Annotated in this window: 101 protein-coding genes (2 of these 101 running past the window's edge); 58 read left to right on the top strand and 43 right to left on the bottom strand. The window is 45.3% G+C overall.

Annotated elements, in window-relative coordinates:
* From DXX93_RS06400 to DXX93_RS06375, 6 genes are all read left to right on the top strand, one after another.
* Positions 1 to 234, top strand: partial view of a glutathione S-transferase family protein gene (locus DXX93_RS06400; protein WP_116007371.1) — the final stretch only. The gene continues 732 nt to the left of window position 1, outside the view; only the last 234 of its 966 coding nucleotides appear in the window; its start codon lies beyond the left edge, outside the window; the stop codon is at positions 232 to 234.
* Between the two features lie 48 nt (positions 235 to 282).
* Positions 283 to 990: a pirin family protein gene (locus DXX93_RS06395; RefSeq protein ID WP_116007370.1), complete on the top strand. Its 708-nt coding sequence runs from the start codon at positions 283 to 285 to the stop codon at positions 988 to 990.
* Positions 991 to 1463: 473 nt separating this feature from the next.
* Positions 1464 to 2141 carry a response regulator transcription factor gene (locus tag DXX93_RS06390; protein ID WP_116007369.1) on the top strand — a complete coding sequence of 226 codons (678 nt, stop codon included), beginning with the start codon at positions 1464 to 1466 and terminating at the stop codon, positions 2139 to 2141.
* A gap of 110 nt (positions 2142 to 2251) precedes the next feature.
* Complete coding sequence (locus tag DXX93_RS06385; protein WP_116007368.1) at positions 2252 to 3673, top strand: sensor histidine kinase; 1422 nt, start codon at positions 2252 to 2254, stop codon at positions 3671 to 3673.
* Positions 3674 to 3868: 195 nt separating this feature from the next.
* Entirely contained in the window at positions 3869 to 5743 is a 1875-nt protein-coding gene (locus DXX93_RS06380; protein WP_116007367.1) for a DUF1800 domain-containing protein, read from the top strand.
* A gap of 24 nt (positions 5744 to 5767) precedes the next feature.
* The gene (locus DXX93_RS06375) at positions 5768 to 7150 is read left to right on the top strand and encodes a DUF1501 domain-containing protein (RefSeq protein WP_116007366.1); all 1383 of its coding nucleotides are present in this window, start codon (positions 5768 to 5770) and stop codon (positions 7148 to 7150) included.
* An 88-nt stretch (positions 7151 to 7238) separates the two neighbouring features.
* On the opposite strand, the gene DXX93_RS06370 is transcribed toward DXX93_RS06375, so the two are convergent.
* Positions 7239 to 8126: an alpha/beta fold hydrolase gene (locus DXX93_RS06370; protein WP_116007365.1), complete on the bottom strand. Its 888-nt coding sequence runs from the start codon at positions 8124 to 8126 to the stop codon at positions 7239 to 7241.
* A gap of 367 nt (positions 8127 to 8493) precedes the next feature.
* Between DXX93_RS06370 and DXX93_RS06365 the strand changes: the two genes are divergently transcribed.
* On the top strand, positions 8494 to 9471 hold the full coding sequence (locus DXX93_RS06365; RefSeq protein WP_116007364.1) for an alpha/beta fold hydrolase: 978 nt from the start codon (positions 8494 to 8496) through the stop codon (positions 9469 to 9471).
* A 53-nt stretch (positions 9472 to 9524) separates the two neighbouring features.
* Here DXX93_RS06365 and DXX93_RS06360 read toward each other — a convergent pair whose 3' ends face one another.
* Positions 9525 to 10271 (bottom strand): hypothetical protein, encoded by a 747-nt coding sequence (locus DXX93_RS06360; protein ID WP_116007363.1) that lies wholly within the window; start codon positions 10269 to 10271, stop codon positions 9525 to 9527.
* A gap of 161 nt (positions 10272 to 10432) precedes the next feature.
* Between DXX93_RS06360 and DXX93_RS06355 the strand changes: the two genes are divergently transcribed.
* Positions 10433 to 11209 (top strand): hypothetical protein, encoded by a 777-nt coding sequence (locus tag DXX93_RS06355; RefSeq protein ID WP_116007362.1) that lies wholly within the window; start codon positions 10433 to 10435, stop codon positions 11207 to 11209.
* Between the two features lie 159 nt (positions 11210 to 11368).
* Here the strand turns inward: DXX93_RS06355 and DXX93_RS06350 are convergent, their stop codons facing one another.
* The 4 genes from DXX93_RS06350 to DXX93_RS06335 form a co-directional block, all read right to left on the bottom strand.
* Complete coding sequence (locus tag DXX93_RS06350) at positions 11369 to 12523, bottom strand: helix-turn-helix domain-containing protein (RefSeq protein WP_116007361.1); 1155 nt, start codon at positions 12521 to 12523, stop codon at positions 11369 to 11371.
* A 268-nt stretch (positions 12524 to 12791) separates the two neighbouring features.
* The gene (locus tag DXX93_RS06345; protein WP_116009851.1) at positions 12792 to 13451 is read right to left on the bottom strand and encodes a nitroreductase family protein; all 660 of its coding nucleotides are present in this window, start codon (positions 13449 to 13451) and stop codon (positions 12792 to 12794) included.
* A 348-nt stretch (positions 13452 to 13799) separates the two neighbouring features.
* Positions 13800 to 16958, bottom strand: coding sequence for an efflux RND transporter permease subunit (locus DXX93_RS06340; RefSeq protein WP_116007360.1), 3159 nt, complete (start codon positions 16956 to 16958; stop codon positions 13800 to 13802).
* Positions 16955 to 18139, bottom strand: coding sequence for an efflux RND transporter periplasmic adaptor subunit (locus DXX93_RS06335; protein WP_181902161.1), 1185 nt, complete (start codon positions 18137 to 18139; stop codon positions 16955 to 16957). The genes DXX93_RS06340 and DXX93_RS06335 overlap by 4 nt, the downstream gene beginning before the upstream one ends.
* Positions 18140 to 18355: 216 nt before the next feature.
* Between DXX93_RS06335 and DXX93_RS06330 the strand changes: the two genes are divergently transcribed.
* Together DXX93_RS06330 and DXX93_RS06325 are read left to right on the top strand one after the other, a co-directional pair.
* The gene (locus DXX93_RS06330) at positions 18356 to 19480 is read left to right on the top strand and encodes a hypothetical protein (protein WP_116007358.1); all 1125 of its coding nucleotides are present in this window, start codon (positions 18356 to 18358) and stop codon (positions 19478 to 19480) included.
* 158 nt (positions 19481 to 19638) lie between these two features.
* Positions 19639 to 21597 (top strand): methyl-accepting chemotaxis protein, encoded by a 1959-nt coding sequence (locus DXX93_RS06325; RefSeq protein WP_116007357.1) that lies wholly within the window; start codon positions 19639 to 19641, stop codon positions 21595 to 21597.
* A 143-nt stretch (positions 21598 to 21740) separates the two neighbouring features.
* Here DXX93_RS06325 and DXX93_RS06320 read toward each other — a convergent pair whose 3' ends face one another.
* The 5 genes from DXX93_RS06320 to DXX93_RS06300 form a co-directional block, all read right to left on the bottom strand.
* Positions 21741 to 23087, bottom strand: a complete 1347-nt coding sequence (locus DXX93_RS06320) for a sensor histidine kinase (protein ID WP_181902160.1) — start codon at positions 23085 to 23087, stop codon at positions 21741 to 21743.
* Positions 23088 to 23209: 122 nt separating this feature from the next.
* Positions 23210 to 23911 (bottom strand): response regulator transcription factor, encoded by a 702-nt coding sequence (locus DXX93_RS06315; RefSeq protein WP_441351374.1) that lies wholly within the window; start codon positions 23909 to 23911, stop codon positions 23210 to 23212.
* Positions 23912 to 24817, bottom strand: coding sequence for an alpha/beta hydrolase family protein (locus tag DXX93_RS06310; RefSeq protein WP_258872599.1), 906 nt, complete (start codon positions 24815 to 24817; stop codon positions 23912 to 23914). It abuts the gene before it with no gap.
* A gap of 84 nt (positions 24818 to 24901) precedes the next feature.
* Complete coding sequence (locus DXX93_RS06305; RefSeq protein WP_258872598.1) at positions 24902 to 25999, bottom strand: type 1 glutamine amidotransferase domain-containing protein; 1098 nt, start codon at positions 25997 to 25999, stop codon at positions 24902 to 24904.
* Positions 26000 to 26257: 258 nt separating this feature from the next.
* A complete protein-coding gene (locus DXX93_RS06300; RefSeq protein WP_116007353.1) occupies positions 26258 to 27037 on the bottom strand; it encodes a PEP-CTERM sorting domain-containing protein in 780 nt (259 codons plus the stop codon).
* Positions 27038 to 27491: 454 nt separating this feature from the next.
* Between DXX93_RS06300 and DXX93_RS06295 the strand changes: the two genes are divergently transcribed.
* From DXX93_RS06295 to DXX93_RS20770, 4 genes are all read left to right on the top strand, one after another.
* Positions 27492 to 29027: an AbgT family transporter gene (locus tag DXX93_RS06295; RefSeq protein ID WP_116007352.1), complete on the top strand. Its 1536-nt coding sequence runs from the start codon at positions 27492 to 27494 to the stop codon at positions 29025 to 29027.
* A gap of 780 nt (positions 29028 to 29807) precedes the next feature.
* Positions 29808 to 31499 (top strand): hypothetical protein, encoded by a 1692-nt coding sequence (locus DXX93_RS20870; protein ID WP_220347555.1) that lies wholly within the window; start codon positions 29808 to 29810, stop codon positions 31497 to 31499.
* A gap of 9 nt (positions 31500 to 31508) precedes the next feature.
* A complete protein-coding gene (locus DXX93_RS06280; protein ID WP_116007351.1) occupies positions 31509 to 31823 on the top strand; it encodes a hypothetical protein in 315 nt (104 codons plus the stop codon).
* A gap of 54 nt (positions 31824 to 31877) precedes the next feature.
* The gene (locus tag DXX93_RS20770) at positions 31878 to 32069 is read left to right on the top strand and encodes a hypothetical protein (RefSeq protein ID WP_116007350.1); all 192 of its coding nucleotides are present in this window, start codon (positions 31878 to 31880) and stop codon (positions 32067 to 32069) included.
* Positions 32070 to 32071: 2 nt separating this feature from the next.
* Here the strand turns inward: DXX93_RS20770 and DXX93_RS06270 are convergent, their stop codons facing one another.
* Positions 32072 to 32359 carry a transposase gene (locus DXX93_RS06270; RefSeq protein ID WP_258872597.1) on the bottom strand — a complete coding sequence of 96 codons (288 nt, stop codon included), beginning with the start codon at positions 32357 to 32359 and terminating at the stop codon, positions 32072 to 32074.
* On the opposite strand from DXX93_RS06270, the gene DXX93_RS06265 reads away from it, so the two are divergent.
* A protein-coding gene (locus DXX93_RS06265; RefSeq protein ID WP_116007349.1) for an IS3 family transposase occupies positions 32353 to 33509 on the top strand; the annotation gives its coding sequence in 2 pieces (ribosomal slippage) (positions 32353 to 32596 and positions 32596 to 33509; 1158 coding nt in all). The two genes, DXX93_RS06270 and DXX93_RS06265, sit on opposite strands and share 7 nt — an antisense overlap.
* A gap of 40 nt (positions 33510 to 33549) precedes the next feature.
* Here DXX93_RS06265 and DXX93_RS06260 read toward each other — a convergent pair.
* Together DXX93_RS06260 and DXX93_RS06255 are read right to left on the bottom strand one after the other, a co-directional pair.
* On the bottom strand, positions 33550 to 34758 hold the full coding sequence (locus DXX93_RS06260) for an IS256 family transposase (protein WP_116007348.1): 1209 nt from the start codon (positions 34756 to 34758) through the stop codon (positions 33550 to 33552).
* 201 nt (positions 34759 to 34959) lie between these two features.
* Positions 34960 to 35502 (bottom strand): TetR/AcrR family transcriptional regulator, encoded by a 543-nt coding sequence (locus DXX93_RS06255; protein WP_181902159.1) that lies wholly within the window; start codon positions 35500 to 35502, stop codon positions 34960 to 34962.
* 198 nt (positions 35503 to 35700) lie between these two features.
* On the opposite strand from DXX93_RS06255, the gene DXX93_RS06250 reads away from it, so the two are divergent.
* Genes DXX93_RS06250 through DXX93_RS06240 form a run of 3 tightly spaced genes read left to right on the top strand, consistent with a single transcriptional unit; the run spans position 35701 to position 40959 of the window.
* On the top strand, positions 35701 to 36924 hold the full coding sequence (locus tag DXX93_RS06250) for an efflux RND transporter periplasmic adaptor subunit (protein ID WP_116007346.1): 1224 nt from the start codon (positions 35701 to 35703) through the stop codon (positions 36922 to 36924).
* Positions 36924 to 40082: an efflux RND transporter permease subunit gene (locus tag DXX93_RS06245; protein ID WP_116007345.1), complete on the top strand. Its 3159-nt coding sequence runs from the start codon at positions 36924 to 36926 to the stop codon at positions 40080 to 40082. The genes DXX93_RS06250 and DXX93_RS06245 overlap by 1 nt, the downstream gene beginning before the upstream one ends.
* Positions 40083 to 40089: 7 nt before the next feature.
* Entirely contained in the window at positions 40090 to 40959 is an 870-nt protein-coding gene (locus DXX93_RS06240; RefSeq protein ID WP_116007344.1) for an ABC transporter six-transmembrane domain-containing protein, read from the top strand.
* 246 nt (positions 40960 to 41205) lie between these two features.
* Here DXX93_RS06240 and DXX93_RS06235 read toward each other — a convergent pair whose 3' ends face one another.
* A complete protein-coding gene (locus DXX93_RS06235; RefSeq protein WP_116007343.1) occupies positions 41206 to 41805 on the bottom strand; it encodes a glutathione S-transferase family protein in 600 nt (199 codons plus the stop codon).
* 135 nt (positions 41806 to 41940) lie between these two features.
* Complete coding sequence (locus DXX93_RS06230; protein WP_116007342.1) at positions 41941 to 42288, bottom strand: RidA family protein; 348 nt, start codon at positions 42286 to 42288, stop codon at positions 41941 to 41943.
* Positions 42289 to 42790: 502 nt separating this feature from the next.
* Between DXX93_RS06230 and acuR the strand changes: the two genes are divergently transcribed.
* On the top strand, positions 42791 to 43429 hold the full coding sequence (gene acuR, locus DXX93_RS06225; protein WP_116007341.1) for an acrylate utilization transcriptional regulator AcuR: 639 nt from the start codon (positions 42791 to 42793) through the stop codon (positions 43427 to 43429).
* 106 nt (positions 43430 to 43535) lie between these two features.
* A complete protein-coding gene (acuI, locus tag DXX93_RS06220; RefSeq protein ID WP_116007340.1) occupies positions 43536 to 44513 on the top strand; it encodes an acrylyl-CoA reductase (NADPH) in 978 nt (325 codons plus the stop codon).
* Between the two features lie 70 nt (positions 44514 to 44583).
* Here the strand turns inward: acuI and DXX93_RS06215 are convergent, their stop codons facing one another.
* The gene (locus DXX93_RS06215) at positions 44584 to 45090 is read right to left on the bottom strand and encodes a gamma-glutamylcyclotransferase family protein (protein ID WP_116007339.1); all 507 of its coding nucleotides are present in this window, start codon (positions 45088 to 45090) and stop codon (positions 44584 to 44586) included.
* Positions 45091 to 45278: 188 nt separating this feature from the next.
* Here DXX93_RS06215 and DXX93_RS06210 point away from each other — a divergent pair, with 188 nt between their 5' ends.
* Positions 45279 to 46829 (top strand): leucyl aminopeptidase, encoded by a 1551-nt coding sequence (locus DXX93_RS06210; protein ID WP_116007338.1) that lies wholly within the window; start codon positions 45279 to 45281, stop codon positions 46827 to 46829.
* A 162-nt stretch (positions 46830 to 46991) separates the two neighbouring features.
* Here the strand turns inward: DXX93_RS06210 and DXX93_RS06205 are convergent, their stop codons facing one another.
* Both DXX93_RS06205 and DXX93_RS06200 read right to left on the bottom strand, forming a co-directional pair.
* Positions 46992 to 47558 carry a redoxin domain-containing protein gene (locus DXX93_RS06205; protein WP_116007337.1) on the bottom strand — a complete coding sequence of 189 codons (567 nt, stop codon included), beginning with the start codon at positions 47556 to 47558 and terminating at the stop codon, positions 46992 to 46994.
* A gap of 12 nt (positions 47559 to 47570) precedes the next feature.
* Positions 47571 to 48152 (bottom strand): NAD(P)H-dependent oxidoreductase, encoded by a 582-nt coding sequence (locus DXX93_RS06200; protein ID WP_116007336.1) that lies wholly within the window; start codon positions 48150 to 48152, stop codon positions 47571 to 47573.
* A 183-nt stretch (positions 48153 to 48335) separates the two neighbouring features.
* Between DXX93_RS06200 and DXX93_RS06195 the strand changes: the two genes are divergently transcribed.
* A complete protein-coding gene (locus DXX93_RS06195) occupies positions 48336 to 48692 on the top strand; it encodes a winged helix-turn-helix transcriptional regulator (protein ID WP_116007335.1) in 357 nt (118 codons plus the stop codon).
* A gap of 158 nt (positions 48693 to 48850) precedes the next feature.
* A complete protein-coding gene (locus tag DXX93_RS06190) occupies positions 48851 to 49057 on the top strand; it encodes a dodecin (protein WP_116007334.1) in 207 nt (68 codons plus the stop codon).
* 71 nt (positions 49058 to 49128) lie between these two features.
* On the opposite strand, the gene DXX93_RS06185 is transcribed toward DXX93_RS06190, so the two are convergent.
* The 6 genes from DXX93_RS06185 to DXX93_RS06160 form a co-directional block, all read right to left on the bottom strand.
* Entirely contained in the window at positions 49129 to 50016 is an 888-nt protein-coding gene (locus DXX93_RS06185) for a LysR family transcriptional regulator (RefSeq protein WP_116007333.1), read from the bottom strand.
* 90 nt (positions 50017 to 50106) lie between these two features.
* Positions 50107 to 50361, bottom strand: a complete 255-nt coding sequence (locus DXX93_RS06180) for a Txe/YoeB family addiction module toxin (protein WP_116007332.1) — start codon at positions 50359 to 50361, stop codon at positions 50107 to 50109.
* Complete coding sequence (locus DXX93_RS06175) at positions 50358 to 50609, bottom strand: type II toxin-antitoxin system Phd/YefM family antitoxin (protein WP_116007331.1); 252 nt, start codon at positions 50607 to 50609, stop codon at positions 50358 to 50360. Before DXX93_RS06175 ends, DXX93_RS06180 begins: the two co-directional genes overlap by 4 nt.
* Before the next feature lie 119 nt (positions 50610 to 50728).
* A complete protein-coding gene (locus DXX93_RS06170; RefSeq protein ID WP_309545394.1) occupies positions 50729 to 51742 on the bottom strand; it encodes a zinc-binding dehydrogenase in 1014 nt (337 codons plus the stop codon).
* An 84-nt stretch (positions 51743 to 51826) separates the two neighbouring features.
* Positions 51827 to 54991 carry an efflux RND transporter permease subunit gene (locus tag DXX93_RS06165; RefSeq protein WP_116007330.1) on the bottom strand — a complete coding sequence of 1055 codons (3165 nt, stop codon included), beginning with the start codon at positions 54989 to 54991 and terminating at the stop codon, positions 51827 to 51829.
* Positions 54992 to 55003: 12 nt separating this feature from the next.
* A complete protein-coding gene (locus DXX93_RS06160) occupies positions 55004 to 56185 on the bottom strand; it encodes an efflux RND transporter periplasmic adaptor subunit (protein ID WP_116007329.1) in 1182 nt (393 codons plus the stop codon).
* Between the two features lie 213 nt (positions 56186 to 56398).
* On the opposite strand from DXX93_RS06160, the gene DXX93_RS06155 reads away from it, so the two are divergent.
* Entirely contained in the window at positions 56399 to 57373 is a 975-nt protein-coding gene (locus DXX93_RS06155) for a LysR family transcriptional regulator (RefSeq protein WP_116007328.1), read from the top strand.
* Between the two features lie 127 nt (positions 57374 to 57500).
* Here the strand turns inward: DXX93_RS06155 and DXX93_RS06150 are convergent, their stop codons facing one another.
* Positions 57501 to 58781, bottom strand: a complete 1281-nt coding sequence (locus DXX93_RS06150) for an NAD(P)/FAD-dependent oxidoreductase (RefSeq protein ID WP_116007327.1) — start codon at positions 58779 to 58781, stop codon at positions 57501 to 57503.
* Between the two features lie 437 nt (positions 58782 to 59218).
* Between DXX93_RS06150 and DXX93_RS06145 the strand changes: the two genes are divergently transcribed.
* A complete protein-coding gene (locus tag DXX93_RS06145) occupies positions 59219 to 59878 on the top strand; it encodes a fibrobacter succinogenes major paralogous domain-containing protein (protein ID WP_374188940.1) in 660 nt (219 codons plus the stop codon).
* A 139-nt stretch (positions 59879 to 60017) separates the two neighbouring features.
* Here DXX93_RS06145 and DXX93_RS06140 read toward each other — a convergent pair whose 3' ends face one another.
* Entirely contained in the window at positions 60018 to 60356 is a 339-nt protein-coding gene (locus DXX93_RS06140; RefSeq protein WP_116007325.1) for a hypothetical protein, read from the bottom strand.
* Positions 60357 to 60431: 75 nt separating this feature from the next.
* On the opposite strand from DXX93_RS06140, the gene DXX93_RS06135 reads away from it, so the two are divergent.
* Together DXX93_RS06135 and DXX93_RS20930 are read left to right on the top strand one after the other, a co-directional pair.
* Positions 60432 to 60635: a hypothetical protein gene (locus DXX93_RS06135; RefSeq protein WP_116007324.1), complete on the top strand. Its 204-nt coding sequence runs from the start codon at positions 60432 to 60434 to the stop codon at positions 60633 to 60635.
* Between the two features lie 8 nt (positions 60636 to 60643).
* Positions 60644 to 60778, top strand: coding sequence for a hypothetical protein (locus tag DXX93_RS20930; RefSeq protein WP_258872596.1), 135 nt, complete (start codon positions 60644 to 60646; stop codon positions 60776 to 60778).
* A 27-nt stretch (positions 60779 to 60805) separates the two neighbouring features.
* Here the strand turns inward: DXX93_RS20930 and DXX93_RS06130 are convergent, their stop codons facing one another.
* Positions 60806 to 61198 carry a hypothetical protein gene (locus DXX93_RS06130; RefSeq protein WP_116007323.1) on the bottom strand — a complete coding sequence of 131 codons (393 nt, stop codon included), beginning with the start codon at positions 61196 to 61198 and terminating at the stop codon, positions 60806 to 60808.
* Between the two features lie 245 nt (positions 61199 to 61443).
* Positions 61444 to 62322: an AraC family transcriptional regulator gene (locus DXX93_RS06125; protein WP_116009847.1), complete on the bottom strand. Its 879-nt coding sequence runs from the start codon at positions 62320 to 62322 to the stop codon at positions 61444 to 61446.
* A 344-nt stretch (positions 62323 to 62666) separates the two neighbouring features.
* Between DXX93_RS06125 and DXX93_RS06120 the strand changes: the two genes are divergently transcribed.
* On the top strand, positions 62667 to 63659 hold the full coding sequence (locus DXX93_RS06120) for an SDR family oxidoreductase (RefSeq protein WP_116007322.1): 993 nt from the start codon (positions 62667 to 62669) through the stop codon (positions 63657 to 63659).
* 79 nt (positions 63660 to 63738) lie between these two features.
* Here the strand turns inward: DXX93_RS06120 and DXX93_RS06115 are convergent, their stop codons facing one another.
* The 4 genes from DXX93_RS06115 to DXX93_RS06100 all read right to left on the bottom strand — a co-directional run bounded on the left by DXX93_RS06115 (position 63739) and on the right by DXX93_RS06100 (position 66140).
* Positions 63739 to 64302 carry a hypothetical protein gene (locus tag DXX93_RS06115; protein ID WP_147302647.1) on the bottom strand — a complete coding sequence of 188 codons (564 nt, stop codon included), beginning with the start codon at positions 64300 to 64302 and terminating at the stop codon, positions 63739 to 63741.
* Between the two features lie 107 nt (positions 64303 to 64409).
* Positions 64410 to 64838 (bottom strand): LysR substrate-binding domain-containing protein, encoded by a 429-nt coding sequence (locus DXX93_RS06110; RefSeq protein WP_258872595.1) that lies wholly within the window; start codon positions 64836 to 64838, stop codon positions 64410 to 64412.
* 350 nt (positions 64839 to 65188) lie between these two features.
* Positions 65189 to 65644, bottom strand: a complete 456-nt coding sequence (locus DXX93_RS06105) for a hypothetical protein (protein WP_116007319.1) — start codon at positions 65642 to 65644, stop codon at positions 65189 to 65191.
* 40 nt (positions 65645 to 65684) lie between these two features.
* On the bottom strand, positions 65685 to 66140 hold the full coding sequence (locus DXX93_RS06100) for a hypothetical protein (RefSeq protein WP_116007318.1): 456 nt from the start codon (positions 66138 to 66140) through the stop codon (positions 65685 to 65687).
* 460 nt (positions 66141 to 66600) lie between these two features.
* Between DXX93_RS06100 and DXX93_RS06095 the strand changes: the two genes are divergently transcribed.
* The 5 genes from DXX93_RS06095 (at position 66601) to DXX93_RS06075 (ending at position 72883) form a co-directional block, all read left to right on the top strand.
* Positions 66601 to 67314: an autoinducer binding domain-containing protein gene (locus DXX93_RS06095; RefSeq protein WP_116007317.1), complete on the top strand. Its 714-nt coding sequence runs from the start codon at positions 66601 to 66603 to the stop codon at positions 67312 to 67314.
* Positions 67315 to 67553: 239 nt separating this feature from the next.
* Positions 67554 to 68666 carry an alkene reductase gene (locus tag DXX93_RS06090; RefSeq protein ID WP_116007316.1) on the top strand — a complete coding sequence of 371 codons (1113 nt, stop codon included), beginning with the start codon at positions 67554 to 67556 and terminating at the stop codon, positions 68664 to 68666.
* Between the two features lie 5 nt (positions 68667 to 68671).
* On the top strand, positions 68672 to 69775 hold the full coding sequence (locus DXX93_RS06085) for an alkene reductase (protein ID WP_220347554.1): 1104 nt from the start codon (positions 68672 to 68674) through the stop codon (positions 69773 to 69775).
* A 547-nt stretch (positions 69776 to 70322) separates the two neighbouring features.
* Positions 70323 to 72326, top strand: a complete 2004-nt coding sequence (locus DXX93_RS06080; protein ID WP_116007315.1) for a methyl-accepting chemotaxis protein — start codon at positions 70323 to 70325, stop codon at positions 72324 to 72326.
* Positions 72327 to 72613: 287 nt separating this feature from the next.
* Positions 72614 to 72883, top strand: coding sequence for a DUF2897 family protein (locus DXX93_RS06075; protein WP_181902158.1), 270 nt, complete (start codon positions 72614 to 72616; stop codon positions 72881 to 72883).
* Positions 72884 to 72987: 104 nt separating this feature from the next.
* Here DXX93_RS06075 and ppiC read toward each other — a convergent pair whose 3' ends face one another.
* The gene (gene ppiC / locus DXX93_RS06070) at positions 72988 to 73266 is read right to left on the bottom strand and encodes a peptidylprolyl isomerase PpiC (protein WP_116007313.1); all 279 of its coding nucleotides are present in this window, start codon (positions 73264 to 73266) and stop codon (positions 72988 to 72990) included.
* A gap of 138 nt (positions 73267 to 73404) precedes the next feature.
* On the opposite strand from ppiC, the gene can reads away from it, so the two are divergent.
* Positions 73405 to 74004 (top strand): carbonate dehydratase, encoded by a 600-nt coding sequence (gene can, locus DXX93_RS06065; protein WP_116007312.1) that lies wholly within the window; start codon positions 73405 to 73407, stop codon positions 74002 to 74004.
* Between the two features lie 108 nt (positions 74005 to 74112).
* On the opposite strand, the gene DXX93_RS06060 is transcribed toward can, so the two are convergent.
* Together DXX93_RS06060 and DXX93_RS06055 are read right to left on the bottom strand one after the other, a co-directional pair.
* Positions 74113 to 76500: an ATP-binding protein gene (locus DXX93_RS06060; RefSeq protein ID WP_116007311.1), complete on the bottom strand. Its 2388-nt coding sequence runs from the start codon at positions 76498 to 76500 to the stop codon at positions 74113 to 74115.
* Between the two features lie 207 nt (positions 76501 to 76707).
* A complete protein-coding gene (locus tag DXX93_RS06055; protein WP_116007310.1) occupies positions 76708 to 77190 on the bottom strand; it encodes a zinc ribbon-containing protein in 483 nt (160 codons plus the stop codon).
* A 323-nt stretch (positions 77191 to 77513) separates the two neighbouring features.
* Here DXX93_RS06055 and leuS point away from each other — a divergent pair, with 323 nt between their 5' ends.
* From leuS to DXX93_RS05980, 15 genes are all read left to right on the top strand, one after another.
* On the top strand, positions 77514 to 80114 hold the full coding sequence (gene leuS, locus DXX93_RS06050; RefSeq protein ID WP_116007309.1) for a leucine--tRNA ligase: 2601 nt from the start codon (positions 77514 to 77516) through the stop codon (positions 80112 to 80114).
* A gap of 118 nt (positions 80115 to 80232) precedes the next feature.
* On the top strand, positions 80233 to 80733 hold the full coding sequence (locus tag DXX93_RS06045; protein ID WP_116007308.1) for an LPS-assembly lipoprotein LptE: 501 nt from the start codon (positions 80233 to 80235) through the stop codon (positions 80731 to 80733).
* A 32-nt stretch (positions 80734 to 80765) separates the two neighbouring features.
* Positions 80766 to 81806: a DNA polymerase III subunit delta gene (holA, locus tag DXX93_RS06040; RefSeq protein WP_116007307.1), complete on the top strand. Its 1041-nt coding sequence runs from the start codon at positions 80766 to 80768 to the stop codon at positions 81804 to 81806.
* Positions 81799 to 82503, top strand: coding sequence for a nicotinate-nucleotide adenylyltransferase (gene nadD / locus DXX93_RS06035; protein ID WP_116007306.1), 705 nt, complete (start codon positions 81799 to 81801; stop codon positions 82501 to 82503). Before holA ends, nadD begins: the two co-directional genes overlap by 8 nt.
* 184 nt (positions 82504 to 82687) lie before the next feature.
* Complete coding sequence (gene rsfS, locus DXX93_RS06030; protein ID WP_116007305.1) at positions 82688 to 83008, top strand: ribosome silencing factor; 321 nt, start codon at positions 82688 to 82690, stop codon at positions 83006 to 83008.
* Positions 83009 to 83031: 23 nt separating this feature from the next.
* The gene (rlmH, locus tag DXX93_RS06025) at positions 83032 to 83502 is read left to right on the top strand and encodes a 23S rRNA (pseudouridine(1915)-N(3))-methyltransferase RlmH (RefSeq protein ID WP_116007304.1); all 471 of its coding nucleotides are present in this window, start codon (positions 83032 to 83034) and stop codon (positions 83500 to 83502) included.
* A gap of 84 nt (positions 83503 to 83586) precedes the next feature.
* On the top strand, positions 83587 to 85560 hold the full coding sequence (gene mrdA / locus DXX93_RS06020; RefSeq protein WP_116007303.1) for a penicillin-binding protein 2: 1974 nt from the start codon (positions 83587 to 83589) through the stop codon (positions 85558 to 85560).
* A complete protein-coding gene (gene rodA, locus DXX93_RS06015) occupies positions 85560 to 86678 on the top strand; it encodes a rod shape-determining protein RodA (protein WP_116007302.1) in 1119 nt (372 codons plus the stop codon). The genes mrdA and rodA overlap by 1 nt, the downstream gene beginning before the upstream one ends.
* 79 nt (positions 86679 to 86757) lie before the next feature.
* Positions 86758 to 87687, top strand: a complete 930-nt coding sequence (locus DXX93_RS06010; protein WP_116007301.1) for a septal ring lytic transglycosylase RlpA family protein — start codon at positions 86758 to 86760, stop codon at positions 87685 to 87687.
* A gap of 218 nt (positions 87688 to 87905) precedes the next feature.
* Positions 87906 to 89102 (top strand): serine hydrolase, encoded by a 1197-nt coding sequence (locus tag DXX93_RS06005; protein WP_116007300.1) that lies wholly within the window; start codon positions 87906 to 87908, stop codon positions 89100 to 89102.
* A 654-nt stretch (positions 89103 to 89756) separates the two neighbouring features.
* The gene (gene ybeD / locus DXX93_RS06000) at positions 89757 to 90020 is read left to right on the top strand and encodes a DUF493 family protein YbeD (RefSeq protein ID WP_116007299.1); all 264 of its coding nucleotides are present in this window, start codon (positions 89757 to 89759) and stop codon (positions 90018 to 90020) included.
* A 64-nt stretch (positions 90021 to 90084) separates the two neighbouring features.
* Positions 90085 to 90744: a lipoyl(octanoyl) transferase LipB gene (gene lipB / locus DXX93_RS05995; RefSeq protein ID WP_116007298.1), complete on the top strand. Its 660-nt coding sequence runs from the start codon at positions 90085 to 90087 to the stop codon at positions 90742 to 90744.
* Positions 90734 to 91702 carry a lipoyl synthase gene (gene lipA, locus DXX93_RS05990; protein ID WP_116007297.1) on the top strand — a complete coding sequence of 323 codons (969 nt, stop codon included), beginning with the start codon at positions 90734 to 90736 and terminating at the stop codon, positions 91700 to 91702. Before lipB ends, lipA begins: the two co-directional genes overlap by 11 nt.
* A gap of 332 nt (positions 91703 to 92034) precedes the next feature.
* The gene (locus DXX93_RS05985; protein ID WP_116007296.1) at positions 92035 to 92598 is read left to right on the top strand and encodes a hypothetical protein; all 564 of its coding nucleotides are present in this window, start codon (positions 92035 to 92037) and stop codon (positions 92596 to 92598) included.
* Positions 92599 to 92609: 11 nt separating this feature from the next.
* On the top strand, positions 92610 to 92846 hold the full coding sequence (locus tag DXX93_RS05980) for a hypothetical protein (protein WP_220347553.1): 237 nt from the start codon (positions 92610 to 92612) through the stop codon (positions 92844 to 92846).
* Positions 92847 to 93062: 216 nt separating this feature from the next.
* Here the strand turns inward: DXX93_RS05980 and DXX93_RS05975 are convergent, their stop codons facing one another.
* The 3 genes from DXX93_RS05975 to prmB all read right to left on the bottom strand — a co-directional run bounded on the left by DXX93_RS05975 (position 93063) and on the right by prmB (position 96448).
* Positions 93063 to 94214 (bottom strand): MFS transporter, encoded by a 1152-nt coding sequence (locus DXX93_RS05975; RefSeq protein WP_116007294.1) that lies wholly within the window; start codon positions 94212 to 94214, stop codon positions 93063 to 93065.
* 201 nt (positions 94215 to 94415) lie between these two features.
* The gene (gene aroC / locus DXX93_RS05970) at positions 94416 to 95504 is read right to left on the bottom strand and encodes a chorismate synthase (RefSeq protein WP_116007293.1); all 1089 of its coding nucleotides are present in this window, start codon (positions 95502 to 95504) and stop codon (positions 94416 to 94418) included.
* Positions 95504 to 96448 (bottom strand): 50S ribosomal protein L3 N(5)-glutamine methyltransferase, encoded by a 945-nt coding sequence (gene prmB, locus DXX93_RS05965; RefSeq protein WP_116007292.1) that lies wholly within the window; start codon positions 96446 to 96448, stop codon positions 95504 to 95506. The genes aroC and prmB overlap by 1 nt, the downstream gene beginning before the upstream one ends.
* Before the next feature lie 89 nt (positions 96449 to 96537).
* Here prmB and smrB point away from each other — a divergent pair, with 89 nt between their 5' ends.
* Positions 96538 to 97071, top strand: a complete 534-nt coding sequence (gene smrB / locus DXX93_RS05960; protein ID WP_116009845.1) for an endonuclease SmrB — start codon at positions 96538 to 96540, stop codon at positions 97069 to 97071.
* Between the two features lie 98 nt (positions 97072 to 97169).
* On the opposite strand, the gene sixA is transcribed toward smrB, so the two are convergent.
* Positions 97170 to 97679, bottom strand: coding sequence for a phosphohistidine phosphatase SixA (gene sixA / locus DXX93_RS05955; RefSeq protein WP_116007291.1), 510 nt, complete (start codon positions 97677 to 97679; stop codon positions 97170 to 97172).
* A gap of 211 nt (positions 97680 to 97890) precedes the next feature.
* On the opposite strand from sixA, the gene DXX93_RS05950 reads away from it, so the two are divergent.
* The 3 genes from DXX93_RS05950 to DXX93_RS05940 all read left to right on the top strand — a co-directional run bounded on the left by DXX93_RS05950 (position 97891) and on the right by DXX93_RS05940 (position 105960).
* A complete protein-coding gene (locus DXX93_RS05950) occupies positions 97891 to 100689 on the top strand; it encodes an insulinase family protein (protein ID WP_116007290.1) in 2799 nt (932 codons plus the stop codon).
* 178 nt (positions 100690 to 100867) lie between these two features.
* Entirely contained in the window at positions 100868 to 105421 is a 4554-nt protein-coding gene (locus tag DXX93_RS05945; RefSeq protein ID WP_181902156.1) for an EAL domain-containing protein, read from the top strand.
* 218 nt (positions 105422 to 105639) lie between these two features.
* Positions 105640 to 105960, top strand: coding sequence for a hypothetical protein (locus DXX93_RS05940; RefSeq protein WP_116007288.1), 321 nt, complete (start codon positions 105640 to 105642; stop codon positions 105958 to 105960).
* Between the two features lie 390 nt (positions 105961 to 106350).
* On the opposite strand, the gene DXX93_RS20705 is transcribed toward DXX93_RS05940, so the two are convergent.
* The 3 genes from DXX93_RS20705 to fadI form a co-directional block, all read right to left on the bottom strand.
* Positions 106351 to 106551, bottom strand: coding sequence for a hypothetical protein (locus DXX93_RS20705; protein WP_147302646.1), 201 nt, complete (start codon positions 106549 to 106551; stop codon positions 106351 to 106353).
* 333 nt (positions 106552 to 106884) lie between these two features.
* Complete coding sequence (gene fadJ, locus DXX93_RS05935; protein ID WP_116007287.1) at positions 106885 to 109077, bottom strand: fatty acid oxidation complex subunit alpha FadJ; 2193 nt, start codon at positions 109075 to 109077, stop codon at positions 106885 to 106887.
* Positions 109077 to 110396 carry an acetyl-CoA C-acyltransferase FadI gene (fadI, locus tag DXX93_RS05930; protein ID WP_116007286.1) on the bottom strand — a complete coding sequence of 440 codons (1320 nt, stop codon included), beginning with the start codon at positions 110394 to 110396 and terminating at the stop codon, positions 109077 to 109079. Before fadI ends, fadJ begins: the two co-directional genes overlap by 1 nt.
* A gap of 264 nt (positions 110397 to 110660) precedes the next feature.
* Between fadI and DXX93_RS05925 the strand changes: the two genes are divergently transcribed.
* The 5 genes in view from DXX93_RS05925 to DXX93_RS05905 are tightly spaced (at most 10 nt apart) and all read left to right on the top strand, a layout consistent with a single transcriptional unit that may run on beyond the window.
* The gene (locus DXX93_RS05925; RefSeq protein WP_116007285.1) at positions 110661 to 111617 is read left to right on the top strand and encodes an AAA family ATPase; all 957 of its coding nucleotides are present in this window, start codon (positions 110661 to 110663) and stop codon (positions 111615 to 111617) included.
* Positions 111618 to 111627: 10 nt separating this feature from the next.
* On the top strand, positions 111628 to 112635 hold the full coding sequence (locus DXX93_RS05920) for a DUF58 domain-containing protein (RefSeq protein WP_116007284.1): 1008 nt from the start codon (positions 111628 to 111630) through the stop codon (positions 112633 to 112635).
* Complete coding sequence (locus DXX93_RS05915; protein WP_116007283.1) at positions 112623 to 113132, top strand: DUF4381 domain-containing protein; 510 nt, start codon at positions 112623 to 112625, stop codon at positions 113130 to 113132. The genes DXX93_RS05920 and DXX93_RS05915 overlap by 13 nt, the downstream gene beginning before the upstream one ends.
* Positions 113125 to 114141, top strand: a complete 1017-nt coding sequence (locus DXX93_RS05910; RefSeq protein WP_116007282.1) for a vWA domain-containing protein — start codon at positions 113125 to 113127, stop codon at positions 114139 to 114141. Before DXX93_RS05915 ends, DXX93_RS05910 begins: the two co-directional genes overlap by 8 nt.
* Positions 114142 to 114143: 2 nt before the next feature.
* Positions 114144 to 115343, top strand: the 5' portion of a protein-coding gene (locus DXX93_RS05905) for a vWA domain-containing protein (protein WP_116007281.1). The gene runs 735 nt beyond the window's last position; the window shows 1200 of its 1935 coding nt (coding positions 1-1200); the start codon lies at positions 114144 to 114146; the stop codon falls past the right edge of the window.

The raw sequence follows: 115343 nt of genomic DNA, 5'->3' as shown, positions 1-115343 counted from the left end.
GTTTACCATGGTCACTTTAAATGCAATCGCAATAAACTGAGTGAGTTCCATCATATCAGCAATTACGTGCGCGAGCTTTACCAAATAACGAACGTTGCTGGCACCGTCAACTTTGATCATATAAAAGTGCACTACTACGCAAGCCATCGCACCATTAATCCAACCTTAGTCGTGCCAGTTGGGCCGGTATTAGATTTTGATGCGCCGCACGATCGCGAAGCGCTGGGCAACTAGCTCAGCGCTGCGCAGCTATTAGTGCTTAACGACTTATTAGGAATCATCATGATCAAACACTTTCCATTTCAACAATTAGGTAAAGCCAAACATGGCTGGTTAACGTCCAGCCATCATTTTAGTTTTGCTCATTATTACAATCCCAAACGCATGGGCTTTGGCACCTTGCGGGTAGTTAACGACGATTGGGTGGCCGCAGGCACTGGCTTTGCGCCACACCCGCATAAAAATATGGAAATTATTAGCTTTATTCGCTCAGGGGCTATCACCCATCAAGATAGCGCAGGCAATAAAGGCGTGACACCTGCTGGCGAAGTTCAGGTAATGAGCGCTGGCACAGGGATAGTGCACTCGGAATATAACCTGAGTAAAACGCCACTCACCTTCTATCAAATTTGGATTGAGCCAAACCAACACAATGTTAAACCACGTTGGGATAGCAAACGCTTCCCTGCACAAGCGGCACATGGCCGTTTGCCGATACTGGTGTCAGGTTATGAGGAAGATAAAGGCAAGGCGCTCTTTATCCACCAAGAAGCAAGAATATTTGGCGGAAAGTTAGCAAGAGGCACAGAGCTTGAGCACGAAATCACGCACCAAGCGTATATTCTGGCATCAACAGGCAGTGTCGATATCATTGATGGCAGCAACCGAATTCGCATGGAAAAAGGCGATGGTGCCGAAGTCACTCGCCAGCAACATATTACCATTAGTGCACATTCAGATGCCGAGCTAATTATTATTGATGCGCCCTAAAGTGCAATAGCGCCACTGTACTAATACTTTTCCATCGGCACAAAAAACAAGCATAAAAAAGGCGAACCCAAGTGGATTCGCCTAAGTACTAGAATCAAAAAAATGAAAAAAGCACTGCATCTTCAAACTAGCTGTTTTAACAAAACAGCAAAAACTTCAAACATAACACCCCTTTACAAGTGTTATAATGTAACAACAATTTAAATATTGTCGAAATACAAGCTATTTATTATAAAACAGCTAATGATTAACATAAAATTGGTAACCACCACACTATCCCACCTACAAACCTCAACACACAACATTGAGATACAATCACAAGCCAAGCATTTTTTGCTATCTCGATACATAAATAGCCATGTTTAAACCTAGCCATTGTTAGTCACGCATTTTATCCATACAAAAATGTATTAATGCCAACGAGGCAATTACGATAGTATGGAAGTTAGTATAAACAGCAAAATGCGTGATTAATGAAAGTATTACTGGTTGAAGATGACAAAGATACCGCTGGTTTTATCTTGCGTGGACTTCGCCAAGCAGGTGAATCTGCGCATCATGAAACCACAGGGAAGGCTGGGATTATATCGGCTACCACATCTCAAGTTGATGTCATTATTTTTGATCGCTTACTGCCAGACATGGACGGTATTGATGCCATTCGCGTGCTGCGCCAAGCTAAAATATTAGCTCCGATAATTGTACTCACAGCGTTAGCTGAGACCGCAGAGCGCGTCGCAGGTTTAGACGCAGGCGCTGACGATTACTTAGTAAAACCGTTCGCATTTAGTGAGCTTTACGCACGATTAAAAGCACTGTCGCGGCGCCAACCATTGCAGCCTGTTAACCATCAACTCACACTTGGCGATTTAACCCTTGATCGCACCAGCCGTAAAGTCAGTCGAAATGGACAATTGATTACGTTACTGCCACGCGAATATCAAATATTGGAATACTTGTTACTGTACCCCAATCAGTTGATCACCAAAACCATGTTGTTAGAAAAAGTCTGGGGGTTCAGCTTTGACCCAAAAACCAGCTTAGTGCAAACCCATGTTAGCCGTTTACGCGGTAAGTTAGACAAACCTTTTGCATACGATTTGATCAAAACCGTGCGCGGTAGTGGCTATATAATCAATGACGATCGCTAAACAGCAGAAGTTGGTAGTTTCTAGTAACAAAAAGCCTAATAACAACATGTCCCAAAGTAAGGCTTTTACAAATAAAGTGTTTAACAATAAAAAGCTTGGATAAAACAGCAATGACAATACCCTCTAGACCCGATCGTTTATGGCGCAATAAAAGCTTTACCACTGCACTGTTATTTGGTTTAGCCGCTACTGTTTTCTTGTCAGCGTTACTCGTCGTTCGCGCTTGGTGGTTTATCATTCACGAGCATGAAATGCTCAAAATAGAAATACAGGATTTCAAACAAGAAATTCTGGCTATTTTTCACGAAGATGGTGCCATGGGGGTGCGTGAAGAGTTTGGTTTAGAGCGCCTTCACCCGTGGACAGCAGAAGAAATTGAGCATCACGTTGCCGAAAATGAGTTAGTATTCACCGTGCTCAACCAACATGAGCGCCTTGTCGCAGGCGCAAGGCTTGAAAGTGATTTTAACTTAGCTTGGCAACAACATGCATTTGAGCTCGATGATGAAACTATTACCCTGCTCACTCACCACTTTGCTGTCGGTGAACAATTTCAAGTTGCCCTAACGCGTGTCACTTCCTGGATAGACGAAGAAGCGTGGCACGAAGCCACCAAGCTAATATTATGGGTTTGGCTCGCTATGCCTGCGCTATTTATGGCTTTGGGTGTGGTTATTGCGAAACAACAAGTCCGCAGTGTGAAGCAATTGCAAGGCGAACTTTCCGCATTGGCGGCAGCAGCAAAGTTAAGCCCTATCCCAGTTCACACAACCCCCAACGCGAATACACTACAGCCACTCGATAGCATTCGCCTGAGTATAAATCAGCTCATCGCAAAAATGTCATCAATACACCAAGATATTGAAACCATGTCGGTGGGCATTGCTCATGATTTAAAAACGCCGCTATCACGTGTTGCTAATAGGTTGCAGTTAATGCAACAGGATATCGACGACCCCAGTATGACGGCTGCTCACCTTGAGCAATGTATTGAGCAGGTCAACCTTGTTATTGCCACTTTTACGAGTATTGTGCGCTTGAGTGAGATCGAATCGGGTCAGCGAAAAGCATCGTTTACCCGCTTAAATTTATCAGAAATTATTCGCGAAATGGCAGAAAACTATGAGCCGCTATTTACTGATGCTGGCCGTACATTAACGATTTCCGTTGTCGACAATGTGTATTGCTCTGGCGATAGAGATCTGCTGAACCAAATGCTCAACAATCTGCTGGAAAATGCGTTGGAATACAGTGAAGAAAGCGCCAAAGTTTGGGTACGATTGCAAAATCACACCTCTGGCGTGTTACTGCAAGTAGGAGATTCTGGCCCTGGTATTGACGACGATGACCAAAAACGCGTATTCACCCGTTTTTATCGCGGCGACATTAGTCGCAATAAGCCGGGCAATGGTTTGGGACTCAGCATAGTCAAAGCCATCGTTAATTTACACGATGCGCCCATTACCATTTTACCCCAAAAGGACGGTGTTACAGGCGCTGTCTTTAACATTGTTATTCCAACCTCACATTAACCGCACTGCGCATATACATTTAAGCATTAAGCGCCATATTTGCTTGATGCAGTAGTTACTAGGCGCAGGTAAAGGCAATTCAAACCATACATATTTGTATGGTTTGGCGGCGGTCTTTGTATAACAACTTTCCATCAAAAACTTCTACACTGATTGAGAGACATCAAGTAACCCGAGAACAAACGGAGTAGTAAGATGGGAAAGGCAGTATCCACGACAACACAACGCTGCATATCAGTATTCACAATAGTTTTAACTCTGACGCTATTTGGCTGTGGCGGCTCAGCTGGCGGCGAGAGTGAAAACACGGTAATGCCTGTTGAACCCTCACCCGCAGAGCCTGATAGCAATGCTGAAACCGATTCAGGGAGTGACTCAGGTGTTATACTCCCTCCCCAAGGGGGTAGCGCTAGTTTTACCGCAGCAGATAATGCGTTTGCCAACATCAATAGCACTACGCGCTTTCTTGGACAAGCAACTTTTGGTGGAAAACCCAGTGAAATCAACGAGCTTGTAAACACTAGCGCTTCCACATGGTTTATCGAGCAAATCGCCTTACCGCCTTCACTCTTGCTACCCGTTGTCGACCGCTATCGACCAGATGAGGAAGAAGACGGTTTTAACTTATTTTATATTGAAGCGACCAGTTTTGGTTTTTGGCGCCATAGCATCACCGCAGCTGATCAACTGCGCCAACGCATGGCCTTTGCGCTGTCAGAAATTCTCGTGGTTTCTAATGGCGGCGGAGAAGTGCTTACCGATGTGCCAGAAGCCGTTGCGAGTTATCAGGACATTCTTATTCAACATGCTTTCGGTAACTATCGCGAGTTGCTCGAAGCGGTTACCTACTCCCCCGCCATGGGATATTACTTAACCTATTTAGGTAGTGAAAAGGGAGATGAGGCGACAGGCCGCATGCCTGACGAGAACTATGCGCGCGAGCTTATTCAACTCTTCACCCTTGGCGTTGTCGAGCTCGCACCAGACGGCACGGTTAAACTAGACGACAACGGGCAATCCATTGAAACCTATAACAATCAAGACATTACTGGCTTAGCCAGAGTGTTTACCGGTTTAAACCTCAACAGTGAACTGGTTGAAGAATCACTAGGTCAAGCGTTTAGTGTCCCGATGCAGGGCTATGCCGACAGTCACTCAACTAAAGAGAAGTCTTTCTTAGGTTATACTATTGCGGCCAACACCGACTTAACCACTTCAATTGATCTCGCACTCGATCATATTTTTGCGCACCCCAACCTTCCGCCCTTTGTCAGCAAACAATTAATTCAACGCTTGGTTAGCTCAAACCCATCGGCTACTTACGTGCAATATGTTGCTGATGCCTTCAAAACTGGTCGCTATCTGCTACCAGATGGCACGAACATCGGCACTGGCGAGCGTGGTGACTTACAAGCGACATTAGCAGCTATATTATTTAGCCCTGAGGCACGCTCGATAGAAACTATGACTGGCGGTAAAGTAAGAGAGCCTATTGTACGCTTCACCCATTGGGCAAGGGCGTTTGAAGTGACCAACATTACCCCTCAGTTTCAATCATTGTTGTGGGATACCAGCGCTGCCAATGCACTTGCACAGCATCCTTACCGCTCGCCTTCAGTATTTAATTTTTTTAGACCAGGATATAAGGCACCAGGCAGTGAATCAGCAGGCCAAGGGTTAGTTGCTCCTGAACTGCAAATTACCAATGCCAGCTCTATTCCCGGTTACATCAACTTTATGACTTATTTTATCACGGGCCAGCAGCAAGAGGCTGATATGGATGAGCTTAGAGAAGAAATAGCAGAGCTAGGTATTACCGTTAGTGAAGACGAAGTGCGCAACAGTTTCCAAGTGAGTTATCGCAATGAATTGGCACTCGTGGATGATCCAGCCGCGTTGCTAACTCACCTCAATAATTTACTCACCGCTGGCAGCTTGTCGCCGCTCACCCAAGAACGTATTTTAACCACAATGCAAACCATGGCCAACAGCGATTACGAGGCCATTGATATAGTCCACATTGCCATTTTAATGGTGATGACCTCTACCGACTACTTATATCAACAGTAAAGTGATGCCATAAGGATTTAAATAATGAATAGACGTAATTTTTTAAAAGCTAGCTCACTTTCCGCGACAGCCGCTATGACGGGCTCAATGGCAAGCTTAGCTGCGCTGTTACATAGCCAAGAGGTAAATGCGAACACCAATGAAGATTACAAAGCCTTGGTATGTGTGTTCCTCTATGGTGGAATGGATAATCACGACACTATTATTCCATACGACAACGACAGCTATCGCCAATGGGCACAAATTCGCTCGTCCTTGCTTAGTAGCTACCAAACGCCGCGAACGCGAGAAAATTTGCTTCCTCTAGTGAGCTCGGCGAGTCGCTTTGGTGAGCGCCGTTTTGCCCTACCACCTGAGATGAAAGGCCTGCAGCAACTCTATCAACAAGGCAGTATGGCAGTGATGGGCAACGTCGGCCCTTTGTTAGAAACGACATCAGCCGACAGTATCAATAATGAGACGGCGAAATTGCCAGCGCGTTTGTTTTCACATAATGACCAGCAATCAACTTGGATGTCTGGCACTACCGAAGGTGCACAACTCGGCTGGGCTGGTCAGTTGAACGATACGCTGATTCAATCAGGGCAACAATCGGTCAGTACTTTTTCAGCTATCACAACTTCCGAAGCAGAATTATTACTGACAGGTGCTCAAACCACCCCGTTTCACGTGCAAGGTGGTAGTGCAGTCAGCCTAGATATACTCGACGAAAGTGATGGTGCCTTACAAGCTCAACTACTCTCGCACTTTAGTGCGCAAGACAGCAATAAAGGCGCACTCATTAAGCGCGACCTAGCGACTAAAAATAATCAGGCTTATGCCGCCAATGCGCTTTATAACCAAGCATTAAGTGCCAATAGTGGCGGGAATATTCAAATGCCCCGTTCACGCTTGGGCAACCAACTTGGCGCAGTCGCCAAAACTATTAATGCGCGGAGCCAATTACAAAGTAAGCGCCAAATTTTTATGGTCGCTTTAGGTGGTTTTGATACCCATTCAGAGCAAGCGCAAAGTTTACCAGGGCTCCAAAAAATGCTCGATGAGGCAATTGTTGGTTTCTATCAAAACATGGTGGCGATGGATTTAGCAGACAAAGTAACCTTATTCACAGCCTCCGATTTTGGTCGCACCCTAGCCGTTAATGGCGATGGCACAGATCATGGCTGGGGAGCGCATCATTTTGTTGTTGGTGGCGCAGTAAATGGCGGTCATATTTATGGCGATATTCCACCAGCAACATTTAACCACGCGTTAGATGCTGGCAGTGGTCGACTAATTCCCACAACTTCAGTCGAGCAATACGCGGCAAACTTTGGCGCTTGGCTCGGCTTAGGTGAAGCAGAATTAGCTTCAGTATTTCCCAATTTGGCAAACTTTAATGAAAGACCGACTCTATTTCAGACGTAGGCATAGAAACTAAACACAGAAACCAAGGCACCAACAAAAGATGCTGACCTAAAACCGCCAAGCTATGCTGATTGTTCGGTTTGTGCTTTTAATTGATGTTTGCTTGATGTTCTATTTGATGAAAGTCCAAGAAGGCATCAACTACGCTGCTTGGTGCTTCCAGTTGTGGGTAGTGACCAATATTGTCTAACGCCGTAACATCGGCGTTAGCGATTAGCTCCTCAAATCGAGCGAGCATATGAGCGCCAGAAATAGGATCTACCATGCCGCAAATCAGCTTAACGGGAATTTTTGCCTCAACGAGCGCCCCCACCCAACGCTCTCTGTTTTGTTTGCGTTGTACAATATAGTGAATGAGTTTGGGCATGATTCTCAGGCCATTATTGTGTGTCAACAGCTCCCAGAGGCCGTCAATGACTTCCTTTGAGGGTGGTGTGTCTTTACCAAAAATTTTATTAAAATTGCGCTGTAACGCTGATTTAGTGGTGAGCAAGGTGATCAAGTTACCAAGCGGTGACAATAAGAGCTTTTGCAGAAGGACAGGACGATGTGTCTCAGGAAATAAGCCACCGTTTAACAAACAGCAACTGAGAATGTTAGGGTCGGCAATCGGCTCCGCCTGCCTAGCCAACAGCTCTTGCGCCACAGTATCACCGTAATCGTGTGCCAAAATATGGTATTGTTCAACAGCAAGTTGATTTAATAAGGTGGTGAATAGGCTCGCTTGTTCGCGAATTAAATAATCGATGCCAACGGGTTTATCTGAAAAGCCAAAGCCTAACATATCCAAAGTGATAAGCTTAAAATGCTGCGCAAGTGATTCCCACATTGGCTGCCAGTCCCAGCTGGCACTGGGGTAGCCGTGTATAAGCACGAGCGCTGGCCCACTTGCCAATCCCCCCTGACGAACAAATATTTGATGGCCGTTTAACTTAACCAATTCACCTGACGCTTGCCAAGCCGATAATAGTTCCATGTCGCTTCCCTTCGCAGTGTTACTCTATCTCAGTTTTACTCAATTTTGCACTGAACAAGTGAGTGCATCTTTCTTGTCGCACGAATCTTACTTCCGCCATATAGCGGTAATTCGATATAAGTAGCGTCAATTTGCTCTAGCTAATGACCGCAAATCCGCGTTCAGTATTTCATCACAAAACAGTGTACCTAATTGTCATCGCAATTTCACAATAAAGATGCACAATGATGAGCAAATAGGAAAACTAGCTGTTGAGCCGCGCTAGTTAGTATCAATTAAATGAACTATTTCAAGTGTTATCAGGCCATTAACTTTCAAATTATGGCTTACAGAGCAGATTTATTTATCGATTGGCAATATTTCAGTAATGCAGTCAGTTAACGTTCGCAACGGCATTAAACTCAGTTACCAAGACCGCGGTCACAAATCAGCACCGACGATCATTTTGATCATGGGCTTGGGTGCTCAACTGACCGTATGGCCCGATGAACTCTACTTTGGCTTAGTCGAAGAAGGTTTCAGAGTGATTCGCTTTGATAATCGCGATGTCGGCCAATCCAGCCAACTCGATGAATTTGGCAATCCCAGCCTAGTAAAAAGCTGGCTTAGTACGCGTTTTCCTCGGCGAATTAAAGTTCCTTACCTGCTAGAAGATATGGCTGATGACGTGTTGGCCTTAATGGCTGCGCTAAAAATCAAAAAAGCGCATTTAGTGGGTGCATCGATGGGCGGTATGATAGGCCAGATATTGGCAGCACAGCACAAAAAACGTGTGCTGAGCTTGACCTCTATTATGTCTTCAAGCTCTAGCCCGAAAATTTCGGGCAGCAATATCACGGTAATGTTAAAGCTCGCTAAGCGCCCTAAATCCAATGCTAAAGAGGCTGCTATTCAATATCATATGAAAATGAGTCGATTAATTGGCAGCCCTCAATACCCTGTCGCCGAGCAAGAATTACACAAGCTTGCCACAAGAAATATCGAACGAGGCTATAATCCCTCAGGTTTTAAGCGTCAATTAGCGGCGATCACGGCAAGTGGTGATCGCCGTAAACTCGCGCAAAAGATTAACGTCCCAACTTTGGTTATTCACGGCAGTGCAGATCCTGTCATCCCACTTCACGCTGGCATAGACACTGCCAAGCGCATTCGCAAAGCCAAACTAAAAGTCGTTTACGGTATGGGCCACGACTTTCCTGTGCCTTTAATGCCTAAACTGACGAAATGGATCAGTAAACACGTCAACAAATCCCACGAAAAAGCGCAAATAAAAGCACAAGCAAAAGCCGACCAACGCCGTGAGAAACAGCAAAATAAAGCAGCAAATTTGTCGTTGATAAAATAGCCTCACTGCCAACACAAATTATCAACGCCTTCCATAAACATTAGCCATTAATATTAACTATCAACATTTGACAGGTTGACACTACCCGAACCATCACTGATCAAGTTGAAACGGCGAGCATTGTTTACATTGATGCTCCCAGAGCCATCTCTCACCGTCACCTCGCCCTGTGCATTGGTGACATGAATACTGCCCGAGCCATCGTCAATCTCAATATCGCCAGCGACTTGTGTGATATCAATCGGACCTGAGCCATCCTCAATTTTCAGCCCCGTATGATTATTGTTAATCTCAATACGACCTGAGCCGTCGGCTATTGAGATAACGCTCGTGTTGTTAGTATTTATACTACCCGACGTATCTTGAATCATGGTTGCCAAGTTGGCGGGCAAAGTCACCGTAACGTCGATGCGCGTATCGCTGTTACAGTTGTTCGCAGCCAGCAGTGCTTGCGCTTCACCTTTGGTGTAATCGAGCGACAAGCAATAATCATTCTTCGCAGTGCGCTGATATACTTGAGCGGTTACTGATATTTCATCCCCCTGCTCGCCAACTAGCACTAAACTGCCAGCCCCCGCATCAATTTTAAATTGTTCAAGGTTGGCGGCATCAAGCGTCAGGTTTTTGGTTTCAACAAGTTCGTAATCGTTAAACCAACCAGCCAATGCACTGGTGCTCGTCATAGTGACAAGTAAAGTTGCAACGACAGTGTTTAGGCGGCGAGTGCTAATTCGACCAGTACCATTGCGACTAGATACGTAATTGACTGAGTTATGTCGTGAATAAGTGGATGATGTCATGTGTATTTCCTTTATTTTTAACGCAATTCAACTGAAAGCACAGATAAATATTGATGGCTTGAACACTTTGACGCAACTCTTATCACAAAGGTTTAAACGGCTAGTAAATTTTCCAAAGAAAAAAATTAACCATTTTTTAACAAATTGGACAGTTTAGCCATATGACCACCATTGGTGAAAATTTATACTGGCAAAAAACGGATGTTTATGAGGTAGGAAAAATGGTTACTTTATTTAAACGTATTTCATTGTTCTCAATATTGTTGGCGGCAAGTCATACCGCCAGCGCTAGCTTAATTGTCAATGGCAGCTTTGAGCAGCTGAGTTTTACTGATAACTCAAACGAGCAGGGTCAAGTTTTTAACACTAACCTCGCAGATTTTGCTGATAAAAATGGCGCTTGGGACGTGTTTTACAATTTACCCGGTTGGCAAACCAGTTATGGTAACGGCATTGAATTGCAGAAAAATGTCGTCACTAGCTCACAAGATGGTGACTATCACGTTGAGTTAGACTCGCATATTAGCGGCAGCTCCAACTCAATGATGACACAGATTATCGACTCGTTAGTGATTGGCCAAAACTACTTGCTGGAGTTCTACTACATGCCAAGAACTCATAGCAATGATGACAACGGCATTAATGTTTACTGGCATGATGCTAACGTCAGTTTTGACCATAGTATGCAAGCGCAACACGTTGCTAATGGCAACCGCAGTAGCATTCCTAATTGGCAGCTTGAGTCGGTAAGTTTCACGGCAAGCGCCACTGAAATGGCGTTGAGTTTTGCCTCTGTTGGCAGACAAAACACCTTGGGTGGATTGGTCGACAACGTATCACTGATTGCCGTAAGTGAACCGCCAGCTATTGCCCTAGCGCTTAGCGCGGCAGCAATCTTTGGTTTTAGACGCCGTCAAAAGTCAAAGATAAAAGAGTAACCTAGCAACGCGCTTTAAAAGAACCGAACTTTCTCTGTCATACGCCAGCCCCGACATTTGGCAGATAGAGAAAGTTCACCCTCAGTTATTTACGTTATTACCACTCAAGCGTAAACGACTTATCTTGCATAACTTTTCATTTTTCGCCTGAACCTTTGTTTAGGTGGGCTGTTCAGTAACCTCACTGTAGATATCCGCGAAGTTTTCAACGCCCAACAGTTCAGCGCTTTCAATAAGGTCATCAATACTTTGGTGCCCCACTGCGATGCGATATAAACAATTTAGTAACAGCAGTAGCAACTTACTTTCAAAATCAGCAAGTCCTTTACCTAAGTAGATTTTATCCAACTGATTGAGTTTTTTGATGATGCCAGCATCCAAATGCCAAATAGACAATAATAAGGATGAGGCACCAAATAAACTTAACGGCAAACTTTGTGCAAAGTGATGATTCAAGGTGCAAAGTTCATTAATGCCTGACATAGCATGAATAATGAGCGCTTGGTTACCTGTGCTCTTATGTGCTAGTAAAAAGATACCCAGCACGCTAAAGACCAGCACTTGTTCAGCCAACACAGCATCTTTAAACCAAGCCGAGCCAGATTGTTTTTTGGTAAGCTGCAGTAGTTTGGGCGCTAAGGCGAAGACCTGACAATAACGCTCAATAATCACAGGTTTAACCTGCATATTTAAGGCGTCTTTTAAGGCAAATAACACCGCCAAATTAACGACGGTGTTAATCCCTAAATTACGCGCTATCGCTTCTCGTAAATCACAGGGGGTTTTTCCGTATATCGCCATGCTTGCCAAGCCAATAATACGACCAGAAAAGACAGGGTCTTTTTCAACAATGGTAACGGTATTGTTGAGATCTAAAATGCCTCGGTCTCGCTCTGCGAGCAGCTTTGCACAACTATCAGGCATTGGTGGCAATTCATTGGCAATAGCTATCAAACATTGGTCTTGTCGACCTTTGGGGTTTAGTGATAACTTTCGAAACCTCGATGGCGTAATACCAAATTTTTGCCTAAATGCACGCTCAAACGTTGCTCGCTCAGAATAGCCCAAGGACGTTGCAAGCTCTTCTATTGTCGGCTGCTTATTCAGCAAGGCTTGGACACACAGCTCATTGAGGAACTTTTGCTGAATGAGTTTGTAGCTAGTTTCTTCTTGGGCCAGTTTGCGACGAAATGACGTCATACTCATAGACAATGTCTTGGCGCAATGCTCAATGGTCAATGCCGCAGGTACAGAGCTTTGCGCTAATAATTTGTTGACGGTTTCGGTTAATGCCAGGTTAGTTTGCGACTCCACTTGATAGCTCTAACTCGCTGTAAAATGATAACTATTATGGTGGCTTTATTCAGCACCAACAAGCAGTTAATTGTATTTGTTGACAATAAATTGTTGCTCAGCAGGCACCTGCACTGCCCAACAAATCGAAAATCGAGTGGTAATTCAAGTTTACTGCTAATCTGGGCTTACCACCTTGAGTCGCATTGACATTAGCCTCACGACTAAAAAAGCCTATTAGTACTTTCGCACTAATAGGCTTTTGATTATTCGATAATGAGGTAAAAACTTATAAAACAGCGATTGTCGCTTCTTGTGGTAAGCGAGCCTTTGGTAAACCAAAGTTATAATCTTCACCGTCTTTGTGATACCCCATAGCTAGTGCAACCTCACAAACATGGCCGTCTAGCTCTTCGGCAAATAGCTCGCTAATCATTGCCGGGTCAACACCTTCCATCGGTGTTGAGCCAATACCTAAGCGCGCTAGTACGTGTAATGTGTTACCCAGTGCTAGGTAAGTTTGCGCCTTAGTCCATTCGCGGTTGTTACCCGTCTCGTCAGTGTTCGCCTCAGCAAAGCCAAATGCGCCATCTAACATGTCGTTGTAACGCTCTTGTGGTAAATGACCTGAAGATACTTCAACATCAACCACTTTACGGTAATCGTCTTTAGTGTAACTTGGGTTGTAAGCAAACAAAATCACGTGTGATGCTTCCGTGGCATGCGGCTGGTTGAACTGGTGCATGTTGGCAAACGTGTCGTGAAAACGCTTTTTCGCTTCATCCGTTTCTAGAATGATAAACTTCCACGGTTGAGAGTTAATTGAAGAAGCTGACAAGCGAAGCGACTCTTTGATCACCGCCATGTCTTGTACTGAAATTTTCTTGCTCGCATCGTATTTTTTAACGGTATAGCGATCGCTTAAATCTTTGATAATTTGATGAGTCATGTCTTTCTCTACTGCTTGTGGGTTACTGCTAAATTGACATTTACCAGCAGCAACACCACTAGAATGTGTCAATGGCGCGCAGCATACCTGAATCGCATTCGGTGAAAAATACAGATTTTGGAAAAACATTATCAAGGAATAATTAATAATATCCTAACGCTTTGTTTTCGTTTAAAAATATAAAAAACCACTCAATTTACCGTTACAAAAGCGAACAAATCACCTTAGCTTAATAACAAAAAGCGCCAGACAATGCTGGCGCGTTTTCAGTGTGATTTCAGGTATTGTCTCGGCAATAGCTCACGAATGCCACGACATTTGTTGTTACAGGCTAAGCCATTCTGCCACTCAGCTACTGGTTGCTAATTCAGGCTTAGCCACTGGTGTGGTTTTTTCCTTGATCACGGCAACAAGTAACGCAGGTAAAAACGTTAGGCTCAAGAAGGTTGAAACAACAATACCACTGAGCACAATTATTCCCACGCCACGGTATAGCTCGGTTCCCTCTCCCGGCAACAATACGAGCGGTGCTAAACCAAAAATCGTGGTTGCAGTTGACATCAAAATTGGTTTCAAACGCTTATTCACTGCCGCCAGCACAGCTTCTTTAACCGCCATACCTTGCTCAAGTACAAAGCGCCGTGTTTGATCAACAATTAAGATCGGGTTGTTAACCACAGTGCCGAGCAAAATTAAAAAGCCGAGCATGGTGATCATATCAAACGGTTGGTGACTTGCCGTGAAACCAATACTCGCCAGTAGTGCGTTCACACCATTGACCGTCACTAACCCAAGTAGCCCTCCCGCCATGCCTAGCGGCACTGTTGCCAAGATAAACAGAGGATAGCGCCAGTGTGTGAAAATGGCGACCAAGAGCAAATAGCTCAACACTAACGCAATTAAGAAATTTCCTGATAATGAATTTCGTGTCGCTTCCAGCTGATCAGCGGCACCACTGATACTCACATTAATGCCCTGTGCTATTTTGCCCTCTCTCCATAAGGTGGGCAGCAGCTGCTCACGGACGGTTTGCTCGGCCGTTTCTAAGGCGACAGTACGCGGAGGAATAATATAAACCGTTACTGTACGATTGCCATCAACACGGCGTACAGAGTTACTGTTTTTACTTTCTTTTAAATCGGCCAATGCATGTAATGGCAGTACTTGCCCAGACGAAGTCACAATCGGCGTGACCGCTAACTCTTCCAAGTTTTGCTGATTGCCGGCACCGCTAAACATAAAAATATCGATTTTATCGTCGTTGAGGATCAGCTCATCGACATAAGCACCGTCACTCATCGCCGCTACAGAATAGCCAAAATCGTTATTATTGATATTTAGCTCTGCGAGACGATGCCAACGCGGCTTTATTTCAATCAGTGGCTGATCTAAGGTCAGCGATCTTGGCTCCGAATTAATTTGCGGGTTGTCGAAGTAGACATTGGCTTGCTCGTAAACCGCTTCTGCCGCGCGATACAGCTCGATAATATCACTCCCCGAGATATCAACCGCAACGGCGCGTGTCCCGCCGTCATTACTGGAGATAATCGAGCCACGAGCGGAGAACGCACGCATGTTGTCGTAACTGCGGAATTTGTCGGTAATGGCCGACATCATGGCATTGATATGCTGCGCATCAACCGGCGCGCTCAACAGCCAAATACGACCGACGGATACTGACATAGAGTAATAAGCTAGCGGCGGCATATTGGTATTGCCCGCGTTAAATTCGCTGTCGTCTGCTTGAATAAACTCATCAAAGTAAACTCTAAGCTCAGCGCCTATTTTCTCCATTTCGGACAAGTTGTAATTCGGTGGTGCAATCATCATCGAGAAGGCTTTGGGCTCTTCGCCTTCTGGCAAGTACTCAGCAGCGGGCATTAATAAATAGCCTGCGCCTAATGTCACGACAACAAACGCCAAAGCCGCCGCTCTGGCTCGTGCGCGCGTTTGGGTAAACCAAGTCGCAACAGCCAGCCACTTTTTCGATAACGTAAATTGCTGCCCTTGTTTGATATCGCCTTTCTTACTGATGTTCGCTAACGCCGCTGGCACGATGAATATTGCCACGAGCATGGAGGCGATAATGGCACCAGAAATGGCAATCGCAATATCTGAATACAGCTGCCCTGCTTCTTGCTCAACAAACAAAATCGGCGCGAACACTAACACTGTGGTTGAGGTTGACGCTAACACCGCAGGCCAAACCTCACTTACGCCAGCAATCGCCGCTTTGGCTTTGCTCACACCCTGGCGCTTGGCTTGAATAATCGACTCAAGTACAACGATGGTGTTATCAACGGTCATACCGATAGCAAACGCCACCCCTGCCAACGAAATAACATTGATGGTTCGCCCGAACATCATCAACGCAAAAAATGCCGCAATGGTACAAATTGGGATCCCCATCACGCCAACCAAAGTTGCTTTGCCTGAGCGCAAAAAGAAGTACATCACCAAAGTTGCCAACAAGGCACCGAGTATCAAATTCACCCACACATTACCCAGCGAGCTTTGCACGTATTGCACGTCATCGCTGGTCAGCTTGAGCTCTAAGCCATTTTGGGCGAGGAGTTGACGATTGATATCTTCAACCACAGGCAACATGGCTTCTTTGATCGCCAATACATTGGAGCCGCTTTCACGCCTGACAGACAAGCTCAGTGTGCGCTCGCCATCGTTAAACGAAAGCCTTCTCGTTTCAAAGTGATCGAGCGTAACTGTCGCAACATCTTTAAGCAGAATATTGGCGTTGTCGCGACGAGCAATCACCAAGTTTTCCAGTTGACTCAGCTCTTCAAAACGGCCGATAACCCGCAATAGGTAGCGGCTTGCGCCGCTTTCAATATCACCCGCAGAACTGTCTTTGTTGCGATTGCGGATTGCTGTGCGCAGCTGCGGTAAACTAATGCCGCGCTGTGCTAGCCGTGCTGCGTCGACTTTTATTTGGATTTGCCGCTGCGCACCACCACGAACACCGACTTCTGAAACACCGGATACGCTCTCCATACGCGGTCGAATATAGTCTTCAGCAAAATCGCGCAATAAATCAACGTCTAAATTGAGTGGGTTACCTTTCACTGGCTTTAGTACAAAGTACATAAAGGCATTGCCAGAAAACGAGCTGGAAAACAGCCGGGGCTGATCAACGTTTTCAGGGTATGCCGGCACTTGACTAAGGGCGTTATTCACCCGAATCAAGGCATCATTGGCGTCGACACCAAACGGGAATTCGAGCTCAATTCGCGCTTGCCCCATTTCCGCATACGACACCATGCGTTTTAAGTTCGACAAGCTGCGTAAATAGCGCTCTTGCTCGATGAGTATTTCTTTCTCAACATCTTGCGGCGTCGCCCCCGGCCAACCAGTTTGCACGGTAATCGTACGTACTTCCAAGTCAGGGATCATTTGTACCGGAATATTCAGCGCTGCCGCCAACCCTAAAATGGTGGTGATCAACGCAATAACGGCAACGAGTGTGCCGCGGTGCACAGCAGAAGCGATCATGGGGTAGCTCCAATAACGCGATTAATGGCCAACAAAGCGCCGTCTTTTAGCAAGGCGACCCCAGTAACAACGAAATCGCGGTTCGCAGGTGCGCCAGCAACAGCAACCCGCTCCCCTTGTTGATCAACCACTTGCACTAAATAGCGTTTTGCGCGGTTTTGCTCGACCACAAACACGCTTCTGCCACCATCAGGGTGCTGTTTGAGGGCTGTTTTGGGCAACCAAACTAAGTTTTCAGCGGTGTTTGATGCATCAGGTAACAAGATATCCGCCCGTGCTGACATCCCAGCCACTAGGTCGTCAGTGGCAGGCAAATCAACATAGCCGGTAATAGTTCGACTGGTATTACTCGCATCGCCCACCAAACGGCTCAAGGTTGCAATAATTGGCTTATTTTGCAAAACGCTTGGCAAGGCGTCTGGGGTGATTTCCACTTGAACAGCATTACTGCCAAGCGTTGCTTGCCCTTCACTTTCAGTAAAAGCACCTTGATTATTAGCGCTTTGAATAAACGCAAGCTGTGTGAAATATTCTTGTGGAATGGCCAGTTTTAACCTGAGTTTTGCTTGCTCTACCAGCGTAAATGCGGGTGTTTGCTGGGTTATCCACTCACCGAGGTCAACATGGCGCTCACTAATCACCCCAGCAAACGGTGCGCGTAAGCGATGACGATTAACCACTTCTTGTTGCTCGGCAACTTGCGCCTGCACGCGCTTGAGTTCAGCATTGGCAATGGCAACACCTGATTCTCGCTCGGCCATTAAGGTTTCTGCTACCAATTGTTTTTTCGATAGTGTCACCACTTCTTGATATAGTCGCTCAGCTTCTGTTAGCGCCGCTTGTGTCGCAGCCAGTGAGGCCTCGCGCTGAGCGAGCGTCAGCACGGCTAACTTATCATCAAGTAGCAGCAATGGCTCACCTTTGGCCACGTGGTCACCCGCTTCAACTAACATATTGGCAACCACACCCACCTCGAGTGTCGCTAATTGCGCATGTTGACGCGCTTCTATTGTTCCTGTGAGCGACAAGGTTTGGCGAAATGCTTGAACCTGCGCTTTGAATACATCCACAGTCGTTGGCTTGGCACTACTGGCTTGCTGTTCAGCGTGTGTCATGGCGGTGGCGAGTATGCCAATGGTAAATAACAACCATTTGGCAGCAGTCTTGTTGTTTGTCTTCAAGGTCATCATTTCCTTAAATGATAATTATTCTTAATATTGTGAAATAGTAGAGTATTTAAGCGGCGCTTGTAACGTACCTGCGACAATATTTACGTTTCCTTTACAATATGTGTTTACCAATTGTAATTAATTGTGCACAAATGTGACTTTTTGAGTATGCACTCCCCTATAGCTTAGTTAGAATACGAGCTACCAAGTCTAAAAAAAGTCACTCACATGCTGTACAAAGCAAAACGTTCACTACTTATCTCAACAATCTCTGTTTTAACCTCAACAACAGGCGCTCTTTATTCAACAAATCTGCACGCACAAAATGCTGAGCCACAAGTTAACATTGGTGGCGGTGCTCGCTTTAACTATAGCTGGCGCGACTACGACAATGATTCGAACGGCAAGTTTGAATTTGAATTGTTCCGCATCGATGCCGATGTTACCCAAGGTAAGTGGTTTTTAGATGCTCAGTACCGCTGGTATCAAGATTTTGATACCGTGCATCACGCCGAAATCGGCTACAAGCTCGATGAGCAAAACACCATTGTTGGCGGTGTGACACAAGTGCCTTTTGGCATGGAACCATACGGTTCTGATAGCTTCTGGTTTACGGGCGCCTATTACCTTGGCCTGGAAGACGACTACGATTTTGGTGTCAAGTGGCGTCATGAGGGTGGCAACTGGAACGCCGATGTGGCGTATTTCTTTAATGGGGAATATGACGATGGCGCGCGCTATGGCCGCTATTCATTTGATATTGCCAATACCCCAGATCAAGCTAACCGTGAAGATGGTCAAGTTAACGGCCGTATTCAGTACACGATTGATAACCACAGTTTTGGTGCATCACTGCAAGCGGGCAAGTTTATCAACAGCGACAGCTTAGACAAGGGTGATCACTGGGCGGCTGGTGCCCATTACAAAGGCATTTATGGTAGTTGGACAGTACGCGCACAGCTTATGCAATACGATTATGAAACTAAAGCTAGCCTTGGCACCGACGATCATCGCATCGCTCTTTCAGCATTTGAATTTCCGTTTGATATCGCTACCAAAGCGACACTAAGCAACCTAAATATTGCCAAAACCTTCACTTTCAACAACGATTTTGTTGATACGGTTACTTGTTACAACGAGGCCACCGTGATTAACCCTACTGACGAAGCAGGTTTAACCGAATCCATTCAAAACGTGACTGGGTGTAACCTCGCCAAAGGTGGTTTGTATACCTACATTGACTGGATTGCCGGTAAGAACATGTGGTTTGTTGGTGGCCCTGGCGTGGGAATTGAACAAGGCCCTAACCGCTGGCGTTCACGCTTAAACATTAATATTGGCTATTATTTTTAACCCTGTTGTAAAAGCTTATTTCAGGCCTTTTACAACCCCTTGCTAAGCCAGTTTAAAGCGCGCGTTTTACTTTTTCATCAAAATTTAAAGCGCTGCGTTTGACTAATTGTCAAAGCTCACTAGATTTAGTGTTAAAGACAATAAGAAGAGGCGAATAGATGACAATATCACAAAAACTAATCTCCGCATTTATTGCAACCATCACCTTACCTTTGCTGATCATTTCAGCACTTATCATCAACAGAATTATTGACCAAGCGTATCTCGACTTTACCAACAATAATGTGCGAGAGGTAAAACAAATAGACTATTCCGTTGACTTGTTTTTCAAAGAAATCGCCAAGAACGTTGTTTACCTGACGGAAAAAGCAGCATTGATAAATGCTTCTCAAGATGTCGCTATCTACCGAGAAAACCCGAGCAGCACGAACATGACACCGCTTGAAAACGGCGAGCAGGAACGGGAAATATTCACGTTTTTTGAGCAGTTTGCCACGAGCCACCCCGGCATTTCATACATTTACTTTGGCAATAGTGAAGGTGGTTACGTACAGTGGCCGCAAGGCAGTATTGGGGCCAACTACGACCCGCGCCAACGCCCTTGGTATCAAGCCGGGATTCAAGGGAGTGGCGATGCAATTACCACTGACGCCTACTACTGGGAGCCAGACGATGCGGTCATAGTTTCAACCGTAAAAACGGTCACCAACAACGGAGAAACCGTCGGCGTCACGGGCATGGATGTATCGCTCACTGAACTCACTCAAATGGCAAAGAAAATTCAATTTGGCCGCAGTGGCTATTTAATGATCATTGAGGATACTGGCAATGTGCTCGTCGATGCCAAATACCCTGAGCACAATTTCAATAAAATAAACGAGATTGCCGGTGGCACATACCAAGCCTTGAGCCAGCAGAGCGAAGGGCAAGTTGAACTGATCATTGATGGCCAAACTCACCTCGCCAATATCTATGTGTCGCCGACTATGGGCTGGAAATACGTGAGTATTATGGAAAAATCAGAAGTACTCGAATCCGCCTATGATCTCGCCTTACTTATCGCAATAATCAGCCTAGTGTTGCTCGTCGTATTTGCCTTACTGGCGGTCTATCTCGCTCGTTTAATTGCCAAGCCAATAAGCCGTGTCACAGATGGCCTAGAAGAAATTGCCCAAGGGGGCGGCGACCTGACTAGACGCTTGGACGTTTCAACCTCTGATGAAACTGGCCAACTTTCCAATAGTTTTAACGGCTTTCTTGGCTCGATTGCCCAGCTGGTGCAAGAAATTAAACAAAGTGCTCAAAATGTTAACGAGTCTGCCGAGCAAACGTCCGCGTTATCGTTAAACCTCGATACTTCAATCAAGCAACAATTACACGCGCTAGATCAGTCAGCCACCGCAATTAACGAAATGGCGGCGACGGCTAACGAAGTCGCCAGCAGTTGTGCCAGCGCCGCTGACTCTGCCAGTAGTACCAAAACGGCTGCCGAATCAGGTCAACATTTAATAGAGCAAGCAGTAAATAGCGTTCATGATCTTGGTGAACTCACGCAAAAATCTGCTGACAGTATCCAACACTTAGATCGTGAAAGTGAAAACATTACCTCGATTTTAGAAGTTATTCGCGGCATTGCTGAGCAAACCAACCTATTAGCACTTAACGCGGCAATTGAAGCTGCCCGCGCGGGCGAGCAAGGCAGAGGCTTCGCGGTTGTTGCTGACGAAGTGCGCGCACTATCTCAGCGCACTCATGAATCCACCGAAGAAATTACTCTGCAACTGGATAAACTCAGGGCGATGACGCAAAAAGTATCTGCTGACATGGACATTAGTGTTGGTAAATCACAACAAACGATTGCCTTTACGCAAGAGGCCAAAACCTCATTTGATAGCATTACGAGCTCTGTCGATGCCATTAGCGACATGAATACACAGATAGCGGCGGCGGCGGAAGAGCAACAAGTGGTGGCAGAAGATATCAGTCGCAATGTGGTAGAAATAAAAATGGCCGCAGACGATGTTGCTGTTATTTCATCACAAGCGGGTGATAACTCACAAAACCTCAATAGGCTGTCTGCCGATTTAAATGGCCTTGTACAAAAGTTTAAGGCCTAGCCATTGAGCTTAATGTACAGATTTTAAAACGGGCATTTTACTCTAGAATAGTGCTTTGGCGTTGTGCTCTAGCCTTTTGTACTAATCATGCGCACTGACCTTGCACACTAACCAAGCCATTAGCCTTGCTTAAAGCCAAGCCATTAGCCTTGCTTAAAGCCAAGGCTAATGGCTGTACCTAGTGCGCTCGATTCAATATGAATGTTTATCCCAAGGTGGTCACACAGTCTTTTAACCAGTGACAAACCAATGCCAAAGCCTTGGCTTTGCTCGCCTTTGGTGCCCGTCTCAAACACCTTGGGCAACAAAGCTTCATTGATACCTTCGCCGCCATCGCTAATGCGTAACTTAAAGTCATGCCAATCGATAGTAATTTCACCTTGTTGTGTGTGTTGAAAGGCGTTACTGATCAAATTGCTAAGAACAATACGAAATGCTTGTGGATGGGTTTGAATGGTGGCGTCGCTAGGTATGTTGATCATTAATTCAATTGGCTTATTGTCAATCAGCTGGTGATGCTCAACCACGGTAGACTCCACCAAAGGCAAGACGCGCGATGCTTCATGTGCTAACTCCCCTTCTCTGGCCAACATCAGCAAGCTTTCAATACACAGTTGCATTTGTTGTTGTGCCTTGGCAATTCGTTCAATAATCGCCGTTTGCTCGTCACTAAGCGGGGTGTCTTTGAGCACGGTCACTGCCCCTTGGCTAATCGCAATTGGCGTGCGAAGCTCGTGTGAGACATCGCGGGTAAAGTGCTGTTCACGCGCGATAAAACTGCGCACGCGCGCGATTGCTAGCTCTAACTGCTGAGCAAACAAGCCTATTTCATCTTGTTTGAACTGTTTGGCAAAGCCGGTTGGCAGTTCATCCCCTTTAACTTGAACGAGCACTTGGTTCAATTGCTCAATCGGCCGAATAATACGCTTTGCCAACGACCAGGCAAGCCATAGGGTAAAGGCGATGACAATAGCGATAAATACGCCCTGAGTTTTTGCAATTCCGCCTTTGATATTGCGCACAATTAGTAGTTCGCTGACCTCAGCGACCAAAAAGCCCTTGGCTTGGACCCTATTTGCTTGTGTACCATTTGCTTGTGTACCATTTGCTTGTGTACCATTTGCTTGTGTACCATTTGCTTGTGTACCATTTGCTTGTGTACCATTTGCCAAGGTCACTAAGTGATAATGCTGCTGGTTTCGGCCCGTAAATTCAATGCGCTCTGGCTCTACTTTCAATACCTCACTAATCGCTGATGGCAGCTGTTCGATTGAGGGGTAATAGCGCACGAAGTTTAGCTGAGGGTTAACTGCCTCTCCGCTGTCTATTTGCTGCGCAACGAGCAATTTTTCTTGCTCGAGTAAACGGGAAAATAAGCTGTCCTCCACGTAATACGTAAACAGAAAACTGAGCGCCCCAAATAACAGACTAATAAAGAGGACTAAACCAATGCAATACGCCATTATTTGGCTGCGAATTTGGGTAAACATTACGGCTTCCTTTCGGCCAGTGGAGTGATTTTTGGCATACGCGTGTGAACCACGTGAACGTGCCATTAACAGCGCTAAATTCAAAGCGCTAAATTCAAAGCGCTAAGCTCATACCGCAAAACTTATACCACTAAAGTAAACCCAACACCGTGAATGGTTTTCACAACAGGTTCGTTAAACGGCTTGTCTATGGCTTTTCTCAGTTGGTAAAAATGAGAGCGCAGCGCATCTGACGATGTCGGCATATCTCCCCATAGCTTGTCACATAATTCACTGCGGGTTAATGCCCTTGGGTGTGCATCCATTAACAGCTGTAAAATCTTAAAAGGGATCGGCTGTAAATGAATTTCTTGACCGTTGCGCGTGACTTGCTTGCTGGTTAAATCCAGTGACAGCCTTCGATTACCTTCGCCAAGTTGCAACAGCTTTGGCTGCTGCAACTGATTGCGGGCGGCAAGTACTTGGCAACGAGCAAATAGCTCTTCAAGCGCAAATGGTTTGGTTAAGTAATCATCGGCGCCTTGCGCAAAGCCTGTTAGTTTGTCATCTAAAGTATCGCGCGCCGTCAGCATAATAATTGGGATATGGCGCTCTGCCTGAGCGCGAATCACCTGACACACGGCCAAACCATCCAACTTAGGCAGGGCAATGTCGAGCACAATACAGTCGAAATATTCACTAAGTGCCAGCGCACAGCCTTGCTCACCGTCATAAGCAAAATCCATTGTCACTGACCGTTGCTCGAAAAAGTCGGCTATATTGGCACTGATCGCCATATTGTCTTCAACCAATAACACTTTTAACGGCATGCTTTGCATCGACATTTACTGATACCAGTCGCTCAGTTGCTGATAGTAACCCGTTGGCAACACATGGCCTCCCTCAAAGCGTAGGTGCTTTTTATTTTTGGTCCCGATAAGCGCATATAATTCTGCGTTTTCTGATTCACTGGCGTGTTCGTCATCATTAGCAGAAACTAGCCATAATTTATCAAGATGCGCTAAATTGCCAAGTATATTTTTAGGGGCAACAATGGCAACCTTATCATCTAAATAAGGCGGCACAATAGAGAGTACCCGCTCAATGCGTTCATCGACTCCCGCCAGTAACAATGACACTTGCCCCCCCATGCTATAACCGGCAACACTGGTTTTGGTCGCATCAAACTGTGGTTGTTGTTCCAGCCAATCAAGTAACACGCGATAATCTTTTACGGTATCAATCACCATTTGCTCATAGGGTTCACGCTTGCCCCACCAATGCAAATCATTCATGACCTTGATAATGTTGTGATCTAAGTTTTTGCGTTTGCCATGGTTACGGCTATCAATGGCGATAACCGCATAGCCATTTGCCAGTGCTTGTTGAGTGAGTTTATCCGTTTGCTCTAGTGTTGGCCGATCTTTGAAGCTATCCATCCACCACCGATTTTCACTGCGCCCCATGGCATGCACTCCAAGCATCACAGGTAGTGCTTGTCCCGGCTCCGTATGCTCAGGGTAAACCATGCGACCATTGACAATCGCACCATCAAAGCTGGTATACGTAAACGCAAATTGATTCTTTGCCTCCTGCTCAACGTTCATCGTAACGGCGACGCTATCGCCAGCCGACTGTTGATGAGCGTAAGCCACCGCGATTTGTTGCTGATCAACTTGATACGGGTGCAATCCCCAAATGGCATACCAAAGTCCACCGAGCAGAGCAACAACACCGAGAGTACTGATCATTAGCCTTCTCCAATTAACGTCTCTTAGCCTGTTTAGCTTGCTTAGTTTATTTCGTAGGGCAATTTTGCTCATTGGACTACTCCTTTACTGGCTTAACTCAAGCAACAAGTTGGCGATTTGCGCATTGTCTGGAAACTTGTTTTTTGATGTTTGTAAACGTTTCATTGCGGTATGGGTGTCACTTTTATCGAGGTAAGCTTGAGCAATTGCCGTCTCTAACATCGGATGATTGACTTTAGCTTGCGTTAATTCCATCAATGCTAGCCCGACATCCAATTCAATTTGGCGAGTGGCGTGCTTGGCTTGGTATAACCCGATCATAGCGAGTAACATAGTGTCGTATTGCTCTGTATTGTTTTTATAGGCCAGCGCCGCTGATGCTCGGTCGGCGAAAAACGCTTCCGCCAGTTTAATGGTGCGATCGTCTTTAAAGTCGATATGCGCTGGCACAGGTAAGCCAAGTTCCGCAACTAATGCCTTGGCAGCGTCAGCGGTAGAAAATGGGTTTTGACCTGTCACTAAGCGCTTATCAACGCTGACTTGATTGAGCATTAAGCCGTCTTGCTGGTAACTTGCCCCTTGCGCGGTCAATTTATCTGCCAGCATAAAAGGCAATTGCCATTTCTTGGTGAAAGCTTTTTCTTCTTGGTTAGTAAACGCAGAAATGCGCTTATCTGCGATTAAGTAGTTACCGTTACTCAACTTAACATCTAACAGTGCCGCTGGGCCGTGGCAAACGGCACCAACAACGCCTTTGTTTTCATATACCTGCTTAATAATGGTTTTGACGTCTTTATTTGTGGCTAAATCAAACATTGGGCCTTTACCGCCAACGACATAAACGGCGTCAAATGCTTGCGAGTTAATATCTGAGAGTTTAACGCTGGCCGAAAGCAGCTTCACTGCTGTGGTGTCTTCAAGAAACTTTTGATTATATGGTTTGTTCTTATCAAATTTATCGGCGATTGGTTTACCGCCTTTGGGTGAGGCGAAAGTCACCTCAGCGCCCGCAGCATCAAAAACAAGATAAGACTTACTCATTTCATCAAATTCGTAACCAGGTTTGATCAGCTTGCCATCGGCACCTTTTTCACCATAACTGCTTAGTACCATCAGTATCTGTTGCGGCTCTTGCACAGGTTTCGCTGCTAAGGCGCTGGTTGCAGAAAAAGACAAAGTCATAGGCATCACCAGTGTTAATATCGAATGTTTCATCTCGGTAGCTCCGTTTTAGCTTGTTATCAACAGTAGCTAAGCTAGCAATATGGCCGTGAAGAAAATGTGAAGAAAAAAGCGCTCGGCTATGCAAACGAGGAAAAAACTAGAGGAAAAATTAGAAAAGGAAGTATTGGAGTAGCAAAGGCAGCTAGCTTATCAGCTCAGCTAGCTGCGCAGTGTTAGTATGACAAAGTAAGTTACGCTTAAATCGACAAAAACTGTTTAGCCACGCTGACGATTGCGCTGGCGATATTTCACACCTAACAGTAATAATGCCAATAAAAATAGTGGCGTTATGGCAGGAGCAGGGATTGCAGTCTGCTCAACAACTACATCAATTGAAGTCGAGGCCAATAAGGTGCCGTTTAGCAGCACGGATAATTGATAGGTAAAAATACCACTGGCTGCTGGGTCGATCATGCCAGAGAAGCCAAAACCCCGATTTTGTGAATTCTGTGCAACGTTAGTGCTACTAATAAGCGTTGCATATTCAACGGGATCTGCTGCCACTGTACCGCCGCCGTTACCTGTTGCATTGGTGCCCATGGCATTGTCGGTAAAAACTTGGTTGACGATATCACCACCTAAAAATGACGTGGCAACCGTGGGGTCAGTGTCAAATTCAAACAAGTAAGTAAAATCACTAAGTACTGCGCCGCTTGTCCCCGTGCTGTCGACGTTAACCGCGTATTCAAAGTTGAACACCGAACGCCCTGCGGGTATCGAGCTAAAGACGGGATCAAACGTGTATGTGCGGTCGCCATCATAATTGAAAATATTTTGTGGGTTACCAAATTCGTCGTATCGCAGTTTACCGCGCAGCGCGACCTCTACCCCGTTAACATTTACCCCAGTCCATGAGCCGTTGGCATTGCCAGAGCCAAAAATGACGTCAGGAGTGATCAGGCCAGTACCGTTGATGGGGGTAGCGTATACGGTATTGGAAAATAACAAAACAACAAGGCTTACTGCTTTAACTAGATTATTCAAGTTGGCAGACATTTATCTCGTCCTCGTAAAGTGTGCTACTCATTTTTGTGATTGATCAAACTAGCTTAAAAAGCCACGCTAGCTACTGTGTCAATAGCCCTTAACCGCAAGAGCGTTTCCTCATGCAAAACTAGCAATAACGATACCAGTGACATTATCAACAGCGTATTCATTGTGTTAGCGAATGAAGGCTCACGCCCCCCAATGAAAAGTGTAAATTATGGTGACAACCAGACCACTTTATGACGACTGCAATTAACAACTTTGTAACCCCCTCTTTCTATTTTCAGGGCAATTTCCTAAGATGGGTTTAATGCGTACAAATATCACGCAACGCACTGCGCACTGCGCACTAAGTTTGCACAGAACACAGCAAAAGAATTGCGCAAAACTGAATGACAACAAGCAATACCAAACGCAAAAATCAACACAATAAAATCACGAGAAAAATAATAAAGGTGAATTTATGACGGAACAGTCAGCTCCACTTATCCAACGTTTGCTCAACAAAGTCGAAATTTGGGGTAACAAACTGCCCGACCCAGCGGCGCTATTTATTGCCTTAATGGTCTTTGTATGGCTACTTTCTTGGGCGCTTTCAGGTGTCGACTTTAATGCTATTGACCCTCGCACAGGTCAAGCGCTAGTGATCAACAACCAGCTGAGCGGTGACGCAATGACCACCTTCTTCTCGAAAATGGTCACTAACTTTTCCCACTTTCACCCTGTGGGTGTGGTCTTGGTGGCTATTTTAGGTATTGGAGTCGCCGAATTCTCTGGTTTTATCAATGCCGGCTTGCGCGCACTGATGGCGGTAACGGGAAAATGGCTGTTAACGCCTATGGTGATTGCGGTTGGTATTGTCAGCCATACCGCCGTTGATGCTGGCTACGTGCTCGTTATCCCACTCGGTGGCGTCATTTTTTATGCGGCGGGCAGGCATCCGCTCGCGGGTATCGCTGCCGCCTTTGCGGGCGTTTCAGGCGGTTTTTCCGCAAACTTTGTACCGTCTTCTATTGATCCTATGCTCCAAGGCATTACGCAAGCGGGAGCACAAATCTTAAATTCTGAGATGGTGCTCAACCCACTCAACAACTACTACTTTACCGCGGCCTCTTCGATTTTAATAATTACCTTAGGCTGGTTTATCACCGACAAAATTGTCGAGCCGAAACTCAAAGGCAATGAACTCGATGGCGATTTATCTGACTTGCCGACCATGGAGCCATTACAAGACAATGAACGCAAGGCGCTGCGTTGGTCGTTGTTGGCAACGGTTATCGGTATTGTTTTACTGATAATTTCAACCTCTCTTGAAAACTCCGCATGGCGCGCCGCAGATGGCTCATTAACCTCGTTTTCAGCACCTTTGATGCAGTCTATCGTACCGCTAATTTTCTTGCTCTTTTTAATTCCTGGGCTGGTTTACGGCATCTTGATTGGCAAGATCAAAACCACCAAAGACTTTATTCAAGGGATGAGTAAAGCCATGAGTGATATGGGCTATTACCTTGTGATTATGTTTTTTATCGCCCAGTTTATTTATGCTTTTGGCCAGTCTAACCTAGGTATCTTACTGGCGGTGAAAGGCGCAGAAGCATTAAAAGCGTTGGCATTGCCCGGCGGCGTGACCATCACAGGGATTATTATTCTCACTGGTTTTATCAATTTATTTGTTGGCTCAGCGTCGGCGAAATGGGCGCTGCTTGCCCCCATCTTTGTGCCAATGTTAATGCAGCTCGGCATCTCACCTGATTTGGCACAAGCCGCCTATCGCATTGGTGATTCCAGTACCAATATCATTACCCCATTAATGCCTTATTTCCCGCTAGTCGTTGTATTTTGTCAGCGCTATGTAACCTCGGCAGGCATTGGTACGTTAGCCGCTATGATGCTACCGTTTTCCGTGATATTTATCGTCGCTTGGACGATTTTCCTAATGGTGTTTTGGAGCTTAGGATTGCCACTCGGGCTGCAAGCCACCTATGAATACCTGCCTTAGGTTTAAGACGAGGGCTTAGCTTGTTTGTGGATATCAAGAAAGGTCCCAAAAAAGAAAAGATCAACACGTAGCGAGCGACATAAACTCGCTACGTGTTTTTCTTGGTTACACCAGTTACTCCAAACACACTAAAACCCAAGCACACTAAAATTTATAAGTACTAAAAGAATTGTTACCAAGTTTGAGCAACCGCTAGCCAAACTAGCCTTCCACGCTTATGCTGATAACACCGTTTTATGGATAAAAAGGTTTCCCCTGTGCTCAGTGCCATATTTCCCAAAAAATCGCAAATTTCATACCTAACTAGAAGCGCATTTTTTCTTTTTGTGGCCTCGACAATGCTCTCAACGACTATCAATGCACAAGAGCGCGAATTGCGCTCCCACCGCGAAAACTGACGACTGCGCAAGCTGAGGTAGCGGCTGCCAACTATCAAAAATATTGTGCGTTATGCCACGGTAAAGACAGAGAAGGTTACACCATCAACAAACTAAGACGGCGCGGCTACACTCGCACCGCTGTGCTGTGGGAAGGCATATACGGCTGGATGCACCAAGGCTTTCCCGTCAGAAGAGGGGATATCGCCAACGTAAGCCATTAATATAACTCTTTAACATTCGGCATGAGCTATCAGCCGCGAAAATGATCCTTACCGTTAAGCACATTTGAATTTTCTCTAGCAGTGATAAACCCCTAATTGATGATGTCAATTGACAATCTGCGTGGTTGTGCGAGAATCTTGGTCGTTACATGGACAGGATTTGTGATAAAGGATGATTGATGGCATTGGATGCTAGCCCCTCGCGCATAAGCCGCGAGCAAGGGAATAACCCGCTCATTGGCGATAGCCACGCCGAACCGCCCACACCACAACAACTGATTACGGCCACAGCAATTCCAACGTCGCAGCTTAACCAGTTACCGGATGAAATACGACGCAAGCGGCGTAACCAAGCATGGAGTATTATCCCGCCAAGGCAAAGTGACTTGTTTCGCTACCAGCATAGCGCCATGTTTTGGGTCAAAGCCAACAAGCGTTGGCAGCAAGTCAGTTACGCGCAATATCGTCATCACACAGATGAATGCTATGCCTTTGCCCCTTATCAGGCACTTGAAGCTGATAACAACACGCCAAAATTTGCGGGTGGTGGCGCTGCCAACCATGCGCTTAATGCGATTAACCCCATTACGAGCCAAGGCGGCCAAATCACCAATGTGGTACAAAGTGCCTTAGCCACTAACAATGCATCGACCTCTTCGAATGGCTCAACTAGCGCGAACACACTCGCTAATACTCAAAATAACAAACGCGGCCTCACCCAAGCCGAAATCAACCAACGGTTTTTAGGGGCAAGTGTCGACCCAGAGCAAGCGTTAGAGCCTCATGTGTTTATTAGCAAACCCAATCATGGCGAGCAAATTGAACTCAAAAAGTCAGCACAGGTCTATATGCGCTTTAGCCAACATACCATGGCACCTGCTGATACGGTTGAATCGGTGGCCAAGCAATATACGGGGCAAGCAGACGTAGGATTAGTCTACCCCTACAACTTTAACGAGGGGTTTACCCGTCGCAATCCGCCACAAGCCGGTGATACCATCAAAGTCCCCAGTGGTTGGGATACCCATGTCGAAGGCTCGGTCACCAATGCCAGTTCAGTGGAAGTGAGCTGGCAAGGGGCAAGCAGTGGCAGTGATTTCATCTCCGTACCTAAACCCCAACCAAACCAGATGAGCTATTGGGAAACCCGCTTAACCCTCGACCCCGGCCTTTATCAATTAACCGCAACCGCCAATGGCGCAACGCACAGTATTGATATAGAAGTGCTTGAGACTAATGAAGAACTATATAACAATAAATTAAGCAGAATATACAAAGAGACAGCATCGACTATTGCCAATGGTGCAAAAGCTTCGATAGGAAACTTAGTTCCAGATTCAGTAAACGGTATTGCCAACTGGCTTGAAAAACTTTCACATCAAGAACCTGGCTCCTTAGGTAGGATGAACCAATGGGTAGAGGTAGACAATGAAGTCGCACAGGGCGTGGCAAATGATTTTAGGAAAGTAATAGCAGTTGGCACAGCATACTTTCCTGCGATACGAACAGGTACATCAGGCTCACTCCTAAATCAGCTAAATAAAAATGGCGTAAAGCATAATCCAGCAAATATTGTTCAAATAGGAAAAAATGCAGACGGAAAAATTATTTTTTTAGAAACAGGGAATGCTGGAGCAGGTTTACAACATATATTACAAAGACATGGTTCAGATTTTGTAAATAGGGGAATAAGTTACCCAGATATTCCCCTTGCTGTAATAACAGCAGTGACTAAAGGAAAAATTGTTGGCTATCAAGGAAAAGGAAAAGGTAGACCGATATATGAAATTAACTTTGCAGGAAAAACTCAGAGAATAGCTATTACAACTGGTAGTAATGGGTTTATTGTTGGAGCTAATCCAGCAAGATAGGAGAATAACATGAGAAAAATTAAACTAATGGCAGATTATGAGTGTTACCCGATTTGGGAAGAGTTTAGTGATGGCATTGATAATATTGATCCTTCTTCCCTCCCTATTTCTAATAGGCTAGCTAGCAGAATTAATAATTGGGCAGACGAATACGATCAGACTTTGAATCATCAAGATCCTTCAAAGTCTGGCTTTAATTCAGAAGAAGCAATGAAATCATTTGAAGTTCAAGGGAAACTATTGTTTAACGAGTTAAAAGAAGAGTTAAAAGGAGGCTTTGAGCTGAGTTATCTTTGCACAGAAACAGGAAAACTTGTCACTTAGGTAATTGCTTACAAGATCAGTGGGCATTTCTTTGTATTCAATTCAGTAGAAGGATTGATTGACGTTCATTACAGTGCATTAACCTATATCGCTTATCTTAGCTTGTTTATGGAAGTTGTACCGCCTAACTTTTACGCTTTTGTGGCGGGCAAAGGCAGCGCTTATCTCACCATCGAAGTGTGTTTACTGATACTTACCACATTGTTCACAGAGGCTGTTCAAAATTCTGTGTCAGCTAAATTTTAATTTTACAGGTCGATGTGCTCATCCAGTCGGCCTTCAAAATGAATCGCTAATTGCGACAGTGTCAAATTCCAGTTTTGAACCGGGTGCGTCCAGCGTTCTGAGACTTTTAAAATATCTGCGTATAGCAGCTTGAGCAAGCTGTTTTCATTGGCAAAGCCCCCCTTGGTTTTAGTCAGTTTTCTAAACTGGCGATGAACCGCCTCAACGGCATTGGTGGTATTGAACTGGTTTAATTGAGCCGGACACTTTAATAAAGGACAATATTCCAATATTGAGGTGTTAAATGACAAAACGAAAAAACAAAACCTATACAACCGAATTTAAACAAGAAGCTGTAGCCTTAGTGACTGAGCAAGGCTATACGGTCTCACAAGCCGCAGCTTCTTTGGGGATCACCACTAAACTCATTTATAACTGGAAAGCGAAACTTGAACAACAACAAGCTGGTAATGCGTTAAGTGAAGATGAACGAGCAGAGCTAAAACGGCTCAGAAAAGAAAATAAAGAACTCAAAATGGAGAAAGAGATCTTAAAAAAGGCAAGCGCCTTCTTTGCGAAAGAAATGAAGTAAAGTACGAGTTCGTCAAAGCCAATAGTCAGGCTCATGACGTCCGCAAGATGTGTGCTGTGATGCAAGTCAGTCGCTCTGCTTACTATGCATGGCTCAAACGGCCAGCCAAGTTAATTACGGCAGAAGAGCTTCATTTATATCGGCGAGCTAAAGCGCTGTTTAAACGCAGTCGTGAAAGCTTGGGCTATCGCGAGCTACATAAAAACTTACGCAAAGAAGGCTTTGAAATTGGTAAGCACAGAACTCGAAAGCTCATGGAAGCGTTAAACCTGAAAGTAAAGCAGCGAGTTGCCTACAAGGTAACAACGAAGCGTAAGCATGCTGATGCAGTTGCAGATAATTTGCTTAATCAGAACTTTAATCCGTTGGGGCCAAATCAGATTTGGGCTGGTGATGTGACTTATTTAAAAACAGGCGAAGGTTGGATGTATCTTGCTGTTGTGATGGATTTATATTCTCGACGCATTGTTGGTTGGCATATAGATAAACGTATGACGACTGACTTAGTGATGAAAGCCATGATTAGGGCTTATAACCTGAGAAAACCAGCTAAAGGCTTAGTATTCCACTCTGACCGAGGCTCTCAATACACCAGTAAGCGTTACCGTCAGCTGCTCGAACAATTTGGTATTCGAGCGAGTATGGGTGATGTGGGAGCCTGTTGGGATAACGCAGTAGTGGAGAGGTTCTTTGGCAGTTTGAAACATGATTGGTTACTTAAAGTGGCTCAACCTACGCGTGAGCATATGAAAAATGATGTTGTCGATTATATGAAGTATTACAACTTAGAAAGACTGCATTCAGCTAATAGTGATCTGTCACCAGTAGAGTATGAAAATTCTTTTAGAAAAGTGTCCGGCTGGAGTTGACCAGAACGACCCTGTAACACATTTTGTGTAACTGCCAGTTTTAAATAACATCTTTTAATCGGTCTTCGAATTCGATCATAAATCGATTTAAGGCCGATTTCCAATTTCTTATCGGCATCGTCCATTTTTTAGATGCCTGCTCAATAGCTAAGTAAACCACCTTTTTCGCCGAATCGTCATGTGGGAACAGCTTACGTTTCTTAATGGCTTTACGTATAACTGAGTTCAGCGATTCAATAGCGTTGGTGGTGTAAATAGCTTTTCTGATATCTTCAGGGTAATTGAAGATGGTACTAACGTTTTGCCAGTTATTTCGCCATGAGCGAGAGATATTGGGATATTTACTGTCCCAGCGTTGCTCAAACTGCTCTAAGGCCATTAAGGCTTCATCTTCAGTTACCGATTGGTATATGCGCTTTAAATCAGCCGTGATGGCTTTGTAGTCTTTCCACGGCACAAACTTCAATGAATTACGCACCATATGAACAATACAAAGCTGAATTTGTGTGTCAGGATAAACGGTATTAATTGCATCAGGGAAACCTTTAAGGCCATCGACACAGGCGATAAGGATATCTTTGACGCCACGGTTTTGAAGCTCCGTTAATACGTTAAGCCAGAACTTCGCGCCTTCGTTTTCTGATATCCACATACCTAGAAGTTCTTTATGGCCTTCGATATTCACGCCTAAGGCTAAGTAAATGGCTTTGTTGATGACTTGCTTATCTTGGCGTATTTTTACAACCAAGCAGTCGAGATAGACGATTGGGTAAACAGCATCAAGCGGCCTGGCTTGCCACTCGACGACTTGAGCGATAACCGCATCAGTCACACGAGAAATCAGTGTTGGTGAAACATCTGCATCGTACATTTCCTTGAATGTGGACACGATTTCACGAGTCGTCATGCCTTTGGAATACAGATATAAAATCTTGTCATCCATTGACGTAAAGCGGGTTTGATTCTTTTTAACCAGTTGAGGCTCAAAACTAGAATCTCTATCACGAGGTGTATCTAAATCAATCTCGCCATCTTCTGTTCGTATAGTTTTGGGCGAATAGCCATTGCGTGAATTATCGTTGATGGATTGCTCATGACGAACATAACCAAGGTGTTCATCCAGCTCCGCATTAAGCGCAGCTTCAACCGTTACCTTGGTAAGCATTTTACGAAAGTTCGTTAAATCTGCTTCCGTTTTGATGGATTTAGCCGCTTGCTTGGCAAAGACTTCAAGTTCTTTCTTGTTCATAACTACCTATCCTAAACCCTATATGGGTATTAATAATAGGCAGTTACACAGATTTAGTTACAGAGTCACCAGAACAGTTACGACGTAAACGTAATTAAAAACTTAGTGTTTTTACCCAGTATATTAGAGGGAGCTTGTCACTTAGGTACTCGCTTACAATATCATTGAGCATTTCTCAAAGGTTACCCATAGCATTAACTATTACAAAGGCGTTACCGCTCGGCTAAAACTCTGAAAAGCCAGTGCCGCTGCTTGCTTAGCACTGGCTTGATATTCTTGCTGCTGCACCCAACCTGCATAATACAAACCTTCAATTAAGTTGAGCACCCAGCTTGTCGGCAGTGATTTTTCCAGCTGTCCGGCCTGTTTCGCTTCCTCAATTAAATCCCACAGTTCTTCATCTTGCTTGGCAATAATGTCATTCACTTGCGGAATATCGTCGGCAAAGTAATCCAGCGACATTAAAAACTGTGATTCGTCCGTTAATGGCATGGTCAGCTCAAACAGTAGCTCGAACGCATGCATAGTCGATGTCGCCAGTTGCTCAATAGGTTTGGTTGCCACCTCAAAGGCGTTTAAACAGTGCAGCGCTATGGCCTCAATTAGCGCTTCTTTGCTGCTGTACAAGCGATACAGTGTCGCTCGCCCCACGCCCGCCTCTTTGGCGACATCAGATAATGATATTTCTTTGTTTTTATTGATTAGTTTTAAACCCGCAAGCACTAAGGCCTGTTGCGACTTCACGATTCTGGCATCCACCATCATTCTTACCTTGCTGCAACCACACTCATTATCAGTCTACCTAAAAAGTTAACATGAGACAAATATGAGACAAACATGACTCATAAGTATTGACTCAAAAAATAAACATCACTATCATGAAAATATGATACACAGTCGTCTCACAAAATTCTTGTGGGATAGTATGAGATAGAAAGAAAAATGAATTCATCAGCAAGCAAGCTAGGTTTTCCTAAATCACTCGTGGTTAAATCATTAATTGCTGTTCTTGGTATTGTTCTGTTGCTTTGGCTGCTCGATGAGAGCGGCTCCGAGCTGGCGGCAGCCGAGAGCCCAGAAGCACTGCCGCAAGTGTCTGTGCTCGCCGTTAGCCCTGAACATCGCGTATCAGAAATTAAGGTCACTGGCATCGTCAAACCTCGCTGGCCGCTGACTATAGTGGCTACTGTGAATGGCCGATTAGAACAGCACTTTGAGCAGATACAGCCGGGCAGCTTTGTCAGTAAAGGGCAAATTATCGCGACTATCCAAGATATTGATTACGTCAGCGCACTAGCTGACGCCCAAGCGCGTGTTAGCCAGGCAAAGCTAAACCTTGCTCGTTACCTCAACGAGCAAAGTGTTGCTAAACAGTTAGAAGTTAACCAAGTTGGCAACGACTTTCGCTTGTTTAAACCCCATGTAAGTGCCGCAAAAGCTGAACTGGCTGCCGCAAAAGCCAGTTACCAGTCGGCACTCAAACGCGTTAACGACACAAAAATTAAAGCCCCGTTTGACGCTATCGTTTTAGCCAAGCACATTGCGCCTGCAAAGGAAATTACACAAGGCGATCAGCTTTATCAGCTCGCTTCGTCACAAGCGATAGATGTTGATGTAGCGCTTGCCGCTGATCAGTGGCAGCAAATTATCAACCGGGCAACAACGAGTGACCCGCTCCAAGCCAACGTAACTAATCATCAAGGCAACACTTGGCAAGCCGAAATACGTTTTCTATCGCCTAGCCTGACCCCGCAAACTCGCCAGCAAAGTTTACGGCTGACTATCGCTAATCCTTATCCAGAAAATCGAAACCAGCTTGCCCTCTCTCCAGCGCAGCAAGTTAGCGTCAGTTTCACAACTGCCCAGCATGCCAATACCATTATTGCGCCCGCTAGCGTGTTAACCAGAGATCAGCAGGTGTGGACGGTTCAAAATAACAAACTGGTGCTGGAAGACATCCACCTACTCAACGAAGCAGCAGGGCAAATCCTGTTTACCTTTCACAAGCAGACATTGCAGCAGCGCCAACTTGTGCGCTATCCGCTCAGTACTATGCTCTCCGGCCAAACAGTCGAGCCACTCGATGTCACAGAAGCACAAAATGTTGTCACAGCAGTACAAAATGTTGATGCACTTGCCGCCGCAAAAGTCAAAGGAGCCCTGTAATGAATGCCATCACCAAATGGTTTCTTGATAATCCAGTAGCCGCAAACTTGCTGATGGTGTTTATCTTAATTGCGGGCTATTTATCTTTCGCTGGGTTGCGGGTCGAAAGCTCCCCCCAACCGCCACCGTCACAGCTGGTTATCGAGGTCAGTTACCCCGGCGGCACAGCCCAACAAGTGGATGAAAGTATTACCCAGCGCATCGAAGACGCGATCAGCGGTATCGCCGGTATTAAATCGGTGACCAGTGCTTCTTATGCTGGCTTTGCTTCTGTTCGCGTTAAGAAAAATACAGGGGTTGAATTGAGCCAATTGTTGGAACAGGTGCGCAATCAAGTTAACGCGATTGTGGGTTTTCCTGATCGCGCGGAGCAGCCCAAAATATACACGGATGAATTTGGCAACTTAGCCTCATTTGTGATGATTTATGGCGGCGAGAACGACGCTACTCGCCAACAAGTGGCGACCTTAGTGGCCAATCACTTAAAAAAGCACCCTGCGATTTCGCAAGTCACGAATTTGGGTAAGCGCCGCAAGCAGTTGGTTATCGAACCGGATGCCGATGCTCTCAAGCAATATGGGCTTAGCTACCAAGATGTGGCCAATATTATTCATCAATGGTCGCTCAATTACCGCAGTGGCGAGCTTGATACCCAAGCTGGCAGCATCACGCTAAAAGCCGATAACTACAGCGATACCCTGCCGGCATTGGCACAAATTCCACTGTTGCCCAGTGACACGGGTATCGTCAGGCTCGCTGATATTGCCGAGATTAAACGTGACTACGAAAAAACTGACAGCTTAGTGCGCTATACCGGCAAAGCCGCCATCGCTTTAATGATTTCCACTAGTCAAAAAGACAATTTGCTAACGGTTAGCACGGCAACGCAAAGCGTGTTAGCGGATCTGCAAGGGCAATTACCGATGGGTGTTCACACCGCAGTAATGGCGGATATGGCGCCTTACATAAACGAACAGCTTGATTTACTGGGCAGTAATGCCTGGCAGGGCTTGCTGATTGTAATTGTACTGCTCGCCATATTTCTCGAACTTAGGTTGGCACTTTGGGTGGCGATGGGCATTCCCATCGCCCTTGCTGGCGCAGTTTATTTGATGGGACTGCCAGCGTTTGATTACAGCATTAATGACATTACCTTGTTCGGCATGATCTTAGTGCTTGGGATTTTGGTTGACGATGCCGTTGTCGTTGGCGAGTCGATTCATCAAGCACGCAGCCAAATCGCTGACCCCAAGCAAGCTGCCTATCAAGGCGTGAAAGCGGTTTCTGTCGCGACCAGTTTCGGCGTACTCACCACCATCGCCGCGTTTTCCCCCATGCTGTGGATCGAAAATGAATTGGCGCAAGTGCTTGCTGGATTCTCTGCCGTGGTGATTTTTGCATTAATTTTTTCCTTAATTGAAAGCAAATTTATTCTGCCAACCCATTTGGTATTGGCGAATAACAACAGCACCTTCAACCATAAATATTTGAACCAACTTAACCAGCTGCTCCAAGCTGTCAGAGGAAAATGTACGGCTGGCTTAACTTGGTTTGCCGAGCATTGTTACCAGCCCAGCTTAACTTTGGCCTTAGCGTATAAACGCACCTGTTTAGCCGTATTTATATTACTGGTGCTCGGTGCCTATGGCGCTATGTTCAAAGGGACGATTCGAACCGTGTTTTTCCCAGAAATTCCGGGGCGGTATGCCACGTTAGTGGTGGAAATGGATCAAGACGCCGCCAAGGCGCTCACCCAAGCACATATGCAAAAAATTGAACAGGCAATTACTGCGACCAACAAAGCGCTAAAACAACAATATCGCACGAATAATCCCGTTATTGAGCAGTACTTGGTGGCGATGGACGGCAATGAGCAGCTGGAGGCGACGATAGCGCTGTCGAATGAGGCACTGGCCAATGTGCCAAGCGATGAATTAATCAGCAGCTGGCAACAACACTTGGGGGTGTTAGAAGGCAGTTATGCCCAGAAATTCACCTTTGCCGAAGCACCCGCGGGTGGCACTTACCTTACCGTTAGCGCACCATCGCGAGACTTGGCGCGCCATGTCGCCAGCAAACTAAAACAGTCGCTCGCCAAGTTACCGGGCGTAAACGACATTACAGATGATGCCCAGCTTGGTCAGCAACAATTGCAAGTCACTTTAAACCAGCGAGGCATTAACTTGGGCTTAAACCAACGTCAACTGGCTCAGCTCGTTGGCGGTGCTTACGGCCATATTGAGCTGCATCGCTTACTCGATGGCGGTGAAGAAGCCATGGTGCTATTGCGATTACCAGCGCAGTCGCGACAAACCCTTCAGCAGTTAAAAAATACGCAGGTACTGGTGGATGACCAGCAATATGTCACGCTCAGTGATATCGCTGAGTTTAGTGTTAGCCGCGAGCCTGAGGTGTTACATCGCAAAAATCGCAATCAGGTAGTTTCTGTGTATTGGCGTCAAGACAAAAGTATCGCCTCGCCCCAGCAAATATGGCAACAATTACAAAGCTCAACAGTTGCCACGCTTGAAGCACAATATGCTGGCGTCAGCATCAGCGCCGCCGGTGAGTTTGAGGAAATCCTTGAAGTGCAGACAGGCTTTAAAAAAGCCATGTTACTTACCTTATTGCTGATTTATGTGCTTTTGGCGATTCCATTAAAGTCTTACTGGCAACCCTTCATCATTATGTCGGTGATTCCGTTTGGCTTTGCTGGGGCGATTTATGGTCATGGCTTGATGGGGTTATCGGTTAGCCTGCTGTCGATGTTTGGCATGATGGCGATGACGGGCGTGGTGATTAACGACTCGCTGGTACTGATCACCCGCTTTAACCAGCTACATCGCTCAGGAATGGCAATGAAAGCGGCCTTAATCACCGCAGGTAAAAGCCGCATACGCGCAATTTTTCTCACTACAGTAACAACGGTATGTGGCCTGCTGCCATTGTTAAGTGAAACCTCAGAGCAGGCGCAATACCTTAAACCTGCCGCCGTATCTCTAGTGTTTGGTGAGCTGTTTGCGACACCTATCACCCTGATATTAATTCCTGTGTTGTTAAGCTTTAGCAAAAATAAGCAACCAGATTCGGAAAAAGCGGCAATTACAACAAGCAGCCCTTCTACCCGACAAAACAACCACGAAGTAACAGCGAGTTAATTACCTGATGTCTAGCACTATGATTTCTGTTGGCAAGATTTTCAACGCCCATAAACCTGCGATTAGCCTTAATATCTTGCTATGCGTGATTGAAATTGCGCTTACCGCGCTTATTCCCTTATTTATTGGCTTTACCATTGATGGCTTGTTGGCGGGAAAAAGCCAAGAACTAATGATCTTAGTGACTATTTTGGTGTTTTTGGTAGTGGTCAGCGTGATCAGACGATTTTATGATACCCGCGCCTATGGCAAGATCCGAGTAGGGGTAATGGCCGACCTCGCCAAGCTCAACTGCCACTTACCGGTCTCAACCTTAAATGCCAGATTAGAGATGGGGCGCGAATTAGTCGACTTTCTCGAACATAAGCTACCGGAAATACTCAATGCTGGTGTGCAATTTATTGTCTCGCTTGCTGTGCTCTACTTCCTTAACCCTATGTTATCTGCCACCGCCTTTATCGCCGCCCTGTTAATGATGCTAATTTATAGCGCTTTTCATCGCGATTTTTATCAAGCTAACGGCGCTTACAATCAACAGGCAGAGCGGCAAGTCGCCATTTTGGCCGAGGGCTCGTCAGTGAATCTGCGCAACCATTTTACTCGCTTAAAAAAGCTGGAAATTAATCTTTCCGATCGCGAAGCCGTACTCTACGGCGGCGTATTTATTGTGCTACTGGCTATGGTGGTAAGCAACTTATGGTATGCAACAAGCCAGATGGCCATCACCGCTGGCACTATTTTCTCCATCGTAAGCTATTCATGGGAGTTTGTTGAAGCAGCAATAGTGCTTCCAGTTACCCTGCAAAGCTGGGCAAGGCTTTCTGAAATTACTAAGCGTATTAATTCGATAAGCAAAGGAGATTTAGACGTGGATTAGCCGCTATTGGTTTGTGCTTATGCTGACTCAGCCCCCTTTGCATGGGTGCAATAGTATTGAGAAATGTCGGAGTGGTATAATATGCAGAGATGGGAGGTTCAAAAAAGTTCGTCTGATATGGGCAAATAGCGATAATTTACTCGCTCGATCGGCGGTTTTACTTCAAACAAGGAGCAGACTTTCATCTACTTTTCTTCGAACTTCCGCTAAGTGCCAACAACGGACATTCAATGCCATAGTCTCTTGTTATGCGTTCTTCCAGCTTTGAGCAACATTAATTGCTTGTTTCAAGTTTGACCAATTTAAAAGGCTATTTTGATATAAGCCAGCTTTACCTTGAAGGTTTATTCCGTATGCTCTTAACCTGAAAGCTAGTATGCAATAAAATGCATCTACGACTCCCGCAGAGTCAAACATGTATGGTAATTGAGCTAATTCAAAGATAAATTCAATTCTAGTTAACTCATTTCTTATCCCGTCACTAAACTCTGACAGTGGAGGTACTGGATCTAATGAAAATGGACATTGTGATCTAATATTTATAAATCCAGAGTGTAGCTCTGAACACAAGCTTCGAGCTAAAGCTCGTTCAGAAGCTGATTGAGGATAGAGTGCCCCACCTGAACATTCGTTGAAATACTCTGCTATTGCCAAAGAGTCGTGTATAGCAAAAGTTCCTTCATTTAACGAAGGGACTAGACCTGTCTTAGAATACTTAAATATCTCAGACTTATAATTTGCGTTGGTTAAATCAATTACGTTAACTTCAATGTTTAATTGGGCTAATTGACTACATATCCAAGCTCTTAACGACCATGTTGAATCAGTACCAACGGTTAATTGCATCTATTTAACTCCGAACTCTAAATTGACTAAACGCATAACGCCTTAATAACAGGCTTAAAATTGTGGGCTAAACTTGACCGAAGCGAAAAGATCCCGCAGTTTTAAGTCCCAGTTAACTTGCTTGCTAGCAGTACTTTAGCGTACTGCTGTGACGGTTATTTCAATTAGCACATCACCTTCAAGGTCTACACCTAAGCAAGCTCGCTGTGGCCAATTTTGAGGGTTGTTACCGAACCAATCACACCAGACTGAGTCCATTAATTGTTTAGAGTTCATATCGGCAATATAAACTTGGGCGGATACGATTTTAGTTTTGTCGCTACCAAGCTCAAGTAGATTCTCTTGGATTGTATCTAGGGTCAATTGGGTTTGCCCCTTTATATCCAAAGACGTATCTGATGATGTAGCTACCGTCCATACTAGATCTCTATATGCGGAAGACTTATTTCGCCCTTCGTAAATTCCTCTTTTTCTCTCTATCATCGATTCAACCTTGTACTGCTCACAGTTAATTACTTAGACATCTCAGTAATATCCGCCTACGACTACCTAATTAAACTACCATAAACCTCTTTTAATTCAATTTGTTACTAAAGAAATAAAAGTTACTATTTGCCTTTATTGGGATATTACTGAGATTTCATAGTAATATCCATTTATAATTACTAGTTTTTATTCAACAATTTCATAATGTTAGCGGGAAGTGTGGTGTTATCTTAGGGATTTACTGAGAATTTTCAACAATGTCTAGGTCAATATCCGTTTCTCGCTCAATTCTGCCGTTAAACCCTAATGAAGCAGATGACCGCTTTACGCACAAGCATACTGCTAGCTAACGTGTAACAAATGACGAAAACTAGCACTTAGCGGAACAAATATTCTACATAACTTAATATGTCAATTTATTTGACTACCAATCATCATTGCAATTAATTAGACGACCGGTCTAAAATAAAAATAAGTAACCAACATTGTAAATAGCTAAATGACCAGTACTGCACAAAAGCCAAGGCGTGGGCGCCCACCGAAAGTTGCCCGCGATAATCCTGACACCAAAGCGGCTTTGATCCGCAGTGGCTTAGAGCAGCTGACTGAAACTGGGTTCGCCGCTTCTGGTATCGATCAGATCTTAAAAAAAGTGGGGGTTCCCAAAGGCTCTTTCTATCACTACTTCGCCAGTAAAGAAGCATTTGGACAAGCGGTAATGGATAGTTATGCCACCTATTTTGCGCGCAAGCTCGATCTTTATTTACTGGATGAAACTCACCCACCGTTAACCCGTATTGCCCATTTTGTGGATGATGCCAAACAAGGGATGCTGCGTTATCAATTTAAACGCGGCTGTTTAGTGGGTAATTTAGGCCAGGAAGTGGATTTATTACCCGTCAGTTACCGCCAGCAACTCATTGATATTTTCAGTCAGTGGCAAAGCAAGCTGGCAATGTGTTTAACAGCCGCACAAGCACAAGGCGAAATCGCTCAGCATCATAATTGCGAGCAGTTAGCCGAAGATTTCTGGGTTGGCTGGGAAGGTGCAGTGAGTCGCGCAAGGTTAGTAGAAAACGCTAAACCGCTCGATAACTATTTAGCCTTTTTTATCGCACGCGTTTCATCAGGCATATAGACAAATACAAATAAGCAAAAACGATTAACTCGGTGACGTTATCACAGAATAGCTTCATCACATTTTGCAAACATTAATAGACAACCGGTCTAAAAGAGGAGAAAGCATGTTTAACAGTATTGTTATTAATAAAGACGAACAGGGTTATCAGGCTCAAGTTAAGGAAGTTGACGACAGTATCTTGCCTGAGGGTGATGTCACTATTGATGTTTCTCATAGTACGCTTAACTACAAAGACGCGCTCGCCATCACAGGTAAAGCGCCAGTGGTGCGCAGCTTTCCGATGATCCCCGGCATCGATTTAGCGGGTACGGTAACCGCAAGCGATAGTGACAAATTTAAGGTTGGCGATAAAGTCTTGCTGAACGGTTTTGGTGTGGGTGAAAAGCATTGTGGTGGTCTGGCGGAAAAAGCGCGCATCAACAGTGATTGGCTGATCCCACTGCCTCAAGCTTTCTCACCGCGACAAGCCATGGCGATTGGTACTGCTGGCTATACAGCCATGTTGTGTGTGATTGCCTTGGAGAAAAATGGCGTTACCCCCGATAAAGGTGAGATTTTAGTCACCGGCGCGAACGGTGGTGTTGGCAGCTTTGCCATCGCGATTTTAGCTAAGCTTGGTTATACCGTTGTTGCCTCAACAGGTCGATTAGACCAAGCCGATTACTTAAAACAGCTAGGCGCAGCAGAAGTGATTGATCGCAATACCCTATCTGAGCCGGGCAAGCCTCTGGCGAGAGAGCGTTGGGCAGGAGCCGTTGATGCGGCAGGCAGTCATACCTTGGCGAATGTTTGTGCCAGTATGCAATATGGTGGTGTCGTTACTGCCTGTGGTTTAGCACAAGGCATGGATTTTCCAGCCTCGGTTGCCCCGTTTATTTTACGCGGCGTGGTATTAGCTGGCATTGATAGTGTGATGAGACCACTAGCGGATCGCGTCGAAGCTTGGCAGCGCTTGGCCGAGATTATCGAGCCAACAGATTTAGACGCTATTTCAACCGATATCACCTTAGCGCAAGCCATTGATACTGCTAATGACTTAATCGCAGGAAAAGTGCGTGGCCGCGTGGTGGTCAGCCTTTAACCATTTATTTAAATATTGGTTTAAAGTATTACCTTAAAATAACGCTTTAAAGTAAGGCACTGAGATGGCATCAGTAAATTGCCATCTCTTTTACTCGCCGCTCAGCATTGGTATCGTCAACAGCCTCAATTTGGTCGATTTTAGCTAAGTAATCAGCGGGTAATTTCGCTTCGCTAGCACCGTAAAAGACGTGGTGCTTGTACCAAGTAAATGGCTGGATATTCGGGGTACTATCACTGGCATAGTACAGGCTAGCTTGCTCTGCTTGGTGATTTTCATCATAAATGGTCACGTCTTTCTCAAAATAAAACACGCCCAGCCCTTCGGCCGCATCAAGAAAGTGCTTCTCACTGGGGCAATACTCAAACAGCACACCATAAACCACATCGTCTTCGCTATTGGTCAAATACGCATCGCATTTGGCAGAGCCGTCTACGCCTTTTTTGTGAAATTTAAGCGCGTGTTTGGGCAAATAATAAGTACCAATAAACCGTGCGCTCGGCACTCGTTGTTGTAACCGAGGCACAGACATATTCGAGCCATAAGCAAAATACTTCAATAATGCACTATCCTTCATAACACTCTCTTTTAAATTTTTAGGGCTTCTTTTTATTGATTTCATAGACTGTGCCGTCACCAGCAAGCAGCGACAAGTCGACAGTCAACTTTGGAGGATGATCTTATCTTCCAATAAATGCGTAGCGCCCAACAAGTAAAAGCTAACAACTTACAACACTTAAACCTACGAAAACAGAGCGAAACAAGATGAACAGAGTAATAAAATTATGGCTGATTTTGCTAGCTTGGCTGGCAAGCTCACAAGTATTTGCCCAAACCCTTTCTCAAACTGGGGTTGAATTTTCAACCTTGGATCTAAGTCAGCATAAACGCCTTGTGTTGTTTATTGATAACACCGAAACGCTGACGGGAGTTGCCGCGCAAATTAATCAAACGTCGCAAGGCCAGCTACTGGCCGCTATCGCCAATAGTGATGCTTCGAGCAAATTTGGCAGTACACAAATATTTTACGGCATAGCGCCATTTGCGCAAATATCTGTCGTTGGTCAAGGCGAAAAGCCGTTGACACAAGCGCAACTGCAAGAGCTTGGCGGTTATGCGATGGCGAGTATTCCCGCCAACCTGCAAGCGCAAGCGACCATAGTCACAGATGCCCTCAATACCCAAGTCGCAACGCCAGAAGCTTGGATAGCCATGGGAGCGAGCCTGCGTGACTACCATTTTGATAAATACAAAAAGCCATCGTCTAAAACCCAGCCAAGTGATCTTGTTATTCAATCAAGCAATATTGAGGCGGCTAATGCCAAGTTTAATAACGACTTAAAACATATGGTTGAAGGTATTTACCTTACCCGTGATTTGGCCTCTGAGCCGGGTAAAACCATGTACCCCGAAAGTTTTGTTAACCAAGTGAAGCGAGCCTTTAAAGGGGTGAAAAATGTTGATATCGACGTATTGAAAGTGCGTGATATGAAAAAACGCAATATGGGCGCGCTTTTAGGGGTGGGTCAAGGCTCAGTGCACGACCCTCGGCTACTGGTTATTAGCTATAAAGGTGCCAACAAACAAGCGCCAATCGCCCTAGTCGGTAAAGGTATTACGTTTGATACAGGTGGTATTAGCCTTAAACAAAACAAAGGTATGTGGGCAATGAAGTCTGATATGGCGGGGGCTGCCGCTGTTGCAGGCACTATGCTCGCCACGGCCAAGCGCGGTGAAAAAGTGAACCTTGTTGGCGTGATGCCATTGGCAGAAAATATGCCATCAGGTGATGCCATTCGCCCAGGTGATGTGCTAACCACAATGCAAGGCACGACCATTGAGATTATTTCCACGGATGCGGAAGGCCGCTTAATTTTGGCTGATGCGGTGCGCTACGCACAAGAGGAATACAAACCGCGCATGTTAGTCAACATCGCCACGCTGACTGGCTCAGCAGTAAGGGCGCTAAGCGATGAATACGCCGCCCTTGTCACTCGCGATTGGGCGCTGACCGAACAAATGATGGCAATTGGCAGCACCAGTGGCGAAAATGTGTGGCCACTGCCCCTTCACCCTAATCATTTTGACCAGATAAAATCGGATATTGCCGATATTAAAAATTCAGGTGCCGGTAATCCCGGCGCCAGTATTGGCGCTGCCGTGGTTGCCACTTTTATTGATAAAGACTTACCTTGGGTACATTTAGATATTGCCGGCGTTGATTGGCTAGACGCCGATATCGCCATTGCGCCCAAAGGTTCTCAAGGCTGGGGCGTGCGTTTTATGGATCAACTGGTGCGAGAAAACCTGCAATAAACCTTCACCTTTAACTTTACCTTTGACCTTCATAATCAAAAAGCCGCTTCTCTAATTTACTAGTCAGAAAGCGGCTTCTTTTTTTCACTTGCATCAGTGCGTGTTAGTGCGTGTGTTAGCTCTACAGGAATCTAAGTAGATTAGCCTCTTAAATGCCCACCTCTAACGGTGCATACCACGAATGGGGTAATCATTGTCTGGGTTTTTAATCCAAGCTAAACCATTCACTAACGTGCCAAGCTCAGGGCGCACAAAGGGATTATTCGAAATATCCACGACATGTAACTTACCCTCGCCATTGACGACAAATAAGCCCGGCTCAGCAAACGGATGGTCAGTTTCTTCTGGCGAGCGCGGATCTGAAATATACACACCTAGCTGCTGCATTTGTTCGACAGTTAAGCCGTAGGCAATTGGGAAGCTAATGTCTAATTGCTCCATATGCGCTTCTAGCTGTGCTTTCGAGTCGCCAGAAACCGCCAAAACTTCAACGTCAATTTCTGCTAACGGCGCTAGGTACTGCTCCAACGCATTTAGGTACTTGGTACATAATGGGCAGTGTTTACCGCGATACACTAACACCAATTGCCAGCCATTTGGTTTATTTGCATTGGCAGCAATAGATGCATTAACAGCCTTACCCAATATTTGTTGCTCGCCTGAGCGCATCGTGACAGATATTTCAGGAAACTCACTACCCGGATGCAGTTTATTGGTCGTATTCGTCATATCTTTTCTCGCTTAAAAGTGTTGGTTAATATGCGCTTCAAAACGTTTAAACTCGTTCTCGATATCCGCATTTTTCATGACATCAAAACACACAAAGGTGTCCATCGCCGTCATTCCGAAGAACTTAAAGTTCATATGCATAGGGAAGAACAAATCGTCAACGCTCTTGCCTTCAAAAAAGTCTAGCTGGTCATTAAAAGATTCTGCTGGTGCGTTAAACGTCAATGACAGCATATATTTCGTGCCCGCTAATGTACCGCCTGTTCCATAGTTACTTTTCGGCGCATCTTCAGTGCGACCATCGCCATTGCATAAGGCGCCGCCCATGCCCGCGGTATACACTTCATCCATATATTTTTTAAATGACCAAGGTACGCCCATCCAGTTCACCGGCGCTTGCAATAAAACAATATCTGCCCACTGATGATGTGCCAATTCTTGTTCAATATCGAAGGCTTCGCCAATGCTAATCACACGAATTTCGTGGCCTTTTTCGGCCAGTTGTGTGGCAGCTTTATCAACCAAGGCGGCATTTAGCTTGCCTTCAGAAAAAGGATAATAGTGGTGGGCGTTAATAATTAATACATTGCTCATAAGAAAATCTCGTTAATATGCGCTAGCGATCACTTGAGATGTAAATATGCTAAAAGCTAGGCTACAGATGAAAAATAAAATACAGCATCATCGCTGACTCAAACTTGTGGTTTATTTTAGTAACCTATAAACTTTATTCAATTAGTATACTTTTAGTAACCTAGTTAATATCTAGAGAATTTTATGAAAAGTGTTGTAGAAACAGACGATAAAGGTCGTAAAAAAGTTTTAAATGCCTGCTTAGAGCCATGTGCCATTGAAAAAGGCATGCGGTTAATTGGTGGAAAGTGGACAGGTTCGATTATTTATCACTTAAAAGATGAGCCAGTGCGTTTTAACGATTTAACCCGCTTACTTGGCGGCGCAAGCAAGAAAATGATCGACCAACGACTCAAAGAGCTTGAAGCCAATGGTATGGTGCTGCGAACAGTGATCAGCGATCGCCCTGTCGCAGTAAGCTATGAATTGACTGAATTTGGCCGCTCGGCATTATCAATTTTAGAGCAGTTAAGAAGCTGGTCTGAACACAACGACATATAAGGCGCCTACTCAGCTACGTCAGCGAAGTCAGTTTGCTTAAACAAGCCTTGTCGTAAATTACTCGTATCCACCCAATTTACCGTGATGAGCAGAATATTTGATCTATAGTCAGTGCATACCCAAATGGTATGTCGCTTATGTCTTTAACAGGAGATCATATGTCTAATCACACATACAAATTACTCGAATTAACAGGTTCTTCGCCAGATGGTATTGAGCAAGCGGTCAGCAATGCTATCGCAAAAGCGAGCGAGTCTTTACACAATCTTAGGTGGTTTGAAGTCATCGACACTCGCGGGCATATTGACGAGGGAAAAGTCGCTCATTGGCAAGTAACTATCAAGGTTGGATTTACGCTGGATTAACACGTAATAGCATGCGCGTTATTGATTAGTGAACAGTGATTGTTGAAATAGAGCTTTTGACCAGTAACTATTTACAGGCGAATATTTGCTTTTAAAAAGTCGATAAATACCCTGATGCGCTCTGACAACGCGGTTTGCTTATAGTAAACCGCCTGAATTTGCTCCCAAGGGTTGGGAGAAAGCACCGCGCCCGGCAGCAATTCGACTAAGCGGCCTGCGGCTAAATCGCGGTAGATCATAAAATTCGACAGCAGCGCCAAGCCATGATGATGCAGTACAAGTTGCCTGACCGACTCGCCGCTGCTTGCCAAGATAGAGGGCTTTGTTTGGCACGGTTCAACAAGCGCCCAATCATTAAACTTAGGCAGGTCAGCAAAGCCCACGATTTGATGTTCTGCTAACGCCGCAATGCTCTGAGGCTTACCTTGTTTGGCAAGATATTCAGGCGTTGCCACTATTTTTAACGGGCTAATCCCTAAACGACTGGCATGTAAGTTTGAATCATTCAGTTGACCAATACGAATAGCGACATCGGTGCGGCGCTCAAGCAAGTCAATAATGCTTTCATTGGAAATCAGTTCGACCGATATGTCTGGATACGCCGCATTAAACTCTGCCATTAACGGCACAAGTTGATGCAAAACAAATGGGCTTGCGGCATCAACTCTCAGTCGCCCTGATGGCTTGGCATCAGCAAAGAGGAGCTTTTCTTCTGCGTTAGCGAGCGTTGCTAGCGCCTGTTTCGCTTCGCCTAAAAACAACCGCCCTTCTTCGGTTAATTCCACTCGTCGCGTGGTGCGATTAAGCAAAGTTGTATTTAAGCTTTGCTCCAAACGGCTAACATTGCGTGAGATTTTGGCCACTTGCAGCTCAAGTGCCTCTGCCGCACTAGAAAAACCGCCAGTATCAACCACGGCAATAAACGCCGTTAAATCTTCAATTTTTGATTTAACCATAATCGTGATGTTTACACAGAAGGGTCACTATAAATTTAGCCAATCGCGTTACTTATATCTTGGCACTTATATCTCGGTATTAATACCTCACAACTAGTAATGATAACGAAGCTGTGCGATAAGAATGGTTTGGTCTTGGTGCTTATACACAATGCGATGTTCATCATTAATGCGGCGCGACCAATAGCCAGAAAGACCGTGCTTTAAAGGCTCTGGCTTACCTATCCCCTCATATGGCGTTCGCTGTATCTCCTTGATCAGCACATTTATGCGCTTGAGCACTTTTTTGTCAGTGCTCTGCCAATAAAGGTACTCTTGCCATGCCTTCGACGAAAAGGTGAGTTTCACTCCATTAGCTCTCGCTCAGTGCCTTTGCCTGCTTCAAGCTCTGCGATCGATTCCAATAATGCTCTGGCATTTGCTGGAGATCTCAGTAAATAAGTGGTCTCCTGCATCGCTTTGTAGTCTTCTAGCGACATCATCACCACTGGGCTTTCACTTTTGCGGGTGATAATGACAGGTGCATGGTCTTCACACACCTTTTCCATGGTTTTAGCCAAATTTGCCCGTGCGGTTGTATAGCTGATGGCATCCATTGGTTTAATCCGCCTTATAACCTGTACTTAATTCTGTACTTAATCATGTAAAGTGAGTGTAGGTGATGCTATTGATGAATTCAACCTAAGCCTCTTACGATGGTGCTTAAACTCCAAATTTAAGGCGTTATCTGAACAACCTGCTTACCCACTAGCCCACCAGCTACTTGCGCATGCATGGCCTTAGTCACTTGCTCAGCATCAAAGTCTATCGCATGAATTTCAGGGACATGCAGTTGCTTGCTCGCCAGTAGTTCCAGCAAATGATCCCCCATCATACTGAGTTTTTGCTGAGCACATAAATCATTGGCAAGCCAAGCACCGCCGAGTGAAATAGCGTGAATAGCAGGCGAGCGTTCAAACAATAAACTCGCATCAATTGCTGGTAATTCGGTTAAACAGGCAATGCGACCGTTAAAGCGCAGCAGTTCAATATCACGCGCCGTTGCTTCGCCACCAACAGCATCCAGCACCGCGTCTAATGGCTGATAAGCCAAAGCTTGCTTAATCTTATCCACTAAGTGTTTATCGCGATAATCAAAGACGTGATCGGCGCCTAAACAGCTGAGTAATTTATGATTGGCTTTCGATGCTGTCGCCAACACCGTTAGCCCTTTGGCTTTTGCCAGCTGAATCGCAAACTGACCAACTGCGCCTGCCCCCGCTTCAATCAAAATGGTTTCGCCAGCTTCAACTTGCAGCTTACATAAAGCGAGGATTGCCGTCATGCCCGCACAAGGCAAAGCCGCAGCTTGAAGTGGCTCAACACCTTCTGGTAGTAACGATACCGCATGAGCTTCAATCGCGACATATTCGGCAAGCGCGCCCGCTTTTGACAAATCGCTATGCCACAGCACTTGTTTACCAATTAACGGACAATGCGGGCTGTATGAATCAACCACAGTGCCAACGCCATCTAATGCTGGAATATGCGGATATTGCCAAGCACTATGCCCAGCTTTCGCTAACTTGCTATCCACTGGGTTGAGTGCGGCATAGTCAACTTTGATCAGTACTTGACCATCACCAACACTCGGCACGGTTAGCTGAGTTTCAGTGAGTTCAAAGTCTTCACTTGCCGTGGTTAATACCAGTGCTTGCATAGCACTGGTAATCGAATTGCTTGTTTTCACTTATTTCCCCGCTAATACAAACTTACTGCGATAGGTTTAGCACTCAAAATAATCTTTGCTAAACCTATCGCGATTGGCCGTTCCCTAAGTTACTTGCTCGGCTGGTAACGCTGAGGTGGCCTTTTTATTTTTATTAGCTAGTAGCATATAGAAAACTGGCGTAAATAACAGACCAAATACCGTTACCCCAATCATACCGCCAAATACTGCTACGCCCATTGCCTGACGCATTTCTGCGCCAGCACCTGTTGCCAACACAAGCGGTACAACACCGGCGGTAAAGGCAATCGAGGTCATTAAAATTGGGCGTAAACGCAAGCGACAGGCTTCTAAAATTGCCGCTAATGGCGATTGACCCGCGTCTTGAATTTCTTTGGCAAATTCCACCATCAAAATCGCATTTTTACAGGCCAGTGCGACCAGTACGATTAACGCTATTTGGGTGAAAATATTGTTGTCACCGCCAATCATCCAAACACCCAACAAGGCAGAGAAAATGGTCATCGGCACAATCAAAATAATGGCTAATGGTAAACGTAAGCTTTCATATTGCGCAGCTAATACAGTAAACACTAACACCACCACTAATGGGAAGATATAGACCATGGTATTACCGGCTAAAATTTGCTGGTAGGTGACTTCGGTCCACTCGTATTCCATGCCGTTTGGCAAGGTCGCGGCGAGTACTTCTTCAATCGCAAATTGTGCCTGATCAGAGCTATAACCGGGCGCAGGGCTACCGTTTAATTCAGCACTTGGATAACCGTTATAGTGCATCACGCGATCTGGCCCTGTGGTTGGCGTTACTGCCACAACTGCGCCCAACGGTACCATATGCCCTGCGGCATTACGGACTTTTAAGCCAAGAATTTGTTTCGGATCAACACGAAAGTCTGCATCTGCTTGCGCATTAACCTGATAAGTGCGGCCAAACAGGTTGAAATCGTTGACATACAATGAGCCTAAGTAAACTTGCAGCGCATCGAACACTTCCGAAAGCTCTACCCCTAAAATCAAGGCTTGTTCGCGATCCACTTCAATATCCATTTGCGGTACTTGAATGCGGAAAGTTGAGTACAAGCCCATTAACTCTGGGCGTTTCTGCGCTTCACCAATCACCGCTTGTAGTGAGTCAAACAAAGCGTTAAACCCTAAGTTACCTCTGTCTTCAATTTGCAGCTTAAAACCACCCGTTGAACCTAAGCCTTGAATAGGCGGCGGTGGGAAAATCGCGACAAAGGCTTCATCAATGGCCGCAAATTGGCCATTTAAGTTAGCCGCAATGGCATTAGCAGAAAGCTGTGGTTCATTGCGTTCGGTAAAATCTTTTAAGGTCACAAACACAATACCGCTGTTCGGACTGTTGGTAAATCCGTTCACCGACAAACCTGGGAAGGCGACGGTATTGGCAACACCTGGCGTGTTTAGCGCCATATCACCCATTTCTCGGATAACTTCTTCGGTACGATTCAAGCTTGCCGCATCTGGCAATTGCGCAATCGCCACTAGGTACTGCTTGTCTTGCTGAGGAATAAAACCACCCGGCACAGCATTAAACAAGCTGCCAGTTGCGCCCACTAAACCTAGGTATAACACAGACACTAACAGCGAAAAGCGGATCAGCTTTTTCACTAAGTTTTCATAGGCATTAGCACCTCTGTCAAACAACTTATTAAACGGTGTAAATACCACTCTGCTCAGCGTTTTATCTAACACACGTGTTAACCAGTCTGGCTTGGCATCATGCCCTTTTAGCAACAATGCCGATAACGCTGGCGATAACGTTAACGAGTTAAATGCTGAAATCAGGGTTGAGATGGTAATAGTTAAGGCAAATTGCTTATAGAATTGGCCGGATAAACCAGTAATAAAGGCTGTTGGAATAAATACCGCACACAGTACTAGCGCAATGGCAATAATTGGCCCTGTTACTTCGGTCATGGCTTTGCGCGTTGCTGCTAATGGTGATAAACCATCGTGAATATTCCGCTCAACGTTTTCCACCACCACAATGGCATCATCGACGACAATCCCGATGGCGAGAACCAAGCCAAATAGCGAAAGCGTGTTAATTGAAACGCCAATCCACTGCATAATGGCAAAGGTACCGATGAGTGATACAGGCACCGCAATTAATGGGATGATAGATGCGCGCCATGTTTGTAGGAATAAAATCACCACTAGCACCACCAGCACAATCGCTTCTAGCAAAGTCGCGATTACCGCGTCAATCGAACCACGCACAAATACGGTTGGGTCGTAAGCAATTTCATAAGCTACCCCTTGTGGAAAGGCTTTTGACAGCTCGGCCATGGTGCTGCGCACTTCATCAGACAATTCAATAGCATTAGAACCCGGACGCTGGAAAATCGGCATCGCCACCGCAGGCTTACCATTAAGCAGTGAACGTAAGGCATAAGTATTTTGCCCCAGCTCAACACGAGCCACATCTTTCAAGCGTGTAATAGAGCCGTCTTCACCCACTTTAATGACAATATCTTCAAACTCTTCAATTGAGTTCAAGCGCCCTTTTACGTTGAGCAGGACTTGGAATTCACTCTCCACTGGCGTTGGCTGCGCACCTAATGAACCTGCGGCCACTTGACGGTTTTGCTGGCGAACGGCTGAAACAACATCCATTGCCGTCATATTGCGTGAAGCGATGGCATCTGGGTTTAGCCATAAGCGCATCGAGTATTCGCCGCCGCCAAATAGCTGAACATCACCAACACCGCCTAAACGAGCGATCTGATCTTTCACATACAGGCTGGCATAGTTTGATAAGTAGCTGATTTCCCGTGACTCATCTGGCGAGTACAAATGCACGACCATGGTTAAATCAGGCGAAGCTTTTTCGGCGACTACACCCAAGCGCTGCACAGTTGTTGGCAAACGCGGTAAGGCACTGTTTACGCGGTTTTGCACTTGAACTTGTGCTTTGTCTAAGTCAGTACCTAAGGCAAAAGTGACGGTTAAGGTCATGCGGCCATCACTGGTCGCCTGTGAAAACATATACAGCATGTTTTCGGTACCGTTGATTTCTTGCTCAAGCGGCGTTGACACCGTTTCGGCAATCACTTTTGGGTTAGCGCCAGGATAGTTCGCCGTGACCACAACAGTAGGTGGCACAACTTCTGGATATTCACTGACCGGCAGTTGGAATAGAGAAATAGAACCGCCAATCAGGATAATCAGCGACAGCATCGACGCGAATATCGGCCGTTGAATAAAGAAATGAGAAAAATTCACAGCGAGTAACTCCTAGCGAACAGCCGCAAGCGTGTCGGCAGTAGCTGGGTCAACGGTTAGCGCAACCGCGGATAAGTCTAAGGTAACATTGCGCGGGCTGATCACCATGCCAGGGAAGACTTTAGCTGGGCCATTTACCGCAATATTATCTTGAGGGTTTAAACCGTCGGTGATCACACGGTACTGGCCGTAGCGCTCACCTGCGGTCACTTGGCGATATTGCACTGTGTTGTCTTCACCAATCGTTAACACAAAACGGTTTTTCAGATCGGTGCCAATTGCGCGATCTGGCACCAAAATGTGTTTTTCAACATCAGTAGACGCCAGTTTTAAGCGAGCAAAAGAACCAGCTTTTAACGCGCGCTCTTGCGTGTGATTATCAAACGTCGCGCGCACACGAATCGTACCGGTTGACGCATTCACAGCATTATCAACAAAGTCGATATGACCTTGGTATTGGCGCTTAGTATTGCCTGCTAAGGTTAGCGTCACAGGCAATGGCGTGTTTGACGTTACCTTGGCAAAATCTGAGTTCCATGTGCGCTCGTCAATATCAAAGTATGCGTACATTTCATCGTTAGATACAATGTTAGTTAACACACTTTGATTAGCGATAACGTTGTTGCCTTCGGTAATTTCAGCGCGAGAAATCACACCAGTAATTGGCGACTTCACTGAGGTGAATTCTAAATCAAGTAAGGCTGAATCGAGTTGAGCTTTCAGTGCTAACAATTCCGCTTTACGTTGTTTTGAGTCAGCTGAGCGCGATTCCACTTGTTCAATTGAAATGGCACTGCTTTTTCCTAAGTTTAAGGCGCGTTTTTCTCGATTAATCGCCTCTTCCAACGCTGCTTCACCAGCAAGAATTTGCGCGCGTAAGCGATCAACTACCGCTTGAAATGGACGAGGATCGATTTGAAAAAGTGCGTCACCTTGCTGCACCGTTTGCCCTTCGGTAAAGGCAATGCTTTCAACCACACCTGAAACACGCGGCATTAAAATCACGCGCTGCGGCGACTCAAGGCGAGTGGTATAGGTATGCCAAGATTGCACTTCTTGAAAGGCAACTTGTGCAACATCAATTGGCAGCGGTGGCATTTGCATTTGTGGCTCGGCTTCTTGGCTATTACATCCAGCCAAGGTAAGTACCGCGAGCATTGCCGTTACGGAAGCTAATAAATGAAGCTTTTTCATGAAAATATATACCTTGTAATGCGCTAATTACGACCACAAGTGGTCGAGAATTTTATGAAAAGAGATTGGTAAGGGTGACAAGCACAGACTGTGAAACCATGACCAATTTATTGAGCGCTATTGTAAGGCTTTTATTGTTGCCCATTAACCACCTATAATGACACACAGTGTTGCCAATGAAGCACCAATAAAGTTAACTTTGTGGAGATCCGAATGGATATTTCTAGCCGTATGTTGTTGTTTTTGGAAGTTTCTGAGCGCGGCTCATTTGCCAAAGTCGCCGAGCATAGAAAAATCGATCGCTCGGTTGTATCGAAACAAGTCGCCAAGTTAGAGCAAGAATTAGGCGTGCGCTTAATGAATCGTACCACCCGCTCCTTTTCCATTACTGGCGCAGGCCATGATGTGCTGAGAAAAGCGCAAGCGCTCAAAAGCCTGCTTGATGACACGACGCGTGTTGCACAAAACTATCACCAAACGCCGCGGGGCACGCTAAAAATCACCTGTAGCTATTCACTTGCTAAGCAAGTGTTAATGCCTGTGATTACCTCTTTTCAGCAGCGCTTTCCACAAGTTAACGTAGAATTATTCACCGGCGATAAAGTCGTCGATATTATTGCTGATGGTTTTGATTTAGCGATCCGCGTTGGTGAGCAAAAAGATTCATCTATGGTCGCCCGTTACCTTGCTCGTAATCGCTTAATGTTGCTTGCCGCGCCAAGCTTTATTGAACGCTTTGGCGAGCCCAAAACACTTGAAGAACTGGCAAGCTTGCCTGCTACTTGCTATGCCGGCGAGCAAATTCGGCCGGATTATATCGATTATGCCGACGAGCAAAACCAAACACAGCGTGTGCATCTAAATTGGCAATTTGCCTGTAACGAAGTAGAGTTAATGCGTGACCATGTGCTTTCTGGCGCTTCGTTTTATCTAGCCCCTGCGTTTCATATGCAAGACGATATCAGCGCTGGTCGCCTAGTGCCGATCATGACCGACTTAAAACTACTGGATTTTACTGCGATTTATGCAGTATACCCGCACCGAGATTTACCGCTTAGAGCACGCCTTTTTTTTGATGCATTAAAAGAATATATCGGTGATAAAACTCCGATTTGGGAGCAGAATATTCCGAACTTTGAAAAAATGTACGGTAACCCAACGCGTGAAGAGTGGAACAACCAAGCCTAAACCATTAACCGCTAGCTAAAGATAAAAGGTACTAAAGTTAAAAAGGCACCAATAGGCGCCTTTGCTCAAGTACTGGCTTTAGTACTCGCTTAAGTACTGGCTTTAGTACTCGCTTAAATACTGGAACTTAGTGCAGCTTCATTTTGGGTCGAGTCACTTTCACTAACCGTTCGGCAAACCACAAAATCGTGGCTCGCACTTGGCCGTGAATAGCGGCTTGGTGCATACGATACAAAGAAACATACACCAGCTTGGCAATACGTCCTTCAATAAACATGCTGCCTTTGGTGAGATTGCCCATTAAACTGCCCACAGTACTAAAACGAGACAAATTTACCAGCGAGCCATAATCCATATAGCGATATTCTTTCGGCGTCAGCCCTTTGCGCTTACGTAAAATATTTTCTTTGACTACGCTCGCCATTTGGTGTGCTGACTGCGCTCTGGGTGGCACCCAACTTTCATCTGGGTTTTGAAAACCGCAGGCATCACCCAATACATAAATATCGTTATTAAACGTTGAAGTCAGGTCTTTATTGACTAGCACTTGCCCCATACGATTGGTTTCGACGCCTTTAATTTGTGCTAAAAATTCAGGGGCTTTTACCCCTGCCGCCCAGATCATAATATCGGCTTGCAGTTTTTCATCTTCGCTGGTGACAAAGCCATCATGCTCTGCGCGCTGCACCCGCGTTTGCTCTAATACTTCAACGCCTATCTTTTCTAACTCACGTTTCGCAGCGCTTGCAATGCGATCAGGCAAGGCGGGTAAAATACGCGGTCCAGCTTCTATTAGGCGAATTTTAAGCTGCTCTGCGGCCATATGCTCAAAACCATAGCTGCCCAGCATTTCGGTAACATGAAATAGCTCTGCCGCCAGCTCAACACCAGTCGCGCCTGCGCCAACTATATCAATGTGCAGCTCTTGCTTGGATTCGTCCTGACTAATTCGGGTAAAAGTGCTTAATAAAGTTTTGTGAAAGCGCTCAGCCTGTTGATGACTATCAAGAAAATAGCAATGCTCAGCCACGCCAGGCGTGCCAAAATCATTACTGACACTACCAACCGCTAACACTAATTGATCGTAGTGTAGTTGGCGCGTGCCGAGATTATGCTCGTCGCTGACGGGCTCTAAGGTCAGGGTTTTGTTGTCAGGGTTAACACCACTCAAACAGCCAAGCTGAAAGTGATAGCCATGACGTGCGCCATGCGCGTGATAAACCACGGCATTTAAGCCAGCATCAAAGGTGCCAGAGGCGACCTCGTGCAATAAAGGTTTCCACACATGGGTGCGGTTTTTGTCTACCAAGATGATCTTGGCTTGGTTTTTTCGGCCTAGTTTATGGCCTAATTGGGTTGCTAATTCAAGGCCGCCAGCCCCTCCTCCAACGATAACAATAGTTTGCATAGAAAAGTCCTTAAAAGTAATAAAGGACTGGCGTCGACAAATTTTTTAGCAGCTCACCTAGCATTTAAAAACACAAGGAAAAATACAGGAAGAGCGCTAGCCAAAACAATCCAACTTCAGTGCTTTATCACTTAAAAGCAACATCATACTAACACAATTTGTACGGTAATTTTAAAGAATCCTTTGGTGTTAATAAGTTAGCTCAAAAGTGCTGTGCTGAAGCAGTGCTTCGGAATTTCGAATTAGCAAATAGTTGATATGACCTTGATACAAATAGGCTATTTTTGAAGACGATATTACCTAGCAGGTTAACCTTAGCAACGATAAAGTGGCTCGCAAAAGTTCAACCAAGGTAATTCACCATGAAGCCGCTAATATTAGCGTTAGGAGCCATAGTGTCACTGACCACCGTAACACCCGTTAATGCGTTAGATTCAATATCATATAGCCAAACGTATACAAACAGCGAAGCGCAAGCAGATAGCAAAGCCCAACCTAGTGTCCAAGACAGTGAGGGCAATAGCTATCGCACCGTAAAAATAGGTGATCAAATCTGGCTCGCAGAAAATCTAAGAAGCACTAAATTTCAAGATGGTTCAGCGATAAACACAGCCTTTATTCCAGATGACGATGAAAATAAGCTGTTAACCTATGGTCGGCTCTACAACTGGCATGATGTGGTCGACGAGCGAAATATCTGCCCTGAAGGATGGCGTGTTGCCACTGACGCCGATTGGCAAACTTTGGAAAAAACCATTGGTATGGCGGATGCTGATCTCAATAAAGAAGGTTGGCGAGGTGATAATGATCTTGCTATCACCCTTAAAGAAGCACAGCCAGATAGCTGGTTTAAAAAATTCGATCAATCAAAAGTGAATCAATCTCGTTTTTCTGCCAGACCAGCTGGTGTCAAATGGGGTCGCTTTTATCTCACACAAGGCATATACACAGAGTTTTGGACAAGCACGGGGGCAACCGATAAAAAAGCCTATAATCGAACGCTCGTTTACCCTTGGTGGAATCCTCACAAAGGTGAAATAAACCGCGTCAAGATATCGAAAGACTATATGTTTTCCGTGCGCTGTATCAAAATCTAATATGAGACAGAATAACCGCTTTGTGTCATTTTCGGATGGTTGTAGCGTTTAAATAAAGGGCTAAAAATACTTGGTTAAACATAGCGACGAAAGAGCACAAGCCGAGCGTTTGTACCCTTTCGAGTGACTTATAAGTCGTTTACTCGCAAACTAATTTACTAATTAGTTTGGATATATCACTCATGCCGTTCTCAATTGTGTTACTCAAAAGTCCACTTCTACAGTATGAAGGAACAATAAGGTCTAACTTTTTAAGTTCATTGTGCTGAGATATTATTTCCAGATAAGACATGAGCAGTTCAGGTTTTGTTGTTCTTCTAGAAAGATCTTTTTTAACCTTTTCTTCATAACGTTTTATTTCATACTCATCTTCATCATCATACTTAGCCAAATATACTTCACTGCCGAGTCTTTTTTGAGACCAATTTAATTTGGCTAATAAACTTTTTATTTCATGTTGTAGTTCTTCTGTCCCCATTTGTCCCTAACACCTTTGTTACTTTATGAATGTCCCAGCGGGGACAATAAATTTAATTTTAAAAAGGAAAAAATTATGCCAAAAAATTCAATGTCTAAAGCCGCTGCTGCTCGAATTCAGGCAGCTGAAGCAAATGCCAATAATGGTAAGGTTTCCAAAGGCGGTTTTGCTGCAAGAGCGCAAGCAGCCGCAGCTAACAACACGCCACCAAATGGTCCTAGTAAAACAGGAAATCCATCTGGCAAAGGTCGTGGGAACAATCCACCAAAAAGCAAATAGGAGGCTCCATGCCTGATACTTCCAACATGTCTGACGAAGAGCTAGATCTGTGGTCAGATATCAACAATCCGAATAACGATGCTGATATGGATGACTGGGCTGATGCTCACAATCCAAACAATGACGATTATTTAGATAATTAACTTACCAGTAGCTTGGGCTTGCCCAAGCTACTTACATGACTTTGCATTTCTTTCAAAGGCTTGCAAAAAGCCTTTTTCATTTACTTTATATCTAATATAAGAAATTTCATTCATCGTATCTTCTAAGGCACAAAGACATAATTTTTTCTTTGAGCCATATGAACTGTGAGATAACGGCTTTTTATACGAGCTAGAGCATGCTTCTAAAACAGCATATTCAACATTAAGAGGGTATCTATTGTCAGTAATTGCATAATCGATAAACTGACTTCCTCCATATGCTAGCATTGCAGCTAGTCCAGCCGCCTTTAACGGTTTCTTCACTGTAAATCGTTCAATAACATTTGCACAGGTTTTACAATGAAATTTAACCGTTGCACCAATTTCGGATTTCTCGCCGCAACTACATGACTCTGACATTAGCACTCCATGCTAGATTTAGACTGATAACAGTATATTATGTAGACATCTCAGTATTATATGTCTTCGACTTCGCCTTTAAATTACCAGAAACCTCTAGTAATTCAAGTTGTTATGATAATAAGTAGTACTTTGTAATAGCAACAATAAGATATTACAGAGAGCTGCCAGATTAAATATAAGCTACTGCACCTAATACCTACCTGCATCTAATATCTGGAACGATGGCATAATACAGCGCTCTTTTACTTGCTTTGCGCCCACTGCTTGGGTGATTGACCGTATAGTCGCTTAAAATCTCGGCTAAATTGTGACGAGCTTTCATAGCCCATTGCCAGTGCTGCCGTGCTGACATTCTCACCACTGGCAATGCGCATTGCAGCATTATTTAATCGCATGGATTTAACAAATTGTATTGGCGACATAGTGGTTGCTTGCTTAAACTTGCGATGAAAAACAGCGCGGCTCATGCCCACTTGCGACGCAAGCTCGTCAATCGTCACGCTTTTACCTAAATGTGTCGATAAATATTCAATTGAGCGAGCAATTTCATTGCCCATACCGAACGCTCGCTTCACTGACTGCCCTGCTTGCCCTTCCAGTACAGCGTAATAAAACTCTCGTAATCGACTATCCCCTAGTATTTTCATTTGAGTTGGGTTAGCCAGTAATTGCAACAAACGTAGCAACGCATCAGTAAAACTATCATCCCATGTTGCCAAGCTTAAGCTCGGTGATTGGTCGCTATGTTTAGGTTGTTTCATAACACTGGTTGTACTGGCTAATTCGATTACCAGTTCAGTCATTACCTTAGTATCAAGCGAGATATAAACGCCTAACAGTGGCTGTTCAGGTGAAGCCAAAGGTGTGCCTGCTTCAACTGGCATCGACATAGTGCAGCACATGTATTGGTCGCTGCCATAGCTAAAACGCTGACCATCGAGTATCGCCTCTTTAGTACCGCTAACAATGGCGATAATTGCTGGCTCGTATATCGCCGGTGCACATCGCACTGCGTCAGTTACTTTAAAAAGTTGTACGCCTTTAATACCGGTATCGATTAACGCTTCTGCACTGACCTTGCTTTCACTTGTCGGCTTTTCACTAAGCTGTTGCTCGCCCATGGTTTGCTGACTTACCTGAGCCTCAATTAGTTGCCTTATTTGTTGTTTTAGCGCGTCTTTATTGCTCATATTTACGTTCTACTTGTTAGCCTAGCCAACTATCTTGACTCCCGAGCCCACATTTTAACAGTTCACCAAATCACTAAATTAACACCAATACGATACAAATAGGCAAGTTTTAACGACTTTATCGCCTATTAGCTACAAATATTGAGATTTATAGTATTTTACCTGAGCAAGTGCTTCAAGCTTATTAAGCATATGGGTTAACGACCGAAACCCGCAATAACGGTGACTTGCCAACCCATTTAGTACTTTAGCAACACGTATTCAGGAGTTAGACGATGACTACACAACAATTTGGCAAATACGGCTGGAGCCCCGAGCGAATCAGATCATTAGCGGGCAAAACTTATGTTATTACCGGTGCAAATTCAGGCACAGGTTTTGAAGCTGCCCGTATTTTCCTGTCAAAGGGCGCGAAGGTAGTGATGATGAATCGCAATCCTGAAAAATCAGCAGTAGCCATCGGCAAGCTTCAGCAAGAGTTGGGTACCAGTTGCCCGGTCAGCTTTATTCAAATGGACTTGGCAAGCTTAGCGTCAGTGAGCGAAGCTGCTGCACAGTTGTTGGAATCAGTACCGCAAATCGATGCACTGATCTGTAATGCCGCAATTGCACAAGTTGCTCAGCAAGAAATCACCACTGATGGCTTTGAGAGTCAGCTTGGTGTCAACCATTTTGGTCATTTTTTGCTATGTGGCCTGTTGTTTAATCGCATTGAAGCATCAAGCGGTCGTATCGTGGTGGTAGGCAGCAACGCCTATAAAATGGGACTAAAAACTATTCAGTTTGACGATCTAAATTTTGACGCAAAGTACACCGCATGGAATGCTTATGCACAAAGTAAATTGGCTCAGCTGATGTTTGCCTATGAGTTGCAATATCGCTTAGCCAACCATTTTGCCAGCCGTTTGGCCAGCCCTTTAACCATCGGTAAGGACACTAAAGGCTCAAACGTTGAAGTACACGTCTGTCATCCCGGAGCATCGCGCACTAATTTATTGATGGATACTGCCAGCACATTTAACAAAGCACTTTGGTCTGTGCTCTCACGCGTTATCGCCCAACCCGCCGAAAAAGGCGCTTGGCCTCAGGTAATGTGTGCGACAGAGCAAGACTTAAAACCACAGCGTTACTATGGGCCAACAAAACGCGCACAAACGGTTGGCGCCGTTGATGAATGCCAATTGGAAGCACTGGCGCTAGAGAGAGAAGTCGCCACTAAACTTTGGCAAGTATCTGAGCAGAAAACGGGGTTTACTTGGCCGTTTTAGTTAGCTATTTGGGGTTATTCGGTTAAGTTCTTAGCGAGTTAGAAGCTTTGTTTAAAACAAAACAGCCACTAGCCCCTAACTAAATATCAATATAAGGATACTTAATTTCACTAACTGGCACGATATAAAAACTTACCCCCGCAATCGAATATTTCGGCAGTTGATAAGCGGGATCAAAGCTTGTCGGTGTACTAACGGCTTTTCTAAAGCGAATGTTTCTAAGGATAAGGTCTGAAAAGGCATTCACATCATTGGGAGAGAAGGCCAGAATATTGCGGTCAATCACCAAGGAAAAGCCGTTAAATATATTGGTAGAGTCGCAAGAGAAGCCGCAGTAACCAAAGTAGTCAGATAAGTTAGAGCCGATGCGGATCACTTCTTTAACAAACTCCTTCTCGCCAAACAAATAGGCAATTTTTCGCTCGAATAAATCACTGTTCAAACCGACAAACTGACTCATCAAGCTACACTTTGCATGGGCATTGATAAGATCAGTCAGCAACTGATTGTTGGCATGAATTAGCTCAATTTCAGACACTTGGTTCGATTGGTGTAACGCAATTAGCGAGTCACACTTTTTCTCAAGCGTATCGAAATAAGCAACAAAATAAGCGGTAAAATGAGAGAGCGTAGATTTCAACAAATTCATCAGCATCGGACGTCATACTATTCAACAACTTATTTAAATTTAGTTCGCCTTGCGCGGTTCAGCAATTTACCCAGCGCTCCACCGCTGAACGAGTCTAACCCTCACGCCTTGCGCTCAGCTGGCGGCATTAATTTTTCCAATAGAAAGTCAATCAATACTCTAACGCGTTTGGCTTTTTGCGCGTCTTGGTGAAAATACACATATAGTGCTGAATACGGATACCAATACTCAGGTAGAACAGGAACCAGCTGGCCGCTGTCGATTAATTCAGTGACTAACGGCTCAACGATACGGCCTATTCCTAAGCCCTTTAGCGCGGCGTCGACCATTAGGCTGGTATCATTCACGATTAAGGCATTAGGCATTTCCACCGTCACTGTTTGACCATTATCGTTAAGCAATACTGGCACTAATTGGTTCGAAGTAATAAAGCGATATTGGATCAGCTTATGTTGCTGTAATTCGTTTGGTGATGTTGGTAAGCCGTATTGTTTTATATAATCTGGTGAAACAAAAAATGCTTCTTTCATTGGTTTGGTTAACTGGCGCGCCACCATGCTCTGCTCGACGCGATCGCCAAAGCGATCCTGCTCAGTATTGTCGAATTAAGAGACCAACAGTCAGATTTATACAAGCTCGCGAATCGCTGGGGAAGTCAAGGTTTAAGCTCGCCTGAAAATTATCAAACATTAGTCGAACTAACTCCAAGTTATGCCGATTACTATGCTTGAGCTATTTGAGTTGCAGTTTTAACTCTTTAAAACGGTAACTCAATCGCCAGCTCATTGGGTTACTGGCGAGATTTTTTATTCGATGAGCAAGCGCTCATTTGATTTGGGTACGCTTAGCCTAATTGCCGCTAAGCGTACCTATATTTATATCATCCAATTCGCTTTAATATCTCAATCACACTTTCCATTTTTTTAAGGGATTCTTGTGTCGGTTTCCCATGCCTCTTGATGGCTTCATAATCTAACATCATCCCTTCTAAATGATTGCGCTTTTTGGATAAGTCATCATCAATACTTGCTGGTCTATACATATCGAATTTTTCAGCCTCTGTTATCAAGTTATTGTCATATAACTCTTGCGCCATAGCTAATACCTCATGGCCGGTAATATTGGTTACATCATATTTTTCAGTAATCGCTTGCCATTTGGCGTTAATATCGGCATCACTGCTGGCTTGGCCTGCACTACTGATAGTTGCCTTATCTGTGGTGGTGCTATTTGCCTGTGCGGTGCTCTCTTGGTTTTGCTGGTAAATTGCCGCAGTCATCGTTGATTGCTTTATTTGAGTGGCTTGGCGGGTGGGGGCAATATGGTTTGTGATCATGGGTGGTTCCTTATCCTTTGTGGCTAGTCCGCCTTATTAATTAGCCAATTCGCTTTAATATCTCGATAACACGCTGATCTGCTTTAAGGGCCCCTTGACTATACTCGCCATGCATCTTAATGGCTTCATAATCTAACATCCTACCTTCTAAATGATTGCGCTTTTTGGATAAGTCATCATCAATACCAGCAGGTATATACATATCGAGTTTTTCAGCCCCAGTTATCAAGTTATTGTCATATAACTCTTGCGCCATGGCTATCACCTCATGGCCGGTAATATTCGTTACATCATATTTTTTAGCAATCGCTTGCCATTTGGCGTCAATATCGGCATCACTGCTGGCTTGACCGGCACTACTGATGGTTGCCTTATCTGTAGTGGTGCTTGTGGTCTTTGTCGTATTTTCTTGATTTTGCTGGTAGACGGCAGTACTTATTATTGTTTGCTGTATTGAAGCGGTTTGGTTGGTTTGCGCTATTCGGTTAGTTAGCATGATTGTCCTCTGCAATATTAATGACACTTTGGCTTGAATTAATCTTGATCAGGCAAGTCACGCAAGTCACGCAAGTCACGCACCAAAGATAATTAACCTAGTACTTATGCTAGGTTTTTACAGCTAAATTAATGGATAATTTGCTTTTTTGGCAGTGTTCAGAAATGATCAAACGTAGCATCGGCAAGGGTTGGCACTGATGCGGCAAATTATTGTCACTGGATGTATCGCGAGGGAAAGAGATGCGCAGTTCAACTCTTAACTGTTTAGCTTTTACGATTGTATATGCCTTAGTACCTTGTATACTTTACACCGCTTAAACACAGTCAATGTCATCGAACTTTATGTCGTTTTTAACCGGGCTTGTGTTTAAAAGATATGTCCAAAGTAAAAGTGTTATGGCAAGCATAAATAAAACGCTAAACACTTTTCACCCGATCAGATAATAGCTTGTGCAGTAATGACTCCAGTTTTTTCAACCTCTTTTTTTCAAACCCTTCAAGAAATGACTCATGTTTCCACTGAGTCTGAGCTGTTTAAACACCTCAAGTCGGCAATACACTATTTAGAATTCGATTACTACGCCTATGGTTTGTGTATTGCTTCGCCAGTGACTAGGCCAACCTTCACACTGCGCAACAACTACCCGGAGCAGTGGCAACATAGATATGAGAAAAACCAATATATCCATATTGATCCGACAGTAGCACATGGGCTGCAATCCACTCGACCGCTTGCTTGGTCAGGACAAAAAAAGCGCAGTAAAAAAGCGTTTTGGCAAGAGGCCGAAGCCTATGGCCTCAAGTCGGGCTGGGCGCAATCGGCACTGTTAAAACCGGGTGCAACGGGCATGCTAACTGTAGCAACGAATGATCAATCCCCCTTGTCGCAAGCTAAACAGCTACATTTATTAAGCTTGAGTAATACCTTCCAATCGGTCTACGGTGAGCTTGTCGTGCCGCATAAAACGACCACCCATGACGTTAAGCTAACCAAACGAGAAAAAGAAATCCTTAAATGGTGTGCCGATGGCAAAACATCGGATGAAATTGCGATGATACTTAACGTCACCAAAAGCACGGTTTCTTTTCACCTCGCGAATGCGGTAAACAAATTAGGCGTTTGTAATAAAACCGCTGCCGCCGTTAAGGCCATTCAGTATAACCTGCTGTAGCTCGTCTACATCTGCGCGTTTGGGTAAAAGCGTTTGCCCATCGTGCTGCCCCCCTTGATCACTCTCCCCATTACGATTCTTCATCATAGTAAAAGATGGCAACAACACCGCTAAATTATTTCACTTTTAACAAATATCATTTGTTATTTTTGCACTCAATCTAGTCAAACTGCCTTGCTAAGATACGCGCCACTTAACTTACTTTCTTCACATTTTGCACAATGTAGCGAGGCACAGCCATGACAGACGCTTTATTCCAGCCTATTAAATTAGGCAAATTAACGCTTAACAATCGCATTGTAATGCCCCCGATGACCCGCTCGCGCGCCAGTCAACCTGACGATGCAGCTAACGATCTAATGGCGACATATTACGCCCAGCGAGCCAGCGCTGGTCTTATCGTCACCGAAGGCACACAAATCTCCCCTATGGGTAAAGGCTACGCTTGGACACCGGGCATTTACAGCGAAGCACAGATCGCTGGTTGGCAAAAAGTCACAGACGCCGTACACGCTAAAGGGGGCACTATTTTTGCGCAGCTTTGGCACGTTGGCCGTGTTAGCCACCCAGATAATATCGGTGGCAAGCAACCAATCTCATCATCAGCGATTCAAGCAGAAAACGTTAAAGTGTTTGTTGACAATGGCACAGATGAACCGGGTTTTGTTGATGTGGTTGAACCACGTGAAATGACCCATGACGATATCAAACAAGTCATTGAGCAATATCGACAAGCCGCGCTTAATGCGATTGAAGCGGGCTTTGATGGCATCGAATTACACGCCGCGAATGGTTATTTGATCAACCAGTTTATTGATTCAGAATCCAACAAGCGCACTGACGAATACGGGGGTTGTCTTGAGAATCGTTTGCGCTTTTTAGACGAAGTGGTTAGCGCTATAACCGATGCCATCGGCGCTGATCGCGTTGGTGTGCGCTTAGCGCCACTCACTACCCTTAATGGCACTGTTGATAGCGACCCGATTACTACCTACACCGCAGCAGCTGCGCTGCTCAACAAACACAACATTGTTTACTTGCACATTGCCGAAGTAGACTGGGATGACGCGCCAGAGACCCCATTGTCGTTTAAACAAGCGTTGCGCGAAGCATTTACCGGCACCTTGATTTACGCAGGCCGCTACAACAGTGAAAAAGCGGCAGCGGCAATCAATCAGGGGCTTGCAGATATGATCGGCTTTGGTCGTCCGTTTGTGTCAAACCCTGATTTACCAGCACGTATTAAACATGGTTACCCAATTGCCCCACATGTGCCTGAAACGCTGTTTGGCCGAGGCGCACAAGGCTTAATTGATTACCCAAGTTACCAAATGCCTGAGCAAGCGGAGTAATAACCATGATTTTCCAAGATTTTGAGCATCAATCACTAAGTTTAACCAATCGCATCGCCATGGCGCCTATGACGCGCTCACGCGCTACTCAGCCCGGTGATATTCCCAATGAGCTAATGGCAGAATATTATGGACAGCGCGCCACGGCGGGACTCATTGTTACCGAAGGCACACCGATATCTCAAGTGGGTCGTGGTTATTCCATGACACCGGGAATTTATACAGCTGAACAAATCGCTGGCTGGCGAAAAGTCACCAAGGCTATTCACGAAAAAGGCGGTAAAGTTTTTGTTCAGCTTTGGCATGTCGGCAGACGCAGTCATTCCAGTATTTCTGGTCAGCAGCCGCTGGCACCATCGGCAATCACAGTGCCGGACCAAGTATTCGGCCCGTTGCCGTCGGGTGGCTTTGGCATGATAGAAACCGAGCAGCCAAAAGCCATGACACAGCAAGATATCGACAACACCATCGCTGACTTTGTCCAAGCAGCCAAAAATGCTATGGCAGCAGGTTTTGACGGTGTTGAAATTCATGCCGCCCACGGTTATTTATTTGATACTTTCTTACGTCTAGAGAGTAACCTGCGTGATGATAAATATGGTGGCAGCCAGACAAACCGGATGCGCTTTTTACTTGAGACTTTATCTGCCGTAGGTAATGAGATTGGCAGTGAAAGAGTCGCCGTACGACTATCACCACATGTGATTGAAGGCTTTGCTGAACAAGACCCAGAGCTGGTGCCATTAACGTTAAAAATGCTAGAAAAATTGCAGCCAATGAATTTAGCTTATGTGCACTTTTCCGAAAATATTTCCCGTTACCAAACAGTGCCGGAGTCATTTCGCCAGCAGGTACGTGAAGTCTACCAAAACCCAATTATGGTCGCAGGCAAGCTCGATAAAGACAAAGCTCAGACACTACTAACCAAAGGCTATGCTGATTTAGTGGCCTTTGGTACGCCGTTTGTCACTAATCCTGATTTAGTTGCGCGCTTTGAAAACAGCTGGCCATTGGCGGAATTTGATGCCGATGCTCGCTTAACCTTATATGGTGGTTCAGCTCAAGGCTATACTGACTATCAAGGTTATGCATCAAGTGCTCAGCTATAACCCAAAGACCAGCCGTAGTTAACAAACATTGAAACGCGTTCCTTTAAAACGCAAAGCGCAGCTATATCAGCATTACCGCTGATGTAGCTGTTATCGACTAACAAATAATTCAGTACGCTATTACGCGCACAGTTACTCTCCTAGCCCTCAGCTATTCTGCAAACTCTTTATTACCCAACAGACAATTTTGACCATCCTTTCTCGTACCTTAAAACGGCATTCATCGCCTTGTTCAAGGCAAAACTAAAGTCACCTTAATCGTGATTTATTGCCACTTGAAAACCATCCCGTACGCCTATTTCTCTGCTCACTTTTTAATTGGTGAAAACTCGTCTCAAAAGGTGGTTAGTACACAAAACCCCATTAAAAATGCAGTAAAAACAACGATAAATTCATCAGGCTAAATTTTCTGGTCTACACTCAATTTGATAGCTAAAGCATACACCGCAAGGTGCTTATGGCTTAGCTCGTTAAATTCGTTAGATCATCAAAGTATTGAGTTTGCCTTTTCAAAGCAAAGGACCTGTTGAGTAGAAGGAAGTCATCTATGAAAAAACTACTGAGTAAATTATCTATTGTACAAGTTTCACTGATAAGCTCAGCTATTCTTACCCTTTTCGTATTAACCTTACTTAGCCAAAACCTGTTAAACAAATGGCACGAAGTTGACACCATTGACGGTGACATTAGGTTAATTCAGTTGTTAGATGCGCTCGAAAAAGTTGCCCATCACCACGCTGTTGAACGCGGTTTAACAGCAGGCTTTTTAGGGACTAGCGAAGCCTCTGCCATGCAAACCGCTAAACAAAAAGTTGATACCCAGCGTCAAAAAGCAGATCAAGCCATTAATAACCTCAAGGCAATTCAAGCTGATGTTGATGGCATCAGTGATAAAATCAGCCAAAACCTGACTATTTTATATAGCCACGAAGCAGGCAAAGCGAGCTTGCGTCGTCAAGTGGATGCCCGTAATGCGCCAAATGCATTCACCTACTACAGTACCCTGAACAAAATCGCGATTGATTTAGCATCCAGCCTAAAAAATCAAATTAAACACCCACAACTTGCCGAAGCGTTAAGCGCAGCATTCCTTTTTGCTCAGTACAAGGAAAGACTTGGCCAAAATCGCGGTAAAATTAACGGTGTACTCGCCAAGCAACAAATAAGTGGCGCAGCGAAAGCCGATATTGCTTCCTACAATGCCGAGATGAAATTGCTTAATGATTATCTGATGGCCAGTTTGTTGGGTTTACCTGAGCAGCGCACGTTTAGCGAAATCTGGCGTGCAAATGAGTCGAACCGTATAAAATCAATTACAGACCAATTACTGACAAGCACTACACCTGATTTTAGCACTTTGCCATCAGCGTCTGAGTGGTTCCCTATGGCCACCAAGCAAATTGGCCAGATCAAGGCCATGCTCGATAACCAATGGCAAAGTATTCAAGCCAACGGCGCAGAAATACGTGCTAGTGCCGAAAATGATTTGATGATGACCATTACAGCATTCATCGCAACCGTCATCATTATCGTTTTGTTAAACCTGTACCTATTTTCAAGCTTGCGCAGCCAATTGGGCTACCTGACTAAAATGCTGAAAAAGGCAGAGCGTGGCGACTTAACGGTAGAGCTAAGACTGGAGACCAAAGACGAACTAGGGGAAATTTCTGGCGCGATACACAATACGGTTTATGCCTTCAAGGCATTGATGTTAGGTGTAGATAAGTCAGTAAAATCAGGGACTCGGCTCAATAACAGCATGAATGAAAAAACCCAGCTGGTGCTGGCAGAGTCCGTTAAAACGCAGTCAATGGCGACCAATATCGCCAGCGCGATTGAAGAGATGGCGGCGACCAGTCGAGAAATAGCACAAGCAGCCACGGATACACTCAATGCGAGCGACTCACTAAATCAGCAAGCACAACAACTGATTGACGATAATAAAACCAGCCAAGCCTCAATTAACGATTTAACCATCAGTATGGGAACGGTAGAGTCGCTCGCGAGTAAAATGGAGCAACAGGTCTCCAGTATTTCACTTATTCTTGACTCAATTAGTAGTATTGCCGAGCAAACTAACTTGCTGGCACTCAATGCCGCCATTGAGGCAGCTCGTGCGGGTGAACATGGTCGAGGCTTTGCGGTGGTCGCCGATGAAGTGCGAAGTTTAGCCGGAAACAGTAAGGAATCTTCCGAGAAAATCGCGGCTTTGCTAGGAGAATTACAAAACATTAGTGACGAAGTGATGCAATCGATTAGCAACAGCACAGGTTTATCTAAAACGGCGTTGGAGAAATTTGAACAAGCCAAAGGGGTCTCAGAGCAAGTGCACTTGCAAAGCCGTCAATTGGAATCGCTTGCGATGAATGTTTCTTCTGCAGCTGAGCAGCAATCAAGCGTTGCCGCCAATATTGCCACAGACGCTACCAATGTGCTTGATTACGCCAACCATGAATTAGAGGCATCGCAAGAGCTGGAGCTCATTTTTGAAGATATGAAGTTGAACGCAGAAACGCTGCAAAACACCATGAATAACTTTACATTTAAATAACCCCAATGACTATGCAGTAACGCTATTTACGTCGCAGGCTCATCAACCGCATTAACTGACGTTGCCATTTGTGATGCGAGTTGATTCGAGCCTGCACTCAACTTAACACCATCGACTCGTTAATAGTTTACTTGTAACTTGCGCCAAATCAGCAATTAACATGCTGATTCGGTTAGCAGTGCCGGCTGCGTTGTCACCGTTGAATGAGCCATCGAGCGCCACGAATAATAATCTACCTTTTAATCTCCCTAACATTTATTCATGCCAATTTATTATTGTTACGCCCAATGGCTACCAAGCTAGCGATAATTCAGGTATTTTGCTTTAACTATTTAGCGAATAAAGCGAACAGGAACGTGACGATAGGACAATTATTTATTGTTGTGATTGCAATTGGCACCGTTATCGCTGCCGTACTATTGATAAAGCAATCAGCAACAAAATTTCACTTAACCGACGAGCAAAAAGCAAAAGTTAAAGCTCGCCAAGCCGAGCTTGAGCAAGAAGAGAGGGAGCTTGATTTAAAACAGAGAGGGCTAGATCAAGAAGAAAAATAGCAAGAAAAAGTTGAGCTAAGCGGCTTACTTGTCAATTGAGCTTTGTCAGAAAGGGCAAGGTCAGAAAGGGCAAGCAAGCCTAATTAAGGGTGAGCGAGTAAAGTTTAACTGCGATAAATGGTTTGAATTAAATGAAAACCAAATCGAGTTTTCACTGGCCCATGAATTTTTAGTACGTCTTTTTTAAATACCACATCGTCGAATGCTTTAACCATTTGCCCACGGCGAAACTCACCGAGGTCACCACCGCGCTTGCCTGATGGGCAAGTTGAGTGCTTTTTGGCTAACTTAGCAAAGTCAGCGCCTTTGTCTAATTGCTGCTTTAATTTTTCTGCTAAAGCTTTGTCTTTTACTAAAATATGTCGAGCTGAAGCTGTTGCCATCACTTTTCTCTATCAATTTACAATGGCGCTAATTGTAAACCGAAAAGAGGTCAAACAACTAATTCAACCACTTACCTTGCAGACTTGTGTTAGGCTGTTGTTAAGTTTTTATCTTATTTAAAATTATAATAATTAACTATGAGCGCCATCGAACACCTTTTTAGCAAAAACCAAACATGGGCAGATAAAATTCGTGAACAAGCCCCCGATTTTTTTGAGCAATTGTCGAAGCAGCAATCGCCAGAATATTTGTGGATTGGCTGTTCAGATTCTCGTGTTCCCGCCAACCAGTTATTAGGCTTGGCACCGGGTGAAGTATTTGTGCATCGCAATATTGCCAACCAAGTAGTACACACTGACCTCAACTGCTTATCGGTAATGCAATACGCCATTGAAGTATTGAAAGTAAAGCATGTAATCGTATGTGGTCACTATGGCTGTGGTGGTGTTATGGCGTCGATGGACGATGAACCTAGAGGCTTAATCGATAACTGGCTGCGCCATTTAAAAGATGTTTATCGATTCCACAAAGATAAAGTTGATGCCGTCACCGATCAAAACGAAAAATTTAACTTAATGTGCGAGCTTAACGTGGTTGAACAAGTCGCTAACGTTGCTAATTCCAGTATCGTTAAAAAAGCATGGGCCAATGGTCAGGAGCTAACGGTTCACGGTTTTGTTTACAATCTTAAAGACGGTATTTTAAAAGATATGGAAGTGTCGGTAGACGGTAAATAACTGCTAGTGGCTTAATTAACGCCTCAATTAATACCTTAACTAAAGTCTTAACAAATAAAATAGCCAGCAATTGCTGGCTATTTTATTTGAACTGGCTAATTGGCAAGCTTACTCTTCCGAGCCTTCTAAAATATCGGCAAACTTATTAAGCTTTTCCAACGCTAAACCGTGGATCGATTTACGCGGGTAACGACCTGTGCGATTGATTTCGCCAGCAGGTGTCGCCATCAAAATCTCCAACGCTTGATCGATGCAATCAACCGCATAGATAGCAAATTTACCCTCTTTGACCGCATCAATCACATCTTGCTCTAACATCAGGTTAATCACGTTAGTGCGCGGGATGATCACCCCTTGCTTGCCCGTTAATCCCTTGTCTTTACAAAGGCGATAAAAACCTTCGATTTTTTCGTTAACCCCACCGACCGACTGCACTTCACCGTGTTGGTTAATTGAACCAGTAATAGCAATGCTTTGTTCAATTGGCAGTTGCGTGATTGCGGAAATTAGCACACAAAGCTCGGCCATTGAGGCACTATCGCCATCGATATGGCCATACGATTGTTCAATCGCAATATTGGCAGAAATCGAGACAGGAAATTCTTGACCGTACTTATGACCGAGATATCCCGTTAGTAGCAATACCCCTTTTGAGTGAATTGATTTACCTAAATCTACCTCACGCTCAATATCGGTTACGCCATTACTGCCCGCATAAACGGTTGCCGTAATGCGCGCTGGCGTACCAAACACACTGTCGCCAATCTCCAGTACAGTTAACCCGTTCACCTTGCCGACATTCTGCCCTTCGGTGTTGATCAGCACTTGGCGCTCTTTAATTTCGCTTAACCAAGTTTCACTTAAACGGCCCGTGCGGCGCTGTTTAGCCGCTAACGCTAACTTGACGAATTCAGCCGTGAGCGTGCTTTCCAGCGTTTGTTTTCGCCAACAATAAACGGCTTCGTCCAGTAAATCATTGATTTGTACAATATTGGCGGAAATCTTGTGTTGGTGTTCCGCGCGGCGCAGCGCATAGCGCACTAACTCGACAATCGCCTCATCCAGCACTTCTGGGTAATCGTTTTGCTTTGCTCGACGACGAATTAAATTGCCATAGGCTTTCAAACTCGCATGATTATTATCGATATGGCGATCAAAATCGGCCAGCACGCGAAATAGCTCAGTAAATTCCTGATCATACTCTTGCAGCATGTAATAAACATCTGAACTGCCGAGCAAAATCACTTTCACATTAAGCGGTATTTTTTGCGGCTGTAGGGTTACCGTCGCGCTCGCGCCCATTTCCGAGTAGGGGGTTTCGATCGCCAACTTTTGCGTTTTTAACGCGAGCTTTAAGCGCGACCACACCAATGGCTGATTGAGTAGCTTATCGGCATCTAAAATTAAGTAACCGCCGTTGGCCTTGTGCAATGCCCCTGGGCGAATTTGGCGATAGCTGGTGTAGGTTGCCCCTTGGAATGTAGAAAAATCGATATGACCAAACAAGTTTTGGAACGTTGGATTTTGCTCGTACACCACAGGTGCGCCTTCATCAGGCTTGCGCGACACCAGCAGGTTTGGCAAAAAGTGTTCAACTAACAATTTGCGATTGTCTTTGTCGTTGGTGTTTTCCGCGCTTTCATCGGCCAGCACTTCCAGTACTGTGTCTACTGCGTGTTCTTTTAACTTGCTCAGGTATTTAAGCACACCAATATTACTGGCAAACTCGTGCTCTAGTTCTTTGATTAATGGGCGAATGCTGTGATCAGCCGTCTCAAACTTGAGCTTTCTCAGTTTATTTGACGATTCGCGCTTCCACAGTGGCAGTTCAATCAACTGCTCCGATAATAAAGTCTCCAGCGCCGCGAGAATTTTATAAAATTCAGTGCGCTTTTCTTCTGAAAGGTTCGCGAATTCTTTATCGTTTACGGGTTTACCGTCCACCAATGGCGAAAAACCAATCTCGCCGCCCTCTTCGTGTAGCACCACGCTATGGCTCAGCGCGGTTTGCTCAACCGTGCCAATCGCTTCATCATATTTTTGATTAAACTCGCGATCGATCGCCGCCTTTTGACGTTGATATCCTGGGTTATCAAAAATTTCCGGAAATAGCGCCATTAGCTCATCAATAAAGGTATTGATACGCGCCAATAATTGTTTGCCATCGCCCGGGCTAACATACAAGCGATAAGGAGCGTGGTTATCATCAAAATTATTGATATAACACCACTCAGAAGGCGTGGTTTGCTCACCTGCGACTTCGTTTAGCATTTGTTTGATCAAGGTTTGTCGGCCGGTACCGTGATCGCCCATCGCGAAGACATTAAAGCCAATGGCTTCCATTGATAAACCAAACTCCAACGCCTCTTTTGCACGTTCGTGCCCGACAAAGGGCTGGCGCTCAATGGCGCGCTCAGAGCTGATAAACATCGCCTCTGATAAATTGGCAGTTAATTGGTTTGGTTTTAGCAGGCAGCTAACAGCGGATAAACTCATGCAGGAACTCAAATGAAACGTGTTCAAATTTTGTTAGTATTATCGCCAGTTTACTCGCTTGCCTGCCAAGAGCAAAGGTAATTTACCCTTGGCTTTGACAGGTGGTTACTTATCAACCAACGCAATCTAGTTAGCAGCAATTTAACCCCGCCCTATCTGCACTAGAAAGTAAGTTTCATTTACTTGAACAATCCTCTTTACCGAAAACTAAGGAGATAGCGGCTGTCGATAAAACTTATCGTGCCCACACTTGGCACAATCGGCGACTTGCGAGAAATGAGAAATCGTCAGCGATGCTTCACATTGCCGACAAACCAATACGCCAAAGCCAATATAATCGCCAGTTTGATAGACGCCGTGATGAGCAAAATCGTCCGGCAATTCCGCCCATTCTATTTGTGATTTATCCGCCGCTTTTGCCACTGAATCCCACCAAGTCTCGTTAAGTAATCCCAAATACACTGAATTTGCCGAGTCTTGCTGCCATTGCTCGGTAAACTCTTTTAAATCGTAGCTTAGATTATCGACAAACTGGCCAACACGCTCTTGTGATAAACTTTCCGCTGCATGTGCTAGCGCTTTCGCTTCTTCGACGACATCAATTAACTGGCGCACTTCGTGTTGCTGAATATCTTGCAGCCAATTGGTAAGCTTTTGATAGATAGTATCTAGTTGGTTGTGTTCAGCCATCACCACTCCTCAATCAATCACCCTGACAATTACCTATGAGTATAGACAGCAGACTAAATTCTTGTATTTTCAGGTAACTCACAAGGGCGCTGTGAGCGGCTCAAATAACCGGATTAAACTTGTTGTTTCCTAGCAGGATAAGGTATTCTATGCGGCAAAATTTAACACGCCGCCAATGCCGCCATTTAAAGCACGATTAAATAGTAATTTAACGCTTGTTTACTTGACATTAGTTACTTTCCGTTAGTTAGCGAAAAAGTAACCATACAAGGCTGCGGATTAAGGCTTAGGCACCCTCTTCTGAGTATTTGAGAAATTAATTGATGGAATCCACATACAATCCCCAATCGATTGAAGCAGAAGTTCAGCAGTTCTGGACTGACAACAAAACCTTTAAAGCACAAGAAAAGCCAGGCAAAGAGAAATTCTACTGCCTGTCTATGTTCCCATACCCTAGCGGTCGCCTGCACATGGGTCACGTGCGCAACTACAGCTTGGGTGATGTAATTTCTCGCTACCAACGTATGCAAGGTAAAAACGTCTTACAACCTATGGGTTGGGATGCCTTTGGTTTACCAGCAGAAAACGCAGCGATCAAAAACAACTCAGCACCTGCAAAGTGGACTTACCAAAACATTGATTATATGCGCGGTCAACTGCAATCTCTGGGTTTTGGCTACGACTGGGATCGCGAATTCGCTACGTGTCAAAAAGATTACTACCGCTGGGAACAGTGGTTCTTCACTAAGCTTTATGAAAAAGGCTTAGTTTACAAGAAAAACGCCACCGTAAACTGGGATCCAGTGGACCAAACCGTGTTGGCTAACGAACAAGTCATCGACGGTCGTGGCTGGCGCTCAGGTGCTATCGTTGAGCGCAAAGAAATTCCACAGTGGTTTATCAAGATCACAGATTACGCCGAAGAGTTATTAAACGACTTAGATCAGCTAGAAGGCTGGCCTGAGCAAGTTAAAACCATGCAGCGCAACTGGATTGGTCGCTCTGAAGGTGTGGAAATGACTTTTGCTGTCGCGGACAATGATGGCCAAGCATCGGACGAAAGCTTTGATATCTACACCACGCGCCCAGACACTATCATGGGTGTCACTTATGTTGCCCTAGCAGCGCAACACCCATTGTCTGTCAAAGCGGCAGAAAAAAATCCTGCACTGGCTGAATTTATCGCCGAAGTTAAAGCGAGCAAGCTGTCTGAAGCCGATATGGCAACGGTTGAGAAAAAAGGTGTTGATACTGGCCTTAAAGCAATCCATCCATTAACAGGCAAACTAGTACCTGTATGGGCGGCTAACTTTGTACTAATGGATTACGGCTCAGGCGCAGTAATGTCAGTACCTGGTCACGACCAACGTGACTTTGAATTTGCGACTAAGTACGGCCTAGAAATTGCGCAAGTCATTACTGGTGGTGAAGAAGACGATATCAGCAAAGCGGCCATCACCGAAAAAGGTGCCTTAATTAACTCTGGCGAGTTTGATGGTTTATCGTTTGATGAAGCCTTTAAAGCAGTAGCCGCTAAGCTTGAATCACTAGGTAAAGGTAAGATCACGGTGAACTACCGCTTACGCGATTGGGGTGTATCACGCCAACGCTACTGGGGCGCGCCAATTCCGATGATTAACCTAGCCAATGGTGAATCTGTACCCGTGCCAGAAGATCAATTACCGGTTGAGTTACCAGAAGATGTGGTAATGAATGGTGTGACTTCACCAATTAAAGATGATCCAGAGTGGGCGAAAACCACTTACAACGGCGAAGCAGCATTCCGTGAAACCGATACCTTCGATACCTTTATGGAATCATCGTGGTACTACGCGCGCTACTGCTCAACTGATTCAAACGACCAAATGTTAGATCCAGAAAAGGCAAACTACTGGTTACCGGTTGATCAATACATTGGTGGTATTGAGCATGCTATTTTGCACTTATTGTACGCTCGTTTCTTCCATAAATTATTACGTGATGTTGGTCTAGTTGACTCTGACGAGCCATTCAAGAGCTTACTATGTCAAGGTATGGTATTAGCGGAAACCTACTACCGAGAAGGTGCTAACGGCGGCCAAGAGTGGATTGCACCAACAGACGTAGAAGTTGAGCGCGACGAAAAAGGCAAGATCACCGCAGCGAAAAGCAAAATTGATGGCGAGCCAGTGATTTCGGCAGGCATGAGCAAGATGTCAAAGTCGAAAAACAATGGCATTGACCCACAAGCGGTTATCGAGCAATACGGTGCCGATACTGTGCGTTTATTTATTATGTTCACTTCGCCACCAGAGCAAACCTTAGAATGGTCTGACTCAGGTGTGGAAGGCGCGCACCGCTTCCTTAAACGCGTGTGGAAGCTAGCCGCTGATTTCACAGCAGCCGCAACAGCAAGTGACATTGACGCATCAAACGTGAACTTTGCCAGCCAGCACAAAGCACTTCGTCGTGAGCTACACAAAACGATTGCTAAGGTAAGTGATGACATTGGTCGTCGTAACACCTTTAACACGGCTATTGCCGCAGTTATGGAGCTAATGAACCACTTAGCCAAAGCTAAGCTTGAGTCAAACGAAGACTTAGTGGTGATGCAAGAAGCCGTGCGCGCTGTTACCCTAATGCTGGCGCCAATCGTACCGCATTTAAGCCACAAGTTATGGCAAGAAATTGGTGACGGTAGCCAAGTTGAAGACGCACTTTGGCCACAAGTTGATGAAGCTGCACTTGTTGAAGATGAAAAACTGATCATCGTACAAGTGAACGGTAGACTTCGCGCCAAAATCACTGTTGCCGCTGACGCAAGCCAAGAGTCAGTTGAAGCACTGGCCAAAGAAGAAGAAAACGTAGCAAAATTTGTTGAAGACAAAACCGTGCGTAAAGTGATTTATGTACCGGGTAAGCTGTTAAACATTGTAGCTAACTAAAGGTTGCTAACTAAAAGCACTAACTAGCACTATAACAATGCGCCTAACAATAACCCCTTGTTAGGCGCTAATTATTTAATCTTGTCGGGTTCTTTTCGCTTTAGAGTAAGGAAAAATTATGAAGTTATCGTCACGTAAAATAAGCCTGATTGTCGTGTTAAGCATCTTGCTTTCGGCTTGTGGCTTTCGCTTACGCGGTGATTTTCTTTTAGCGCCGGAACTGCAAACCCTTTACGTTAGCTCAGTAGACAAACACGGTGAGCTCACTCGTTTAGTCAAACAACACCTCACCTTAAATCAGGTAAATATTGTAAAAACACCGCGTGCAGAGCTACCTGAATTAAGAATTCTAAAAGATGAGCTAAATCGTCGCACCCTGTCCCTCTTCCCTAACGGCCAAGTCGCAGAATACGAAATTATCTACACGGTTAATTACCAGCTACAAATGGCTAACCAAGAGCCACAGCGCTTTAGCTTTGAGCTATACAGTGATTATCAAGACGATCCCGATCGCACGTTAGCGAAAAGTCGCGAACTTGCGCTACTGTTAAAAGAAATGCGCCAACTTGCCGCAGACCGTATTTTGCGAGAAATGGCGAGTATTCAAGTGAATAGCTAAGCGTTCACCACCAGATACGACGAGATTTACGCTTGCGCATTTACCACAATCAACTCTCACAAACCTTATCACAGCCACTTTCGCCCGTTTGGTTAGTCTTTGGTGACGAGCCTTGGCAAAAAAACGACAGTCTTGCGCAAATTAAAGCCGCTGCCCTGCAGCAAGGTTTTGATGAGTTAATCCGCTTTAGCGTTGATGACAAATTCAGTTGGGACGATGTGCTCAATGAATATAATGCCATGAGTTTGTTTGCCGCGCGCCGTGTCATTGAGCTTGAATTTCTCACCACCAAATTAAACGATAGTGCTACGAAAGCCATCGAATTAATTTGCAGTCAGCTCAGCCCCGATGTCGCTCTGCTTTGCCATGGCGATAAGCTCGATGGCAATGCCACTAAAAAGAAGTGGTTTAAAACGTTAAGTGGTGCTGGTGTCTATTTGCCAATTTATGATCTGGATAGCAAAGGGCTAGCGATGTGGCTTAATCGCCAAGTTCGCCAATACCAGTTAGTCATTGATAAACAAGGACACGAGCTGCTACTGACCATGTTTGAGGGCAATGTTTTAGCGCTTGATCAAGAACTACAAAAACTTTCCATTTTGTTTGGTCAGCAAGCCATTGATTTTGATACGTTATCAGAGCTAATCATCAGTCAAGCTAAGTTCAACCCGTTTGCTTTAGTCGATGCCCTGCTCACTGGCAAGCTTGATCGCTGCGTGACTATGCTTGATCAACAACAGCAAGAAGGCACACCCGCCGCGAAAATTCAGTGGTTTATTAACAAAGAGCTGAACCAACTCAAACAAATGCACTATCAATTGCAAGCAGGTGAAAGCCAACAAGCGGTATTTAAAGCATTTAGAATTTGGGATAAGCGCAAACCGCTTTATCAGCATGCCATCACCAATATGTCGCTCGACAATATATTAGTCGCTATCGCTCGCCTTGCCGATGTCGATTTAGTGAGTAAAACCACCAGTGAATTTAACATTTTTCAATTGCTTGCTGATGTCTGCATTTGTGCGTATCACGGTGAAAAGCTAAAGCCACTCAGCCTAAACTACTATGACTAAGCTGGCATTAGAAAATAACGTAAGCCAGCTCATTTTTGGCGGCACGTTTGACCCCTTCCATTTAGGTCACTTAACGCTTTGCAAGCATATTGCTAGCGATTTAGGCGTCACCCAGATAACACTACTGCCCGCCAATATTCCACCGCATAAAGCCGCAGCCCAAGTAAGCAGCGAGCACCGATTGGCGATGTTGCGCGCCTTGGTTAATAACGAAACCTTATTTAGCCTTGATGACCGCGAACTGCATCGCGACAAGCCCAGTTATACCGTAGACACACTGCAAGAGATGTACGCGCAATCGCCAAATCAAGCGATTAGCTTAATCATAGGTATGGACTCCTTGCTATCTTTCACCCGCTGGCATAGATGGCAAGAAATTATCTCTCAAGTTAATTTAATTGTTTGTACTCGGCCACACTACGTATTGGACAAACAACAATTGGTGGCTGAGCTGCAACAGCGCATCACTGTAAAGTCAGCGCTAAATTTACATAGTGTCGGGCAAATTTACCTAGCACCGCCCCACAATACGGATGTTTCCTCCACATCAATTCGCGCCCTGTTGAGCGGCGCTGACCAAGCAAGTCATGCACTAAGTGATGGGATGCATGGCAATACCAGCCCCAATAAAGCTTACGCCTTACTGCCTGAAAAAATTGCTGACTACATCGCACAACATCAGCTTTATCGTTCATAACACAGTTAAGGGTTATTCGCATTGGGGCTAAATTGGCGCTAACATTGGGGCTAAATAGCTCAGGTGAATAAATTTTCCCCCTGTGACCTTTGAGCGGTTAACGCTCTCTGTAATTAGTGATATTATTAGCGGTTACTAGTTTCGAATATTGTTTTACACTCAATTTCAACCAAGGAAAAATACATTGCAAAGTGAAGCTCTTTCCGCTTTCGTTTATGAAAAAATCGACGATTTAAAAGGCCGTGACATTGTCACTCTCGACATTCAAGACAAGGCCAGTTTTGCAGATTACATGGTAATCGCCTCAGGTAACTCTAACCGACACGTTAAATCTATTGCGCAAAATGTCGCAATGGAATGTCGTGCAGAAGGCATTGAGCCACTGGGTATCGAAGGCAACGACATTGGCGAATGGTCGCTGGTAGATTTAGGCGCCGTTGTCGTACACGTCATGACTGACGAACAACGTGACAAATACCAAATTGAACAACTTTGGCAAGACTAATCCGACAGTAGGCGAACAATTTAATGCGCTTAACGCTATATGCCGTTGGCAACAAAATGCCCGCTTGGGTGACGCAAGGCTTTGAAGAGTACGCTCGCCGCTTTCCCCGTGACCTGAGTTTTCACCTCGTTGAAATTCCTCCCGGTAAGCGCAGTAAGAACGCCGATATCGCTCGTATTCTAGACAAAGAAGGCGAGCAAATGCTGGCCGCTATCCCTAAAGGAAATCGCATTGTCACGCTAGAAGTCACAGGCAAGCCATGGGATACCCCAATGTTAGCCAAACAGCTAGAGCGCTGGCAACACGATGGCCGCGATGTCGCGCTACTCGTTGGTGGGCCAGAAGGCTTAGCCCCCGCTTGTATTGCCGCATCTGAGCAAAAGTGGTCATTATCACCGCTAACGCTACCCCACCCTATGGTGCGAATTATTATTGCTGAAAGCTTGTATCGCGCGTGGAGTGTCAACAACAATCACCCGTATCACAGGGAATAGTTACCGCGCGTAGCAAAGAGCACTAATGATGAGAGAAGTTGCAAGTTTAGTCACGGGTTTAGCAGCAAGGATTGAACAAGGCTAATGGTCAGACGTAAGCGCGTATCCATTCGCAATCACAGCGCAGAGGCGAACCTATTTGCCAGACGCGCTTTTATTGCCTTGATTGGTGTAGTGATCATGTTGGTTATTTTGTTTACCAATGTGTATAACTCGCAAGTTAACTCGTTTGAAAAGTATCAAACTCGCTCCAATAGCAACCGTATCAAGCTCTTGCCAGTCGCGCCCAATCGCGGCCAAATATACGATCGCAACGGGGTTTTACTGGCCGAAAACAAGCCGGTTTACAGCTTAGAGATCATCCCCGAACAAGTGGAAGATATTGAAGCTACGATTGCTGATGTGAGTGAGCTACTGAGTATTAGCGAAGAAAAACAAGCTAAGTTTTTCAAAGCACTACGGGGTAAGCGCCGTTTTAAGCCAGTTGAATTGCAATCGCGTTTAAGCGACCAACAGGTTGCGCTTTTTTCCGTTAATCAACACAAGTACCCTGGCGTGTTTATCGACGCCCGCCTGAAACGTTACTACCCATTTGGCGATTTAACGACGCACAATCTAGGCTATGTTGCGAAAATTAATCGCAAAGATGCCCAACGTCTTGAAGCAGATGGCAAATCAGAAAATTACGCGGCGACCCGTGAAATCGGTAAACTCGGCCTAGAAAAATACTACGAAGACACCCTGCACGGCACCATCGGCCATCAAGAAGTGGAAGTAAACAACCAAGGGCGCGTGATTCGCACCTTAGATTTTACCCCGCCAATTCCCGGCCAAGATTTAACCTTGACCTTAGACATTGAACTGCAAATGATCGCCAAACGGGCATTGGCAGGAAAACGCGGCTCTGTGGTCGCCATTGACCCACGAGATGGTGGCGTATTGGCCATGTATTCCAACCCCAGTTACGACGGTAACTTGTTTGTCCATGGCATCAGTTCGAAAAACTATCGCAAACTACTCGACTCAAAAGACTTGCCACTGATTAATCGCAGTGTACAAGGCTATCCACCAGCATCGACGGTAAAACCATTCTTAGCACTACTTGGTTTAGAACAGGGAGTTATTACCCCGGAAACGCGCATTTGGGATCCCGGTTGGTATCAGCTTAAAGGGGTTGATCATAAATACCGTGACTGGAAAAAATGGGGGCATGGCTGGGTCGATTTAACCAAGGCAATCGAGCAGTCGTGTAACGTGTATTTTTACGACTTAGCGTACAAGCTTGGCATTACCAAAATTAGCGAAATGATGGATAAGTTTGGCTTTGGTGAACGCACAGGCATTGATATTCACGAAGAAAGCAGTGGTATTTTGCCAAGCGTTGGCTGGAAACGCGCTCGCTTCAATCAAAATTGGTACACTGGCGAAACGCTATCGGTTGGCATTGGCCAAAGCTACTGGACAGTCACCCCACTGCAATTAGCGCAAGCAACATCTGTGCTGGTTAACAAAGGGGAAATTAAAAAGCCTCACTTGCTAAAAGCCAGCTCACAAACCACCTTCACACAAAGTGAGGATAAAAACTACGTGACGGTGAGTGCTCAACCCTATGAGCTAGAAGAATACCCGCCCATTGCCTTGAATAACCCTGATAATTGGCAACTGGTGCTGGATGCTATGCACTCAACGGTACAGAGGAAAGGCGCAACGGGCCACACAGCCTTTATCGATCACCAATACGATGCGGCAGGTAAAACTGGCTCTGCGCAAGTGGCGCGCATTGCGCAAGATGAAAAGTACGACGCCGAGAAAACGCAAGAGCGCAAGCGTGACAATGCCATGTTTATTGCTTTCGCTCCTTTTGATAAGCCAGAAATTGTCGTGTCGGTAGCGATTGAAAACGTTGCCAAAGGCGGTGGGGCGACCAATGCCGCGCCAGTTGCACGACAAATTATGGATCAATACTTTGGTAATCGCGTTATCACTAGCGAGTACACCAGTGAGGAACACCCACTTCACGACGAACACTTTACCGTTTCCACTGACGAGGCCGATTAATGCGATCAACGGGGCAAGATCAAGCCAAAAAGCTCGATATTTGGCAGAAGCTGCACATAGATTTCCCCTTACTGTTGGGCTTACTCAGCCTAATGACACTTGGCTTGTTCGTGGTATACAGCGCTGGTGGGCAAGACCTTGATTTAGTCATTCGCCAAGGGGTACGACTGGGTGTTGCCTTATTAGTTATGGTTATTGTTGCGCAAATCCCACCACAAGTGTATTTCAAATGGGCGGTCCCCACCTTTGTGGTTGGCTTGGGCTTACTCATCGCCGTATTATTGGTCGGTACTGTTGGTAAAGGTGCACAGCGTTGGCTAAACCTTGGTTTTATGCAATTTCAACCGTCAGAGGTTATGAAGCTCATTGTGCCGATTACCATTGCATGGTTTATCAGCCAATATGATTTACCGGCAAAGCTAGGCAATATCGTTGTCGCCTTTATGCTGGTGCTTATTCCAACACTACTCATTGCTAAACAACCTGATTTAGGCACCTCTTTACTTATCGCCAGTTCCGGTATCTTTGTCATTTTTCTTGCCGGTGCCAGTTGGCGACTTATCGGTACCTGCGTCGGTTTGGCCTCTGCCTTTACCCCCATTTTATGGATGTTTTTGATGAAAGATTATCAAAAACAACGGGTACTGACCTTTCTCGATCCAGAAAAAGACCCATTGGGCAGCGGCTACCATATTATTCAATCAAAAATCGCCATCGGCTCAGGTGGTATGTACGGTAAAGGTTGGCTGCAAGGTACTCAATCACAACTAGAGTTTTTGCCAGAGCGCCATACCGATTTTATCTTCTCAGTATTTAGTGAGGAGTTTGGCCTCGTCGGGGTTATTGCTCTGCTGCTGGTGTATTTAGCGATTGTGATGCGCGGCCTGTGGATTGCAGTGAATGCTCAAGAAGCCTTTACTAAGCTGCTCGCTGGCAGTATTACCCTGACCTTTTTTGTTTATGTATTTGTCAACATAGGCATGGTCTCGGGCTTACTGCCTGTGGTTGGTGTACCACTGCCGCTAGTCAGCTATGGCGGCACGTCAATGGTGACATTAATGGCCGGCTTTGGCATTCTTATGGCAATCGGAACGCATCGCCGTTTTAATGCGCAGTGATAGCCAACCCGTAACAGCCAAAAAATGTAATCTTCCATCTTTACCTAACGCACAACAATGCATAAAGACAATAACAATAATGACTAAAAAATTATGCCTAACCAGCTTGCTTGCCCTTGCCCTAGCAGTCATTGCTGGCTGTAGTAGCCATACTGGCCGTTATCAGCAAAAACACGATAGCATTCCTACGCGCTTGCCAACACCAGCTGAGCTAAAAGATCCTGTGCCACGCGCCGAGCCGAAAAGTCGCGGTGGCAACCGCGATTATCAAGTGCGCGGCAAGCATTACCAAGTATTGGAGACTGCGCAAGGATTCAGTCAAGTGGGCACTGCGTCTTGGTATGGGAAGAAGTTTCACGGTCATTTAACCTCGAACGGTGAAATCTACGATATGTATGCGATGAGCGCTGCGCATAAAAATCTGCCACTCCCGACTTACGTGAAAGTGACTAATCAAGCGAATCAGAAGTCCGTTATTGTCAGGGTGAACGATCGCGGGCCATTTCATCAAGACAGAATTATCGATCTCTCGTATAGCGCTGCCTATAAACTCGGCATGCTATCAACTGGCACGGCACAAGTTAAAGTAGAAGCGATTGACAATTTTTCAACCGCTGTGGCTTCTCCTAATGCGCAACCACAAGCTAAAACAGGTGCGGCTCAAGTTAATACTGCCCAGACGAATCCTGCTCAGGCCAGTATCCCACTGCCAGCGCCGACTCCGAGCAAAGCGCCACAAACATCAGATCTGGCGACAACTCCTCCGCCCCAGAAAGTGCCAGAAGGTGATTATATTCAGGTGTTTGCCACACGCAGTGAAGCTGTTGCCAAACGCACGATACTTGCGCTCACCAACTTATATCAGCAAAACGCCGTTTACTCTCAGCAAAACGGTATTTATCGAGTGAAGTTAGGGCCATTTGCCGCCCATGAAAATACCGATGAGCTAGTGGCAAGTTTACGACAAGCAGGCTATGAGAGTGCCTATCGTCGCAAAATCTTACATTAAGCCCGTTATCCTTGGGGTTTGCGCGTAGCAAATCTAAATAGTAGTGATATACTGTTGGCAATTTTTTGACACAACTATGACAAACATAACCAAATACCTGCGCAAACACTTTTATCGACTGGTCGCTTAGCGTCAGACGCCTAATCTATCGGTGCGCAATCTATTGGTGAAGGTAGGCAGTTGTGTCGCTGGTTAAAATACAAATTTCAAGGAGCATTATGTCACGCCCATTCGCTCAGCGCTTAGCGAAATCAACTAAGCGATGCTTAGTTATGCTAAGTGCCATTACACTGTCATCAACAATTTTCTCGGCTTCTGCACAGTCTATCCGCATTACTCCCGATGCCCCCGAAATTAATGCAAAAGGTTTTATCTTAATTGATTACACCACAGGTAAAGTGATCGCCGAAGGCAATGCCGACGAGCGCCTAGAACCAGCCAGCTTAACCAAAATGATGACCAGTTATATCATTGGTCGCGAGTTGGAAGCAGGTAATATCGCAACAACCGATATGGTAACGATTAGCGAAAACGCATGGGCGAAGAACTTCCCTGATTCGTCAAAAATGTTTATCGAAGTCGGTACTGAAGTCAGTGTTGCAGACTTAAACCAAGGTATTATTGTCGCTTCAGGTAACGATGCTTGTGTTGCGATGGCCGAACATATTGCCGGCTCTGAAGACGCCTTTGCCGACTTAATGAATGCCCATGCGCAGCAAATAGGCATGAACGACAGTTACTTTGAAAACAGTCACGGTTTACACAGCCAAGATCACTACACAACAGCGCGTGATATGGCAACGCTCGCTACCGCCTTAATTCGCGACACACCGGGTGAATACGAACTCTACAAGCAGCGTTCATACACTTATAACGATATCAAACAATACAACCGCAATAGCCTATTGTGGGATAAAAGTTTAGATGTTGATGGCATTAAAACAGGCTATCACTCAAAAGCTGGCTACAGCTTAGTGACGTCAGCGGTAAAAGACGGCATGCGTTTAGTGTCGGTGGTCATGGGCACAGAAAGCCAGCGCGCGCGTAAAATTGAGAACAAAAAACTACTCAACTATGGCTTCCGTTTCTTCGAAACGATTACGCCGTACGAAGCGGGTGAAACCTTTGCCACTAATCGCGTTTGGATGGGTGATGTTAAAGACGTTAACTTAGGTATTTTAGCGAGTACGCCGATCACCATTCCGCGCGGTCAGCGCAAGAAAATTGAAACTAACGTTGAGCTGACGAAAGAGTTGGTAGCGCCGTTAGCTAAAGGCGAGCAAGTGGGTAAACTTTACCTAACACTTAACGGTGAAGATATCGCCGAATATCCGCTGGTAACCCTACAAGAAGTGAACGAAGGTAGCATGTTCAGCCGTTTAGTTGACTATGTAAAACTTCAATTTATTGAATAGTAGGCAAACACTTATACTCAACCAAAAGCCTTGACTGATGTCAGGGCTTTTTTTTATACCCATGCTACTTCAAAGTGCTTGTTTCAGTTGGAATTAAAAGCGGTTTAGGCAAGGCATTGATTGCAGAGAATGGTTGTCCCCTTGTCAAAATCAATAACGCGGCATAAACCGCTTTTAAACCAACCCACTTTTTTAAGGTAGAAAGGGCGCTTCACAGGAACTCACTCTCTGCGTTGCAGCTTATTGAAAGGGAGTAACCATTCCGGCAAGCTGCGCCTTGATATTGAGTCCCTGTGACAGCGCTGAAATCAAGCATCTTGAAGTAGCATGGGTATGTATGTGCAAATTTTTGAATTTACGCTTGAATTCTGCTGCTTTGCCTCCATTAACAAGCCACTCACTAGCACTTACCTGCGCTAAAACATGCCCAGCAGTATTGCCTGACAACAACTAGGCTAACTGATGTGTCGCTTCAAAGCGCCAGAGGCATAGCTCTTGCCCACAGATTAGTGATAAAATATGAACTATCAGTATAAAGTCATTGCCTGCGATTTGATAAAAACCGTCGCACCAATGTTAGACCATTGCTAGGCAAGTCTTAGACAAGTGCTAGCGCGTAACAAGCGACAGCGCTGCCAGCAAAAGAGAGCAAATATGCAAACTAAATTTGATGAACTATTAGAATTCCCTACCGTACTTAACTTCAAAGTAATGGGCGTTGCCTGCGACGAGCTACCCGATCTAATTGTCGCCGAATTACAAAAACACACGCCGGGTGATTACTCACCTAAGCTGAAACCAAGCTCTAAAGGCAATTATGTTTCGGTATCTATTGCAGTGCGAGTTACCAGTAAAGAGCACATCGAGCAGGTGTACCAGTCGCTTAATACGATTGAACAAGTTCGCTACATTCTTTAGTAGTCAACTTACACCTAGCACTAAAACCAAGGCGCACCAGAAATAACGACAAACAGGCACTAAATTGAGTAATCCGCTAGTTATAAGACAGTTAGCACAGGCTGAATACACCCAAGTGTGGCAAGCCATGCAAACCTTTACCGATGAGCGCAATCAATCTACGCTCGACGAGCTTTGGTTGGTTGAACACCCGCCAGTATTTACCCAAGGACAAGCGGGTAAAGAAGAGCATTTACTAGCACCGGGGGATATTCCTGTCGTGCAAGTAGATCGCGGCGGCCAAGTGACGTACCACGGCCCGGGTCAACAAGTTATCTATGTCATGATTGATCTTAGACGACGAAAAATGGGGGTACGAGAGCTGGTTACCCTGATTGAGAATGCGATAGTTAATACCCTAGCTGAATATGATATTGACGCATACCCAAGACCGGATGCACCGGGGGTTTATGTCGATGGTAAAAAAGTCGCCTCACTTGGCCTAAGAATTCGAAAAGGCTGCTCATTTCACGGCCTTGCGCTCAATGTGAATATGGATTTATCGCCATTCTTGCGCATTAACCCGTGTGGCTATAACGATTTAGAAATTATACAAAGTGCGGACTTAAATGGCCCTAAAACAGTGGCAGAAGCCGGTGACGGCCTCGTCAAACATTTAAGCGCATTACTTGAAGCCACCGAGCTTCAATATCAAACAGGTTTGGAACAACAAAATGACAGTTAAATCTTCACGTATGGAGCCAGGTGTTAAGCTTCGCGATGCTGACAAAATGGCACATATCCCGATCAAAGTCGTCCCATCTGAGCGCGAAACTATGCTGCGTAAACCAGAATGGCTGCGTATTAAACTGCCTCGCACCACAGAAAAAATTGATCAGGTAAAAGCTGGCCTGCGCAAGCACGGCTTGCACTCTGTTTGTGAAGAAGCATCTTGCCCTAACTTGTCTGAGTGTTTTAACCACGGTACCGCCACCTTTATGATTTTAGGTGATATTTGTACCCGTCGTTGTCCGTTTTGTGACGTGGCACACGGTCGCCCGCTCAAACCAGACGCAGAAGAGCCAAAGAAACTAGCGCTCACACTCAAAGATATGTCATTAAAATACGTCGTGATCACTTCGGTTGATCGCGATGACTTACGTGACGGTGGCGCGAGCCAGTTTGCTGAGTGCGTAAAAGAAATCGGCGAACTTGCACCACACACCAAAGTGGAAATTCTCGTCCCTGATTTTCGTGGCCGCATGGACAGAGCCTTGGAAGTGTTAAACCAACACCCGCCGCATGTGTTCAACCACAATATGGAAACAGCACCGCGCCTATACACACAAGCGCGCCCGGGGGCTAACTACCAATGGTCGCTCGACTTACTGAAAAAATTTGGTGAAGCAAACCCAGACGTACCAACCAAATCAGGTTTAATGGTTGGACTTGGGGAAACGAACGAAGAAATACTCGAAGTAATGCGTGATTTACGGGCTCATGGCGTCACCATGTTAACCATTGGCCAATACTTGCAGCCAAGTAAGGATCACTTGCCTGTTGAGCGTTACGTCCACCCTGACGAATTTAAAATGTTTCACGACGAAGCGATGAAAATGGGCTTTAAACACGCCGCTTGTGGCCCGCTAGTGCGCTCAAGCTACCACGCTGACAAACAAGCAGCGGGTGAAGAAGTTAGCTAACAGTAAGCTCAACTTATTGTAATCCCATCAATAGCGACAATTGGAAGTAAACGGTCAATTGTCGCGACTTTCTAAATTTCCTTTGCGTTTTCTGGCGCTAATACACTCTCCCAAAATAGTTTGATCAGGCAGCATCACAAGCTTGTCCCCCAAGTTGGCGTAACTTGTATTGCAGTCTGTCTTTGGCGTTAACGCTTTAACTATCCTAAACTCAGTAGCTATACTCGTTCCGCTTCAAGATGCGTGACTTTAGCGCTTTCGCAAGGGCTTATTACCCGGTGCCACTTGTTGGAATGATACCCTCTCATGGGGATAAAAACAGGGGACAGCTTATGGCACAAACTAATGGCGAACTTTATCGGGCGATCCACGTTGAATCTCCGGAATTTGAGCAGCTTGATAGTGTCGCAGCGTGCCGTAAGGGGGCGACTAGTAATGGCCTGCTGCATGCCCGAGCTAGCGGTGAGATTGCCATCGGGGCAGATGGCTTGCAGTTAATTGAAGCGGCTGACGTTAATTTGGAGCGTTCAGCAGACGATGCACCTTGGTATGTATTAACCGATGGCGGAACCTCTATGCATGATGTGCCGGGCTGGTTTGGATACACAACGTGGAACTATTTTCACGTTCCCAAAGGTACACAGTACTGTGCGGAAACCTTGTTTATTAAACGCGATAAAAAGCGCAAGTGGAATCGGCATAAAACTGCGCAGGGGCGCCATTACACCATTCGCCCCAAGATTCGCATGAGACTTGACGCCTACTTCGGCGCGTTAGACAATTTAGCCAGAGCCGCTATTGTTCGCTCAATCGAACTCAAGCAGCCCGTGCGGCTAAACAGTGCCAATGAAAGCGAGCCAGCCAGCTCAACCAGCAAAGATGAAACAAGCGGATAGGGGGTTAACAGGTGACGACATTCAGTGGACGCTCTCTAGTAATGATTATTCAAGCGGTAGATCGTGAGATAAATCGACTCACAGCGCTGCCAGATGACAGTATTACACCAACCGAAGAGATAAGATTAGTTGACTACGAGTCTTTGGCTGACGAATTAGAAGATGCCTACGAAAAAGCCAGTGCCGGACACACTAATTTGCCAGAGTACAATCTTTTGGTGACTGATCGCGGTCAAGATGACGGTTAGTGGCTTGTCAGAAAAGACGGTTATCGCCTTCCTTGTTATCGCTTCCTTTAGTAATCGTTCTATCCGCAACCATCTCTGTGGCATATAAAGCAACAAAACTCCCCAAAAAAGCCAGCGCTTACTTGACCTAGCCCGGCTCCCCATCGCGGTCTAGTTAATTAAACAACCTCGTACGTCTCGTATGTGCAGCGCTTAACAGCATATATTTTGCAAATGCTAAGATGCTAGCTGTTTTTGATTTAACCCTAGCGAAATAACCCCTGCCAGCAAAGCGGTGATCGCAGCAGCAACGTGTGTTTGAGTTAGCCCATCACCATCTAGCCACAATAAACCCGCTGCATACGCCCCTATCGCGCCACCAACCCCATAAACGCCACTGATGTAGAGTGCTTGTGCCCTATTTTGTTGGTTGGCAAGAAAGTGATGTTGGATAAATTGCATTGACGCACTGTGATAAAGTGCGTAGCTCGCTGCGTGAATTAGCTGGGTAACGACCAAGAGCGCTATATGTTCTCCCCAATAGCCCATCAGTAGCCATCGTAGCGCCGTAGTTAAAAAACTAAACACCAGAATATGGTAAACGCTAAAGCGTTTAAAAATACGCCCCGCGAGAATAAATGTCGCGACCTCAACAACAACCGAAACACCAATCAATAAGCCGACCGCATAGCTTGGGTGCCCTAAGTCTCGAATGTACAGCGCGAAAAACGAATAGTAAGGGCCAAAGCTGACTTGCAGTAACAAGCCTGCGACAAAAAACAAAATAAAATTGCGCGACATTAGCAGGGATAACATTGAATTTGCGTTTGCACCACTGTCGCTTTGCCCTTTTTTGTCGCGCATCAATAGTGTCGATAGCCACAAACCAATCAATACCACTAAGCCCAGCAAGATAAAAGTTTCACTGCCATGACTCGCCATCACTTCACCGGCAATAACAGCCAATGCGATAAATCCTAAGCTCCCCCACAATCGGATTCGGGCATAAAATTTCGCGCTTTTGCGCATTGAATGCAGCGTTAGCACTTCCAGCTGCGGCAGCATACCAGTCCAAAACAAACTAAACAGCGCCAGTACTACAGCTATCGGCCAATAGCCATCAACAAAAAACAAACCAAAAAACGACACCATCGCCAGTGTACTCGCCACTTGAATAACAACGAGCTGTTTGCCGGTTTTATCCGCAAAAAATGCCCAGAAAGATGGGCCAATTATTTTTGTTGCGGTGAAAATTGCCAGTAGTTCACCAATTTGACGGGAGTTAAACCCGCGCCCTTCCAAAAATACGGCAAGAAAAGGCATGGCTAGGCCAAGTACAGCAAAGTACCAAAAGTAGCCGTTCGATAAGCGAACAAAGTTAGATAACATGTGCTAGAGAATTAATTCCATATTGGTACAAAAGTGATTGTTGATACGACAAATCTCTTGAGAGCGAAATTGCAAAATGTCATTTTTCCTGATGCCAAAGAGCTCGTTGATTATCGCATAGAAAAAAGCTCGCCGTGGCGAGCCATATCAATTTTATCGCTAAGCTAATTAGCTAGTGTTAACAGGCTTTTAGCGGCCAGCTTACTCAATCACTGGTGTTGTGCAGGCAACATCAGCATTTTGACCGCGATGACGCAGATAATGATCCATTAGCGTTAATGCCAACATAGCTTCGGCAATCGGCACCGCGCGAATACCAACACATGGATCGTGTCGACCTTTGGTTGCGATATCCATAGCATTACCATCAACATCAATGGTGTGACCACTAACACCAATGCTTGACGTTGGCTTTAGCGCAATATTGGCGACAATGGGCTGACCTGATGACAAGCCCCCCAGTACGCCACCCGCATGATTAGAAGCGAAGCCTTCGGGTGTTAGCTCGTCTCTGTGCTCTGAGCCTTTTTGATTCACGACCTCAAAACCATCGCCTATCTCAACCCCTTTAACCGCATTGATGCTCATCAGGCTATGTGCAATATCCGCGTCTAAGCGATCAAAAATTGGTTCACCTAGGCCAACAGGCACCCCTGTGGCTACCACCATGATTTTCGCGCCGATAGAGTCTTTTTGCTTGATAATACCGCGCAACGTTTCATCGAGTGCTTCAAGCTTAGTTTCATCGGGGAAAAAGAATGGGTTTTCTTCAACAATCGCCCAATTAAACTGCTCCGCTTTAACATCCGCAATTTGTGTAACACAGGCTTTGATTTCAATGCCCAATTGCTGTTTCAGGTATTTTTTAGCAATCGCACCCGCAGCAACACGCATCGCCGTTTCGCGCGCAGACGAGCGGCCGCCACCGCGATAATCGCGAAAACCATATTTTTGGGTGTAAGTGTAATCCGCGTGACCGGGGCGGAAACTTTGCGCGATATTACCGTAATCTTTCGAGCGTTGATCGGTATTTTCAATCAGCAAACCAATCGGTGTACCTGTGGTTTTCCCTTCAAACACACCTGACATAATTTTAACCTGATCGGCTTCACGTCGCGCCGTAGTATAGCGAGAAGTCCCAGGCTTACGGCGATCGAGGTCAAACTGCAAATCAGCTTCAGAGATTTCCAATCCAGGAGGACAACCATCAACAATCGCCCCTAAACCTAAACCATGACTTTCACCAAAAGTGGTGACCGTGAATAATTTTCCGTATGTATTACCTGACATTATCTTGCAACAACCCGTTGGTTAAAAATTTCTTGATATTCCTCTAATTGTGCCTTGGTTAGCACAAACACGCCGTGTCCACCGCGCGTAAACTCCACCCAGTGAAACGGCACTTCTGGATAAGCCGCTTCGACATGAATTTGCGAATTCCCGACTTCACATACCAAAACACCAGTATCAGTTAACTGGCTTGCAGCTTTTGCTAAAATTTCGCGCGTGATATCTAAGCCATCATGACCAGACCCAAGCCCCATTTCTGGCTCATGCGTGAACTCCGCAGGCAAGCTGTCAACGTCTTCTTGGTCGACGTACGGTGGATTGGTGACAATTAAATCATACTTCTCTTGCGCGACAGAGGCGAAAAGATCAGATTGAATCGGAATAACTTGTGCCATTAAGCCATGCCCTTCAATATTTATTTGCGCCACATTCAGCGCATCAACCGAAAGGTCAAGCGCATCCACTTCCGCTTCTGGAAATGCATAAGCACATGCAATCGCAATACAGCCACTGCCAGTGCATAAATCTAAAATACGGCTTGGTTGCTCGCTAAGATAAGGTAAAAACTTGTTATCAATCAGCTCTGCAATCGGTGAGCGCGGCACTAATACACGCTCGTCAACATAGAACGACAAACCTGCAAAATTGGCTTGGTTAGTAAGGTAGGCCGCTGGTATTTGCTCTTCTACTCGACGAGCAATCAATTCAAACAGCTCCTGCTTTTCTTGAGCCAGTAACTTAGCATTTTTGCTGGCATCAAATAGCTCACTCGGAAGTGCCAACGCAAACATGACGAGTTTGATCGCCTCATCCCATGCGTTGTCGGTGCCGTGACCAAAAAATAAATCAGCGCGGTTAAATTCGCTTGCCGCCCATCGCGTCCAATCTTCAATGGTGGTTAATTGGCTATAGATAGGGTTTGTTGGCTCAGGGGTTAAAGACATGGTCGTGTTTCGCGCTCTTACGTACTAATGGGGGACAAAAAAGGGCAATTACTATATCATTAAACTCTGTTTACGTGTTCAACTTTGCCATGAAATTTAAAGATTTATTAACCGCTGAAGAAAAGCAATTGTTTAAAGATGAGATCGGCAAAGTAAAACCAATTATTCAAGACAAAGTCGTTCATCAAAAAAAGCGGCCGTCCCCCCCGATTGCCAAAGCCAATCAAATGACTCAACGACAAGTGGCAGAGTTTCATTTTTCCGATGAATTTGAACCTGATTTGAACCGCTCAGGACCAATGCAATACGTCAAAGAAGGTACGAACAGTTTCGAAGCCAAAAATTTGCGGCGCGGCATTTACCACCCAGAGCTGATTTTGGATTTACACGGGCTTAGCCAACAACACGCCAAGCGAGAAATAGCTGCTTTACTGCTGGCGTGCCACAAAGAGCACGTGCGTTGCGTGTGCATCGTACATGGGATTGGCAACCGAATTTTGAAAAACAAAGTACCACATTGGCTAGTGCAACATCCCGATGTATTAGCCTTTCACCAAGCGCCACTAGAGCATGGTGGTGACGGCGCCCTGCTCGCCCTGATCGATATCAAAGACAAATACTAAGCAACGCAATCAAAGCCAATAACTTTGCTTATGCCTTGGCAGAGAAAATAGCTGCGCCTAATAGCTAAGCACAGAGCAGTATATAAAGGCGTTGCGAATTAGCTCGTCAGGTCGGCTGGTGAAATGACGCCATTTAGATGCCCCATCATGTGCGTGGCATCATAGTCAATTTCAGCAATACCAGCGGTTTGAAAAATAGGCGCAAACTCATGCTGTGTCAGTTCCGACACTAAATAACTGACCAAAGGCATATGAGATACAATGAGCAGGGTTTCAATTTGGGCAGGTGAATCTGCATGCTCTGCCAAATGACCATCAATCAAATCACGTACTTGTGAAGCTGAGCCTGAAGGTGTGATCATGGATTGAGTGGTTGTCAATTCACTAAGTTGCTCGTTCGACAACGAAAGACACTCAGACAATGACTGGTAGGTTTGCTGAGCACGTAAATAGGGGCTTACCCAAATTTGACTAGGTGCAATATCCTTGCTCGCCATCCATTTACCCATCATTGCGGCTTCTTTGACACCATGCTCGGTTAATGGACGCTCAGCGTCAGAATTGGCAGTGGCATCAGCCTGCCCGTGCCGCATGATCAAAATCTGCATTAATTTCTCCCGCACATCACTAAATCGCGGTCAGTGTTAAAAAATTCCGGCTATAGTAAAAGAAACGCGTTATGATTAATAACAACTGTTAAGAATAAAATAAACTGGCCTTATTCCGTCAAGTAATTTATAACAAAAACAACGCTATAATCAAAAGTATAAACACGACTTTCCGATCGTGCTGTTCGATACAAGTGTGATATGGGAATTTATGTTGAAACAAAGCCCTAACGATAAAAAACACTACCTGCCAATAACGCTAAGCAACGGCTTGCGGGTGTTACTGATCCAAAATACGGAATCGGAAAAAGCAGCAGCGGCGCTTGCCATCAACGCAGGCCATTTTGACGATCCGCAAGATCGCGAAGGCTTGGCTCACTTTGTTGAGCACATGCTGTTTTTAGGTACAAAAAACTACCCTGATGGTAGTGAATATCAAAAATTCATTAGTCAACACGGTGGCCATCACAATGCGTGGACTGGCACTGAACACACATGTTTCTTTTTTGATATACAAAGCAATTACTTAGCCGATGCACTGGCGCGCTTTGCTGACTTTTTTATCAGCCCATTACTAAGTGAAGCCTTTGTCGAATCTGAACGACAAAACATTGATGCGGAGTTTAAGCTTAAACTCAAAGACGATATCCGCCGCCTTTACGATGTTCACAAGGCAACGGTCAACCCGGCTCACCCGTTTTCGCAATTTTCAGTCGGTAACCTCGAAACCCTAGCAGATCGCCCTGGGCAAAATGCCCAAGCTGATATTATGGCGTATTTTGAGCGCAACTACCGCGCAAACCTGATGACGCTTGCACTTGAGGGGCCGCAAACCGTTGCCGAGTTAAAACAGTTAGCAACGCAATATTTTTCTGGGATAAAGGCAGGCGGTGAAAAAGCCGAGATATCGGCACCACTTTATTTAGCAGAGCATTTAGCGCAAGAAATTGCCGTAACCCCAGTCAAAGAAGAACGACAACTCATCGTTAGCTTTGCCATGCCTGGCATAGATAAATATTATCAGCACAAACCAGAGTCAGTACTTACCTACCTGCTTGGACACGAAGGTAAAGGGAGCATTTTATCTTTACTAAAACGCCAGCACTTAGCCATGGCATTAACCGCAGGCTCGGGTATTAACGGCTCCAACTTCAAAGATTTTAATATTAGTATCTCATTGACCGAGTATGGCGAAGCCAATATCGAGCAAGTGTTAGATGTGGTGTTTAGCTATATCCAGTTATTGAAACAAAGACCGCTGCCACATAACTTTTACAATGAAAAACAAAAGTTGACGCGTATTGCTTTTGATTACATGGAGCGGCTCAAGCCGCTCGATTCGGTTAATCAGCTTGCTGTTAATATGCAGCACTACCCCGTCGAAGATTATATTGCTGGTGATTACCTGATGACTGGCATGTGTGATGACAGCGTTGAATATTTACTGACATTTTTATCGCCTCGCAACTGTCGCATCATCAAAATAGGTCAACATTATAGATGCGACAAACTCAGCCCTTGGTACCAAGTTCCGTATCATATTCAACCGATCGCAGAAGCAACTCTTGCTCGATGGCAAGATATCGCCATTCATCCAGACTTAACATTACCAGCGCCTAATCCATATATCATTGCGGCCCCGAAAATTTGGTCACACAGTCATGAATCCAGCAGGCCAGCCATGATAGACAATCACAATGGCCTTTGTGTTTGGTATAAGCAGGATACAACCTATAAGGTACCCAAAGGTTATATCTACATTGGGATTGATTCTCCGCTCGCCATCGCCTCAACAGCCAATATCGTGATGACTCGAATGTTTGTTGATATTTTTGGTGACCAAGTCACAGAAGAGCACTACGATGCCGAGTTAGCAGGTATTCACTATCATCTATACGCACACCAAGGTGGAATGACACTGCAAATTTCCGGGCTTAGCGAAAAACAGCCATTACTCTTGGAGCGTCTGCTCGCCAGCCTAATGCGTCATGACTTTAGCGAGCAAGCGTTTGAGCTGAGTAAAAAACAACATATCAAACAATGGCAAAATGCTGATAAAAACAAATCTATCTCCCAGCTGTTCGCAACCCTTAGCGCTGCCATGCAGCCTAATAACCCTTCTGCAGCAGAGCTATTAGCAGCGATCAGCAGCATTTCGTTTGCGCAGTTTTTGCGCTTTTGCGGCAGATTGTTCGAACACATCACACTCGACGTATTGATCCATGGAAACTGGCTGGAAAAGCACGCCCAAGCAATCGCCAAACAAATTCAAGACGGCTTTAATCATTGCTTTGACGGTCGCAATCACGTTAGCTGCCCTGTGATCAACATCGCAGAGCAACAAGAGTACGTGCTGCCTGTGTTGATGCCAGAGCACGACCACGCTGCCGTTTGTTATTACCCGCAAGTAGAAAAAAGCGAGCATACCACGGCGCTGACTATGCTTACTAGCCATTTTCTCGCGCCACTTTTCTTTCAGGAAATGCGCACCGAAAAGCAATATGGTTATTTAGTTAATGTCGGTTATATTCCCATTAACCGCTATCCTGGCATTGCCTTTTACATTCAATCGCCCCACACCTCGGCGGCCAAATTAGTTGAGGCAATTGACGAGTTCATCGAAACTGTGTGTCAAAAATTAACCGGCGTCTCAGAAGCACAATGGCAAACCTTCAAGTTTGGGCTAAGCGCTCAATTGGCCGAAAAAGACACCAGCTTGCGCACGAAGAGCCAACGTTTTTGGGCGGCAATATCCAATCAAGACTTTACCTTTGACCGCAAGCAAAGGTTGTTAAATGCCATTAACAATGTCGAGCTAAGCGAAATTATCGCATTCGTTAGCCAGAGCTTAACTCAACACCTCAGTCAGAATAACCAAGGCGAATACCTCAACAGGCTAACCTTAGTTTCCGCGCAAAACGAAGCACAAACGCAGAAGTGGCAACAAAGGGCAGCTCAACTCGTCAAGTCACCCAGCGAATTACCAGAAAAAGCCGCGCTCAAGTACTAATAAAAAGGATAAAGCCGCAGTTATGCTGCGATATATAGTACAATATGCGCCCGGTTAATCTTTTAGTTGTACAGTAATCAACCAGTTATATTGACTTGTTGATGTGCTTTCGATTAAATGTAAGCAAATAATTATAATAAGTGACCTAGTTCAGCTTTCGAGCTGCAAGGCAAACAATTTGGCTGTTCTTTCAATTAATAAACCATCCCCTTTTTGGCTGTTTTTATTCAGCCTATTCGTGTTACTGACAACGAGTGTGACCAGTTTTGCCAGCAATACGGTCAGCGACTTTAAATTCCAACAACTCACCACCGTCGATGGCTTGTCACAAAGCTATGTGTTTTCAATTATTCAAGATGAACAAGGATTTATGTGGTTTGCTACCGCCGATGGTTTGAATCGCTACGACGGCCACGAATTTGTTCACTATCGTCACGATATGAAAGACGCTAATTCTATCGCCGACAACTATATCAGAACGCTGTTTATCGACAGTCAACAAACCCTTTGGGTTGGCACGGGCAATGGCCTCAGCCGCTATAACCCCGCCACCAATGATTTCACCAATTACACGCGAAATGAAACCGCGCGCAACACCTTATCCGATAACGTTATTTGGACTATTGATGAGATCCGCGCAGACAATATCCACGCGCAACTAGCTGGCACTCAGTTACTGGTAGCAACCGATACAGGTTTACACCAGTTCAACACGGCGACTGGCGAATTTACGCTCGTGCGCAATGAAAGCAACAATGAAAGTTTCAGTGCAGTAAAAAGTATTCACCAAGACGGCAAAGGTAACTTTTGGCTAGGCACTTTTGATGATGGTGCTTACCTAGCGAATCAGAATTTTACGTTGGTTAAACACCTCAAAGAGAACACCACAACCACTAGTCAGTGGAATTTTACAATTGACGCCAGCTCAATTTTCGACATTAAGCAGGTTGCTGAAAATTACTGGCTAGCGACAGACAATGGTATTTACATTGTCGATAAAAATTACCAGTTACAACATCACCTCAATCAAAAATCGACAAACTATCAATTGCTTTCCAATCAAGTTCGTTCGATTTTAGCCACCAAAGGCAGTGAGCTATGGGTCGGTAGCAAAGAAGGTATCAATGCCATTGACCTGCTCACCTTATCAACGGTTCAGGTCGCCAAGCGAGGTAGCGCCCCCAATGAATTTGAAGAACCTTGGGTGATGACCTCTTTTCAAGATAAAGTTGGCAACCTGTGGTTTGGCACCTACGGAGGCGGTGTAAAAGTTCACAAAATCAGTAGTCGCCTACTTCAATCAGGCCCCCATACCAGCGATACGGGCGACCTATGGCTAAGCTCTTTTGCCCAAGACGACAATGGTCTTGTTTGGTTTACCAATGAATCGGGACAGCTCTTTCAACAAGCGGTTGACGGAGATAGCGCCGAATTAGTTAATGTCCCACTGGATGTGGCACAAATTCACTATAAAGATGAGCGCACATTGTGGCTTAAAACCTATGGCGAGGCCTTATACGAGCTAGATATTAATTCGTTAGCCCTCAAAAAGCACATCAACTGGCCACCGTCGGCACAATCGTTACAAGAATTGGTCGCCATCGACGAGGCGATCTGTCAAATCAACTCGGCTGGCCATCTCAGTTGCTTTTCAGGGCAAACCGAGCAATCTCAAACCTTTATTCCCGAAGGGGAGCAAGCTATCACCCTGCTCCAAGATCACTCTGTAGATAGCTTATTGCTGCTCACCGAGAGCCAAACCATCTATCGGTTTTCCATTGCCGAGCAACGCTTTGAACTAGTCTACTCGCTATCCGAAACTGAGTTGCAATCACTTATGGTGAGCAATATGCAGCTTAAACGACAAAACTTATGGTTAGCGGCCAGTGGCAAAGGCATTATTCATGTCGACTTGGTCACGAACAAAATTTCCACGTTCAGTGAAAATAACGGCTTAAACAACAGCTATATCGCCGATATGCTGATGTCTGCAGATAGCAACTTATGGTTTGCCACCAATAAAGGAATTGGTGTCATTGATAGCAAAACCAAAATACTCAAACAGTTTGATCGCGATTACGGACTAGATCACATTGAATTTAATGCGCACTCTGCGCTGTTAACATCACAGGGTTGGGCTTATGTGGGTAGCCCTAAAGGCTATATTCGCTTCCGACCACAGCAGTTATTTAACGCACAACAGCAGCTAAATACGCCAGTGATCAACGATGTCACCATTGCCAATAAATCAATCAAAACCTTACCCGCATTCAGTGAGCAAGAGCTGCCGCTTAATCTAGCCAACGCTAAATCATTTACCATTGGCTACCGAGACTTTCCCCTGAGCTTTGAGTTTGTCTCACCCAACCCAGCGCTGGCGAACCAAACTATCTATCGCTACCGGTTAATCGGTCTTGAAGAAACTTGGATTGATACCACGCCAGACAACCGACGCGCGACATATACCAACCTAAGCCCAGGTCATTACAGCTTCGAAATTGAAGTTTTCGATGTTTTTGCCCCCGAGTTGACTCAGCGTTCGCAATTGAACTTTACGATTTCTCCACCTTGGTGGCTTAGCACCAGTGCCATTGTGCTTTATGGATTAGCAACTATTTTGCTGCTCACATACTTTGTTCAACAGCTGCGCCATCGCCATGAATACCTCTATCAAATCAAGAAAAGTGAAGAGCGTCTCAAGCTGTCACTTTGGGGCAGTGGTGACGAGATGTGGGATTGGAATGTTCACTCGCAAAAAATTTTCCGTTCGAACATTTGGGGGATCTTAGATTTTCCACAAGACGGCAAACGCAATGTTGGCGCAGAGCAAACCAATATCCACCCCAATGATATTAAGCGTGTAACCGCGGCCATCGAAGAACATTTCGACAAAAAGACCGATCACTTTGAAACAACTTATCGCGTTATGGATAAGCAAGAAAATTGGGTCTGGGTGCTAGATCGCGGAAAAGTGGTCGAACGCGATGAACAAGGTACGCCAGTGCGTATGACAGGGACGCTCAAAGACATTACCCAAATCAAAAAAGCGGAAGAAAGGCTCAAGCTGTTTGCCAAGTGTATTGAGAACATCTCTGATGCCGTTGTTATTTACGACCGTCAGTTCGCGACTATCGACGTCAACGAGTCATTCACGCGTATCACAGGACAAAGTAAAGCGGAGGTCATGGGCGAACAGCTACAATTTAACCGCTACCCGAACACTTTTTCTCAAGCCATCAAGAAGCAGTTAATGGTCGAGGGCAGCTGGCAAGGTGAAATTGAGAGCCTGCGCGATGACGAGCAGCTCTACTACTGTGACCTTACACTCGATGCCATTCGCGATGAAAGTGGCAATATTTCCCATTTTGTCGGCGTATTTTCTGATGTTACCGAGCGAAAAAAATCAGACGCAGAGCTGCGCCGTCTGGCCAATTCAGACACCCTAACCGGCCTGCCTAATCGCTCTTACTTCCAAGCCAATCAACTGCGTTTGGTAAAAAGCAAAACCGCCCATGCATTGCTGGTATTTGACCTCGATAACTTTAAGAAAATTAATGACTCTATGGGTCACCAAGTAGGTGACATGATATTGGTTGAAGTGGCCAAGCGCATCGCCCGCATTGGTGGCAAACGCATTAGTGTCTACCGCTTAGGCGGTGATGAATTCAGTGTCATTATTGAGAACACTAACGATATCCATACCGTTACGACACTCGCAAAAGAGATACTCAACAGTATTGCTCAGCCGCTAAAAATAAAGAATCAAGAAATCGTCTTATTCAGTAGTATTGGCATTGTGCTCTACCCTGAAGATGGCGCAACCCCTGCTGAGCTGCTGAAAAATGCCGATACCGCTATGTATCACGCCAAAGACAACGGCGGTAATCGCTATCAGTTCTTCAGTGATTCGATGAACAAGCAGGCGGTCAAGCGCATCCAAATAGAAACCTTAATTCGCCACGGCCTAAAAGAAGATTACTTCTCGGTTTTCTATCAACCCAAGATCGATATCGCCAGCGGTAAAGTTGCCGGTATGGAAGCATTAGTGCGCTTTGAAACCCCAACCAAGGGAATAATTAGCCCGCTGGCATTTATTCCGATTTCTGAGGAAACCGGACAAATTATCGACATTGGTGAGATAGTCTTACGCAAATCCTGTTTTGCCACTAAGCGTTGGATAGATGCGGGTTTATTTGATGGCCGAGTTGCCGTTAACTTGTCTGCTGTGCAGTTCACTCAGCCGAACTTACCGCAGATGATCGCCAACATTTTGGCAGAGAGTCAGTTACCGGCTAAGCACCTCGAACTAGAGATCACTGAAGGTACGGTTATGGACTCGCCGCAACAAGCCATTGATACTATGCTGCAAATTCGCTCGATGGGCATACATTTAGCGCTAGATGACTTTGGCACGGGTTACTCTTCTTTAGCTTATTTAAAGAAATTCCCGCTCAATACCTTAAAAATCGACAAAGCGTTCGTCGATGATATTGAAAGCTCTGATCAAGGTCGTAACATGGTGGCAACGATAGTTACCATTGCACATAACCTTGGCATGCAAGTCGTTGCAGAAGGGGTGGAAAACAACAATCAGCTAAGCTTCTTATCAGGGCTCGGCTGTGAACAACTGCAAGGCTATCTTTATAGCAAACCTCTACCGGAAAACGATTTTCAGAAGTACTTACTCAGCTACCAAATTACGGATAAATCAACAAACTTCCTTCACAGCTAAATGCGGTTAAACGCCAACATTTTGCCCCTTGTTGGTATTGTTGCCGCTCACTTGGCAATATTTTGACATTTCTCTGCGCTTATCGATTTTCCCAGCACGAAAAACAACAAATAACCTTAAAAATCAAAAACTTAAAAAAATCAACAATAGCAAAAATAGTGGCATATATTTAGCTAAACCTTATGTGGAATTAACCAATAACCATAAGGAAAAACAAAATGTTAACTTCTATTCTAATGTCACTTTCAATGTCTTTAACGCAACCGGCAGCCGTTCAGCCAGAACAAGTTGTGGATGCCGATGCTGCAACACTGTTCAGCCAAAAGCGCCGCGGCAGCAGAATCATCGAAAGCATTGAGCTGGCGAGTCAAAAACGTCGTGGTAGCCGCATCAGTGAAGAAATGGAATTAGTCAGCCAAAAGCGTCGAGGCAGCCGCATTAGTGAAGAAACGGAATTAGTGAGCCAAAAGCGTCGTGGCAGTAGAATCAGTGAACAAGTTGAACTAGCTAGCCAGAAGCGTCGTGGAAGCCGTATCTAATGTTTGGTTTTATCAAATCGCTTTTCGTTAAAAAGCCCAGTGAGAACAAGATTGCTGCGGCAATCGAATTTAAAGAAACATCAGCTTCGGCTTGGTGGCAGTAAAAATTAGTTTTGTTTAAAAGCAGTAACAACAAACCAAACTTATTAACAATATGCTACAGGGAAGTTAGCGTATCTATTGAATCGCTAGCACAGTATTTTCAATACTTAGCTTTTTTTAACCAAATAGTCATTGAGACTGTTAATGATCATGCTAGCAAGACTCGATTGAACCAACCAGCACTAGCTAACCCCACCGAATTCCAACGCTAAATTTAGCCATTACTCTTGCGAATAGCGCTTACGGATGACTTTTTCGAGTGACTTTTCGAATGGATAAGCGCAGCGATTAAGCCCTAAAAATCAAGTAGTTAAAGCCAAACGCTTTATTTACTTTCATACGTTTTTTCATACAGAACATCGGCCATAACGCGGGGCCAAACACTAAGCCACCTAACGCCCAACGTCTGCGTCCTAGGCCATTTGACAGTGCCTGACAATAAAAGAACAGTGAAGATAATAAAGAGCAAACACCGACTAGCAACAACATAATACAACACCCATCACATACTAAGTTTTAAACGAAATTCAGCGAAAATTATTCGAAGCAGCAAGCGAATTTAATCTAACCCACCAACAATTGATCAAGTGTGCTAGCGCATTTCGAAACCGATGAAAAAACGAGCAGAAATATAACAAAACCACTCAGAGATGAAAAGCAAATCGAGCAAATATTCTACAATTTTATTTGCAAGCGATATGCAACAAAGAAAAGGCGCTATTAATGAATCGACTTCATTAATAGCGCCTTTAGTAATGACAACGCATTGCACCCTGGCAAACGCATTGAGTGCTTGTTGCTCAGTGAATTGGCATTATTGGCTTAGTAGCAAGTAGTGCCCTGCTCCGCCATATCAACTAACGCTTGGCATGGCTTGTAACGCTCGCCGTGCTGCTGCGCCCATTGGTTTAGTTGGTTAACAATGTTCACCGCGCCAACTTTATCGATGTAGCGGTAAGGACCACCTAGGAAAGGTGGGAAACCAATACCAAAAATAGCGCCGATATCACCATCGCGCGCATTGCGCACCACGCCTTCATCTAAACAGCGCATCGCTTCGTTCAGCATCATGTAAACGCTGCGTTTGGCAATTTCTTGCTCGGTTAAACTGCCACTTGGGGTGATACCCAGCAAGCCGTAAATGGTCTCGTCGACCTGCTTTTTGCCTTTTTTAGCCGCTTTACCGTAAAGGTAAAAACCTTTGTTGGATTTCTTACCCAATCGGCCGTCATTGATCAAGCTGTCGAACGCTTCTGGTGCCGTAAAACGCTCGCCCAGTTCAGCCGTTAAAATTGGCGAGATTTTAGCGCCAATATCAATACCCACTTCATCGAGTAATTGCATTGGACCAACAGGGAAACCAAACTTCACTAGCGCTTTGTCTAACTTTTCAATGGGTTCACCAGCAAGCAACATACGTGCGGCTTCATTCATGTATGGCGCTAAAATACGATTAACAAAGAAGCCCGCTTTGTCTTTCACAACAATAGGCGTTTTGCCTTGTTTTTTAGCGAATGCTACGGTTGTTGAAATGGTTTGATCAGAAGTTTTCTCGTGAGCAATAATTTCCGCGAGCGGCATTTTATCTACTGGCGAAAAATAGTGTAAACCGATGACATTCTCTGGGCGCTGTGCTTTTTCAGCAATTTGACCGATTGGCAAGCTTGACGTATTACTGGCAAAGATGGTTTCTGGCTTACAGTGTTGCTCAACATCCGCGACCATTTTCTGCTTTAACGGTAAATCTTCAAAGACGGCTTCGACCACGATATCGGCATCATTAAAGCCTGAGTAATCAAGGGTACCTGTAATGGCCGACATTTGTTTCTGCATTTCGCTATGACGCATAAAGCGACGTTTAACTTTTTTATTCAACAAGTCAAAGCTGTACTTCAACGCCGCACTAATACCATTGTGAGCAATGTCTTTCACTCGTACCGGCAGTTTGGCTTTTGTCGCGGTGACAAAAGCAATACCACCGCCCATTAAACCACCGCCAAGCACACCGGCTTTGCTGATTTTTTCAGGTGCAACACCCGCAACGCCATCTTCTTTTTTCATTTCAGTGGTCGCAAAGAATAAGTTGCGCAGTTGCTCAGATTCAGGCGTCATCACCAAGTGACCAAAATGATCTGCTTCAACTTGGTACCCCATTGCTGGTGAGCGCTCTACCCCAGTGCGCACACAATCAATAATTTTTAGTGGTGCAGGGTAATTACCTTTGGTTTTAGCAAGTACGGATTTACTGGCTTGATCAAACACAATCTTGCGACCAATTGAGTTACCTTCCAGTAAGTTGTCAACCAATGAGCGCTTGAGCTTTTTCGCTTTAACCTTGCCAGCAAGTGCTAACTTCTCGGCTGTTTCGAGCAAAATAGTATTCGGTACGACATCATCCACCAAACCGATTTTCAATGCTTGTTTAGCGCGCAGCTGCTTGCCTGTAAGCATCATGTCCAGTGCTTTTTGAATACCCACAAGCTTAGGTAGTCGCTGTGTACCACCGCCACCGGGTAACAGGCCTAACTGTACTTCTGGCACACCTAATGCGGTTTTCGGGCTATCGCTACAAATGCGCGCATGACACGCCATCGCTAGCTCTAAACCACCACCTAAACACGGGCCGTTAATGGCGGCAATAATCGGTTTAGGAAACTTCTCCATTTGATCAAAAACCATATGGCCATGGCGAGATAAGCTCGTCACTTCTGCGGCTGATTTACAGCTAGCAAGCATATTGATATCGGCACCTGCCACAAACGAGTCTTTTTTACCGCTGACAACAACAATGCCAGTGATACTGCTGTCATCTTTGATTGCTTTAAGCATTTCGGTGACTTGTTCTGTGAATTCGGCTTTGAGCGTATTCATGCTTTCGCCCGGTACATCCATGATCAGATGCGCAATACCGTTTTCTTGACGAGTTAATGTAAACACACTGTTGTCAGCGTTTTTTGCTTGCTCTGCCGCTTGTTCTGCTGCTTGCTTGCTTGTTTGAGTTGTTACCTGAGTCATTAGTCTGTCTCCACAATCATGGCCGCACCAAGGCCGCCGGCCGCACAGGCAGTTGTTAAACCAACGCCACCACCACGACGATTTAGTTCATTCAATGTTTGAGTGATTAGGCGCGCACCGGTCGCAGCAAATGGGTGACCATAGGCCAGCGAGCCGCCCATTACATTGAATTTATCCATATCAATTTCACCGATAGCCTTATCGCGACCTAAATGCTCTTTAGCAAACTTGGTTGAGCCAAACATTTTCATGTTGGCTAGCGCCTGCGCAGCAAACGCTTCGTGCATTTCAATCAAGGTTAAATCACTTAATTCCATGCCGGCGCGTGCCAATGCAATCGGTGTGGCATAGCTAGGCCCCATTAACATGTCTTCCCAGACATCAATGGCGGCGAAACCGTAACTTTTGATGTAGCCAAGCGGTTTGTAGCCCAACTCTTTAGCGCGGCCTTCACGCATCAATACAACCGCAGCAGCACCATCAGTAAGTGCTGTACTATTGGCCGCAGTTACCGAGCCGTGTTTGCGATCAAATACAGGCTTTAATTTGGCATAACCGGCCAGCTCTGAGTTTTCACGGATACAGTTGTCTTTATCAATAAAGGATTTATGTGGCTGCGGATGCGCGGCCATCACTTCATTAGCTAACTTGCCCGCTGCCCAGCTTTCAGTGGCAAGCACGTGCGAGCGGTGCGCCAATTCATCTTGTGCTTGGCGAGTAATACCGTGACTTTTTGCCATTTGCTCTGCGGTTTGTCCCATTGACAAGCCCGTTGAATATTCAGCAACCGCAGGCGGCACAGGTAGTAAATCTTTTAACCCCAACTGCCTAATGAGGGCAAATTTTTGCCCCATAGTCTTGGCTTTTGAGAGGTCGAGTAAGGTTTTGGCAAGCTTTTTGGTCACGCCAATAGGTGCTACCGACGAAGAGTCTGCACCACCAGCGATACCGACATCAACGACGCCAGCCATGATAGATTCGGCCACATTTACTGTTGATTGGAAACTGGTTGCACAGGCGCGCGATACGCTGTACGCATCGGTATGAACATTCATCCCCGTGCCTAAGACAATTTCACGAGCGATGTTTGGCGCTTCGGGCATTTGCACCACTTGACCAAAGACTAATTGATCAACGATCTTGGGATCGATTTCATGTTTTTGCATTAATTCGTTGACGACCATTTTGCCTAAATCGACAGCAGGAACGCCGTGGAAGGCTGTCGCTTGCTTAGCAAACGGGGTACGCAAGCCAGCAACGACGGCAATGCGCTCTCCTTTTGGCGTAGTAATGGTTTGGGACACTTTGTTTTTGGGCATTTGTATCTCTCTTTTCTAAAGAGGTCTGACCTCTCGGAGTTTTAGTCAATTCTAACCGCTACGATTTTTTTTTCAACAATACCAATCCTTCTTGAGAAAATTTCCCCTTTTAATTAAGTGTGGGAGATTTTCTTACAAGTTTTAGCTTGCATTAAATAGTTTGAACCTTATATAAAAAACAACGTCATATTGCGACACTCATTACATTTTCACGAAGTTTGTCGTAAACACATAAAAATAGAAGATAAATAGTAAACAATTCTTATGACTATCGAGCATTTTTCAACTCTTAAAGAGCACTTATCTCAGCAAATTATTGGCCAGCAAGACATGGTCGAAAACCTGTTAATCGCCCTACTCGCCAATGGTCATCTAATTGTTGAGGGGCCACCGGGCCTTGCCAAAACACGCGCAGTTAACGCACTGGCAGATGGCTTAGAGGCCGATTTTCACCGCGTGCAATTTACCCCCGATTTATTACCCGCAGATTTAACCGGTACTGATATTTATCGCCCAGAAGACGGTACATTTGTCTTTCAATCAGGACCATTGTTTAGAAACCTGGTGTTAGCCGATGAAATCAACCGGGCGCCAGCCAAAGTGCAATCGGCACTACTTGAAGCCATGGCGGAAGGGCAAATTACCGTTGGCCGAAAAACTTATCAGTTACCAGAGCTGTTTTTAGTTATGGCAACGCAAAACCCGTTGGAGCAAGAAGGCACTTACCCACTGCCAGAAGCGCAATTAGATCGCTTTTTAATGCACCTCGACGTTAGCTACCCCGACGCAGCCAGTGAATTGGAGATATTGAAACTCAATCGCGGCGAAGCATTAAAAGTAGAAAGCAAACCACTGCGCACACTATCGCAAGCAGAAATTTTTGCCGCTCGAGAAGAAGTATTAAAAATTCACATGGCACCAGCGGTTGAGCAATATATTGTTGATTTGATCATTGCCACTCGCCAACCGGAAAAATATGACGACAAGCTCAAACAATGGCTCGCGTTTGGCGCCAGCCCACGAGCCACTATTGCGCTCGATCGCTGTGCGCGTGCACGAGCGTGGCTACACAACCGCGACTTTGTCAGCCCAGAAGATGTTCAAGCAGTTGTTCACAATGTGTTACGACACCGCTTACTGTTGACCTACCAAGCCGAAGCCGAAGGGGTGACGACCAACCAAGTAATTAGCCACTTATTGTCTTTGGTGGCAATAGCTTAGTAGGTGATCAATGAAATGGTTCAGTCGCCAAAGCGACACAGACAAATTTGCCGTACTCACGCAAACGCTAAATGAGCTAAAAAGTGATGGCCTAACCCTCACTATCGACGAGTTGTTGCGTTATCAAAGTAAAACCAGCTTGATTGACTTGAAGGCCTCGCGCAATCAAACCTCACGTATGTCGGGTAACTATTTATCGCGCAGTAAAGGCCGAGGCATGGAGTTTGACGAAGTTCGCCATTATCAGCACGGTGACGACATTCGCGCGATTGATTGGCGCGTGACGGCCCGCACGGGGAAAACGCACACCAAACTTTACCGCGAAGAAATTGAGCGCCCGGTGTTAATTGCCACAGATCTCAGTACTAGCATGCTCTTTGGCAGCCAGTTATTGTGCAAGTCTGTACAAGCTGCCCATATTGCCGCCTTGGTGGCTTGGCATGCTAAAGCGCGCGGTGATCGCTTAGGTGGTATGGTATTTAACGAAACCAGTCACCAAGAGTGTAAGCCAAGATCGCGCAAGCAAGGGGTGCTGCACTACCTTCACCACCTCGAAGCCATGCATGCGCAAAGCTACAACGAGCAAACCAACCTAGCCGAACATGACTTTGTCACCGCGTTTGCGCAAAATTGCCAGCGCCTAAGGCAGTTGTCTAAGCCGGGCAGCCTTGTGTATTTGATTACCGATGGTCACGCCATTGGCAGCGAAAGTGTTCGCCACTTGTCACAATTAAGCCGCCATTGCGAGCTCATTGTTTGCTTGATCACTGACCCGCTGGAAGTTGCCTTACCCAGTTCAGCCCAACGTTTAAACGTGGCGATGACCGATGGCAGCCAGCGCCAACAAGTCACCTTGGGCGATCAACACGCAGCACAAACTTATCACGACAAAGTGAGCGATTTAATGACAGAGCGCCAGCAGCTATTTCGCCAAGCAGGCGCTCGGTTACTGACCTTGTCAGCAGGCGAATCACTTGAACAGCAGCTAATCGACGGAGCGCACCAATGGATCCGTTAGCGCAACTAAAAGATATCCATCTACCCACCCCAGTATCCGATCTACCTATTGCCCCAGGCTGGTGGATATTACTTGTGCTCGCCATCAGCCTTTGTGTGTGGTCAGTAATGGCATGGGTGCGCTATCGCAAGGTGCGAAAAACGCAGCGAAAATTATTAGCAGCGCTTGCAAGCGCTGACACCTTAGCGAGCAGTAGCCAACTGCTCAAGCTTGCTTTGGTCAGCTATTACCCTCGTCAAGATACCGCTAAGCTATTCGGCAGTAACTTGCGAGCTTTCTTGGTAGCGGCTTTGCCGCCTAAGAAACAAGCCAGTTTTGACCAGCTAATGCCAGAAAATATCGCAGGTATTTATCAAGCCAATGCCGACATTAACCTCAATGATTTTAACCAAGCCATTCGCTTTTGGTTAACCCATGCGCTGCCTGCTCCAAAGGCACACAAAAAAACGTATACAAATAAAATGAAGACCAACGCTGTTAGAGGTCAAGATGATTAGTTTTGCTTGGCCATACTTACTACTCGCATTGCCACTCCCTTTACTGGTGTATTTTTTACCCGCTAAACGACAAGTACAAGTTGCTGCGCTCAAAGTTCCTGCACTGGTTACAGGGTTAGACGCTGGCGCGCAAACCGACACCAGTAAAAAACTTTCCATCGCGGTACTTTGTTTAGTGTGGATTTTATTAGTGATTGCCGCCAGTCGCCCACAATGGCTAGGTGAGCCCATTGATATTCCCACCGAAGGGCGCGAAATGATGATTGCCGTCGATTTATCGGGCAGTATGCGCGTTGAAGACATGTCCCTTAACGGCAGCACAGTTAATCGATTACAAATGCTCAAAGTGTTGTTAGGCGACTTTATTGAGCGCCGTGTTGGTGATCGCCTTGGCCTGATTCTGTTTGGCGATGACGCTTACATGCAAACCCCGATGACTTTTGATCGCGAAACAGTGGGGCAAATGCTGGATGAAACCGTACTCGGCTTGGTCGGCCAAAAAACAGCGATTGGCGATGCCATTGGTTTGGCGGTAAAGCGCTTTGAGCAAAAAGCAGAATCAAACCGCGTGTTGCTGTTACTCACCGATGGACAAAACACCGCAGGAAAAATAACCCCAGAGCAAGCATTAGAGCTGGCTGTCGCTAAGGGCATAACGATTTACACGATAGGTATTGGCGCTGATGTCATGCTCCAACGCTCATTGTTTGGTATGCGCCAAGTCAACCCGTCAAGCGAGTTAGATGAAAAGACCCTAACCGAGCTTGCCGAGCAAACTGGAGGCCGATATTTTCGCGCGCGCGACAGTGAATCAATGGCACAAATTTATCAGCTACTCGATCAGCTCGAGCCGGTTGAGCAAGATCAGCAGCAAATGCGGCCACTGACTGCATTGTTTTTCTGGCCGTTGGGGTTAGCCATGGTTATCGCTACATTGCATTTATTGTGGCTTAATCTGCCAAATGCTAGACGGTTCAATCAGCTACTTGGCGAAAAAAAGGAAGCTTAACCATGACAGAGTTTCATTTTATTCGACCACTTTGGCTACTAGCACTCATTGCGCTACCCGTCATCGTTTGGTTAATTAAGCGCCTGCAAGTAAGCCATAGCAGTTGGTCGAGTATTTTACCGCCACATTTAGCCGCGAGAATGATGGAGCAAGGTGGCCCATCCAAAGGCTTATCAGTTATCCCTGCTTGTGTAATGTATGCTTTAGCCATTTTGGCGCTCGCAGGCCCGACTTGGCAAAAGCTCCCACAGCCAGTGTATCAGGTTGAGCGAGGTTCGGTCATCGTAATGGATATGTCTTATTCCATGTACGCAACGGATTTATCACCCAACCGTTTAACGCGTGCACGCTTTAAGGCCGTTGATTTACTGGATAGTCTTAACGAAGGCGATATTGGTTTAGTGGCCTACGCCGGCGATGCATTTGTGATTAGCCCACTAACGCAAGATATCAATAACATCAAGTTACTGTTGCCTTCACTTAGCCCAGAGCTAATGCCTGCGCTGGGCAGTAACCCACTTGCAGCACTCGACCTTGCCCAGCAGATGCTAGCCAATGCTGGGCACGTCGAAGGGGATATTTATTGGTTTACCGACGGTATCGACCAAGAGGATATTCGAGACTTAAACGACTGGTCAGCGCAATATCCGCACACAGTGAATATTTTAGGTATCGGCTCTCGTCAAGGCGCGCCGATCAAATTACCCAACGGCGAGCTGCTCAAAGATGATCGCGGCGCAATTGTCGTGCCTAGACTTTCAGATCAATATTTATATGGCGTTGCAGGAAAAAGTAGCGGCGAATACCAAACCATTCGCAATGACAACGCCGACGTCGAAGCGTTAATTAACAATGCCAAACTCGCCCAAGAGAAAAACGAGAGCCCGGAGGAATTAGCTAGCAGCGAGCAGAATTTAGGTGATCAAAATTTAGGAGACCAGTGGCAAGAAGCTGGCCCTTACTTGCTGGTTGCCGTGTTGCTGTTACTACTCCCCTATTTTCGTCGTGGTGTGTTGTTGGGGCTATTACCAGCAGCTTTGCTACTCACCCCCAGTGAGCAGGCGCTGGCGCTTGACTGGCAAAGCCTGTGGCAAACTAAAGATCAACAAGGCCAAAAAGCCTTTGATCAGCAAGCATTCGAGCAAGCAGCCAAGACGTTTAACGATCCCATGTGGAAAGGCTCGGCTATGTACAAGGCCGGC

It is taken from the genome of Thalassotalea euphylliae, from assembly GCF_003390335.1.
Classification (GTDB): domain Bacteria; phylum Pseudomonadota; class Gammaproteobacteria; order Enterobacterales; family Alteromonadaceae; genus Thalassotalea_F; species Thalassotalea_F euphylliae_B.
The sequence above is the reverse complement of the archived record's forward strand: the minus strand, read 5'-3'. Positions and strand labels throughout refer to the sequence as shown.

Excerpts from the sequence above, each read along its gene's own strand:
- DXX93_RS06090 (WP_116007316.1), top strand. The coding sequence starts at position 67,554 with ATGACAGACGCTTTATTCCAGCCTATTAAATTAGGCAAATTAACGCTT.
- DXX93_RS06315 (WP_441351374.1), bottom strand. The coding sequence starts at position 23,911 with ATGTCGATGCAAAGCATGCCGTTAAAAGTGTTATTGGTTGAAGACAAT.
- DXX93_RS06345 (WP_116009851.1), bottom strand. The coding sequence starts at position 13,451 with ATGACTCATCAAATTATCAAAGATTTAAGCGATCGCTATACCGTTAAA.
- DXX93_RS06300 (WP_116007353.1), bottom strand. The coding sequence starts at position 27,037 with ATGTCTGCCAACTTGAATAATCTAGTTAAAGCAGTAAGCCTTGTTGTT.
- DXX93_RS05920 (WP_116007284.1), top strand. The coding sequence starts at position 111,628 with ATGAAATGGTTCAGTCGCCAAAGCGACACAGACAAATTTGCCGTACTC.
- DXX93_RS06395 (WP_116007370.1), top strand. The coding sequence starts at position 283 with ATGATCAAACACTTTCCATTTCAACAATTAGGTAAAGCCAAACATGGC.
- DXX93_RS06230 (WP_116007342.1), bottom strand. The coding sequence starts at position 42,288 with ATGATAGAGAGAAAAAGAGGAATTTACGAAGGGCGAAATAAGTCTTCC.
- DXX93_RS06085 (WP_220347554.1), top strand. The coding sequence starts at position 68,672 with ATGATTTTCCAAGATTTTGAGCATCAATCACTAAGTTTAACCAATCGC.
- DXX93_RS06140 (WP_116007325.1), bottom strand. The coding sequence starts at position 60,356 with ATGGGGACAGAAGAACTACAACATGAAATAAAAAGTTTATTAGCCAAA.
- DXX93_RS06010 (WP_116007301.1), top strand. The coding sequence starts at position 86,758 with ATGACTAAAAAATTATGCCTAACCAGCTTGCTTGCCCTTGCCCTAGCA.
- DXX93_RS06120 (WP_116007322.1), top strand. The coding sequence starts at position 62,667 with ATGACTACACAACAATTTGGCAAATACGGCTGGAGCCCCGAGCGAATC.
- DXX93_RS06210 (WP_116007338.1), top strand. The coding sequence starts at position 45,279 with ATGAACAGAGTAATAAAATTATGGCTGATTTTGCTAGCTTGGCTGGCA.
- DXX93_RS06100 (WP_116007318.1), bottom strand. The coding sequence starts at position 66,140 with ATGCTAACTAACCGAATAGCGCAAACCAACCAAACCGCTTCAATACAG.
- DXX93_RS06245 (WP_116007345.1), top strand. The coding sequence starts at position 36,924 with ATGAATGCCATCACCAAATGGTTTCTTGATAATCCAGTAGCCGCAAAC.
- leuS (WP_116007309.1), top strand. The coding sequence starts at position 77,514 with ATGGAATCCACATACAATCCCCAATCGATTGAAGCAGAAGTTCAGCAG.
- DXX93_RS06105 (WP_116007319.1), bottom strand. The coding sequence starts at position 65,644 with ATGATCACAAACCATATTGCCCCCACCCGCCAAGCCACTCAAATAAAG.
- DXX93_RS20930 (WP_258872596.1), top strand. The coding sequence starts at position 60,644 with ATGCCTGATACTTCCAACATGTCTGACGAAGAGCTAGATCTGTGGTCA.
- mrdA (WP_116007303.1), top strand. The coding sequence starts at position 83,587 with ATGGTCAGACGTAAGCGCGTATCCATTCGCAATCACAGCGCAGAGGCG.
- acuI (WP_116007340.1), top strand. The coding sequence starts at position 43,536 with ATGTTTAACAGTATTGTTATTAATAAAGACGAACAGGGTTATCAGGCT.
- DXX93_RS06260 (WP_116007348.1), bottom strand. The coding sequence starts at position 34,758 with ATGAACAAGAAAGAACTTGAAGTCTTTGCCAAGCAAGCGGCTAAATCC.
- DXX93_RS05940 (WP_116007288.1), top strand. The coding sequence starts at position 105,640 with ATGTTAACTTCTATTCTAATGTCACTTTCAATGTCTTTAACGCAACCG.
- fadJ (WP_116007287.1), bottom strand. The coding sequence starts at position 109,077 with ATGACTCAGGTAACAACTCAAACAAGCAAGCAAGCAGCAGAACAAGCG.
- DXX93_RS06205 (WP_116007337.1), bottom strand. The coding sequence starts at position 47,558 with ATGACGAATACGACCAATAAACTGCATCCGGGTAGTGAGTTTCCTGAA.
- DXX93_RS06295 (WP_116007352.1), top strand. The coding sequence starts at position 27,492 with ATGACGGAACAGTCAGCTCCACTTATCCAACGTTTGCTCAACAAAGTC.
- DXX93_RS06175 (WP_116007331.1), bottom strand. The coding sequence starts at position 50,609 with ATGGATGCCATCAGCTATACAACCGCACGGGCAAATTTGGCTAAAACC.
- DXX93_RS05985 (WP_116007296.1), top strand. The coding sequence starts at position 92,035 with ATGGCACAAACTAATGGCGAACTTTATCGGGCGATCCACGTTGAATCT.
- DXX93_RS06355 (WP_116007362.1), top strand. The coding sequence starts at position 10,433 with ATGACCACCATTGGTGAAAATTTATACTGGCAAAAAACGGATGTTTAT.
- DXX93_RS06305 (WP_258872598.1), bottom strand. The coding sequence starts at position 25,999 with ATGACTTTGTCTTTTTCTGCAACCAGCGCCTTAGCAGCGAAACCTGTG.
- lipA (WP_116007297.1), top strand. The coding sequence starts at position 90,734 with ATGACAGTTAAATCTTCACGTATGGAGCCAGGTGTTAAGCTTCGCGAT.
- aroC (WP_116007293.1), bottom strand. The coding sequence starts at position 95,504 with ATGTCAGGTAATACATACGGAAAATTATTCACGGTCACCACTTTTGGT.
- fadI (WP_116007286.1), bottom strand. The coding sequence starts at position 110,396 with ATGCCCAAAAACAAAGTGTCCCAAACCATTACTACGCCAAAAGGAGAG.
- DXX93_RS06005 (WP_116007300.1), top strand. The coding sequence starts at position 87,906 with ATGTCACGCCCATTCGCTCAGCGCTTAGCGAAATCAACTAAGCGATGC.
- DXX93_RS06080 (WP_116007315.1), top strand. The coding sequence starts at position 70,323 with ATGAAAAAACTACTGAGTAAATTATCTATTGTACAAGTTTCACTGATA.
- DXX93_RS06130 (WP_116007323.1), bottom strand. The coding sequence starts at position 61,198 with ATGTCAGAGTCATGTAGTTGCGGCGAGAAATCCGAAATTGGTGCAACG.
- nadD (WP_116007306.1), top strand. The coding sequence starts at position 81,799 with ATGACTAAGCTGGCATTAGAAAATAACGTAAGCCAGCTCATTTTTGGC.
- DXX93_RS06280 (WP_116007351.1), top strand. The coding sequence starts at position 31,509 with ATGAGAAAAATTAAACTAATGGCAGATTATGAGTGTTACCCGATTTGG.
- DXX93_RS20705 (WP_147302646.1), bottom strand. The coding sequence starts at position 106,551 with ATGTTGTTGCTAGTCGGTGTTTGCTCTTTATTATCTTCACTGTTCTTT.
- DXX93_RS06155 (WP_116007328.1), top strand. The coding sequence starts at position 56,399 with ATGGATATTTCTAGCCGTATGTTGTTGTTTTTGGAAGTTTCTGAGCGC.
- ppiC (WP_116007313.1), bottom strand. The coding sequence starts at position 73,266 with ATGGCAACAGCTTCAGCTCGACATATTTTAGTAAAAGACAAAGCTTTA.
- DXX93_RS05910 (WP_116007282.1), top strand. The coding sequence starts at position 113,125 with ATGATTAGTTTTGCTTGGCCATACTTACTACTCGCATTGCCACTCCCT.
- DXX93_RS06365 (WP_116007364.1), top strand. The coding sequence starts at position 8,494 with ATGCAGTCAGTTAACGTTCGCAACGGCATTAAACTCAGTTACCAAGAC.
- DXX93_RS05950 (WP_116007290.1), top strand. The coding sequence starts at position 97,891 with ATGTTGAAACAAAGCCCTAACGATAAAAAACACTACCTGCCAATAACG.
- acuR (WP_116007341.1), top strand. The coding sequence starts at position 42,791 with ATGACCAGTACTGCACAAAAGCCAAGGCGTGGGCGCCCACCGAAAGTT.
- rlmH (WP_116007304.1), top strand. The coding sequence starts at position 83,032 with ATGCGCTTAACGCTATATGCCGTTGGCAACAAAATGCCCGCTTGGGTG.
- DXX93_RS06385 (WP_116007368.1), top strand. The coding sequence starts at position 2,252 with ATGACAATACCCTCTAGACCCGATCGTTTATGGCGCAATAAAAGCTTT.
- DXX93_RS06110 (WP_258872595.1), bottom strand. The coding sequence starts at position 64,838 with ATGAAAGAAGCATTTTTTGTTTCACCAGATTATATAAAACAATACGGC.
- DXX93_RS06055 (WP_116007310.1), bottom strand. The coding sequence starts at position 77,190 with ATGGCTGAACACAACCAACTAGATACTATCTATCAAAAGCTTACCAAT.
- DXX93_RS06310 (WP_258872599.1), bottom strand. The coding sequence starts at position 24,817 with ATGATCAGTACTCTCGGTGTTGTTGCTCTGCTCGGTGGACTTTGGTAT.
- DXX93_RS06380 (WP_116007367.1), top strand. The coding sequence starts at position 3,869 with ATGGGAAAGGCAGTATCCACGACAACACAACGCTGCATATCAGTATTC.
- DXX93_RS06390 (WP_116007369.1), top strand. The coding sequence starts at position 1,464 with ATGAAAGTATTACTGGTTGAAGATGACAAAGATACCGCTGGTTTTATC.
- smrB (WP_116009845.1), top strand. The coding sequence starts at position 96,538 with ATGAAATTTAAAGATTTATTAACCGCTGAAGAAAAGCAATTGTTTAAA.
- DXX93_RS06060 (WP_116007311.1), bottom strand. The coding sequence starts at position 76,500 with ATGAGTTTATCCGCTGTTAGCTGCCTGCTAAAACCAAACCAATTAACT.
- DXX93_RS06375 (WP_116007366.1), top strand. The coding sequence starts at position 5,768 with ATGAATAGACGTAATTTTTTAAAAGCTAGCTCACTTTCCGCGACAGCC.
- ybeD (WP_116007299.1), top strand. The coding sequence starts at position 89,757 with ATGCAAACTAAATTTGATGAACTATTAGAATTCCCTACCGTACTTAAC.
- DXX93_RS20870 (WP_220347555.1), top strand. The coding sequence starts at position 29,808 with ATGGCATTGGATGCTAGCCCCTCGCGCATAAGCCGCGAGCAAGGGAAT.
- DXX93_RS06325 (WP_116007357.1), top strand. The coding sequence starts at position 19,639 with ATGACAATATCACAAAAACTAATCTCCGCATTTATTGCAACCATCACC.
- DXX93_RS06195 (WP_116007335.1), top strand. The coding sequence starts at position 48,336 with ATGAAAAGTGTTGTAGAAACAGACGATAAAGGTCGTAAAAAAGTTTTA.
- prmB (WP_116007292.1), bottom strand. The coding sequence starts at position 96,448 with ATGTCTTTAACCCCTGAGCCAACAAACCCTATCTATAGCCAATTAACC.
- DXX93_RS06095 (WP_116007317.1), top strand. The coding sequence starts at position 66,601 with ATGACTCCAGTTTTTTCAACCTCTTTTTTTCAAACCCTTCAAGAAATG.
- DXX93_RS06075 (WP_181902158.1), top strand. The coding sequence starts at position 72,614 with ATGGCTACCAAGCTAGCGATAATTCAGGTATTTTGCTTTAACTATTTA.
- DXX93_RS06235 (WP_116007343.1), bottom strand. The coding sequence starts at position 41,805 with ATGCAATTAACCGTTGGTACTGATTCAACATGGTCGTTAAGAGCTTGG.
- DXX93_RS06125 (WP_116009847.1), bottom strand. The coding sequence starts at position 62,322 with ATGGGCGAGCAACAGCTTAGTGAAAAGCCGACAAGTGAAAGCAAGGTC.
- DXX93_RS06190 (WP_116007334.1), top strand. The coding sequence starts at position 48,851 with ATGTCTAATCACACATACAAATTACTCGAATTAACAGGTTCTTCGCCA.
- DXX93_RS06330 (WP_116007358.1), top strand. The coding sequence starts at position 18,356 with ATGCTGTACAAAGCAAAACGTTCACTACTTATCTCAACAATCTCTGTT.
- DXX93_RS06150 (WP_116007327.1), bottom strand. The coding sequence starts at position 58,781 with ATGCAAACTATTGTTATCGTTGGAGGAGGGGCTGGCGGCCTTGAATTA.
- DXX93_RS05915 (WP_116007283.1), top strand. The coding sequence starts at position 112,623 with ATGGATCCGTTAGCGCAACTAAAAGATATCCATCTACCCACCCCAGTA.
- DXX93_RS06045 (WP_116007308.1), top strand. The coding sequence starts at position 80,233 with ATGAAGTTATCGTCACGTAAAATAAGCCTGATTGTCGTGTTAAGCATC.
- sixA (WP_116007291.1), bottom strand. The coding sequence starts at position 97,679 with ATGCAGATTTTGATCATGCGGCACGGGCAGGCTGATGCCACTGCCAAT.
- DXX93_RS06360 (WP_116007363.1), bottom strand. The coding sequence starts at position 10,271 with ATGACATCATCCACTTATTCACGACATAACTCAGTCAATTACGTATCT.
- DXX93_RS05925 (WP_116007285.1), top strand. The coding sequence starts at position 110,661 with ATGACTATCGAGCATTTTTCAACTCTTAAAGAGCACTTATCTCAGCAA.
- DXX93_RS05975 (WP_116007294.1), bottom strand. The coding sequence starts at position 94,214 with ATGTTATCTAACTTTGTTCGCTTATCGAACGGCTACTTTTGGTACTTT.
- DXX93_RS06215 (WP_116007339.1), bottom strand. The coding sequence starts at position 45,090 with ATGAAGGATAGTGCATTATTGAAGTATTTTGCTTATGGCTCGAATATG.
- can (WP_116007312.1), top strand. The coding sequence starts at position 73,405 with ATGAGCGCCATCGAACACCTTTTTAGCAAAAACCAAACATGGGCAGAT.
- DXX93_RS06370 (WP_116007365.1), bottom strand. The coding sequence starts at position 8,126 with ATGGAACTATTATCGGCTTGGCAAGCGTCAGGTGAATTGGTTAAGTTA.
- DXX93_RS06320 (WP_181902160.1), bottom strand. The coding sequence starts at position 23,087 with ATGTTTACCCAAATTCGCAGCCAAATAATGGCGTATTGCATTGGTTTA.
- DXX93_RS06160 (WP_116007329.1), bottom strand. The coding sequence starts at position 56,185 with ATGAAAAAGCTTCATTTATTAGCTTCCGTAACGGCAATGCTCGCGGTA.
- DXX93_RS06240 (WP_116007344.1), top strand. The coding sequence starts at position 40,090 with ATGTCTAGCACTATGATTTCTGTTGGCAAGATTTTCAACGCCCATAAA.
- DXX93_RS06135 (WP_116007324.1), top strand. The coding sequence starts at position 60,432 with ATGCCAAAAAATTCAATGTCTAAAGCCGCTGCTGCTCGAATTCAGGCA.
- DXX93_RS06200 (WP_116007336.1), bottom strand. The coding sequence starts at position 48,152 with ATGAGCAATGTATTAATTATTAACGCCCACCACTATTATCCTTTTTCT.
- rodA (WP_116007302.1), top strand. The coding sequence starts at position 85,560 with ATGCGATCAACGGGGCAAGATCAAGCCAAAAAGCTCGATATTTGGCAG.
- DXX93_RS06250 (WP_116007346.1), top strand. The coding sequence starts at position 35,701 with ATGAATTCATCAGCAAGCAAGCTAGGTTTTCCTAAATCACTCGTGGTT.
- DXX93_RS06340 (WP_116007360.1), bottom strand. The coding sequence starts at position 16,958 with ATGATCGCTTCTGCTGTGCACCGCGGCACACTCGTTGCCGTTATTGCG.